General features: G+C 40.3%; 101 protein-coding genes, 1 pseudogene and 1 riboswitch (2 of these 103 running past the window's edge). Of the genes and pseudogenes, 61 read left to right on the top strand and 41 right to left on the bottom strand.

Features of this window, described 5'->3' with window-relative positions; all coding sequences use genetic code 11:
• The 3 genes from glmS to B5G52_RS03905 form a co-directional block, all read left to right on the top strand.
• Window positions 1-681: the 3' portion of a glutamine--fructose-6-phosphate transaminase (isomerizing) gene (gene glmS / locus B5G52_RS03915; protein WP_087531388.1), read on the top strand. It extends 1,140 nt beyond the left edge of the window; the window shows 681 of its 1,821 coding nt (coding positions 1,141-1,821); its start codon lies beyond the left edge, outside the window; the stop codon is at window positions 679-681.
• A 197-nt stretch (window positions 682-878) separates the two neighbouring features.
• Window positions 879-2,255, top strand: coding sequence for a P-loop NTPase fold protein (locus tag B5G52_RS03910; protein ID WP_087531387.1), 1,377 nt, complete (start codon window positions 879-881; stop codon window positions 2,253-2,255).
• 187 nt (window positions 2,256-2,442) lie between these two features.
• Window positions 2,443-3,738 carry a DEAD/DEAH box helicase gene (locus tag B5G52_RS03905; RefSeq protein ID WP_087531386.1) on the top strand — a complete coding sequence of 432 codons (1,296 nt, stop codon included), beginning with the start codon at window positions 2,443-2,445 and terminating at the stop codon, window positions 3,736-3,738.
• A gap of 183 nt (window positions 3,739-3,921) precedes the next feature.
• On the opposite strand, the gene B5G52_RS03900 is transcribed toward B5G52_RS03905, so the two are convergent.
• The 6 genes from B5G52_RS03900 to B5G52_RS03875 form a co-directional block, all read right to left on the bottom strand.
• On the bottom strand, window positions 3,922-4,746 hold the full coding sequence (locus tag B5G52_RS03900) for a hypothetical protein (RefSeq protein WP_087531385.1): 825 nt from the start codon (window positions 4,744-4,746) through the stop codon (window positions 3,922-3,924).
• Window positions 4,739-5,425: an iron-containing redox enzyme family protein gene (locus B5G52_RS03895; protein WP_087531384.1), complete on the bottom strand. Its 687-nt coding sequence runs from the start codon at window positions 5,423-5,425 to the stop codon at window positions 4,739-4,741. Before B5G52_RS03895 ends, B5G52_RS03900 begins: the two co-directional genes overlap by 8 nt.
• Before the next feature lies 1 nt (window position 5,426).
• Window positions 5,427-6,536 (bottom strand): beta-ketoacyl-ACP synthase III, encoded by a 1,110-nt coding sequence (locus B5G52_RS03890; RefSeq protein WP_087531383.1) that lies wholly within the window; start codon window positions 6,534-6,536, stop codon window positions 5,427-5,429.
• On the bottom strand, window positions 6,533-7,096 hold the full coding sequence (locus B5G52_RS03885) for a diguanylate cyclase (RefSeq protein ID WP_087531382.1): 564 nt from the start codon (window positions 7,094-7,096) through the stop codon (window positions 6,533-6,535). The genes B5G52_RS03890 and B5G52_RS03885 overlap by 4 nt, the downstream gene beginning before the upstream one ends.
• Before the next feature lie 177 nt (window positions 7,097-7,273).
• On the bottom strand, window positions 7,274-8,677 hold the full coding sequence (locus B5G52_RS03880) for a 5-methyltetrahydrofolate--homocysteine methyltransferase (protein ID WP_087531381.1): 1,404 nt from the start codon (window positions 8,675-8,677) through the stop codon (window positions 7,274-7,276).
• Between the two features lie 33 nt (window positions 8,678-8,710).
• The gene (locus B5G52_RS03875; protein WP_087531380.1) at window positions 8,711-11,122 is read right to left on the bottom strand and encodes a TonB-dependent receptor; all 2,412 of its coding nucleotides are present in this window, start codon (window positions 11,120-11,122) and stop codon (window positions 8,711-8,713) included.
• Window positions 11,123-11,269: 147 nt separating this feature from the next.
• On the opposite strand from B5G52_RS03875, the gene B5G52_RS03870 reads away from it, so the two are divergent.
• Genes B5G52_RS03870 through B5G52_RS03845 form a run of 6 tightly spaced genes read left to right on the top strand, consistent with a single transcriptional unit; the run spans window position 11,270 to window position 15,980 of the window.
• Window positions 11,270-11,728: a DUF2796 domain-containing protein gene (locus B5G52_RS03870; protein WP_176372496.1), complete on the top strand. Its 459-nt coding sequence runs from the start codon at window positions 11,270-11,272 to the stop codon at window positions 11,726-11,728.
• Complete coding sequence (locus B5G52_RS03865; RefSeq protein WP_176372495.1) at window positions 11,725-12,201, top strand: Fur family transcriptional regulator; 477 nt, start codon at window positions 11,725-11,727, stop codon at window positions 12,199-12,201. Before B5G52_RS03870 ends, B5G52_RS03865 begins: the two co-directional genes overlap by 4 nt.
• A gap of 11 nt (window positions 12,202-12,212) precedes the next feature.
• Window positions 12,213-12,641: a MerC domain-containing protein gene (locus B5G52_RS03860; RefSeq protein WP_087531377.1), complete on the top strand. Its 429-nt coding sequence runs from the start codon at window positions 12,213-12,215 to the stop codon at window positions 12,639-12,641.
• Window positions 12,638-13,966: a dihydroorotase gene (locus tag B5G52_RS03855; RefSeq protein ID WP_087531376.1), complete on the top strand. Its 1,329-nt coding sequence runs from the start codon at window positions 12,638-12,640 to the stop codon at window positions 13,964-13,966. Before B5G52_RS03860 ends, B5G52_RS03855 begins: the two co-directional genes overlap by 4 nt.
• Window positions 13,967-13,983: 17 nt before the next feature.
• Window positions 13,984-14,898: a GTP cyclohydrolase FolE2 gene (gene folE2, locus B5G52_RS03850; RefSeq protein ID WP_087531375.1), complete on the top strand. Its 915-nt coding sequence runs from the start codon at window positions 13,984-13,986 to the stop codon at window positions 14,896-14,898.
• A 50-nt stretch (window positions 14,899-14,948) separates the two neighbouring features.
• Window positions 14,949-15,980, top strand: coding sequence for a GTP-binding protein (locus B5G52_RS03845; RefSeq protein WP_087531374.1), 1,032 nt, complete (start codon window positions 14,949-14,951; stop codon window positions 15,978-15,980).
• On the opposite strand, the gene B5G52_RS03840 is transcribed toward B5G52_RS03845, so the two are convergent.
• A complete protein-coding gene (locus B5G52_RS03840) occupies window positions 15,968-16,561 on the bottom strand; it encodes a DUF3299 domain-containing protein (RefSeq protein ID WP_087531373.1) in 594 nt (197 codons plus the stop codon). The two genes, B5G52_RS03845 and B5G52_RS03840, sit on opposite strands and share 13 nt — an antisense overlap.
• An 85-nt stretch (window positions 16,562-16,646) precedes the next feature.
• Between B5G52_RS03840 and B5G52_RS03835 the strand changes: the two genes are divergently transcribed.
• A complete protein-coding gene (locus tag B5G52_RS03835; RefSeq protein WP_087531372.1) occupies window positions 16,647-17,873 on the top strand; it encodes an ABC transporter permease in 1,227 nt (408 codons plus the stop codon).
• A 37-nt stretch (window positions 17,874-17,910) separates the two neighbouring features.
• Here the strand turns inward: B5G52_RS03835 and B5G52_RS03830 are convergent, their stop codons facing one another.
• Window positions 17,911-18,156 (bottom strand): DUF3297 family protein, encoded by a 246-nt coding sequence (locus B5G52_RS03830; protein ID WP_176372494.1) that lies wholly within the window; start codon window positions 18,154-18,156, stop codon window positions 17,911-17,913.
• Between the two features lie 81 nt (window positions 18,157-18,237).
• Window positions 18,238-18,684 (bottom strand): energy transducer TonB, encoded by a 447-nt coding sequence (locus B5G52_RS03825; protein ID WP_087531370.1) that lies wholly within the window; start codon window positions 18,682-18,684, stop codon window positions 18,238-18,240.
• Window positions 18,685-18,851: 167 nt separating this feature from the next.
• On the opposite strand from B5G52_RS03825, the gene B5G52_RS03820 reads away from it, so the two are divergent.
• Window positions 18,852-20,924 carry a TonB-dependent siderophore receptor gene (locus B5G52_RS03820; protein WP_087531369.1) on the top strand — a complete coding sequence of 691 codons (2,073 nt, stop codon included), beginning with the start codon at window positions 18,852-18,854 and terminating at the stop codon, window positions 20,922-20,924.
• The gene (locus B5G52_RS03815; protein WP_087531368.1) at window positions 20,914-22,059 is read left to right on the top strand and encodes a DUF1624 domain-containing protein; all 1,146 of its coding nucleotides are present in this window, start codon (window positions 20,914-20,916) and stop codon (window positions 22,057-22,059) included. Before B5G52_RS03820 ends, B5G52_RS03815 begins: the two co-directional genes overlap by 11 nt.
• A gap of 3 nt (window positions 22,060-22,062) precedes the next feature.
• Here the strand turns inward: B5G52_RS03815 and nudB are convergent, their stop codons facing one another.
• From nudB to B5G52_RS03780, 7 genes are all read right to left on the bottom strand, one after another.
• Window positions 22,063-22,509: a dihydroneopterin triphosphate diphosphatase gene (gene nudB, locus B5G52_RS03810; protein ID WP_087531367.1), complete on the bottom strand. Its 447-nt coding sequence runs from the start codon at window positions 22,507-22,509 to the stop codon at window positions 22,063-22,065.
• 130 nt (window positions 22,510-22,639) lie between these two features.
• Complete coding sequence (locus tag B5G52_RS03805) at window positions 22,640-24,493, bottom strand: monovalent cation:proton antiporter-2 (CPA2) family protein (protein WP_087531366.1); 1,854 nt, start codon at window positions 24,491-24,493, stop codon at window positions 22,640-22,642.
• A 166-nt stretch (window positions 24,494-24,659) separates the two neighbouring features.
• Complete coding sequence (locus B5G52_RS03800; RefSeq protein WP_087531365.1) at window positions 24,660-25,550, bottom strand: hypothetical protein; 891 nt, start codon at window positions 25,548-25,550, stop codon at window positions 24,660-24,662.
• A 198-nt stretch (window positions 25,551-25,748) separates the two neighbouring features.
• Complete coding sequence (locus tag B5G52_RS03795; protein WP_087531364.1) at window positions 25,749-26,591, bottom strand: DUF4198 domain-containing protein; 843 nt, start codon at window positions 26,589-26,591, stop codon at window positions 25,749-25,751.
• A 60-nt stretch (window positions 26,592-26,651) separates the two neighbouring features.
• Entirely contained in the window at window positions 26,652-27,155 is a 504-nt protein-coding gene (locus B5G52_RS03790) for a DUF2271 domain-containing protein (RefSeq protein WP_087531363.1), read from the bottom strand.
• Complete coding sequence (locus B5G52_RS03785; protein WP_087531362.1) at window positions 27,155-27,787, bottom strand: PepSY-associated TM helix domain-containing protein; 633 nt, start codon at window positions 27,785-27,787, stop codon at window positions 27,155-27,157. Before B5G52_RS03785 ends, B5G52_RS03790 begins: the two co-directional genes overlap by 1 nt.
• Before the next feature lie 77 nt (window positions 27,788-27,864).
• Window positions 27,865-28,260: a YbaN family protein gene (locus B5G52_RS03780; RefSeq protein WP_087531361.1), complete on the bottom strand. Its 396-nt coding sequence runs from the start codon at window positions 28,258-28,260 to the stop codon at window positions 27,865-27,867.
• A gap of 162 nt (window positions 28,261-28,422) precedes the next feature.
• On the opposite strand from B5G52_RS03780, the gene B5G52_RS03775 reads away from it, so the two are divergent.
• The 4 genes and pseudogenes from B5G52_RS03775 (at window position 28,423) to B5G52_RS03760 (ending at window position 30,949) form a co-directional block, all read left to right on the top strand.
• Window positions 28,423-29,010 (top strand): biliverdin-producing heme oxygenase, encoded by a 588-nt coding sequence (locus B5G52_RS03775; protein ID WP_087531360.1) that lies wholly within the window; start codon window positions 28,423-28,425, stop codon window positions 29,008-29,010.
• A 12-nt stretch (window positions 29,011-29,022) separates the two neighbouring features.
• Window positions 29,023-30,174 carry a TonB family protein gene (locus tag B5G52_RS22500; protein ID WP_087531359.1) on the top strand — a complete coding sequence of 384 codons (1,152 nt, stop codon included), beginning with the start codon at window positions 29,023-29,025 and terminating at the stop codon, window positions 30,172-30,174.
• Between the two features lie 49 nt (window positions 30,175-30,223).
• Window positions 30,224-30,532, top strand: a pseudogene (locus tag B5G52_RS03765) (MotA/TolQ/ExbB proton channel family protein); the annotation flags it as partial.
• 3 nt (window positions 30,533-30,535) lie between these two features.
• A complete protein-coding gene (locus tag B5G52_RS03760) occupies window positions 30,536-30,949 on the top strand; it encodes a biopolymer transporter ExbD (RefSeq protein WP_087531358.1) in 414 nt (137 codons plus the stop codon).
• Between the two features lie 49 nt (window positions 30,950-30,998).
• Here the strand turns inward: B5G52_RS03760 and B5G52_RS03755 are convergent, their stop codons facing one another.
• Both B5G52_RS03755 and B5G52_RS03750 read right to left on the bottom strand, forming a co-directional pair.
• The gene (locus B5G52_RS03755; protein WP_087531357.1) at window positions 30,999-32,339 is read right to left on the bottom strand and encodes a porin; all 1,341 of its coding nucleotides are present in this window, start codon (window positions 32,337-32,339) and stop codon (window positions 30,999-31,001) included.
• Window positions 32,340-32,467: 128 nt separating this feature from the next.
• Complete coding sequence (locus B5G52_RS03750; protein ID WP_087531356.1) at window positions 32,468-32,956, bottom strand: MarR family winged helix-turn-helix transcriptional regulator; 489 nt, start codon at window positions 32,954-32,956, stop codon at window positions 32,468-32,470.
• A 336-nt stretch (window positions 32,957-33,292) separates the two neighbouring features.
• Here B5G52_RS03750 and B5G52_RS03745 point away from each other — a divergent pair, with 336 nt between their 5' ends.
• The 11 genes from B5G52_RS03745 (at window position 33,293) to B5G52_RS03695 (ending at window position 46,421) form a co-directional block, all read left to right on the top strand.
• Window positions 33,293-34,144, top strand: coding sequence for a D-hexose-6-phosphate mutarotase (locus B5G52_RS03745; protein WP_087531355.1), 852 nt, complete (start codon window positions 33,293-33,295; stop codon window positions 34,142-34,144).
• A 53-nt stretch (window positions 34,145-34,197) separates the two neighbouring features.
• Window positions 34,198-34,758: a PH domain-containing protein gene (locus tag B5G52_RS03740; RefSeq protein WP_087531354.1), complete on the top strand. Its 561-nt coding sequence runs from the start codon at window positions 34,198-34,200 to the stop codon at window positions 34,756-34,758.
• On the top strand, window positions 34,751-36,283 hold the full coding sequence (locus tag B5G52_RS03735; protein WP_087531353.1) for a PH domain-containing protein: 1,533 nt from the start codon (window positions 34,751-34,753) through the stop codon (window positions 36,281-36,283). Before B5G52_RS03740 ends, B5G52_RS03735 begins: the two co-directional genes overlap by 8 nt.
• 205 nt (window positions 36,284-36,488) lie before the next feature.
• Window positions 36,489-36,620: a hypothetical protein gene (locus B5G52_RS22270; protein ID WP_254911135.1), complete on the top strand. Its 132-nt coding sequence runs from the start codon at window positions 36,489-36,491 to the stop codon at window positions 36,618-36,620.
• 395 nt (window positions 36,621-37,015) lie between these two features.
• Window positions 37,016-37,630, top strand: coding sequence for a SemiSWEET family transporter (locus B5G52_RS03725; protein ID WP_087531351.1), 615 nt, complete (start codon window positions 37,016-37,018; stop codon window positions 37,628-37,630).
• Window positions 37,631-37,718: 88 nt separating this feature from the next.
• On the top strand, window positions 37,719-38,345 hold the full coding sequence (locus tag B5G52_RS03720; protein WP_087531350.1) for a PhzF family phenazine biosynthesis protein: 627 nt from the start codon (window positions 37,719-37,721) through the stop codon (window positions 38,343-38,345).
• Between the two features lie 150 nt (window positions 38,346-38,495).
• Complete coding sequence (locus tag B5G52_RS03715; protein ID WP_087531349.1) at window positions 38,496-39,674, top strand: efflux RND transporter periplasmic adaptor subunit; 1,179 nt, start codon at window positions 38,496-38,498, stop codon at window positions 39,672-39,674.
• A 14-nt stretch (window positions 39,675-39,688) separates the two neighbouring features.
• Window positions 39,689-42,865, top strand: a complete 3,177-nt coding sequence (locus B5G52_RS03710) for an efflux RND transporter permease subunit (RefSeq protein WP_087531348.1) — start codon at window positions 39,689-39,691, stop codon at window positions 42,863-42,865.
• Window positions 42,866-43,026: 161 nt separating this feature from the next.
• A riboswitch (cyclic di-GMP riboswitch) is annotated at window positions 43,027-43,110 on the top strand.
• 114 nt (window positions 43,111-43,224) lie between these two features.
• A complete protein-coding gene (locus tag B5G52_RS03705; RefSeq protein ID WP_087531347.1) occupies window positions 43,225-43,794 on the top strand; it encodes a chitin-binding protein in 570 nt (189 codons plus the stop codon).
• Between the two features lie 116 nt (window positions 43,795-43,910).
• Entirely contained in the window at window positions 43,911-45,989 is a 2,079-nt protein-coding gene (locus B5G52_RS03700; RefSeq protein ID WP_087531346.1) for a S9 family peptidase, read from the top strand.
• 33 nt (window positions 45,990-46,022) lie between these two features.
• On the top strand, window positions 46,023-46,421 hold the full coding sequence (locus B5G52_RS03695) for a hypothetical protein (protein ID WP_087531345.1): 399 nt from the start codon (window positions 46,023-46,025) through the stop codon (window positions 46,419-46,421).
• Window positions 46,422-46,454: 33 nt separating this feature from the next.
• On the opposite strand, the gene B5G52_RS03690 is transcribed toward B5G52_RS03695, so the two are convergent.
• Window positions 46,455-46,928: a Dps family protein gene (locus B5G52_RS03690; RefSeq protein WP_087531344.1), complete on the bottom strand. Its 474-nt coding sequence runs from the start codon at window positions 46,926-46,928 to the stop codon at window positions 46,455-46,457.
• 359 nt (window positions 46,929-47,287) lie between these two features.
• Here B5G52_RS03690 and B5G52_RS03685 point away from each other — a divergent pair, with 359 nt between their 5' ends.
• Window positions 47,288-47,497, top strand: coding sequence for a hypothetical protein (locus tag B5G52_RS03685; protein ID WP_087531343.1), 210 nt, complete (start codon window positions 47,288-47,290; stop codon window positions 47,495-47,497).
• Here B5G52_RS03685 and B5G52_RS03680 read toward each other — a convergent pair.
• Entirely contained in the window at window positions 47,494-48,090 is a 597-nt protein-coding gene (locus B5G52_RS03680; RefSeq protein ID WP_087531342.1) for an alpha/beta hydrolase, read from the bottom strand. The genes B5G52_RS03685 and B5G52_RS03680 overlap by 4 nt on opposite strands.
• A gap of 26 nt (window positions 48,091-48,116) precedes the next feature.
• Window positions 48,117-48,653, bottom strand: coding sequence for a YaeQ family protein (locus tag B5G52_RS03675; protein WP_087531341.1), 537 nt, complete (start codon window positions 48,651-48,653; stop codon window positions 48,117-48,119).
• 378 nt (window positions 48,654-49,031) lie between these two features.
• Between B5G52_RS03675 and B5G52_RS03670 the strand changes: the two genes are divergently transcribed.
• From B5G52_RS03670 to B5G52_RS03645, 6 genes are all read left to right on the top strand, one after another.
• The gene (locus B5G52_RS03670) at window positions 49,032-49,430 is read left to right on the top strand and encodes a type IV pilin protein (RefSeq protein WP_087531340.1); all 399 of its coding nucleotides are present in this window, start codon (window positions 49,032-49,034) and stop codon (window positions 49,428-49,430) included.
• A complete protein-coding gene (locus B5G52_RS03665; protein WP_369679911.1) occupies window positions 49,424-49,885 on the top strand; it encodes a Tfp pilus assembly protein FimT/FimU in 462 nt (153 codons plus the stop codon). Before B5G52_RS03670 ends, B5G52_RS03665 begins: the two co-directional genes overlap by 7 nt.
• Window positions 49,863-50,273: a prepilin-type N-terminal cleavage/methylation domain-containing protein gene (locus B5G52_RS03660; RefSeq protein ID WP_087531338.1), complete on the top strand. Its 411-nt coding sequence runs from the start codon at window positions 49,863-49,865 to the stop codon at window positions 50,271-50,273. Before B5G52_RS03665 ends, B5G52_RS03660 begins: the two co-directional genes overlap by 23 nt.
• Window positions 50,274-50,281: 8 nt before the next feature.
• Entirely contained in the window at window positions 50,282-50,884 is a 603-nt protein-coding gene (locus tag B5G52_RS03655) for a hypothetical protein (protein ID WP_087531337.1), read from the top strand.
• Between the two features lie 23 nt (window positions 50,885-50,907).
• A complete protein-coding gene (locus tag B5G52_RS03650; protein ID WP_140394295.1) occupies window positions 50,908-53,148 on the top strand; it encodes a hypothetical protein in 2,241 nt (746 codons plus the stop codon).
• A gap of 487 nt (window positions 53,149-53,635) precedes the next feature.
• Window positions 53,636-54,841: a tyrosine-type recombinase/integrase gene (locus tag B5G52_RS03645; RefSeq protein WP_087531335.1), complete on the top strand. Its 1,206-nt coding sequence runs from the start codon at window positions 53,636-53,638 to the stop codon at window positions 54,839-54,841.
• Window positions 54,842-54,847: 6 nt separating this feature from the next.
• Here B5G52_RS03645 and B5G52_RS03640 read toward each other — a convergent pair whose 3' ends face one another.
• A complete protein-coding gene (locus tag B5G52_RS03640) occupies window positions 54,848-56,131 on the bottom strand; it encodes a hypothetical protein (protein WP_087531334.1) in 1,284 nt (427 codons plus the stop codon).
• Between the two features lie 458 nt (window positions 56,132-56,589).
• Between B5G52_RS03640 and B5G52_RS03630 the strand changes: the two genes are divergently transcribed.
• A complete protein-coding gene (locus tag B5G52_RS03630; protein WP_087531332.1) occupies window positions 56,590-57,261 on the top strand; it encodes an inovirus Gp2 family protein in 672 nt (223 codons plus the stop codon).
• Window positions 57,262-57,435: 174 nt separating this feature from the next.
• Here B5G52_RS03630 and B5G52_RS03625 read toward each other — a convergent pair whose 3' ends face one another.
• From B5G52_RS03625 to radC, 4 genes are read right to left on the bottom strand one after another with little or no spacing between them, the layout of a single operon-like run.
• Complete coding sequence (locus B5G52_RS03625) at window positions 57,436-57,675, bottom strand: hypothetical protein (protein WP_087531331.1); 240 nt, start codon at window positions 57,673-57,675, stop codon at window positions 57,436-57,438.
• 53 nt (window positions 57,676-57,728) lie between these two features.
• A complete protein-coding gene (locus B5G52_RS03620; protein ID WP_087531330.1) occupies window positions 57,729-58,289 on the bottom strand; it encodes a tyrosine-type recombinase/integrase in 561 nt (186 codons plus the stop codon).
• Window positions 58,290-58,301: 12 nt separating this feature from the next.
• Window positions 58,302-58,721, bottom strand: coding sequence for a DUF2787 domain-containing protein (locus B5G52_RS03615; protein ID WP_087531329.1), 420 nt, complete (start codon window positions 58,719-58,721; stop codon window positions 58,302-58,304).
• A 12-nt stretch (window positions 58,722-58,733) separates the two neighbouring features.
• A complete protein-coding gene (gene radC / locus B5G52_RS03610) occupies window positions 58,734-59,207 on the bottom strand; it encodes a DNA repair protein RadC (protein ID WP_087531328.1) in 474 nt (157 codons plus the stop codon).
• Window positions 59,208-59,332: 125 nt separating this feature from the next.
• On the opposite strand from radC, the gene B5G52_RS03605 reads away from it, so the two are divergent.
• The 6 genes from B5G52_RS03605 (at window position 59,333) to B5G52_RS03580 (ending at window position 66,893) form a co-directional block, all read left to right on the top strand.
• The gene (locus B5G52_RS03605) at window positions 59,333-59,515 is read left to right on the top strand and encodes an AlpA family transcriptional regulator (protein ID WP_087531327.1); all 183 of its coding nucleotides are present in this window, start codon (window positions 59,333-59,335) and stop codon (window positions 59,513-59,515) included.
• A 271-nt stretch (window positions 59,516-59,786) separates the two neighbouring features.
• Window positions 59,787-60,857, top strand: a complete 1,071-nt coding sequence (locus B5G52_RS03600) for a DNA cytosine methyltransferase (RefSeq protein WP_087531408.1) — start codon at window positions 59,787-59,789, stop codon at window positions 60,855-60,857.
• A gap of 18 nt (window positions 60,858-60,875) precedes the next feature.
• A complete protein-coding gene (locus tag B5G52_RS03595) occupies window positions 60,876-62,546 on the top strand; it encodes an McrB family protein (protein WP_217896157.1) in 1,671 nt (556 codons plus the stop codon).
• A gap of 24 nt (window positions 62,547-62,570) precedes the next feature.
• Entirely contained in the window at window positions 62,571-65,003 is a 2,433-nt protein-coding gene (locus tag B5G52_RS03590; protein ID WP_087531326.1) for a restriction endonuclease-like protein, read from the top strand.
• A 331-nt stretch (window positions 65,004-65,334) separates the two neighbouring features.
• Window positions 65,335-65,898, top strand: a complete 564-nt coding sequence (locus B5G52_RS03585) for a hypothetical protein (RefSeq protein ID WP_087531325.1) — start codon at window positions 65,335-65,337, stop codon at window positions 65,896-65,898.
• Window positions 65,898-66,893: a DUF262 domain-containing protein gene (locus B5G52_RS03580; protein WP_176372491.1), complete on the top strand. Its 996-nt coding sequence runs from the start codon at window positions 65,898-65,900 to the stop codon at window positions 66,891-66,893. The genes B5G52_RS03585 and B5G52_RS03580 overlap by 1 nt, the downstream gene beginning before the upstream one ends.
• Window positions 66,894-67,053: 160 nt before the next feature.
• Here B5G52_RS03580 and B5G52_RS03575 read toward each other — a convergent pair whose 3' ends face one another.
• Complete coding sequence (locus B5G52_RS03575) at window positions 67,054-67,392, bottom strand: hypothetical protein (protein ID WP_087531406.1); 339 nt, start codon at window positions 67,390-67,392, stop codon at window positions 67,054-67,056.
• 61 nt (window positions 67,393-67,453) lie between these two features.
• Window positions 67,454-68,125, bottom strand: a complete 672-nt coding sequence (locus tag B5G52_RS03570) for a hypothetical protein (protein WP_087531323.1) — start codon at window positions 68,123-68,125, stop codon at window positions 67,454-67,456.
• Between the two features lie 230 nt (window positions 68,126-68,355).
• Between B5G52_RS03570 and ylqF the strand changes: the two genes are divergently transcribed.
• Both ylqF and B5G52_RS03560 read left to right on the top strand, forming a co-directional pair.
• The gene (gene ylqF / locus B5G52_RS03565) at window positions 68,356-69,309 is read left to right on the top strand and encodes a ribosome biogenesis GTPase YlqF (RefSeq protein ID WP_087531322.1); all 954 of its coding nucleotides are present in this window, start codon (window positions 68,356-68,358) and stop codon (window positions 69,307-69,309) included.
• 784 nt (window positions 69,310-70,093) lie between these two features.
• The gene (locus tag B5G52_RS03560) at window positions 70,094-73,543 is read left to right on the top strand and encodes a PAS-domain containing protein (protein WP_087531321.1); all 3,450 of its coding nucleotides are present in this window, start codon (window positions 70,094-70,096) and stop codon (window positions 73,541-73,543) included.
• Here the strand turns inward: B5G52_RS03560 and B5G52_RS03555 are convergent.
• From B5G52_RS03555 to B5G52_RS03525, 7 genes are all read right to left on the bottom strand, one after another.
• Window positions 73,535-74,821 (bottom strand): PAS domain-containing sensor histidine kinase, encoded by a 1,287-nt coding sequence (locus B5G52_RS03555; protein ID WP_087531320.1) that lies wholly within the window; start codon window positions 74,819-74,821, stop codon window positions 73,535-73,537. The two genes, B5G52_RS03560 and B5G52_RS03555, sit on opposite strands and share 9 nt — an antisense overlap.
• Entirely contained in the window at window positions 74,821-76,197 is a 1,377-nt protein-coding gene (locus B5G52_RS03550; protein WP_087531319.1) for a sigma-54 dependent transcriptional regulator, read from the bottom strand. Before B5G52_RS03550 ends, B5G52_RS03555 begins: the two co-directional genes overlap by 1 nt.
• Before the next feature lie 53 nt (window positions 76,198-76,250).
• Window positions 76,251-78,704, bottom strand: a complete 2,454-nt coding sequence (locus tag B5G52_RS03545; RefSeq protein WP_087531318.1) for an ABC transporter permease — start codon at window positions 78,702-78,704, stop codon at window positions 76,251-76,253.
• Between the two features lies 1 nt (window position 78,705).
• Entirely contained in the window at window positions 78,706-79,458 is a 753-nt protein-coding gene (locus B5G52_RS03540) for an ABC transporter ATP-binding protein (protein WP_087531317.1), read from the bottom strand.
• Window positions 79,455-80,732 carry an HlyD family secretion protein gene (locus tag B5G52_RS03535; protein ID WP_087531316.1) on the bottom strand — a complete coding sequence of 426 codons (1,278 nt, stop codon included), beginning with the start codon at window positions 80,730-80,732 and terminating at the stop codon, window positions 79,455-79,457. The genes B5G52_RS03540 and B5G52_RS03535 overlap by 4 nt, the downstream gene beginning before the upstream one ends.
• Before the next feature lie 159 nt (window positions 80,733-80,891).
• Window positions 80,892-81,554 carry a response regulator transcription factor gene (locus B5G52_RS03530; RefSeq protein ID WP_087531315.1) on the bottom strand — a complete coding sequence of 221 codons (663 nt, stop codon included), beginning with the start codon at window positions 81,552-81,554 and terminating at the stop codon, window positions 80,892-80,894.
• Window positions 81,555-81,650: 96 nt separating this feature from the next.
• Window positions 81,651-83,936 carry a TonB-dependent receptor gene (locus tag B5G52_RS03525; protein ID WP_087531314.1) on the bottom strand — a complete coding sequence of 762 codons (2,286 nt, stop codon included), beginning with the start codon at window positions 83,934-83,936 and terminating at the stop codon, window positions 81,651-81,653.
• A gap of 262 nt (window positions 83,937-84,198) precedes the next feature.
• On the opposite strand from B5G52_RS03525, the gene B5G52_RS03520 reads away from it, so the two are divergent.
• From B5G52_RS03520 to B5G52_RS03470, 11 genes are all read left to right on the top strand, one after another.
• Window positions 84,199-85,500: a GntP family permease gene (locus tag B5G52_RS03520; RefSeq protein WP_087531313.1), complete on the top strand. Its 1,302-nt coding sequence runs from the start codon at window positions 84,199-84,201 to the stop codon at window positions 85,498-85,500.
• Between the two features lie 9 nt (window positions 85,501-85,509).
• Window positions 85,510-86,706 (top strand): homoserine O-acetyltransferase, encoded by a 1,197-nt coding sequence (locus B5G52_RS03515; RefSeq protein WP_087531312.1) that lies wholly within the window; start codon window positions 85,510-85,512, stop codon window positions 86,704-86,706.
• Window positions 86,699-87,460, top strand: coding sequence for a 3-hydroxybutyrate dehydrogenase (locus B5G52_RS03510; RefSeq protein ID WP_087531311.1), 762 nt, complete (start codon window positions 86,699-86,701; stop codon window positions 87,458-87,460). The genes B5G52_RS03515 and B5G52_RS03510 overlap by 8 nt, the downstream gene beginning before the upstream one ends.
• Window positions 87,461-87,468: 8 nt before the next feature.
• Window positions 87,469-88,176 (top strand): CoA transferase subunit A, encoded by a 708-nt coding sequence (locus tag B5G52_RS03505; RefSeq protein ID WP_087531310.1) that lies wholly within the window; start codon window positions 87,469-87,471, stop codon window positions 88,174-88,176.
• Between the two features lie 10 nt (window positions 88,177-88,186).
• Entirely contained in the window at window positions 88,187-88,846 is a 660-nt protein-coding gene (locus B5G52_RS03500) for a CoA transferase subunit B (RefSeq protein ID WP_087531309.1), read from the top strand.
• A gap of 331 nt (window positions 88,847-89,177) precedes the next feature.
• The gene (locus B5G52_RS03495; RefSeq protein WP_087531308.1) at window positions 89,178-90,419 is read left to right on the top strand and encodes an OprO/OprP family phosphate-selective porin; all 1,242 of its coding nucleotides are present in this window, start codon (window positions 89,178-89,180) and stop codon (window positions 90,417-90,419) included.
• 93 nt (window positions 90,420-90,512) lie between these two features.
• Complete coding sequence (locus B5G52_RS03490; RefSeq protein ID WP_254911136.1) at window positions 90,513-91,415, top strand: tripartite tricarboxylate transporter substrate binding protein; 903 nt, start codon at window positions 90,513-90,515, stop codon at window positions 91,413-91,415.
• A 12-nt stretch (window positions 91,416-91,427) separates the two neighbouring features.
• Window positions 91,428-91,898 carry a tripartite tricarboxylate transporter TctB family protein gene (locus tag B5G52_RS03485; protein ID WP_087531307.1) on the top strand — a complete coding sequence of 157 codons (471 nt, stop codon included), beginning with the start codon at window positions 91,428-91,430 and terminating at the stop codon, window positions 91,896-91,898.
• 3 nt (window positions 91,899-91,901) lie between these two features.
• Window positions 91,902-93,443 (top strand): tripartite tricarboxylate transporter permease, encoded by a 1,542-nt coding sequence (locus tag B5G52_RS03480; protein WP_087531306.1) that lies wholly within the window; start codon window positions 91,902-91,904, stop codon window positions 93,441-93,443.
• A 15-nt stretch (window positions 93,444-93,458) separates the two neighbouring features.
• Entirely contained in the window at window positions 93,459-95,081 is a 1,623-nt protein-coding gene (locus B5G52_RS03475; protein ID WP_087531305.1) for a sensor histidine kinase, read from the top strand.
• 22 nt (window positions 95,082-95,103) lie between these two features.
• Window positions 95,104-95,826 (top strand): response regulator, encoded by a 723-nt coding sequence (locus B5G52_RS03470; RefSeq protein ID WP_087531304.1) that lies wholly within the window; start codon window positions 95,104-95,106, stop codon window positions 95,824-95,826.
• Here B5G52_RS03470 and B5G52_RS03465 read toward each other — a convergent pair.
• The 3 genes from B5G52_RS03465 to B5G52_RS03455 all read right to left on the bottom strand — a co-directional run bounded on the left by B5G52_RS03465 (window position 95,823) and on the right by B5G52_RS03455 (window position 101,471).
• The gene (locus B5G52_RS03465; protein WP_087531404.1) at window positions 95,823-97,106 is read right to left on the bottom strand and encodes a DUF3472 domain-containing protein; all 1,284 of its coding nucleotides are present in this window, start codon (window positions 97,104-97,106) and stop codon (window positions 95,823-95,825) included. The genes B5G52_RS03470 and B5G52_RS03465 overlap by 4 nt on opposite strands.
• A 54-nt stretch (window positions 97,107-97,160) precedes the next feature.
• Window positions 97,161-99,998 (bottom strand): TonB-dependent receptor, encoded by a 2,838-nt coding sequence (locus B5G52_RS03460; protein WP_087531303.1) that lies wholly within the window; start codon window positions 99,996-99,998, stop codon window positions 97,161-97,163.
• 99 nt (window positions 99,999-100,097) lie between these two features.
• On the bottom strand, window positions 100,098-101,471 hold the full coding sequence (locus B5G52_RS03455; RefSeq protein WP_087531302.1) for a Gfo/Idh/MocA family protein: 1,374 nt from the start codon (window positions 101,469-101,471) through the stop codon (window positions 100,098-100,100).
• 264 nt (window positions 101,472-101,735) lie between these two features.
• Here B5G52_RS03455 and agaR point away from each other — a divergent pair, with 264 nt between their 5' ends.
• The 7 genes from agaR (at window position 101,736) to B5G52_RS03420 (ending at window position 110,103) form a co-directional block, all read left to right on the top strand.
• A complete protein-coding gene (gene agaR / locus B5G52_RS03450; protein WP_087531301.1) occupies window positions 101,736-102,506 on the top strand; it encodes a transcriptional repressor AgaR in 771 nt (256 codons plus the stop codon).
• A gap of 46 nt (window positions 102,507-102,552) precedes the next feature.
• Window positions 102,553-103,836 (top strand): D-tagatose-bisphosphate aldolase, class II, non-catalytic subunit, encoded by a 1,284-nt coding sequence (locus B5G52_RS03445; RefSeq protein ID WP_087531300.1) that lies wholly within the window; start codon window positions 102,553-102,555, stop codon window positions 103,834-103,836.
• Between the two features lie 17 nt (window positions 103,837-103,853).
• Window positions 103,854-104,990, top strand: a complete 1,137-nt coding sequence (locus B5G52_RS03440) for an SIS domain-containing protein (RefSeq protein ID WP_087531299.1) — start codon at window positions 103,854-103,856, stop codon at window positions 104,988-104,990.
• Window positions 104,983-105,912 (top strand): ROK family protein, encoded by a 930-nt coding sequence (locus B5G52_RS03435; protein ID WP_087531298.1) that lies wholly within the window; start codon window positions 104,983-104,985, stop codon window positions 105,910-105,912. Before B5G52_RS03440 ends, B5G52_RS03435 begins: the two co-directional genes overlap by 8 nt.
• On the top strand, window positions 105,909-107,081 hold the full coding sequence (nagA, locus tag B5G52_RS03430; protein WP_087531297.1) for an N-acetylglucosamine-6-phosphate deacetylase: 1,173 nt from the start codon (window positions 105,909-105,911) through the stop codon (window positions 107,079-107,081). The genes B5G52_RS03435 and nagA overlap by 4 nt, the downstream gene beginning before the upstream one ends.
• 145 nt (window positions 107,082-107,226) lie before the next feature.
• Window positions 107,227-109,311 carry an elongation factor G gene (gene fusA / locus B5G52_RS03425; protein ID WP_087531296.1) on the top strand — a complete coding sequence of 695 codons (2,085 nt, stop codon included), beginning with the start codon at window positions 107,227-107,229 and terminating at the stop codon, window positions 109,309-109,311.
• Between the two features lie 360 nt (window positions 109,312-109,671).
• A complete protein-coding gene (locus B5G52_RS03420) occupies window positions 109,672-110,103 on the top strand; it encodes a hypothetical protein (protein ID WP_087531295.1) in 432 nt (143 codons plus the stop codon).
• A gap of 96 nt (window positions 110,104-110,199) precedes the next feature.
• Here the strand turns inward: B5G52_RS03420 and B5G52_RS03415 are convergent, their stop codons facing one another.
• The 3 genes from B5G52_RS03415 to B5G52_RS03405 form a co-directional block, all read right to left on the bottom strand.
• Window positions 110,200-112,935: an ExeM/NucH family extracellular endonuclease gene (locus B5G52_RS03415; RefSeq protein WP_087531294.1), complete on the bottom strand. Its 2,736-nt coding sequence runs from the start codon at window positions 112,933-112,935 to the stop codon at window positions 110,200-110,202.
• 166 nt (window positions 112,936-113,101) lie between these two features.
• On the bottom strand, window positions 113,102-114,109 hold the full coding sequence (gene hemB, locus B5G52_RS03410; RefSeq protein ID WP_087531293.1) for a porphobilinogen synthase: 1,008 nt from the start codon (window positions 114,107-114,109) through the stop codon (window positions 113,102-113,104).
• A gap of 9 nt (window positions 114,110-114,118) precedes the next feature.
• Window positions 114,119-115,343, bottom strand: the 3' portion of a protein-coding gene (locus tag B5G52_RS03405; RefSeq protein ID WP_087531292.1) for a diguanylate cyclase. It continues 626 nt past the right edge of the window; 1,225 of the gene's 1,851 nt are visible here — the last part of the coding sequence; the start codon falls outside the window, past its right edge — the gene reads right to left on this strand; the stop codon is at window positions 114,119-114,121.

Raw genomic sequence — 115,343 nt, 5'->3', positions numbered from 1 at the left:
TCACTTGTGCGCGAATCAGACCTTGCATTTATGACCAAAGCCGGCGCTGAAATTGGTGTTGCGTCTACTAAAGCGTTTACCACGCAATTAGTTGGTTTGTTAATGCTTACTGCATCTGTAGCGCAAGAGAAGGGCTTAGATCAAAGCGTGATTGTTAACGCAATTAAAACCTTACCAAACAAATTAGAAGAAGCATTATTACTTGCTGATGGTATTGCAGACCTAGCAGAAGAGTTTGCTGATAAGCACCACTCACTGTTTTTAGGTCGTGGTTCACAATATCCGATCGCAATGGAAGGCGCGCTTAAGCTTAAAGAGATTTCATACATTCATGCCGAAGCCTACGCAGCTGGTGAACTTAAACATGGTCCACTCGCACTTATTGATGCCGACATGCCAATTATTGTTGTAGCACCAAACAACGAATTGCTTGAAAAGCTTAAATCTAACGTAGAAGAAGTACGTGCTCGTGGCGGCATTATCTATGTATTCGCAGATAAAGATTCACACTTTGAGTCAGACGATACCATGCGTGTTATAAACGTAAACCATGTAGATGACGTGATTGCACCAGTGGTATATACAATCCCACTACAGTTACTGTCGTACTACGTAGCGGTAATAAAAGGTACCGACGTTGACCAACCACGTAACTTAGCAAAATCGGTTACTGTTGAGTAAAATCAAAGGGTTGGTAATTACCTGTTAAAGATAAAAAGGCGCTTAATGCGCCTTTTTTGTGAATAATTTTAGCCGTGTTTTATTACTGCAAGGCACTTAAATTAAATAAAAGTGAAAATAACTTCGTTTGAATACAAAGTTTCGTAATCAATGTCTTCATGGCAATATAGCTATAAACAAAATCAGGAACTCTGAAAATGACACCATGGAATGATGATAAGTTAAATAGAAAAGAAGACGCGGAGTATCTAACTGCCTATTTACTCAATAGGTTTACAATAAAAAAAGAAGAACCTTTTGTTTTAAATATTGATGCAGAGTGGGGCTTTGGTAAAACCTATTTTCTTACAAATTGGCGAAGTGATTTAAAATCAAAAGGGTGCGAAGTCGTTTATTTTAATGCTTGGGAGAAGGACTTTACAGATAACCCTTTGCTTGGTTTTATTTCTGCAATCGATAAAGAGTTAAAACCTTTTTTTAGTAAAAAGGCCAACGCAAGCCAAAAAACTAAGTGGAATAAATTTAAGCTTGCCGCAGCCCCGCTGCTTTTATCTTTTATAGCAAAAAAATTGACGGGCTATTCTCTCGATCAAATAAACGAGTTGATGTTGGGCAGCGATGAAGCAAGTAAAACATCCGATGTAGATAATAAAGCTACAAATAAATTAGTCGAAGGTTTAACTACTCAAGCAACAAATATTGCATTAGAACATCAAGATAGTATTGAAAAGAGTATTGTTACTTTTAAGACTAATTTAGGGGAGATCGCGAAAAAGGCTGGTAAGGATATAAAGCCAATTTTCATATTCGTAGATGAGTTAGACAGATGTAGGCCTAGTTATGCCATTGAACTACTCGAGACAATTAAACATTTATTCCAAATACCGCGCGTTTACTTTGTTGTTGCTACTGCATCCGAGCAACTAAGTCATTCAATCAAGGCTATTTATGGTAATAATTTTGAATCAAAAAAATACCTAAATAGATTTTTCGATCAAATTTATCATCTACCACCACCAAATCGCTTGTCTTACTCAGAGTACTTATGGAAAACAGAGCTTGTTAATGATGATAAGTTAATTGCTGTGCATAAAAGTGGTAATGCTTATTTGCTGGCTCAAACAGCTCTTTTATGTGATGCGGGTTTACGAGATATTGAACAAGCCATAAAGATTTTACAAGCAATTCAGCTAACAACTGAAGAAAGGCTATATACGTTACCGTTAGTATTTTTAGCTATCCTAAAAATAAGTAAGCCAGAATTATATAAAATTACGATACCAATGTGGAAAGATAAATTTCGAGCTAACTCTAGTCAAGATTGGAATGTTTTTATTGAAAAAATGAGTAACCCTGAGTCAAACTTGGATTCAAATAAAGCCTATGAAGGTAAAATTATTAGCATTATAAGTAAGTTACTAGGAAAAACCGGAATAAAATCTTCAGAAATTCAACAATGTTCAGCGGAGCTTGGCGATATGATCCTACATGACTTTAGCTTTAACCAAAATCGACAGTTTTCGATATTACATTACCCTGAGTTAGTTGAGCGTGCAGGTCGTTTTATATCTTAAAGAAAGGGGGAAAACTCCCTTTTCGTATTAATGAGCAAAAATAATCAGAGCTAAAGTATACTTAGAGCTTGTAGCTCGAATCGCGCAGCTGTTACCTATAAAAACATTAAAATCACTAATCTCTACTTAACGGGCAATAAATACGCTAAAATTGCAGGCTATTTTTAGTAATGAGCCCGCACCTTTTATGACCTCAGCCGCAAATCCTAGTAATTTCAACGAACTTGGCCTTATTCCAGAGCTAATTGCTCGATTGTCTGATCTTGAATACACGCAACCTACGCCGATTCAGGCAAAAGCAATTCCAAGTATCTTGGCGGGAAGTGACTTAATTGCAGGGGCGAACACCGGCTCAGGTAAAACGGCAACCTTTGCATTACCTATGCTACAAACGCTGTTTTTAGCACAAGGTGCTAATAAAGCGCCGAGCAAAGGTAACTTTGTTTCAGGGCTTATTCTAGTGCCTACGCGAGAGCTGGCAACGCAGGTGGCTGATAGCGTTAAGTCGTATTCTGCAAACTTTAATGGCGCGATTAAAACAGTAGCTGTGTTTGGTGGTGTGTCGGTTAATACCCAAATGCAGGCATTACGTGGCGGCGCCGATATTATTGTTGCAACGCCAGGGCGTTTACTCGATTTAATCTCAAGCAATGCTATTAAGCTCGATAAAGTAACGACCTTAGTGCTTGATGAAGCAGACCGCATGTTAAGCCTTGGCTTTACTGAAGAGCTTGCTGAGCTACTAGCGCTTATGCCAGCTAAAAAGCAAACCATGTTGTTCTCAGCGACTTTCCCTGAGCAAGTTAAGCTATTAACGCAAGAACTGCTAAACGACCCTGTTGAAATACAAGTTCAAAGCAAAGATGAAAGCACTTTAGTGCAGCGTGTATTTACCGTAAATAAAGGTGAAAAAACTACGGTTTTAGCGCATTTAATTAAAGCGCATCAATGGCGTCAGGCGCTTATTTTTGTAAACGCCAAAAAAGACTGTGAGCATTTAGCCAGTAAGCTTGAAAAGCGCGGCGTGAACGCGCAAGTGTTCCATGGTGATAAAGGCCAAAGCGAACGTACTCTGGTAATTGAAAAGTTTAAAAATGGAGAAATAGACGTGCTAATAGCCACGGATATTGCTGCCCGTGGCTTAGATATTGCTAAACTGCCTGTGGTAATTAACTTTAACTTACCGCGCAGCCCAGCTGATTATATGCACCGTATTGGCCGAAGCGGCCGCGCTGGTGAAGTAGGTTTAGCGTTATCACTAATAGATTATGAAGACTTCCATCACTTTAAAATCATTGAGAAGAAAAACAAACTTCGTTTAGAGCGCGAAGAGGTAACAGGTTTTGCTGTAAATCAAGCCAACCTTGATGCCGCACAGGCGCTTAAAAACGACAAGCCAATGGCAAAACCTGAAGGCACTGGTAAAAAGAAGAAGAAAAAAACCAACCAACAAGATGACGTATGGAGCGGCTGGCGTCGTTAGTAGTTCAGTCAATTAAAGCATAGTAAAAACCCGTAATTAATTAAGTTAATTACGGGTTTTGCGTTTTATGGCTCTAGCCTAAAAGGTTAGCGGTTTAAACGCGCGCGAGTTTAATGTTTTAAGTACGTTTAAAAAACTTCTACTGCGACAACCCAGCTATCAAGACTCTAACGCTTTATGAGTTCAAGCCATTTGTTGTTGCCTCATGGCTTCCAATTTGGCGTACATGTGCTCGGTAAAAAAGCCGTGCATTAAAAACCGTTGTCCTAAGTTCCATGGACCAACTAAGTAATGTGGATATTTATTATACGCGTACTCAGTTAATGAATTATCGTTTATTATTTTTCCTATTCTAATTGCTATGCTGTGATCGAGGTTAAAGCCATTAATAGCATCACGGTATTCGTCGCGTTTTAAAAGTAAGCAGAATAAGCACATAAATAACGCATGGGCTGTTTCAAAATCAATGATTTGTGTTGCTTTGTGTTCTATGAAAAAGTCTTTCATATTAATTGGTTGCCAACTATGCCAATGATATTCGGTAGACTCATTAATATTTGATTGAATATTGCCTAGTTGCGCAAATGATTCAAACAATTCTTGGTCGTGATCAACAAAGCTATTTTCTAGCATGTCGTCTATTATTTTTGGGTATAAGTTAACTCTGTAGCTATGATTTGTGTTTTCTGAAAGGAAATTTAAAATATTTGATTCTGTAGCAAAGTGTCTCAAAATAAGTAAGTTAGCTTCTGGCGAAACAAAATTCTTACAAAACCAACAGATTGTTTTTTGTAAAAAGGAGTGAGCGCTAAATTGTGGTAATGGTAGTCTTTTTAAAAACCAAATGATATGAAGTAGAATCGCAAATAAAAATTGCAAAATGGGTCTTAGTGTCCAACGAAAACTATTTTCTAAATCTTTGTGCCATAGTGTCAAGGCTTCTTGCTCTATAGGTATAGAGTCATCAGCCTTGATTGCTCTTAGGTAAGCACTTTCATGATTATTCATAATTATCGACTTCTTCAAGTTGTAGACAATAGAGGCGTCCTACTACTCTCGCTGTTTTAACGATTGATGCTACGTTATCTTTAGATGACGCGACGCGATCAATCAGTTGATAAAGTTCTTTTAGATGATCTTCATCGTTTTTACCGTGATACTCTAGAAACCGCGTGATATTTATAGATGGTTGCAAGTGTTCTTTAATGAGCTTAGCCCACTTGATTGACATTTTGTTTCCTAGTCCTTCAATGATCCACATAGCGCCGATGAGTGCGACAGGATTCGGTTTGCTTGCACTGTACATTAGGTAGCCGTGAAGAGCCTCTGAGCCAACGTTTCGCTCGGCAGTTTGTATGTCTGCTAGCTCACCTCCGGCTGCTTGATAGTCTTTTTCCAACATTAAGTAATCGCGATGTTCTTCATGAGCATGATGAATTACGCTAGAGCGAATATCACTGTGATTACGGTCGAAACTTGATGCACTGCGGCTGATCCATCTTGAGCCTTCAATGACTTGTTGGCGCATATTGAGTAATAAATGACAGTAATCTTGCTGACTTAGTCTGCCAGTTTCTAATCGCTTTACGATTGGCACTTTTGATAAGTTGCGGTCAAAATCAAGCCATACTTGTAGTAATTCTTGTAGGCATTTTTTACCAAGTTCGGTTTGAATGTAATGTTCCATGTTATTTCTCTACCGTTAGCAGCATATAAGCGCAGTTAAATCGCCCTGACTCGGGAACCATGCATAAAATAGTATCGCCTGAGTTTAAAGTATGAGTCTTTATAAATTCATCAAGCATAATAAATAATGAAGCACAGCCGGTATTACCTCGTTCATATAGGTTTGTATACCATTTCTCTTCAGGGATGAAAGTACCTGCTTGTGCTAGCATTTCAAAAATTTTTCCTTTGAAGTAGTGTGATGAAAAGTGGCAAAGCACATGATCGATTTTATCAACATTGACATCACCAGTGCTGATGAGCTTTAAGAATCCGTTCACGCCAACTGCCACAATGTTATCTAATAATCTGACATCCTGTCTGAGTAGTAATGCTCCTGACTTTTCAGCTTCAGCGTAAGTCGGATAGTCTTGCCAGGTTTTTATTTCGTCATTCTTGCTTTTGCCTAATGACATACAGGTATCGTAAACGTCAGCGTGAGAAAAACTTTTTATCCATTCGATTTTTAAACTTGTAGTATTAGATCTAGGGGTATTTTCAAGCAGTAAAGCTCCGGCGCCATCTGATAACATCCAGCGTAAGAACTCAGCATTAAAATCAATGCTGTCATCTTCAATAGCTTCATAACGCGAGTGTTTGAATAGTCGAGAAGCAAGCTCGCTTGCTACTACTAATGCGTTATCACTTAACTCTGCTTTGATATTAGCGAACGCGTATTTGAGTGCCATCATGCTGCTAGAGCAGATACCATGACTTGTATTTATTTCTACTTCAGGAATATCGAGTTCGGCTTGCAACATGCTACTGAAGCCGGGTAAAACCATATCACCTTGGCTAGTGGCGGTACTTAAAAGTTTGATTTTTCTACTTGGTAGAAAACTGTTTTCAATACAGTTTAAAGCTGCTTTTTTTGCTAAATTGCAGTTGCTCTCAACGGTTTGTTGTTCTGTATTTATGGCGTAGTGACGTGTTTTTATACCGTTAGACTTTAAAATCTTATTTTTTAGACGACTAGGTTTGTTATTAATTAAACCTAATACAGCTTCAATTTCGTCATTATTGATAGGATTTCCTGGTAAATAGCGACCAGTACTATTTATGTAGACGTTCAAACTTTTCTTCCTTTAAAGTAAGCAAAAATACAACGGAGGTTTTCTTCCATGTAGGGGAAAATACATACAATAGCCATAAATGTTAAATAAGCAGGTAAGTAGCCTGATGTACCGTAAGGGTTTTCGAGTATTTTAAAGGTCATTTCTCCATTTAGATCAAAGGTAATTAGCTTTAAAAAATGATCCCAATTAATAACAACGATGCTCGATAACATATATAAAGGTAATGAGCCCAAATAAGTGTGGGCATGCATTTCCCAAATAGAGATTTCTCTTATTGGAGAGGCATAAGCCACATCCATATGAGCAACTAACTCGTGCAAAATCCATGTGATAATACAAATAAGTAAAATGAGTGCATTTACATCAAATATAAGACAAAGCACGATGGGAAGACCCATCTGTATGCCCATAACCGAGTGCATAAACGTTTCTTTGATACCTGAAGTGCTTTCAATGTTTGTGGCTCTGTGGCAACACCAGTCTACAAACCCGACAATCCCCCAAAGCGGTAAGAAAAAGTAAAGTAATGCGTTGATGAGTAATAAGGATGTATCCATACACGAGTGTTCCTTTTTTCATAAATAGTATGGTTTTATGGTTTTTTAGTCAAAGGATTAGTTATCATTGATGCTCTGGGTCTGATGGTGAAGTTTTGCAAATATCAGCCATTAAAAAAGGTTGGTACACTTGTACCAACCTTTTTTTCATGTGTCGTATGATGCGACTAGTAGAGCTTAATGTTCGTGGTCGTGCTCTTCTTCCTCTTCTGCAATACCTAACCAAGTGATTGCCGCTGGTGGGAATGTTAGCTCTAGTTCACCTTCAATTTCTAAGTCTTCAAGGTGTACTTGTACCACATGTTGAGCGATTGGGTCGGCTACGTAAGCAAACTGACCATTTTGCGCCACTGTCATACTAAACTTCATGCCTTCAGGCATAGTTGTTACGTCTTCTTCAGTGATATCAACTTGGCCTGCTAATTCCCAGTGTGTGTGGTCGTCGTGTGCATGTGCTTCAAGCACGTTTAAAAAGCCTAAGCTGTCTAATACTAAAAAGTGCTCGCCGTTGGCGGAGAAAGAGTAAGAAATGGCACTTGCGCCATCAGCTAGTTGCCATTCTAATTCTTCCATTTCAGCATTTTCAGGGTCGATGCTTACAATTACGGCAGGGCCGCCGCCATGACCAGACGCAACGCCAATAAAGCTCTCGCTGTTTTCATGGCCATATATAGTGCCAATACGTAGATCGCCAACGGCTGCAATATTCGCTATTTTTTCAGCTTCGTATTCGTCATCATGCTGATGAGCTAATAGTACGCCATCGCTACAACCAAATATTACGTAATCGTGGTTTTGTGCTGCGCCATGTAAATCAGGGCAAGTTAACTCTAAAGTTTGTTCAAGCTCATATTCACCATCATGAAAATGATAAACACCCACTTGGTCTGGCAGGATTTTAGCAACTGATGTACTTTCAGCATCATCACGACGAATGGTTGATAGTAAATGCTCACCACGAGGCTCTGCAACACCGTGCATATTAATATCGTAAGTGATGCCCGGTAACGCTGCTGTTGCACTTGTGATGTCGTTATCTGTTAATACTTCAACAGATGCAACCGTACCTGACTCTGCATCACCATCGTAAAAGATAGCTAATTTACCATCGTGTTTAACCAGGTGCGTTGGGCGGCTACCGCTGGTTAACTCAAAGCTGCTAGCTGCTGGGCCTTGCTTGTAGTCGTGTAAATGCTCGCCGTGGTCTTCACGCCATAAACCACCGTCGATAAAACCTAGGTAATCTTGTGCGCGACTAGCAATCACTGCATAACGAAAATCAGGTGACGATGACAGCGTATTCGAATCATTGGTAAGGGTAAATGTATCCAAAAGTTCATTATCGTCTAAATCAAAAAAGCTTGCTGTGTTGCTGTCGTTAGCAAGTACTACAAGTCGCCCTAATGAATCAATAGTGTATTCATCACCGTGGTCATGATCGTCACCATCACCGTGATCATGGTCATCAGGCACTTCTATCGGATTTTTCTCAACGATATTGGTTTCTGCATCGCCACAAGCGGTGATTAGTGTGCTGCTTATTGCCAGTGCAATCAGTTTTAATTTGAATAATTTAGTCATGTTAATTTCCTTAATTTATAATTTTTTTAGCGCTTAAAAGTAACCGCGAATACCAAGTGCAAAACTACGACCTGGACGTGGTGCTATATTCTTTAAAAATGAACTATGCACACGTGCTTCGGTGTCTGTTAAATTAGTGCCACGTAAATACAGGGAGACATCTTGATTAAGCACTGATAAATCATATGAAACGCTGGCATCAAGCATGGTGTAACCGTCAGTAGCTGTTTCTTCTGGCGCGGTACGGTCTTGCTCTTGATAGCGAGTCACGTGTAGGTGTGCGCTCAGCTTTTCTGTTTGATAGCTAAACTCAGTACCGAAACGAAGTGGTGGTGTGCGTGGTAAATCGCCGCCGTCTTTTAAGCGGGCGCGAACGTAATCTGAGAATAAATCGACTTTAAACTCATCAGTTAACTGCCATGCCACTTGTGCTTCAAAACCATGTAAAATGACGTCATCTGTTTTGAATAAATAAACCGGTAATTCAGATGAATGGTCGTGTTCATCACCATGATCATGACCGTCTTCATCACCATGGCTATGGCCGCTTTCAGCGTATAAGCCCGTATCTATTTGGTAGTAATAGTTGTCTACTTGGTTGTAGAAAGCATTAAAAATAAAGCCGATATCACCTTGCGTTTTACGGAAGGTTAAATCAATGTTGTTGGCTGTTTCTAGGTCTATCGCTTGCTCAGACAAGCCAAAATGGCCGTCTTTATCAACATCAAATAACGCACCTACTTCGTAAGTACCAGTACCAATGTGCGCACCGAATGATAATAATTCAGAAGCCGAAGGAGCGCGCTCTGAGCGTGATACTGACAACCCTAAATTATAGCTAGGGGTAAAGTCCCACACTAAGCCAGCAGATAAGCTAACCGGGGTAAACTCGTGCTCTACGTCAAATACGCGAGTGATTGCAGTGCTTTCTTCATGGTCGTGATCATGCTCATCAGCCTCTTCTTCATCATGAGCGTGAGCGTCAATATTAGGCAATAGCGCGTTGTCTGCATCAATAGTTACACGTTCAACACGACCACCTAGTTGCACTAAAAAGTCACCAAAGTGTCTTTCTTCCATTAGTGCGACAGCAAAACTTTGTGTTTGTGAAGGTGGAGTAAATGCTTCCTCTCCTTGTGCTTCAACATCGCTTTGTTTGTAATGAAAACTTAAACCACCATTCCACTCACTAAATGGGTTGTGCATTAAGTCTACGCGGAACTCATTTGTTTCATTTTTGAATGTGGTGCCCACTAGGCTATTTTCAATTTCGGCATGTTTGTAATCAGTGTGGCCAACGCGAAGGTTTATTTTATTAAGCCACTCATTATCTAGGTTATACTCGCTTAATAATTGCACCTTAGTTTGCTCTAAGTCAGCGTATACGCTTTCTTCTTCGCTGTGCTCTTCTTCTTCGCCGCCATGTGTATGGCCAGGAATACCGTATTGACGATTAAATTGCTCAATAGCGATACCAATGAAACCTTGGTCCATTAAATAGCTGGCGCCTACGGTGAAACCATCAGACTCTTCATTGCTGTTTTCAACTGTATAATCACCACTGTGCTCTTCATGATCATCGTGATCTAACTCAGCAGCTACGGGAATTTCATAGTCATCAGCTTCACGCCAAAAAGCATCGGCATAAAATGCGAATGAATCAGTGCCTGTGGTGGCATTAAACGAAGCCACTTTTTGATTATCAACAGAGTTATGTTCTAGGTTCCACTCGCCGCGCGTTGTGCTATCTGTTGGCACACGGTTATCAACGACATTAACAACACCGCCAATTGCGCCGCTGCCATAAAATAATGTTGCAGGACCACGTAATACTTCGATTTGCTGCGCAGTTGACGCTTCTGAAGCAACAGAGTGATCAGGGCCCACTCTTGATACATCACTGACATCAAGGCCGTTTTGAGTGATCAATACACGAGGGCCGCTTAAACCACGAATAATAGGGGTACTGGCTACTTTGCCATGAAAGTTGGTATTAACACCCGGGAGTTTTTCAAGGCTATCACCTAAGGTTGCTGCTTGCTGGCGTCTTAATTGTTCACCAGATAGCACACTGACAGGAGACGCTGATTCCATTGCCGACATATGAATAGGCGTTGCTTCAATGTCGATTACTTCGATTGGAGAACGTTTTAAATTAAATGTAATTGACTGGTTTTCATCGCCACTTACTGTGATGTCGCGATGAAGGTGAGCGTACCCAGGTGCAACAACATGAAGTTCTTTTAAGCCATCTTTTAAATTTACGATGACAAATTTACCATTTTCGTCGGTGGCGACTTTTACGTCTGAGCCTTCAACTTCTACCGTTGCATTAGCAACAACTTTACCTTGGTTGTTGAGTACTGTGCCTTCAATAGAATTTGCAAGCACACTTGCAGGTAATAAAGCTGCTATCAAAACAGCTAATTGAGATCTTCGTTTCATTTGACTACCTTGTTGGATGTTATACTATATCAATTGTGCTTGAAATGTTATACTGTATCAAGTGAAAATTAACTATTGTGTAGAGATTTTTAAGTGGGTCTTATAAAAAACAGTTATTTACAGTTCATGCTGCTGGTAATTTTATTAATGCCTTTTTTTGCTGCAAGTCATGAGCATCAACATGTTCATGGTCAAGGTCAGTTATTAATAGTGCAGCAAAAGCAACACTGGCATTTACAATTCACTTTGCCAGCAGCGGATGTGCTTGGTTTTGAGCACACCCCAGAAACACCAGAACAAATACAGCGAGTAGCTGCGCTTCATAAGCGGTTGGCAGTTATAGAACAAGTTGTAAAGTTTGATAATGCATGTGTTATGGAGCAAAGCGAGTCAACGTTGCCCAGCGCACACGATGATGCTCATGCACATCAAGATATTAAGGTCGAATATAGACTGTTATGTGAATCACCAGCCAAGCAAATAACGCTAACGATTTTTGACTGGGTAAGCTCATTGCAACAGGTAGAGGTTCAATGGAGTCATGAAAAGGGGCAAGGAATGGCAAAACTCAAGCCAAGTAAACCTGAGTTAGTGTGGTTAGAGTGAATCAACAACAACTTAAAAAAGCAATTCGTTTTGCAGATATAAAGTGTGCGACTTCAGGCGGGAAACTCACAGAAAAACGCCAGCAAGTTTTAGAAATATTACTAAAAGCAAAAAAACCTTTATCTGCTTATGAGCTGACAGATCAATTCAATAAGGTAATGGATGCGCCTATTTTGGCGATGTCTGTTTATCGAATTTTAGACTTTCTTGAATCGGTAGATTTAGTACACCGATTAAAGTCAGAGAATAAATTTATGGCATGCAGTCATGCAAATGACGGATGCCAGCATCAGCTATCTATGTTTTTGATTTGCAGCTCATGTAACAAAGTCATAGAGATGAATGATGTGAATGACAAAGTAAAAGCCTTGTTCGAACAGGTGGAGATCGCAGGCTTCACACCGAGTAAGTCACAGTTAGAAATTACGGGTTTATGTTGCCAATGCAAACCAAAGCCACCTAAAACCAATTAGAGGAAACGAGAATGAAATCAACACAAAGTGTAATGGATAAGTTTGCTATCGGACTTTCAATGATGTGCACAATCCACTGCTTTGCAACCCCTATTTTACTGACGCTATTACCTAGTTTTGCAGCATTACAACTAGATAACGAACAGTTTCATTTTTGGATTTTAGCGGCCGTTATACCTACCAGCGTACTTGCATTGAGTTTGGGTTGTAAAAAGCATAAACGTTTTCGTTATATGGTTTCAGGATTCGTAGGCGTTATTTTAATGGTACTCGCAGTGACTGCTGGTGAGGCGTTATTCGGTGAGTTAGGCGAGAAAGGATTTACGCTTGTTGGTGCGGCTTTTATTGCTGTTGCGCATTGGTTTAATTATCGCCAATGTTTAGCTAAAGATGATGAAGAGTGCCCGTGCACTGGTAGTGTATCGGAGCAAGCAAATTGAAAGTGACATTAATAAAGCAGGCTAAGATTGTAAATGAAGGCAAGTCATACATTAGTGATGTACGCATAGTTGATGGCCGGATAGAAAAAATAGCAACAGAAATCTCAGCACAAGCTGGCGATACTATAATCGCAGCAGATGGCTGTTATTTATTACCCGGCATGATTGATGACCAAGTGCACTTTCGTGAACCTGGTTTAACGCATAAAGGTAACATAGCCAGTGAGTCGCGGGCGGCCGTTGCTGGTGGTATTACTAGTTTTATGGAAATGCCTAATGTGAGCCCATCAACCACGACCATTGAAGCATTGGAGCAAAAGTTTGCGCTAGGGCGTGATTACTCTTTGGCAAATTACAGTTTTTATTTAGGTGCCACAGAAAACAATTTAGAGCAGATAAAACGGCTCGATCCTACGCGTCACTGTGGGGTAAAAGTCTTTATGGGCGCATCGACTGGTGACTTATTGGTTGAGCATCCAGTTGCGTTAGAGCAAATATTTAAACACAGTCCAACGCTTATAGTTACACACTGTGAAGATGGCAGTGTTATTGCCAAAAACCTTGAGACCTTACAGGAACAACCTTTAGAAATACAACATCACCCAATTATTCGTGATACGCAGGCCTGTTATGCTTCTTCATCTTATGCTGTCGGACTGGCTAAAAAGCACCAAAGCCAATTGCATGTGTTACATATTACGACAGAAAAAGAGCTAAGCTTGTTTTCAACAGGTGATATTCGTAATAAACATATTACTGCCGAAGCCTGCGTTCATCATTTGTGGTTTAGCGAAGAGGACTACGCGCAGCGCGGGAACCTGATTAAATGTAACCCTGCGATCAAAGCTAAGAGTGATCGTGATGTGTTGTTGCAAGGAGTAATCAATGGTCAAATTGATATTATTGCCACTGATCATGCCCCGCATACATGGGATGAAAAACAGACTCCTTATAGCCAAGCCCCTGCTGGCCTACCGTTAGTTGAGCACGCGTTACTCACCTTACTTGAGCATGTACAGCAACAGCGTTTAACCATAGAGCTAATAGTTGAAAAAACGGCCCATAACCCTGCATTACGCTACAACATTATAGATCGAGGCTTTATTCGTGAAGGTTATTTTGCTGATTTAGTGTTAGTCGATATGAATGACTCAACGCTAGCAAGTCATGAAACAGCTCGTTATCAATGTGGTTGGACGCCATTTGATGGCCACCGTTTTCCGGCAAAAATAAAGGCTACTTGGGTTAATGGCGAGCAAGTATTTGATGGTCAAAACCTAATTACAACAACTGGCATTGCTATGCCTTTGTTATTTAATCGCTAAGAATGAAAAGATAGATAATAAATATGAATTTACCTGATGTTACATCTAAACAACTTACAACGGCTTCGTTACCTTTAAAATGGGTGGGTATGGAAGGTATAGCCTTACCAATAACACTTGCAGAGCAACCTAGTTCATCACTATCTGCTAAAGCGAACGTGTTTGTGAGTTTAGATAAGGCGGATGCTAAAGGCATTCATATGTCTCGGCTGTATTTGCGGTTAAAAGAGTCATTAACCAATGAACCACTTACAATAGTGGCGCTCACAGCTTTACTGCAGACGCTCGTTAGCTCACAAGAGGGCTTAAGCCTAGCTGCAAGACTGCAGTTAGATTTTGAATTAACGATACGAAAGCCAGCTTTGCTGAGCGGGCAATTTGGTTATCAAACTTACCCGGTAAGTATTCGTTGTGAATATATCAATGAAAAAATGAATACAGAGCTGTCATTAAGTATTCCTTATTCTAGCACTTGCCCTTGCTCTGCCGCGCTATCAAGACAAGCGATGAGTGATGCAATTGCCGCGCAATTTAGCGAAGAGTCGGTATCAAAAGAGGCATTATTAACGTGGATAAGCTCGCAACAAGGCTCTGTTGCTACACCGCATAGTCAACGTTCATTTGCATATTTAAAGTTACAATTACAGCATAGTGAGCTACCTGACTTTTCAGCGCTGATCAAAAACTTTGAAGACGTGATTGTTACGCCCGTACAAACAGCGGTAAAACGCGAAGACGAGCAAGCATTTGCAAAATTAAATGCCGAAAACCTGATGTTTTGTGAAGATGCTGCAAGGCGTTTAAAACAAGCGCTGGAAAACAACGAGAAAATATCGGATTATTGGTTCAAAGTTGAGCATCAAGAAAGTTTACATGCTCACAATGCGGTGGTTATTGACCATAAGTTTCCGCAAGGCTACGACAAGTTATAAGTAATTATAACTTTGTATTATTTCTTCTCGTGAGATTATAAACACTCCCTATGAATTCTAGCACGAACCCATTACAAGGTATTCCAACTAATATAATTACTGGCTTTTTAGGGGTAGGTAAAACAACGGCAATTTTGTCATTACTTAAACATAAACCAGAGAGTGAACGTTGGGCCGTATTAGTAAATGAGTTTGGCGAAATCGGTATTGATGGCGGTTTACTAAATAACTTAAATGGAAAAAGCGACGAAGTATTTATAACAGAAGTGCCCGGTGGCTGTATGTGCTGTACAGCTGGGTTGCCTATGCAAGTTGCACTAAACCAACTATTAAAACAGGCCCAACCACACAGGTTATTAATTGAACCGACAGGACTTGGTCATCCAAAAGAGGTGCTAGAGGTTTTAAATTCTGCGCACTATCAAAATGTGTTGGATATTCAAAATAATGTGACACTCGTTGATGCAAGAAAGCTACATGACACTCGCTATACTAGCCACGATACATTCAACCAACAAATAGATATTGCGGATATTATTCTGGGTAATAAACAAGATCTTTATCAAGCAGGGGATAAAAGCCTATTGCAAGACTATGTAAGAGCACGCAAAGGTAAGCAAATTCCGGTGATTTTTGCTGAGCAAGGCTTAATTGAACCTGCATTGTTAGAGGGTGAATCAAAGACGGCATGGAATCGTGATAGCCACGATCATCACCACCATGAGCACCAACATCAACGCAGTCATACATCAGATATTAACAGTGTCGCCATCCCAGCATCTGGCATGCTAATGGTTGAAAATAAAGGTGAAGGTTACCAAGCTATTGGTTGGCGCTTTGCGGCGGATAAAATTTTTAACAGAGATACGCTGTACACTTGGTTGAGTGGCTTGCAAGTAGAACGTGGGAAGGCTGTTATACTCACAGAGCAAGGCACATTCGGTTACAACTTTACAGCAGATACGTTAACTGAGTTACCATTAGAAAAAGTGGCTGAAAGCCGCCTCGAAATAATCGCCACCCAAACAGATGCTCATTGGCAGGCGCAATTAATGGCATGCCTTATAACTCACTCTTCGTAAGGTGCTACATTGTTCAGCTGAAGCCGGTACGCTGAACTCGCCACGCTGTTTTCAATGCTTTCAATTACTAACGTACCTTCAAACCAAAACGGCTCATACAAGCTATCCAATTTAATACCTTGTTCAGATGTTGAATAGATTATTTGATTCGGTGGTGGCGGTGGCATATGTAAACATGCGCCAAAGTAGGGCACTATAAAAAACTCAGTGACGTTTTGTTCTGCATTTGATGTTAAAGGAACGATAAACCCAGGGATGCGAATGGCTTTTTGGTCAAACTCAGCTATCACTTTGCTTGATGATAATGCTTGTAAGTAACGAGTGGTTTCAAGGTCTTCCACATCACCTTGTTTGAATACATCTAAATCGTCTTGCTCTGAACCATCTTCAATATCGTATAAAGACTCTGGTGGGTTTAATAAAGCATCTAAGTCATCAGCTGGCATCAATTGCGTCCATTCTAATTGCTGATAGCTTACCGGTTGATTGCTATTGGCGTAGGCGTAGGAGCTTAAAGAGATTAAAAAACAAAAGGCTAATAATAAAAACGGTTGCTTGGCAAAGTGTAAATCACGAAACATAAGAAATAACGGCTATTAATTAAGGTTTGGTTTGTTATAACATATCAAAGTTGATTGTGTATAGACAGAACCACTTAGGAGCCCGATGTTAATCACACTTGCATGCAAAAGCTTAGCAAACCGACGAAAGTCAGTGGTGCTTACGTTTTTATCATTGTTGATAAGTATTAGTGTGTTACTGAGTGTTGAGCATATTCGATTACAAGCCAAGCAGAGTTTTAGTCGTTCTATAACCGGTGTAGATTTGATTGTTGGGGCACCTAGTGGGCAACTGAACTTGCTGTTATATGCTGTTTTTAGAATGGGCAGCGCAACTAATAATATTAGTTATGAAAGCTATGAGTTATTAAAAAATAATAAGCAAGTAGAGTGGGCAGTCCCCATATCGCTAGGTGATTCGCACCGAGGGTTTCGGGTTATGGCCACCGATGACAGCTATTTTAAACATTATAAATACGGTGATGCACAACCACTGAAAATGCAAGGTGGAAAGGTATTTAGCGACTTATTTGATGTGGTGATTGGCGCCGATGTAGCTAAAAAATTAAACTACAAATTGGGGGATAAAATAGTCATAGCCCATGGTATTGGCAGCACCAGCTTTACCAAGCACGATAATACACCGTTTGTCATTTCTGGCATATTAAAAGCAACGGGGACAGCGGTCGACAACACTTTACACATTAGCATACCCGCAATTGAAGCCATTCACTTGCCTACAAGTAAACAGCGCCTGCTACTAAATGATAAAAGCGCAATAGATTTAACCCCTAAAAGCGTTACTGCGGTGATGCTAGGGCTAAAATCCAAATTCACAACGTTTACATTACAACGACAACTCAACAACTACCGTAAAGATAGACTAATGGCCATGTTACCAGGCGTTGCTATGACCGAATTATGGCAGCTTATGGGCACTGTAGAGCAGCTATTACGTGTGATCAGCTTATTGGTGTTGTTATCGTCGCTATTTGGTTTATCAACCATGCTGCTTGCATCTATGGAGCAACGAAAAGCGGAAATTGCAGTATTAAGAGTGGTTGGTGCTAGTCCAGTGGTTATTTTCAGTTTAATTTTGCTCGAAGCGTTAGTGATTGTACTCGTGGCAAATGTGGTTTCAGTGCTTTTGCTTAGTGCAAACCTAATGGTGTTAGGTGATTGGCTAGCAACAGAGTTTGGTTTATTTTTGGTTGGAAGTTTATTTACTTGGCACACGTTACAAATGACAGGATTAGTCACTATGGCTGCAATAATAACGGCACTTTTACCAGCACGCGAGGCTTATAAAAGTGCGTTGCATACCTCATTGTAAGCCTAATAATGGGGCCTACAATGAAGTAATTGAGCTGTTACTTATAAAACACGTCTACAGTGCCTTTTACTTTCATAAGTAAAGGCTGACCACGGCGGTCTAGTGCTTTTGGTGCGGCTACTTTGATCCAACCTTCGCTGATGCAATATTCTTCAACGTCAAAGCGTTCTTTGCCATTAAGGGTTACACCAATTTCATGTTCAAATACTTCTTCAACATAAAACTTACTGCGTGGATTGATAGATAATTGGTCTGGTAACTCAGGTTTATTGGTATCAGTCATAATTGTGATCTGCATTGAATAGATTGTGCGCTATTGTAGGCAATACAGGCTTTAGGCTCAATAGCGCTAAAGCATAAATATTTAATCACACTCTTGTTCTGATTGAGTAATACAGTGTTGAGTGATTTCATCTCGGGTTTTATCACTTTCATAACAATAATCAAACCGCATTGTTAGTTTTGTTTGCTGTTCTTGCTCAGGCCAGCGCCAATCTCGTATTAACTGACGAGTCACTTTTTGTAGTTGTTTGCTGAAGCGTGTTGGGTCGATGTTTGCAATTTTAATATTTTTAACTTGCCCAGAGGTCGAAATATCAAAATGACTAATCACACAACCTTTCCCTTCTACATTTAGTAACTCTTGTGGGTATCGGTGATTAGGTATTTTTTGCAGTCGATGCCAACGACCTTGCTGATCTAAGAACTGTACTTGTATGTCAGCGAGAGGGCGCTGATCAGAAATGCTGGTAGTTTGGCCGTGAACAAATTGTGATGTTATCAGCAATAAAAAAACGCATAATATCTTCATTTCTATCCTTGGTTGTTTTTTAATCACTTTATCATAGTAAGTGTTTATTTCAGTAAAGTAAAACAAGTCATTATGCTAAATATTGGGATGTTATTGTATAACGGTAATATATTAATGTGTTATATTATAACGACAAATATTGGTACCTGATAAATTATAAATCGATTATGAAATACACTGCATTATCTTTAGCCGTTGCGGCAATTTCGTTTGGCTCTGTTGCAACAGAATCAGACCTAGAAACTATCACTATTGAACACAAACAAGCCTTTAGAGGAGATATTCCGCTTAAAGAGTTGCCACAGTCTATTACCACTTTAGATCAAGACTTGATGATTGATAATGGTATTACCAAGTTTCGAGATGCGTTGGATTTTTCTGCCAGTATCTCTCGTAAAAATAACGGCGGTGCACTGTGGGATAGCTATTCAATTCGCGGTTTATCAGGTAATGAAAATATGCCGTCGGGTTACTTAATTAATGGCTTTAGTGGTGGCAAAGGGTTTGCGGGTCCACGTGACGTGTCAAATATCGACTACATTGAAGTATTGAAAGGCCCAGGTTCGGCTCTATATGGTCGCTCTGAGCCAGGAGGTACGATAAACATAATTACTAAAAAGCCACAGTTTTATCAGCAAGGCCAATTAAAAGCTGAGCTGGGTAGTGACAATCATAAACGTGTACAAGGTGATTACACTGGCGGCCTTACAGATGATATCGCTTTTAGAATAAACGGTGCGTGGCAAGATAGCGATAGTTTTAGAGATTACGTACACCACGATAAGTTTGTGATCACGCCTTCGCTTTATTATCAAATTAACGATGAGTCATCACTTACGTATGAATTTGAGTACGTTGATCAACAGCAGATGTATGATCGTGGTATTGTGGTTCTTAACGATAATTTTGATACTGTGCCTGAAGATCGCTTCTTAGGTAATCCAAACGATGGCCCTACTAAGGTTCATTCACGGGGCCATCAGTTAAGCTATGACTATGATTTTAGTAGTGACTGGACATTATTACTGGGTGCAAACTACCGTACAGCAACGTTAAATGGTTTTTCTTCTGATGCGGAACTTTCGCCATCACGCCAATCATTGTTTGATGATGGCCACACCTTAACCCGGCAACATCGCTATCGAGACTATGAGTCCGAAGATTTAAGCTTGCGTTTTGAGCTCAGTGGTCACTTTGAAGTAGCGGGGATCACTAATCATATTTTGCTTGGTGCTGATGCTTATGATTATGAACTACGCACTGGGCTGTATCGTTATCGTGGCGGTAATGGTACGTATACTATTGATATTTATGAACCAAATTACAGCACAGGCGAAGGCCCGGATGTTGAGCCGTTGTATGAAAACAACGGAAAACAAAATGCATACGGCATCTATTTACAAGACCAATTAGATGTTACTGAACGCTTTAAAGTAATGGTGGGTTTGCGTTTTGATGAAATCGAACAAGACATTCTTGAAACCAAATCTGGTGTTGCCTCAACTAGTAAAGAAAACCGTGTTAGTCCGCGCTTTGGTATGGTGTATGAATTAAACGATGCGATTAATCTTTATACCAGTTATTCAGAAGGCTTTTTGCCATTAAGCGGCACTGATGCCCAGGGTGAACCGTTTGGTTTTGAAGAAAGTGACTCGTTTGAAATAGGTTTGAAATTTGGCTTTGATGACATCAGCGGTACGATTGCTTTATTTGATGCAGGCAAAGGTAATATGTTGGTGGCTGACGATAATGGTTATTCAAGACCTATTGGTAAAGTAAGCAGTAAAGGTGTGGAAGTTGATGTAACTGGCAGTTTAGGAGCTAATACTGAATACACAATCTCATACGCCTATGTAAAGGCTGAAACAGCGAATGATGTTGTTAATGTTGATTGGTTAGTACCAATTCCAAAAGGCAGCCCATTAGTTAACGTACCTGAGAATAACTTTTCGCTTTCATTAAATCATGATACCCGTGTACTTGAGCAAGACATCAAAATTGGTGGTCATTATCAATATATTTCAGACCGACTTGGCGATCCTGCGGATTTGACATTCCGTCTACCGAGTTATCAATTAGTCGGCTTATTTGCTAAATGGCAAGTAACCGATCGTACGGCAGTATCACTCAATGTGGATAACATATTTGATGAAAGTTATATCGCCAGTAGTTACAACGCTTTATGGGTTTACCCTGGTGCGCCAACACAATTCAAACTTGGTTTAACGTATGACTTCTAAGCAGCTTAAAAATCGTATCCACAGCATTGATATAATGCGTGGTGTGGTTATTTTATTAATGCTTGTTGACCATGTTCGTGAACGGTTTTTTTTGCATATGCAGGTGTCTGATCCTATGGATGTAGACGCAACAAGCCCAGGACTTTTTTGGAGCCGTTTTGCGGCGCATTTTTGTGCGCCTACCTTTATATTTTTAACCGGCCTTTCGGCGTGGTTGTATAGTCACCCAGCGAATGGTGTTGCGCGTTCAGCACGTAGCTTTTTGATTAAACGGGGGCTATTTTTAATTGCCCTTGAAGTCACGGTTATTTGTTTTTCGTGGATGGGCTATTTTCATACGATTTGGCTACAAGTGATGTGGGCAATCGGTTTGTGTATGCTCACGCTCGCGCTACTAATTAAGTTGCCGCAACGGGTGTTATTGCTGTTAGGTTTACTGATTGTATTTGGTCATAACTTACTTACACCAATTAGTTTCAGCACAGATGAATGGGGTTATACCTTGTGGACTATATTGCACGACCGCGGTTATATCTCCCAAGGTGGATTAATTGATGTAAAAATTAGTTACCCAGTGTTGCCTTGGATTGGCGTGATATTACTCGGTTATTGTGCAGGCCCGTTGTATGCGGCTAGTCGTGATAGCGATGACAGAAAACAGTGGTTAGTTGGTTTAGGTTTTGGCTGCGTTGCACTTTTTGCTATTTTACGTGGTTTTAATATTTATGGTGAGACCTTGCCTTGGCAGCAATTTGCAAGCACCGCAGAGACCTTAATGTCGGTATTTAATGTGACTAAATACCCACCATCATTAAGTTTTTTATTAATCACTTTAGCGATGATGTTTTTTGGTTTATGGCTATTTGAAAGGCCATTAAATCGCTTTTTAAATGCACTGCGCATTTATGGCTCTGTACCAATGTTTTTCTATATAGTTCACCTTTATGCGTTGCTCGTGTTATACGCTATTGGCCATGCTGTGTATGGTGCTAATCAGGGCAGCTATTTTGGTGTTGATCACATTGGCTGGATTTGGCTAATTGCGGCTTCATTAGCTATTAGTTTGTATTGGCCAACTAAATGGTTTAGTCAGTACAAGCGAGCAACTCAAAAGCCGTGGTTAAAGTATTTGTAGCTTCTACTTTAAGTTAAGTATTTCATCGCGATTGCTGGGTGACCATGCTTTTTCTGCGGCTTGTTGTTGAGTAAGCCATATAAAATCGGTGTGTTCATTAGGGTCTAGTAGAATAGTAATATCGTCTGGCACACAGATGCTAAACACATGCTCGGTATTTATTAATGCATCGTCTTGGTATCTGTGCCGCCACTGCTCACGAATAGCATATTGATTGGTTTTATGATGATCGCGTATGGTTATCCCTAATGCGCGGGCATCAATGCCTGTTTCTTCTAAAAGCTCTCGGTGCGCTGTGTCCTGTGGTGTTTCAGCTTCATCAATACCACCTGTCACAGATTGCCAAAAGTTAGCGTCATCAGTTCGTTGAATTAATAAAAAATCTTTATTCTTTTTATAAATAACCACTAATACAGAATAAGGCTGACGAAGAGTCGCATTTGTAGGCAAGATAAATACTCAATGACTTAGATGCCGATAGTTTAGCGCAGCACTGGGTTAGAAACTAGAAGTGCTGGCTTTATCTTTAACAAATACCCTTAACACTAAAACTTAGTTAAGTAACAGTAATAACTTAAGTCTAAGTACTATTAGTGTGCTCCTCGCAATCGCCTTGGTCGCAGGTATTGAGGCTTGAGCGGGCTTGCTTATCTTGATTGAGTACTTGTTTTAAGTCTTCTGTACGTTGACGCACAGCTACGCCGTAGCTGTGATCGTCGCCCCAAAGTTTTGCTAGTTTTATTACAGACTCGCGATCATGCTCTCTAAATAAATGTCCTGCGCGTTGTGCATCTTCTTTTGAGTTACCTAACAATTCAAGGGTTTCAACACCTAAGTTTATAGCCGAATCGACCGTTTCACGGTTAAATGCATCGACCTCGAGTTGCAGTAGTTGATAAGCATGGCGGCGGTCGATTGCGCGCGCCACTATTTTTAGTTGTGGAAAGTGTTTTCGGGCTAGGGTAACTATTTCAAGTGTTTTATCAGCATTATCAATAGCAATTACCAGCAATTGTGCGGTATCTGCGCCAGCAGCTTCAAGGAGCTCTTTTCTGGCGGCATCCCCGTAATGTACGGTATTGCCAAAGCGGCGCAGTAAATCAATCTGACTTGGGCTGTGATCAAGAACGCTAATATCATAGCCTTGGGTACTCAATAAACGCCCCATAATTTGCCCAAACCGACCGTAACCGGCGATGATTACATGCTTAGCTGGGCTTATTTGCTCTGGTTTATCAAATGCAGGCACACTGGTTATATTACTGCGTTTTTGCAGTTGGTCGTAAAGCATAAGAAGTAAAGGAGCGACCAGCATCGATATTGCCACTACAAGGGTGGTTAAACTGCTTTGTTCCGGTGTGAGAATTTGCAGTGAGTTGGTCATTGTTAATAATACAAATGCAAATTCACCGCCTTGTGCTAAGGCTAAAGTGAAGAGTAATTGTTGTGTCTGGTGTATTTTAAAAGCACGAGCGAGTGCATATAGTACTGCGGCTTTCACGGCAATTAAAGCCACCACAAGCATAGCTACATTAGCAAACTGATCGAACAACAGAGCAAAGTTTATCGATGCACCAACCGCAACAAAGAACAGCCCTAGTAATAACCCTTTGAACGGCTCAATATCGGCTTCTAGTTCATGACGAAACTCACTTTCTGCTAAAACCACACCAGCTAAGAAGGTGCCGAGTGCGGGAGATAAGCCCACGTTTTGCATAATTATTGCTATAGCGACAACTAAAAATAATGCAAAAACAGTAAATATTTCGCGCATGCGAGTCTCGGCGATATACCTAAAAAGCGGCGCTGAAATATACTTACCAGCTAAAATAATAGCTGCTATAACAGTTACCGAAGCCATTACTTGCCCCCAGACGGGCCAGTCGGCTGTGAGAGAATGATTTATGTCAGTGGTATTTAATTGTGGTTCAAATGCAAGCAAAGGTAGTAAAGCCAAAATAGGTATAACTGCAATATCTTGAAAAAGTAATACAGAGAAGGCGTTTTGACCCGCCTCGGTTTTTAGCCAGCCTTTTTCTTCAAGGCTTTGTAATACAATGGCTGTTGATGATAGCGCTAGCATTAAGCCGATAGCCAGTGCGCTTTGCCATTTCATTGCTAATAACCAATAGCATATGGTAAAAATGAGCATCGCAGTTAGTGTGACTTGCAAGCCACCGAGACCTAAAATAGAGTGGCGTAGTTTCCAAAGCCGAGCTGGTTGTAACTCAAGGCCGACTAAAAACAGCATCATCACCACGCCAAACTCAGCAAAGTGCATGACGGAGGTTTGATCTCCTACTAAACCTAAAATAAACGGACCAATTAAAATCCCCGCTAATAAATAGCCAAGCACAGAGCCAAGCCCTAAACGTTTTGCAATTGGCACTGCAACAATCGCTGCGGCTAAGTAAATTAAAGCAACTTCTAACATTGCAGATTCCAAGATTATGCTGATTAGATGTAAGTATGCCTTAAATTTAGATTTTCGAAAGGTATGCTTATGTCATCTAGCAACGATTTTGATAGCCTTTGAAGCTTAGTAGGTTGACGGCCACGCTAACTGAATAGCATAACCGTGCCGATCAGGTTTGTTAAATTTAGTCGAGTTTTACCGGGCCATTGATATTATCAATGCTTAAATCGCCTGAGCCAGCTTCAATAATAGTTAGGCCTTTGCTGTCGTTGACGCGAATACTCCCTGAGCCGTCTTCAATCGTGACTAAGCCATTGACGTGCTCAACATAAATATCGCCAGATTCATCTTCAATGTTGATGTAACTGCCTAACTGTTTAGCAGAGATACTGCCAGAGTTATCGTCAATATCGACACTGCCAGTAATGCTGGTCAGGGTGATATCGCCAGAGTCATCTTCGATAACCAGATTACCACGTACATCTCGAATATTGATGCTGCCTGAGTCGTCACTGATTTCAATATTACCAGTGATATTCTGCAAATCGAGATCCCCAGAATCATCATCAATCGTAATATTGTGCCCTTGATTAATAGTGATGCTGCCTGAGTCATCGTCTATTTCTATATTGCCTTGCACACCAGCTATATTAATATCGCCAGAGTCATCATCTATATCAAGGTTAAATGCACTTGGTACAGTCACAACTAAATCAATGCTTGGCGAATTACCTTGGTATACAACAATGCCTGTTGGGTTGTAGTCTTTTGCAATTAATACTGCTTTGTTGCCTGCTTGCTCTAGAGAGAGAGTGTAAGCGTCATCTATCTTTGCTGTATAAATAGTCGCATCTACGGTGATTTCAGTGGCGGTGCTTGAGCCAATTATTTGTAATGACCCCGATCCTGCATCAATAGAAAGTTGCTGTAACTGTGCTGCTGACAGTGAGAGTTGTTGTTGCTGTTGTATATTTGAACCTGAGGTTGAAATATGCACAATACAGCCACTGAGCAAGAATAGACTAGTGGCAATAGGAAGAGCTTTAGTTAGTAAAGAAAGGGATTTATTGGTCATTATTTATGTGCCCGTTTTTTAATTTAGATTAATTTCTTGTCTCTAAAAGCAAAAATAAAGCCAATATTTAACATGTTGTTTTAAAATGTAATTTATTTTAATAAATAAAATACTGAAGGTTTAGGTGGTGTATGAGACTAAATAGTAGTGAAAATAAAAAGTGGTTAGCAATGCTAACCACTTACATTCAAACGTTAATTATTCTGGTGCTACGTCTAGAGTAGTAGATAGAGAATAACGAATGCTGTCGATACCTTTTTCTTTAGAGTCTTCGCTCATGCTTGCTTCAATTAGGTATAAACCAGGGTGCTGCCACGTATTTGTGAAGAAACCGTCTTTATCCGTGGTTACTTTTACTTCGTTACGTTCGTTACGGTAGCGCGTATCACCTTTTAAAATAAGAAGTTCTACGTTTGCCGCAGCTTTACCGTCTTTTAATAACTGAAAACGCGCTTCTTCACCAACAAATAAGTCATTTGGATGAGTAGGGCCGCTGATCTCTAAACCACTACCTAGAAGCGCAGGCTTTGAAGTACCGTTACGGCTAACAAATGTATCAACCGTTGAGAATGCCTTTGTTGTTCTCACATCTTTTGCATCTGCAGGAATATCTTTGCTTGTTTTTGGACCAAATACACGACGACGTTCGCCTGCTGCATTTTTGTAGAAAGTCATTAAACGTGGTTCACGTTTCAATGCAATGTGGTAAGTGCCTTCGCTTGCTAGTTTTACCGCAGCTGAATTTTTGCGTTGTAAAAAGTAAGCGCGGATTTGGTCGCTAACAGGTTTACCGTCTGGGCCAATTGCCATGATCAGGTTATCGTCATACTCAGCGCCTTTTTCTTTTGGACGATACGCTTTATCAGGAGCAAAAATTTCATTAGAGATACTAGCATCGATCATTACATAGTGTGCTTTATCACCAGATAGCGAAGTATGAGAAGGTACTAACCATTGTGCATGCGCACTTGCATAGCTAGAGGCAAGGGCTGTAAATGTAAGCGCGCCAACAAATGCGCTTTTAAGTAAATTGATTTTCATAATCTTTCCTTATTAAAATAATGTATAAGTCTATTTTTACTTGCTAGTTACTTAATATTGTTACTTGGCTTTGATAGTGACGAAGCTTTCTGAGAACTCTTTTTTACCTTCGATAGTGATTTTACCGTCTTTGCTTAAATCAAGTTCTACACGTTTATAATCTCTACCGCCTTCTTCACGTACTACTTCTAAATTAAGTAAGTATTTACCTGCCGTGACAGCTTGTCCTTCGAGATCTTTGCCATCCCAATTAATTGTGTAGCTGCCTGGGCGTTTTGTTGCGCCTGTTACACCGTCAAAATTAGCATCGCTTTTGCCCGCTTTACGCCACCACTGACGTAAGTCTTTAAACCACTCAGCTTGTTCTACCCACAATGCAACAGTTGTTACATGCTTACGCTTGGGAGTTTCAAGCCAAACGGCCACGTATGGGCGGTGGTAAGGCTGTACATCAAGATCAGGTAAGGTGAACTCAATTTCAAGTTCAGATGCATCTGCATTTGATTGAAATAAAGCCGCGGTAAATAATATTACTGCGCCAAATAAGGTGTTTAGTTTTAACATTAAGACACTCCTTTAAGTTGCGGAACCCAGCAAAAATAAATGACTGCAGGTGTTGCGACCCCAAGCACAGTTAGCCATATTCCTACTAAGCGTTTTTTTCTATTTTGAAATAAAATAATCATGCCGGTGATAGCAAATAAAATCATCAGCACGGCTGATATATCAATCACCCAGCTCCATGCTTCACCTGTATGGCGACCTTTGTGCAAGTCACCAATTAAACTTAAAATGCCACCAGTTTGATACTCTAAATTAAGCTCGCCACTGATAAAGTCGAATTCCGCAAAGGCAAAACCAGCGGGCAGCGGGTAATCAAGCATAACTAGCGCATCTTCTTTTTCCCAATCAATACTTTTTACTTTCGTTAAGCCATGCTCAGTAGCTAGGTAAGCTTCGATTTCAGGATAGAGCGTTGGTAAGGTGTTTAGGTTTTCATTCGCTTTTGTTACCAAGGTCTCTGGTAAGGCGATTGTGTGTTGGCCATCATTTTTGTCACCTTTAAGCCAATCGACATGATTTAACACTATGCCACTGATACAAAATAAAATGAGTAAAAATAACAAGGCTGTTGATAGGTAAATGTGCAGTGCACGGCTAGTGCTATATAGCGTGCGCTTATTAATTAACGGCATAAATAATTAAAATGTTATAGGCATAATACACACATGGTAATGATTTGCATTAGTTATCACAACAACATTTACGAAATTTACACTTTAGGCGCTGTTGAAGGGCGAGAAAGTAAGTAGATCATCACCATTATCTCAATGCTAGCGACTAAGCCGACAACCCACCAAGGAGGGTGGCCAAGCATCAAAATGATTAACCCAATAAACATGCCCGTTGCTGCAAACAATTTCGCTCTTTTGGGCACTACTTTATATGCTTGCCATTGCTGCAAGGTGACGCCATAACGAGGGTGGTTGAGTAGCCAAGCCGCCAGTGTGGGTGATGAGCGGGTAAAACAGGCTAACGCCAAAATAAAAAAAATAGTCGTAGGCATTACAGGCAATACAATACCAATGATGCCTAAAGCCACAAAAGATAGCCCCAGAGCTTGATAGCATGCATTTTTATATGCAGTGAAAACATTTTTTACTTTCATAATAAATAACATGCCTGACAAATATAAATAGGGTGGTCAATTGGTAACTATTACATAAATAACTGTACTATGAACTTTCCTGAAAAAAAATTATATTTATTGGTGTGGGTATTACCGGTTCATTCGTCTTTATAAGTAACGATGGTAAATTAGAATCAAATTATGTCTAGCATAGCCCAAGTAAACTTCCCACGCATGTCGCAGCTCAAGCGTACAACAGCTGAAGTACACGATAACTTAGATAATAAAATTATGGCGCAATCACCTTTTGCCTCAAAAGAGAATCACGGTGATTTTTTACGTTTTCAGTATTTATTGTTAAATCATGTTGTGCCAATTTATAACAGTCAGCAGTTAACTGCGTTTTTTGATGACTTAGCAAGCAGAAATCGCTGTGATGCTATTGCACTCGATTTACAAGACCTAGGCATGAAAGCAGAGGGTTTAGCTGAGCAAATTAAAATCGAAGACCTAACATTAGCACAAGCAGTAGGCTGGTTATATGTTATTGAAGGCTCGAAGCTTGGTGCTGCCATGCTAGCCAAAGAGGTAACTCAATTAGGCCTTGATGCTGATTTTGGTGCCCGCTTTTTAGCAGGTCCAGGTAATGGTCGTGGTAGTCAATGGCGTGAGTTTATGCAAGCAGTTGAAGCGTTACAATTAAATGCAGATGAAGAGCTAGAGCTTTATCAAGGTGCAAAAGATGCGTTTGCTGTTGCTCATCAGCTGCTTGATGTTATTTATCAATAATTGTCTTAATCAGTGTTAAGCGCCGCATTTAGGCAAACTTTGCCAATCAAAAAGTTCATCTATTTTATACTAGGCTGCCTTAGCGTAGCCTTGGCTATAATAGGCATGCTGCTGCCTGTTATGCCGACTACTGTTTTTTTAATCCTAGCACTTGCATGCTTTACCCGTTCAAATGATAAGCTTGCAGCTTGGCTATTGAATCACCCCAAGTTCGGTAACACCTTAGTTAACTGGCAAACAAAACGAGTGGTGCCCATAAAAGCAAAATATTTTGCTTCGCTTGGTATGTTTATTAGTTTAATTATTATTGCCTTAACAAGTAAATCTATCTGGTTGGTGAGTTTTTGCTTACTGCTCTTCTTGCTAGTGATTAACTACCTATGTTCCAAGCCTAGTCAAGTAAATGAGCCTTCATCTAAACCATATTTTAAAGTAATACAGGGCGTATTATTCGCTATGTTGTGTCACTTTTTAATCGCTTGGTTAGTGTTTTTTCAGTTCACAGGTAGAGCACAGCCAATACAAGTACAACAACCGAATGTCATTGCGGTAGAGTTAATTGCAGCACAAGCACCTAAACCTGAAGTGTCTGAAGCTAAAAAAATAGCTGAACAAGCAGCGCAAAGCCAAGTGGCAGTAAAGCAAAATACGCCCCCGCCAACGCCGGTAACAAAGCAAAAAGTATTGACCAAAAAGCAACCTGATGAAGTGAATGTTGAGCAAACAAAGCCGGCGAAGAAAGTACAACCTGAAGTTCAGCCACAGATTAAAAAACAGCAACCAGCTCCTCGTGCGATAGAGCAACCAAAACACCAAGCAATCGCAACCACAACGGTGCAACAGCACAGTGTTCCTAAGCAACAAGTCTCGCAAGGTAAGCAAAGCTGGACGGCAAGTTTATTGTCACATTTAATGGCGTACCGTAAATATCCAACAAGTGCGATTATGAAAAAGCAGCAAGGTGTGGTCTACGTAGAGGTGGTGTTGGCACGAGACGGTAAGGTGATAGCGCTGGAAATAGTTAAAGGTTCCGGTGTGAGTGTGCTCGACAAAGCAGCATTAAAAACAGTAGTCGATGTAGCTCCTCTGCCTAAGGTGCCAAAAATATTACCCGTTGAGGTTGTTGCAAAACATAATTATTGGCTAATACAGCCTCGTAAATAAAGCGCTGTTAAATAAATGGCGTTTTTACATTTTAAATTCTTATTCGGGTGGCTTGACTACCCTCGCATCCGTTGGCTCTACATCACCTTTTATTGGTTTGTTTGGCACTGTGTGGGGGATTTATCATGCGTTAGTCGGGATCGGTGTTTCTGGCTCGGCAAGTATTGATAAAGTGGCAGGCCCGGTTGGTGAAGCCTTGATAATGACCGCTTTTGGTCTTGCGGTGGCAATTCCTGCGGTACTAGCATATAACGCCATTAGTCATGGTAACAAGTCGGTGATTATTCAACTAAATCGTTTTGCATCACAGCTACACGCTTATTACTTAACCGGCACAGTACATACTAAGGCAGGGTAGTGTATGTCATTCAACTTTGATAATGATGATGAAGAGATTATGAATGAGATCAACATGACACCATTAGTGGATGTGATGTTGGTATTATTGATTATTTTTATTATTACAGTGCCGGTGATCAATCAGTCAATACAGGTCGATTTGCCCTCCGCGGAAAGTGAAAATGCCGAAGCAAAACCTGACATCATTGTATTGTCTGTAGATAATGAAGGTGGTTATTTTTGGGCTGAACAAGCCATTACAAAAGAGCAATTGATAACGCGCTTAGCAGAGCAAGCGACTAAAACTCCGCAGCCGATTTTGCATATTCGGGGCGATAAAACCACAGAGTATCAAAATGTGGTGTTTTTAATGGAGCAAGTGCAGCAAGCTGGTATTAGTAGTATGGGCTTTATTACAGAAGGTAATAAAAAATAAACATGGATACAAAAAATCACCCAGCGGATTAGCTGGGTGATACAAGTATTTAGAAATAATAACCCACGTTGATATTGAAACGACGTTCGGTTTCATCACTATCACCGGCAACGGAACCACCTACAAATGGCTGGTTTTTCGCAAATACGTAATCGATGTAAGTGAATAAGCCGCCAGCAGCAATAGATACACCAGTTACGTTCATCCAGGTGTCCTCGGTATTGTCTGATTTATCATAAATAATACCGTAGTCATTATAAAATTGTAGTCCAGTAACTGGGCCCCATTCTACCGGAACACTGTAGGCAATATTTGCGTTGGTCATGGTAGCTTGCGCGGCAATGCTGTCATAAAATGAGTATGCCCCCACAGCCATACGATTGACATTATCTATATCATAATCGTACTCGCCATGTTGCAGCTGAAGGTTCCATGCGCCAATATTGCTGTTTAAGTGCAGTGCCCATGCATTGTAATCACCCGCACGATCTACGCCATCGTGTAAGCCACCCGCTAACGCCGAGAAGCCCACTTCAGTTTTACCGCCATCATGCTCAAAATGGTAGCCATAGCGACCAGAGAACGTATTGTATTCGCCAATTGGGTTACCAACCAGGTCGCCATTTTCATCTCTAGCACCAGGATCGCCATACACACCTTCATCAGCACTGCGAAAACCAACTACGTCGTATGAATAACGATCGCTACGATTATCTACAGAACCGTCTACACCGCCTTGCTCATCGTTTTTAAAAAAGCCTAAATCAAGCTGCCAGTTGTCGGCAATTTTACGCTTGAAGAGCACACCCATATCGTGATCATCTTCAAGGCCAATGTAATAAGTGGTCCCGAAGAAATAGTTGTGCGAATTATATGGCCAGTTACCAAATGGTACTTTAGTGATACCTGCTTGCACCTGCCAATCATCGGCAAAGTCATAAGCTGCATAAGCATATTTAACCGCTGTCATGTAGTCAAAAAAACGAATTTCAGCATTGAGCATGACGTCGCCAACATCACCAGAAAAATTCAGTCTAAAAATATCGAAATCGTAATCGCCGCCACGATCTTGGCTGTCTTCATCATAAGAGGTATGGCTGTAATTGGTACGTACTGCACCACCAATTTTTATGCCTTGCGGTTCTTTTTTGCTTTCAACCGCCGCAGTTTGTTGCTCGGCCGCTTTTTGCTGCTTTGCAATTTGCTGGTCAATTTCTTGCTGTTGCTGGGTTGCTTTTTGCTCAGCTGCATCAAGTTTTTGTTGAAGCTGTTGCATTTGCTGTTGTAGTTGTTTTAATTGGGTCTGCATATCATCAATATCTGATGCATTTGCTTGGCTAGTGGTGGCCCCTAGCAGTGTCGCGAGGGCTAACTGTGATAGTTTAAGCATGATAAGTCGCTATTTTGAGATTGAGTATGCATAGAATAGACTATTTATACTTATTACCCAAGTAATTGAACATATTACGCTAAGGTAAGATACTGTTTATTTTCATTATTATGACAGTATTTTTACTACTAAAGTTTACTATCTGCGGCTCGGGTGATCAGGCCAACTTCAAGCAGCGGGGCGGCATCAATACTTTGCGCATCCATCATAGTCGCAATACGTTGCATTGATGATAGTAACTGGCTCTGCTCCCATTGTTCAAGTGAAGAAAACTGTTCTATAAAGTGTTCTTGCAGAGGTTGAGGGGCATCGGCAAGAATATCTTTACCACTTTGAGTGAGGTAAATACTCACACGACGCTTGTCTAGTTGGCTGCGTACTCGAGTAACTAAGTTGCGGTTTTCTAATCGATCCAGAATATTGGTTACAGTAGCCGGGCTTAAATTCACATTTTGTGCGATACGACTGGCAGTAATGCCGTCTGTTTGTGCTACCTCGGTCATTATTAACAGCTGTGGCCCAGTCAACCCTGAGGTTTTATTTAACTGTTTAGAGTGCAGATCAATCGCACGAATTACTTTGCGTAATGAAACCAACAGCTCGTCATATTTTTGCATTATTTTATCTCTTGATAGGGGCGGTTGCGAACAAGGAACGATCGTAATCGATAAATATTACACATCAAATAAATAGAGTTCAAATAGTTGAGGTGGATTAACGCTGTATTATTGGCTTTACAGTTAGTCGTTACTGATAGCAACTTTATTTGAATTGAAATTAAATTCAGCTCATTTGTTACTTATTTTATTAACTGTTTTTATCAGCTAAGTTATATGTTGAGCATGACTAAGTGAGAAATTATAACTTTGTGGCAAAAAGCATTAATTAGTATTTACTAATTGGGGAAGTATTGGGTAAGGTATTGCAGGCTTTTCATTATTATGGGACGTATTATGAAGTTATCTCCATCTGTAAGCATTGAACAATCGGACTCTGGATTAGAATATATTAATATCGCAAGCGATTTTTGCAGCGCGAAAATTTTTCTGGAGGGTGCGCAATTAACAGAGTTCACTCCGAGTGGTAAAAAGCCGCTGATTTGGGTTTCAAGCGAAGAAGATTACCAAAAAGGTAAGAGTATTCGTGGCGGTATACCAATTTGTTGGCCTTGGTTTGGGGTAAACCCAAATCCAGATTGGCCTATCCATGGTGTTGCGCGTACCAGTTTATGGCGTGCAGATGAGGTATCGGAACAAGATAAAGAGATCCGCGTTAGTTTAACGTTACCAATGACTCAGGTAGATGAGACATATTGGCCGCACAAATCATCTCTTAAAGTAGAGTTTGTATTAACTACAAAACTTGAAGTTCGCTTAACAACAACCAACTTAAGCGATCAAACAATTACCTTTAGTCAGGCACTTCATACTTATTTTCCAACACCAGCTATTGAAGATACAAGAGTAGATGGCCTACAAGGTTCTAAATTTATTGAGTTTGGTGAAGGCCCATTTGATCAAAATGAACTCATTGGTTTTGCCCGCGAAACGGATATGGTTTATACCCAAGCTGCCGATACACAGCGCATTATTACACCAGATGGTATTATTGAAGTTGGCCGTGAAAACTCAAGTTCGTGCGTTCTGTGGAATCCGTGGATAGATAAATCAAAACGTTTATCTAATTTTGCCGACGATGAATATCATACTATGCTGTGTTTAGAGGCAGCTAATGTGATGGATGACAGTGCTGTTGTTGAGCCCGGGCAAAGCCATACACTCGCCACGACAATTAGCTGGGTTTAAGCTAACTTAAGCCAACTTACACTGATAAGTTGGCTTTTGAAGGAAAATGTAACGTGTTTGAAAACCATCAACTTGACTGTTTACCGCAACACCAGTCTATCGAATTTAAGCCCCTCGCAAATAACGCATTATTGCATGCACAATTGAGTTGGTTATTATTTTACGTCCCTTTGATGGCTGTGTTAGCCGCGGCGTGCTTTTTCAATCAAAACTTTGCAAGTGTGGCACAAACCCCATTAATGATTGGCTTGCCAGTCATTTTAGTTTTGTCGTTAATTTTTAATATAATTAGCGTGCGTTTGAAAGGTGTTGCAGTTCGTAACCACGATATCGCCTATCAAAAAGGCGTTATTTGGCAGCAAGTAACCATTTTGCCGCTTTCACGAATACAGCATACCGAAATACATCGAGGCCCACTTGAGCGAAAGTTAGGCTTAGCAAGCTTGCGCTTATACAGTGCGGGTGGCATGAGTGCTGACTTAAACATTAGTGGCTTGAGTCACACCGACTGTAAAGATATCCGTCAATTTATACAAGATTACATTCAGCATAAACAAGCGCCTGAACAATTACAAAACAACCAATCAGTTAGCGCAGAATTAACAAATGAATAAGCAACACTGGCAACGAGTATCGCCGTGGGCGTTGCTGTACTTTGTAATACATTTTGCTTATCGATTTATTAAAGACGGTATTTTTAATTTATTACCTATTGCTGTTGTATTTGTCACTCAAGTTCAAGATAAGTTGTTTTGGGGCAAAATCGGTGCGTCGATTGCTGTTGTGGGGCTTTTGTTATATTCGTTTGCCTATTACGTGAATTTTAGATTTTGTATCACCGATGATCACGATATTTTACTCAATAAAGGGGTGTTCAAAAAAGAGCGCCTAACGCTTAGCTTTTTGCGAGTACAAAACGTGAATGTGGCAGAGCCATTTTATTTTAAACCGCTGGGGTTAGTTAATTGTATTTTTGATGCAGCTGGCAGCGTAGCGCAAGAGGCTGTGCTTCCAGGGGTTACTCAAGCATATGCTGAAGATGTGCGAGAGCAGGTGCTCACTTATAAAGAATTGCAGCAAGTAGTTGAAGACCAACAAACGACTGACAGTGAACAAGTTGCAGAAACCCTATACAGTTTAAAATTGACCAATAAAGAAGTCGCTAAATTTGGTTTAATGTCTAATATGGCAATACTTGCACTGGCCGCTTTAGCGCCATTTATGAATGTGTTGTTTGATTTTTTTGAACAGGCAGTGATTAACCGCTTGGAAGCTTTTTATGAGCAAGAAGTGGGTTTGCTGATTAATGCAGCTGCATTGGCAGTATTTTCAATATTGCTTATGCTGGTCATGCTAGCGGTTTTGCTGTCGGTTATAATGTCGCTAATTCGGTTCTATAACTATGAGTTATATTTTCAGGCCGGCAAGTTCAAGCGTATCTCTGGCTTGCTAGAACGTCATCAATTGTCGGTGAGCCTTGATAAAGTGCAATCAATTGTAATTAAAAAAAATCTGATTGCGCGTTTGCTACAGCGTTACACAATACAGTGTTTCCAAGCGACGAGTGGTTATGTTACGGGAGCAAAGAGTAAGCAAAGTTTGGTTATGCCGGTATTAAAGCATGAGCAAGTTAATCAAACACTCCAGCGCGTTTACCCTTGGTTAAGTGAAGCGAACTTTGATTTTAAAGCAGTGAAATTTAAAGGCGTTGAGCAAGCTCTACTGCTTAAAAACTTCCTGTTTTACTCATTGTTACCAAGCCTCTTGTTTGGCCTATTTAATTATTATGTAGTTGCTAGCCACGCTTTATATAGTATCTGTATTTTTGTGATGTTGAGCTGCTTAGTGTATTTATCGTATAAGCGCTATGGCTATTACTTTTATCATTATCAAGGGCGCTACTACGGTATTTTTAGAAGTGGGATGCTGGGTGTACAGTATCGAGTGTTTGAGCTGTACAAAGCTCAGAGTACGCGTGGAGTTAGCACGTATTTTATGCGAAGAGTAGGCTTGAAAAGCTTGTCTATACAACTGGCTTCGGGCAATGTTAGCTTGCCTTATCTAAAAGCAACGTTGGCAGATGAAATTATAGACTTTACTTTGCTTCAAGCAGAGTTAGAACAGCGAAATTGGATGTAAAAACCCAATTGCAAATAATTATCAATTGCATTGATCTATTTTAAATACCCATTATACTAACACCCTCGGTAACTCATTTGTTGTGGAGGTTATGATGGTTTCAACGCTCTGTTTAATCGCTTTTTGCTGTATTTTGGTTTTAATGTGCCATATTCGTTGTCATAAAAAACCATCGCTGATTTGTGCGCGCTGTGGTGTGCTTGTAGTGGGGAGCTTGATTACATTGGCCATGTACAGCGCAGGCCTTGGCGCATTACGTACCGTATTGGTGTTTGTTGTATCTGTGTTTATTATCAGTATGTTAGTGAGTTTAGTTCAGCCACTAGAGATTGATTAACACGCTTTCTTACATTTTATGCTCTCTTTTATTACACGTTATGGCCATAATAGTTAAAAATAAAACTATCAGGGATCATGATGAAAAACACACTTCTTACAACTTGTTTATTAGTCGCGTGTAATGTGCAGGCTCAGTGGAAAACTATTTATACCGAGCATTTTAACCTCTTGAAATTATTTTCCAGCAACCTCAATTGTAAACTTGTGGCAACTGTAAGGCTAAGTTGCCAGTTTTAAGTTGTTTTAATTTTAACCAAAGGTTGCTTGTTAATTTCAGCCCTATACAATGCCGCGCCTAAAATAAATTCAGTTAAAACAGTTGTTTACATCGTGTTTTTGCTTGATTTATATAATAGTAACTTATTAACCATTATGTAACTAGCGAGGTTTGCTTTGGCGCATTATTTGCCTATTTTATCATCTTTTATTTTAGTGTTTAGCTTCTTACCGCTTCTAAATAAAATCCGTAAAAATCGCAGTGTATCGGGACTGTCATTATTGATGATGAGCTTTGGTGTAGCGCAAAGCGTTTATTTTATAACCTATAATTTATATTTTGAACGTTTTTACATGGTGTTGCCATTTGTGGTGACAGGCAGTTTAAGCGGCTTAATTTTATATTACTTTGCTCGCTACAATGCAAAAAAAAGAGAACGAATTCAATTGACTGCTATGCTTGGTTTTTCTCTTTTGCCATTTTTATTATTATTAAACCCGCAGCTTGAAACAGCTCAGGTGCTGACCTGGCTAACATTTGTTGGCTTAATCATGAGCTCGGTGCGCGTTATGCCGCAAACGTACAAAACCCTGCGCAGTGGTGATATTAGTAACCTAAGTGCCCGCTATTTCAGCTTGCAGTTCATTGCTGGTTTATGCGGTTTGTTTGCTGAGTTTGCAATGGCTGCGCCGAGTACTTCGCATATTTTGACTTTCGTGATGATCTTACTTACTAATGCTGCCCAACTTGGCTGCATTCAATACTATAAAATGCGTCCAGTCGCGGCTTAGTCCAGCAAAAATGAAATAATTTTGATGTTCAATTAGCTCAGTGTATGGCAGTTTATTAGAAATATGTTTCCATACCGTGAGCTTTTTAATGCAATTAACTATTCATCAAATAGATGCATTTACCAGTGAGTTATTTAAAGGCAATTACGCTGCTGTTATTGATTTAGAAGCGTGGCTAAGTGATGAGCTAATGCTCAAAATTGGCGCTGAAAATAATGTCTCTGAAACCGCATTTACCTGTCGTCAAGCTGATGGTAGTTTTGCTATGACCTTTCCAAAGCAAGCACCTACTGAGGTAGATAATAAACCAGCAGAGTTGTTACAAGGCTTGTCTATACAACCAGTTGAGGTGTTGAAGAATAGGCAAGCTTACTTTGCCATTTATGAAAATGAGCAAGATGTTTTTGATCTAAAAACTGATTCAGCATTACTTAAAACCTTATTCCCACTGGACGTTGTTGCAACGGCTCCCAGCGTAAAATATGATTTTATCTCTCGTTATTTTTGGCCTGCCAGTGGTGGCGATGAAGATTTTGTAACAGGCTCCATTCATACAGGTCTTGCGCCATACTGGGCGCAGCAATTAAATAAAACCTCTTTAAGTGCTTATCAGGCATCAAGCCGCGGTGGCCATATGCAATGTGATGTAGGTGAACATATCGTGACCCTAACAGGGCACGCTGTACGTTATATGCAAGGCACTATTTTCCTTTGATTTAATCTCATTTTTTACTTTCTTGAATTGTAATCGCGTGGGTTACTAAGCTGTGTATGTATTTTTGTAACAGTTGCTTACAAATGTCATGTTAATGTTTCATTCAGCTCTGTTATTATGGCTCCAGTAAAAAATTAAGGGGTATTAATAATGCGAACAACTCTATTGAAGTGGGTGTTGCCGTTTGTTGTGTTAAGCGTCGGTATTGCTGGCTTTGCAGGAATAAATGCAATTGCACAAGAACCAGAAAAACAAGACGTTGTAGATACACGACCGGTTGTTAAAGTAGAACCGGTTGCTGCGAATAATCATCAAGTTGTGATTAACAGTTATGGTGAAGTTAAACCGCTTGAGAGCACTCGCTTATCAGCGCAAGTCTCGGGTGAGGTAGTAAGTTGGCATCCGAACTTTGTTGCTGGTGGCATAGTGGCTCGTGGTGAAATCTTATTTACAATAGAAAAAGATAATTACGAAGCTGCTTTATTACAAGCCCAAGCAGAGCTTGCCCAAGCTCAAGCACAATTAATTGAAGAACAAGCGCAAGCACAAGTAGCCGAAGATGAAGCGAAGCGTTTTCCTGATAAGGAGCGTACCGCGCTATTTTTACGTAAACCACAAGTACTCAGTGCTAAGGCATCCGTTAAATCTGCTCAAGCTCGATTAAAACGTGCGCAACGCGATTTAGATAACTGTGAAGTTACAGCTCCTTATGATGCACTTGTTGTGAGCCGTGAAATTGGTGTTGGCCAATATATTAATATGGGCACACAAGTGGCTGAATTAAACAATATTGAAACAGCTGAAGTTATTATTCCAATTGCGGGCTTTGATAGTGTGTTTTTACCTGAGCGTGTTAAAGGTATAAAAGCGACGGTAATGAAAACTGGTTTGCATGGCTTTAGCCGTGAAGCGAAGATTGACCGTGATTTAGGTGTAGTAGATAACGCGACTCGCATGAGTAGTTTAGTTGTTCGTATTGATGACCCATATGGCTTAGTAAATAAACAACATGCAATTAAATATGGTACATATGTACAAGTAAATTTTGCCGGTGCAATGCTGGAAAATATTTATCGTTTGCCGCAAGAGTTGGTGAACAATCAAACGGTATGGATTGTAAATGCAGAACAACAACTAGAACCACGCAAAGTAAAAGTGATTCGTGAAGAGGGTGAGTATTTTTATATTAGCGATGGTTTGGAGGCCGACGACCAGCTGGTAATGACTCTACCTGAATATCCGCAAAAGGGGATGGCGGTTAAAGTTGCTGGTGTTCAAGATGTTAAAAAAATTGATGCACTAGATAGTGCAGCCACTGAAAAACTATAAAAGGTGACTGCGTTATGAGTAACACGGAACTACCAAAATCAGAGCAAGCAAATATCGCCCCTGCAAGTACAGAAAAGCAAACAGGCTTAATAGCCTATTTTGCTAATAACTCTGTTGCTGCAAATTTAATGATGGTTTTCATTATTGTGATGGGCATCATTAGTTTTTTCACAATTCAACGCCAGATGTTCCCAAACATCGAAGTTAACTATATTACTATAAACGCAAACTACCCAGGTGCTTCGCCCCAAGAGATGGAAGAGAGTATCTTAATTAAGATTGAAGAGTCTTTAAAAGATATTACTGAAATTAAAAAAGGGACCTACCGCGCATTTCGCAATGGGGGGAGTGCACAGCTTGAAATCAATACCGATGTTGAGTTGACCGATGTGCTCGATAAAGTAAAACTGCGCGTCGATGGTATTGCTACTTTTCCTGCGGGGATGGAGCCGGTCACCATAAGTCAGGTTGAGTTTCGCCAAGATGTAATAGGTATGACGCTCGTTGCTGATTTACCTTTGTTTGAACTTAAACCTATCGCGAACCGAATTGAAGATGAGCTACTGCAGCTGTCAAATGTCTCATTAGTGCAAAATGATGTGCCACTGGATGAGATAGCAATTGAAATTGAGCCAGATACGTTACGTCGTTATAACCTTACGTTAAGTGAAGTAGCCGCAGCTGTGCGTCGTTACTCAGCTAACTTTTCTGCAGGACAATTAAAAACCGATGCAGGTGTAATATCTGTAAGGGTTGAAAACCAGCTTTACTCTGGTGAAGAGTTTCGTCAAATTCCAGTTAAAATTGGCGCTAATGGTGCCAAAGTATTACTGCAAGATATTGCTGTAATTAAAGACCAATTTACAGAAGGTGAGCGCTATTTTAAATTTAATGGCGAAAATGCCGTTTATTTATCTGTGAAAGCAACGGAGCAGCAAAGTATCATTCCTGTTGCAGATTCAGTTAAAGCATTTATCGATCAGAAAAATAAAGAGTTACCGCCTGGTGTGCGTTTAGAGCCGTTAATGGACTTCACTTATTACCTGAATGCGCGTTTAGATATGATGGTAAGTAACTTGATCCAAGGCGCTATTTTGGTAGCTATTATGCTATCTATTTTCTTGCGTTTTAAGCTTGCATTGTGGGTAATGATTGGTCTGCCAGTGTGCTTTTTAGGTGCGATGATGATGATGCCGCTGTTTGGTGTAACCATTAATATTCTATCGTTATTTGCCTTTATTATGGTGTTGGGGATTGTGGTGGACGATGCCATAGTCATTGGCGAAAGTGCCTACACCGAAATCGAGAAAAAGGGTGGGGGTGTAGTTAATGTTGTCAACGGGGCTAAAAAAGTTGCAACACCAGCCACTTTTGGGGTGTTAACAACTGTTGCCGTATTCGCGCCATTTACGCTATCAACCGGTCCTGAGAGTGCGTTCTTTTATGGTATAGCTGTAGTGGTTATGCTGTGTTTAATCTTTAGCTTAATTGAGTCAAAACTAATTTTACCAGCGCACATCGCACATACTAAGTTTCCACCAATTAAGCCGGATAGTTGGCGAGCACGCTTTAATAAGCGCTTTTTTGGCTTTGTGAATGGCCCATACAGACGCTTTATTGTGCGCTGCGTTGAATGGCGCTGGGCTGTGTTTTCTTTATTTGTTGCTCTGTTAATTATCACTTTTGCTTTGATAGCATCAAATCAAGTACGTACTGGGTTTATGCCCAAAATACCGCATGATTATCCACAAATTAATTTAGAAATGAACGATAATGTTTCGGATATGCAAACTATTGAAGCGATACGTGAAATTGAAGCAATGGTTATTGCTATTGATAAAGAAACTGAATGTGAATATGGGCATAAGTTAATTAGGGATGTATTGGTTTTCAATCAGGGCCGTACAGAAGCGCAACTTTTAGCACCTTTGGTTGAAGAAGATTTACGTCCTTATAATGCATTTGAGCTTTCTCGTCGCTGGCGTGAAAAGATGCCAGTTATCGCCGGTGTTAAGTCGTTAACAATTTATGATGATGTAAATAGCCAAGGTGGTGGCGATGGTGAGTTTGGTTATTTACTCTATGGCTCAGACATCGACACGTTAAATGATGCAGGTCGTCGGTTTATTCAGCTATTGCAGCAGCAAGAAGGTTTGTTTGATATAAGCTCAACCATTGACCCTGCCAGCAAAGAAGTGCAAATGAGCTTGAAGCCAGTGGCTTATGACTTAGGCCTAGACTTAGCAACGATAGCTAACCAAGTGGGCGCTAGTTTTTACGGTGGTGAAGCGCAACGTGTTATACGCCGTGGTGAAGAAGTACGCGTTATGGTGCGCTACCCTAAACTCACTCGAGAGGCATTTTCATCGCTTAAACATGCAGTTGTGACTACGCCACAAGGTAAAGAAGTGTTGCTAGGTGATGTAGTTGAGCTTACTGAAACACCGGGGATTAGCTATATTCGCCGTGAAGGTGGTTATCGTACAGTATATGTTTATGGCAATATTGACGAAGAAGTTATTGAACCAAATGAAGTGATAAACCAGGTAAAAGATAAATTATTACCTCAGCTTAAAGAAGAGTTTCCAAGTGTAAAATCAGAACTTGGTGGTGCAATAGAAGAGCAGCAAGCGCAAGCTAATCAACAGGTAATGTTTTTCTTTGGTGGCATGATTCTAGTTTACATTTTGCTCGCTGTACCACTAAAAAGCTATGCCCAACCCCTGATAGTGATGTCGGTAATTCCATTTAGTTTAACGGGGGCAATTTGGGGGCACTTCTGGTTTGGGCTAGATTTAACGCTAATGTCTGGTTTTGGGATTATAGCTGCCGCAGGCGTTGTAATTAATGACTCACTGGTAATGACTGACTTTGTAAACCAAGCCCGTCGACAGGGGATTGCAGTTAAAGATGCTGTAATTGAAGCTGGCTGTGCGCGTTTTAGACCAATATTACTGACGTCAATAACAACGTTTGCAGGCGTGTTACCCATTATGTTTGAGACCAGCCTACAAGCACGGTTTGTAATTCCAATGGCGGTGGCTCTTGGCTTTGCGGTTATGTTTGCAACGTTGATCACCTTGGTGTTGGTACCGTGTTTATACATTATGATGAGTGATATAGGTGCGGTGTTTGGAAGTCCATTTAGAAGGCTTAAAAAACTTTTTAATCGAAACAGACAAACCGTGTAAAAAGCGACAACCTAACTAAAAAAGCCAGCACCAATGATGCTGGCTTTTGTATACCCGGCAATTAGATATCCGCTTTTTGAATGTTTATAGGTTTTAAGGATTGGTTTTTATTTCTGGTTGCATTCTTTTGTTTGATCTTTGTCAAGCGCCACTTTATACTTTAAACGTTTTGGCAAACTAATCGAAAGGTTAGGACGCAAAGCCTCCGGTCTAAGGTTTAGTACTAAGATAGCGGGGTTGCTGCACGGGTAGTCTCCTTCACTGTGTATCATTTGCCTAAAACTAGTAAAAAAGTATTTATTTTGTTCTGTAAATGTTGGATAGTACCTATTAAGTATTCATAAGGTGTTACTTTGTTTATGCATTCGTCATTGGCCTGTGGAAAATGGTCGGCAATAGGTTGCTTAAATCACCATACCCAGTTATTTATTGGCGACATGGTGACGGTGACCTTTTATGATATGCAAGGAGAGCTAGTCGATTTATCGTTTGATTATAAAATCACTAACAGTGAGCAAGGTGAACCACAAAATTGGCCTCGTCGCATTGCCGAGCACATTAATATGTATATCCCGTTAATTGAAGCGGGAAAAATGACAGAGCAGGGGTTGGTAATTGGCTATCGCTCTAATCAAATTTACGCGTTGGATGGAAGTGGTATCACACAAGCGGAGCTAACATTCCATTGCGTTGCTCAATGCGATGATTGGGAGCAAGCTAAGCCTGCGTATGATTACATTTACCCTGATAAGAGTAATGACTACAACGCAGGGGTTAAAGTATTACAGCCAAAAACAGGAATGATTTATAAATGTAAACCGTGGCCATTTGACCGTTTCTGTAAAGTAAAAGAAGAAAATAATCCATTGTATGAACCCGGTGTTGGCCAAAGCTGGGATTTAGCTTGGCAGCAACTGCCAAATAATTGAACTGTTCCCCCTAATGCTATTTAGCATTTTCGGCCCACTCATTTGAGTGGGCTTTTTTATGGGATTGGAAAAGTTATGATAAACTCACAGCAACAACATTTTTTATTGGTTATTCTGTGTCTCTATCAAACGTATCTTTGTCTTTATTACCTAACGCCCCTGTAGCGCGTAAACAATCACATTCTTTAATTACGCATGAAAAAATGCGTGTCGATGATTACTACTGGATGCGTGATGATGAAAGAGAAACCCCTGAAATACTCGATCACTTAAACGCAGAAAATGAATACTGCGATAAACAACTCGCGCCAATTAAGTCTTTTCAAACGCAATTATTTGATGAATTAAAAGGCCGAATAGTTAAAGACGATAACAGCTTTCCGGTGAAAGATGGGCAGTTTTGGTATCACGCAGAAGTGCGTGGCGATGATGAATACGCCCGGCATTATCGCAGTAGTGATATTAGCAGTAATGATAAGCAGCTTCTGTTAGATGTTAATAAGCTAGCTGATGGCTATGAATTTTATGACTTAGGTGAAGTTGCGATCAGTCCTAATGAGCAACTACTTGCTTACTCAGAGGACACTGAGGGTCGCCGTATTTACACCGTGAAGTTTAAAGTGATAAGCGATGACTGCTTACTTGACGATGTACTTGAGAACACTGAAGGCCAAGTGGTTTGGGCTAACGATAATCAAACGGTATTTTACGTTAAAAAAGATTTAAAAACCTTACTGGGTTTTCAAGTTTACCGCCACGTATTAGGTACTTCGCAAGATGAGGATATCTTGGTATACGAAGAACACGATCGCAGCTATTTTATGGGGCTGGGGAAAAGCCGTGATGAAAGCTTAATTATTATTGATTTAGCAAGCACTGAAACCAATGATACCTGGGTGCTCGATGCCAATCAGCCAAGCGGTGAGTTTTCACAGTTAATGCCTCGAGAAGAAGGTCACGAATTTGATGTTGATAAGTTAGGTGATACTTTTTACATCGTCACTAATTGGCAGGCAAAAAACTTCCGCTTAATGACAGCGACACCAGCAACGGTAGCAGATAAAAGTCAGTGGCAAGAACATACCCCGCACCGTGAAGATGTGCTGCTTGAAGATGTTGAAACGTTCGATAAATTTTTAGTGCTAACAGAGCGCGAACTTGGCCAAACGCGCTTTGTAGTTGTTAATCAACAACAGCAGCGTATGACCTTGGAATTTGATGATCCCTGTTATTATGCTGCGGTTGCTATGAACCCAGAAAGTAACTCTAAAACAGCACGTATTTATTATTCAAGCCTAACGACACCAGGCTCTTTATATGAGGTGGATTTAGCAACGGGTGCAAAAACCTTGTTAAAGCAGCAGCAAGTATTAGGCGACTTCAAAGCTGAAAACTATGCCTCAGAGCGATTAATGGTGACTGCACGAGACGGCGAAAAAATTCCTGTTTCATTAGTTTATCGTAAAGATTTATTCAAACAGGATGGTACTAACCCGTTATTTCAATATGGTTATGGCGCATATGGTATAACCATTGATCCCAGCTTTTCGAGTACCTCACTTAGCTTATTAGACCGTGGTTTTGTTTACGCGATTGCTCATGTTCGTGGTAGTGAAATGCTAGGACGAAATTGGTATGAACAAGGTAAAAAGCAACATAAAAAAAATAGTTTTAGCGATTTTATTGATGTCACCAATGCTTTGGTTGAGCAAGGTTATGGGGCAAAAGATAAGGTATTTGCATCGGGTGGGAGTGCGGGTGGTTTATTAATGGGCGCGGTGGTTAATCAAGCGCCAGAATTATATTTAGGCATAGGCTGTCATGTACCTTTTTTAGATGTGCTGACTACAATGCTTGATGAGTCTATCCCTCTAACAACTAATGAGTACGATGAATGGGGTAATCCAAATGACCCTGAGTATTATGATCTAATAGCTGCGTATTCTCCGTATGATAATATTAAAGCACAAGTTTACCCAAATATCTTGGTGACTACAGGCTTGCATGACTCGCAGGTGCAATATTGGGAGCCAATGAAGTGGGTAGCAAAAGTGCGAGAATACAAAACAGATGATAATATTTTAGTATTTAAAACTGATATGGATGCAGGTCATGGCGGTGCATCAGGACGTTTTAAGAGCTTAGAAGAAAAAGCCTTAGAAATGGCCTTTTTTATTAGTTTAATTAATAAGTAGCCCTTACAGCGGGCACTTTCTATAGGTAAAGCAATGTTTGATGCACATGGTGATTGGCAATACTCGATAGAGCCACCAATTATTTATATTAAGATAATTGGCTGTTTTAATCGTGAAGGCGTTCAAGCTTTCACGAAATCAATTTTTTCGGACCTAGCACAATTGCCTGCTAACTCAATTGAATATGCCATAATTAATCTGGCAGAGTTTGAACTTGCCACAGCTGATAGTTTAGCCATTGCAAAAGAGTATTTTCACGGTGTAAAAGCGCGTGGCTACAAACAGGTCGACTACCTTCAACCTAGTTTAATTGCAAAAAATATGCTGGAACATATTTGGCAAGGAAGCGATATGAACATACAGTTTTATCCTAGCGTTCAAAGCTACTTAGAAAGCTACCCTGACTATGAATATGTAAAAAGCTGGCTTTAAAAAGAAGGCCCTTAATTAAGGGCCTTATTAATTTTAGTCTAAGTATGCTTTTAACATCCATACTAATTTTTCTTGCTCAGAAATATAATCACTCATCAGTGAAGCCGTACCTTCATCTTGTGCATCACTTGCTTGTTCTAAGATATCACGCTGCATCTTAATTAGCGTGCTGTAGCCTGCTAATAAATTTTCGACTGCTGTAACACCATCACTAATGTTTTTAGCTTCTTTAATCTCGCTGATCTCTAAGTAATCTGAGAATGCATGTAGTGGTGCGCCATCAAGGGTTAAAATGCGCTCAGCGACTTCATCTACTTTTAAAAGTAGTAAGTTATAAATTTCTTCAAACTTGATATGTAGTTCAAAAAAGTTGCGGCCTTTAATATTCCAATGAAAACCGCGGGCATTCATATATTGAATCTGGTAGCTGCTTAACAGAGTATTGAGTGACTTTACGATATCTTCACTTTTTGCGCTGTTAAGACCAATTGCGTTTACCTGTGACATATTTCTCTCCTAAAATAAACTGATAAGTGTTCTTGATGACTGAGGTATAAGTATCACCGAATATTATGAATCTGTAAAATGGTTATAATTAATGATATCGATAGGTTTTATCTATCATAGATTGAGTTTAATAAAATATTTTTCTATCCAAACTTATAATAGACATGGGACTTAATTTTGTAAAAACCACCCCTAGTAATTTAAACACTCCATTGATATGTAAAAATAGATTAAAAATATGATCTACAGCAAACTTTTTATCACATTGTGGATTGTGACGTAGCAGAGTTGATTTAGGTCAATAGTTTGTTTTTTAGCCGGCTCATACTAAGCCCAGTTACATAACTGGGAGAGTTCACATGCAAGCAAAAACAGAAAAAGAAAGTAAAATGGAGTTGGTTGTTATTGGTATCGCACTGCTGGCATTTGTTGTTGGTTTAGTGGGACATTTAGCAGGCGCAAGTTTTGCAAACTTCGACACCTTTGGTTATATAGCAGCACCAACCCCATTGATACTAGCAATCATTGCATTTGTTGCTTATAAAGTGGCTGCTAGTGCAGAGTACTAAACAAGTAAACTGACAATATAATTCATCACTTGGCGTGAGTAGATCATACCTGTGTGACTTAAATGAAACACTTTATGCTCTGCCATGCCATTGAGTTTGGTCTCGTCTAGCAGTACAGTGCCATCGGATTGACTACCTTTGGCTATTAATGGCATCAAACCTAAGGGTAGATCGCCAGCAATACTGTAAAGTTCGGCATTAAATGGCCAATCCCCATTTTTAGACAGTAAAAATTCCACACTGTTTTTTAAAAATACATCAAAGCCTTTTTGTTGCATCTGATGCGCTATATGGCTGCCTTTATGTGGAGTACCTAAGGTGATGACCTTTGTAACATTAAGGCTTTGATCTGATTGCGCTTCTAGGTAAGCGCGTGCCACCAAGCCGCCCATAGAATGGCAGACTAGTGCAGTGTTTTTGTCACTTATAAAGGCATCTATTTGCTTAAAAATAGTGTCACGATCAGGTGTGAGAGTATTATAAGTTAGATTTAGGATGCTCAACCCAGCTTTTTCAAGGCGTGAGCACAGCGGGCGCATAACAAAGCCAGACATATACAATCCATGTAATACCACAACTTGTTTAACAGCCATACACCCTCTTTTTTACAGGATACAATTTACATTAATTGTACGGGTTTAATCTCAATGTTCACTGAATCAGAGCTCACCCATACATCACCATCTTGAATAGTAATAGTCAGCGATATATTGCGATCAACCAATCCGGAAAGTGCCTGTGTTGCGGCAAAGTCTAAACTATAAATGCTTAAGTTTTTAAATTCATACAGCTTAGGTTGATGTTTTTGCCACCAAATAGCTTGATTATTTTCACCATAAGTATAGAGCATTACTTGTTTAGATTTATTACAGGCCTTTTTAAGGCGCTTTTCATCTGGTAAGCCAAGCTCAACCCATAATTCAATCTCATCGCTGTAGTTTTTATGCCACAGCTCTGGTTCATCATCAGCCGATAAACCTTTAGTGAATTCTAAACCTTCGCAGGCATTGAGTGCATATGCCAGCAAGCGGATCATCAAGCGCTGATCGTTTTCAGATGGATGCTGCGCCAAGGTTAAATTAAAGTCTTGGTAAAGGTGGCGGTCCATATCGCTTAGCGATAATTGCGCTTTAATAATCGTAGATTTAAGAGCCATAACAGTTTATTTGAAAAAATTTGCGCTAGTATAGCGCAATTAAACCGTTAACCAGTAAAAAACTGATGATGCTTTAAGTTCTGTTATTGGTATTAAATTAAGTCTGTAGGGTTATATCTGCATCTGATTTTTAGCTCAGCTGCTGCGGTTGATCTAAGTTTAATAAAAATTGTAATACTATTGAGTAGAGCTCTTTTGCTCAGCGAGGTATAAATTATTATGTAAAAGCTATAAATAGTTTCTTGTATAACCAATAGTTATTACCAAATATCGTTTCTTCGAATGTATAATAGAATTTTGTGGTAATAATATAGGCTCAAAGTGTTGGCCCTCTTGAGTTGATAGCTATAAATTGTCTTTTAATGGAAAGGTGTTGTAATGAAATACTGTTCTGATCAGTATAGTAGCTGTTATAGGCAGCTAGGTTTTACCTTAATTGAGTTAATGATTACACTGGCTATCATCGCTATTTTGGCGACAATTGCATTACCATCTTATCAAAATTACATTGAACGTAGCCGTGCTCAAGTCGCAGGTGCTGATTTAGTTGCGCTCTCAGTGGCACTTGAAAACCACTTTCAACGTCAATTGAGTTACACAGGTGCAACTACCAGCAATGTGAATTGGTATCAAGCTTCTACTGATTACACTATAACCATGACTCTTACCGCAAGTACTTATAGCCTAAAAGCAACTGGCTCTGAATGCACCCTCACATTAACTCATGAAGGCACTCGTACCCTATCTGGTGGCTGTGGCGGATTGAGCTCTTGGTAAGCAAAGAATCGGGCTTGTCCCTTATTGAATTAATGGTGGTGGTAAGCATTATCGGTGTATTGGCATTGGTGGCTGTGCCTTATACAAAAACATGGGTGTACGATGCACAAATTAATGATGCTAAAAGCCAACTGAATAGCGCTTTTAAACAAAGTAAAGCATTAGCTCTGCGCAACCCTGTAGACGCGCGAGGCGATAGTAGTAGCGCTTCTTGTATTAGTCTAATGAATAATAAACTGGAAGTTCGTCAACCAAATGGAAATATTTGTTCAGGAACTATTATATGGCAAGGAAAATGGCCAGAAGGTGTAGAGTTAAGCAGCGATAATAAAAGTCTAACGGCTATCTTTATCAATAATCGTGGAGCCGTGTTAAGTAATAATACTCCCCTCAATTCAAATTTAGATTACGCATTAAGCAAAGGCAGTGTGAATGATACCGGTCAACTTTATTAAGGGACGAACTTATCAAAGAGGTATATCTTTGATTGAAGCCATGGTTGCAATGTTGATTCTGGCGGTTCTTTTTTTGGGAATTGCACAAGTGCTAGCGCGCGGACTTGTGAGTCAGCGTTATATGAATACTCAAAACTTGGCTTTGTTGGAAATGCGGGAGCGTTTTCAACAAAGCAACGAAATAAACCTATGCACAAATCCAGGCAGTTTAAACTGGGTGGGTACTGTACCGCTGATGGCGAACTGTAACGAATCCGAGGTGACTATTTCTGCTGGTGGTATTAGCGTTCCTGTAACGGCTTATTCTATTACTTTATCTACTACAGAAAATGATACCTCAAGCGAGTTATTTGGTGGAGATGGAGTTATACGAATGTCGGACGAGTAGGAAGTAGAATGAATAAGCAATACGGTATATCGTTAATTAGCTTGTTAATTGGGTTGTTAATCTCATCTATTGTTTTGATTGGGATGATGATGATTTTTCGCAATACGATACAAACTACTGTACCTGCGTCTGAATCCTCTCGTAGCGATGGTGAACGTGTATCAGCTTTACTATCTGCGCACATGTTATTACAAGACGCAGGCTTTGGTATCGCTGATGCGGCTTATAATACACACTTACGTATATTAAATGACGATACGTTGGTAGCTTTAGATGCGCCTTCGGGGTCAATAGCCACAGGAAATACCATTGTGTGGTTAAGTGATATTGCTGGCAGTATCCAATGCAATGGATTACGTGCCGATACCAGTGGCGGTTTATGGCGAGTGTCTTGCGATACTATGATGGGTAACATTACTCCTACTGCTCGACTTGTTTTACCTTCTCAATATTCAACTGACGATGTAGAGCCAATTACAATAGTGGCGACACGGGCCCCTTGTTGGCCATTTGGTATCGGAGTTGAGGGGAGCATTAAAATTACGTTAGTTGTGCAAAACTCAACAGAGCACTTTATAGATAGCTCTACGTGCATGGTGAATTTTGTATGATAAGTGAGCAATAAATGAGTGCCATGAAGTTTTATAAACCATTCAAACAAAATGGAGTTGCTACTATTGCTATATTGCTTTTTGTTGGTGTAGCAATATCCGTTGCAGTATTTGGAGCTTTTAGAGCTGTAGAGGGATCGCAAAGTCAAGCCATGACCTTTCACGCTCAAACTCAAGCTCAGCGAAAAGCCTGGGCAGGAGTCGATATAACATCAAAATATTTAAGCTCTTTAAGTAGCGATAACTTAGAAATATTAATTGAAGCTTTACCCTCAAAATCAGATTCAGAGCTGCCACAGCAAAAGTTAAATGCAGAAATTGAGGATGAAAATATACAATTGTATATTTATAAAGAAGAAGTTGATGATGATGTATTTATTTATGCAGAAGTCACAGGTGAAGCTGCAAAAAATACAAGGGCACATGCTACCTCAACCATAGAAGCTGTATTTGAAATGCAACAAAGTAGCACTACAGAGACCACTTCATGCTCAGTAAACAGAACCGCAGTTATGCGTGGAGTAACTAATTTAACTGGCGGGGGAACGAACTTTATTTCTGGGGATACCTTATCTGATATTGCTGTTGAAGGTAGCCTAACGCTGGGTTCCTCTTCAAAAAGTGGTATATCAGGCTGTGCTAGCGGTGATGTTACTATGAGTGGTGGAGGAATTAAAGATAATGCAACTTTGCTCGTTGGAGGAGAGTTTAAGGTTGATTCGATGTCTCAGCCAAATAATGCAAGTGTCTGGGCGCGTGATATTAATATTGGAAATACAGGCAATGGAGATTATAACTTTCTTCGTGCAGGCGCTTATACCACGACTATATTAGATAAAAATGGAATTGTAATAGGCACGGGTGATGTTGGGGGCAAGCTAATTACAGATTCTACAAATTCTTCTCTTCCTTGGATATCTGGTACTTTAATCCCAACTAAAAATATTCCTTTTGTTATAGAAATGGATACTGGTGGGAGGTTATTAGTTGATTTGAGCGAAGCTATTATAGATGAGCTAAGTGGCTTTGTGACTGGGCAGAAATATGAGGTATTAGAAGGTGAAGGGTCTTTACCTTCTACATTACGATTTGAAGCAAGTAATATTTCTGGTGGCAGTATAAATATATATAGCCTAAACGTTAACCAGCTCTGGGGGCATAGCATTTTTGCTGATGGCTATGGTGCTAACTATAATACCGTTCTATCAAATGGTGATTTTATTATGGGGGCTGGAGATATTGGAACATTAGTTGGTGGAGGAAATCTAACAGCTAGCGAAGGTGGATGTAGTAGTAGTTCAAACTGTTGGAACACCCCCAACCTTGCAAGCACAAGTGAAATTGCAGGTTTATTTAATGTACCTAGCTACTCAGGGAGTGTTGGTCTTAAAAACTTAACTCAGCAAGTTTCGTATCTTAGCCCAGGGTTACCTGGAATTCCATTTTGTGACACAAGAGTTGAGCAAGTTGTTGCCGAAGATTTTAAAGCATCTGCTAATTATATATTTGAAGAGATAGGTGCAAAACGACAATTAACCATCCAGCATGTAACATTATCAGACGGTACAGAACTAGATGGGGTTTATGATTTATTGACAGAAGATCTGCGATCATTCAATGGGCAGCCATTTTTAACGTGTGGTTGGGGAAATAATCATTGTTTTCGAGGTTATAACGTTTGGGAACTAGATGGTCTTTCAGCTTTCCCTCCAGGGGTTGCTTGGTTTGATAGCTCACTTAAAATTAATGGTGTGAGTAGTAATAATGCAGTAAGTGGCATAGGAAAAGATCTTCTTAACACTTTAATTACTGTTGGGGATGTTGAGTTAACTAGCTCAGGACATGGTGATATTATTGCTCCCAATTTTGATGTTGTGGCCCTATGTCAAGGCAATATCATTCCTACAAATCTTTGTAATCAAAGTGGCGAGTTAGTTGGTGATGACAATAGCGGTTTATCAATTGCCAATTCAGCTATTGTTTCAGAAGAGTCTTTAAGTGTTGCTGGTTGGAGTATGAGTGGCCATGTTACGCTGGGTGGTGGAATCACAACGACAGGAGCTAAAGTTATTATCAACGGGGGCTTAGTTGTCGGATCTAATAAGGATGGAAGTACTACTGTCGGTCAAGGAGGATTGGAAGTTAACACTCAGAATTTATCTGAAGACCAATTACAAACTTCATGCACTAATGATAATGGAACTAATGAAAGCTCAGGTATTCAGCTTAAAGGAAACGGTCCAATTTGGACTCGATATCTATAAATAGTGCATATATTAAGGTGAGTTAAGGGTAAGCTAAGCCTTTAGTCATTTCTCAATTATTAAAAGTAATTACATAACTTATAGTACATAGGTAATATTGGTTTGATTACTGTTTTATTTTTAAAAACACTAAATCACTCTTCTGTAGTAAACTACCCAATATTAGTTGAGGTGATAAATCGAAATTATTCACCCAGTACCCCGCATAGCACTTAATTAAGTAAAGCATGGTGTTATGGGTTGAGATGAAAGGCTTATAAATCAAATGAGTAGAGCAGGAATACAGTGGTTCCCTGGGCGCTTGCATTAACTTCCGTAGCAATCCTTGCTTGTGTTTATCTTCTTATAAAAACAATAGCTTATGTTATTTTTATTCCGAGCTTGTCCGGTCTGGTTTCTCTACTTCTACTATTTTTAGTACCCATGTTAGTACCCATGAGATTGTGTTTTATATATACTAGCCTTAATTAGCATTGTGGAGCTTATTATGGCTAGGCCTGTAGTACGTCTAACAGATAGAAAAGTAAAATCGATTACTAGTACTAATAAAGAGCAAACGCTCTCTGATGGTGGTGGTCTTCAATTACGAGTTTTACCTACGGGTACTAAGTCTTGGCAGTTTAAGTTCAAGAATCCAGTTACTGAAAAGTTCAACAGAATGCCTCTTGGGATATATCCATCTCTATCGCTTGCTAGCGCCCGTACTAAAGCAATTGAGTATCAGGAGTTGCTAACGCAAGGTATTAACCCAAAGGCATATGAGTTAGCTAAAAAGAAAGCAGAAAGCCGGAAAGCTGCCAATACCTTCTTAACAGCCGCAGAGCTTTGGTATGAACGTAAAAAGCCTACTGTAACCGCTCACCATGCAGCCAGAGAGTGGCGAACGCTTGAAATGTATATATTCCCTAAGATGAAAGATATACCGTTAGAAAACATTACAGCGATTGATACCATTGAAATACTTAGGCCATTAGAAGCTGACAGTAAACACTCCACAATAAAGCGTATTTGCCAAAGCTTAAATCAGATCATGGATTACTCAGTAAACCACGGGTTTATTAATGCCAATCCACTTGCAAAAATTATAAAAGTATTCACTAAAAATACAGTAGAGCACATGGCTACTATTAAGCCTGACGAGCTGCCTGACTTTTTAACCGCTTTAAATAACTCTCAAACCATACAAAATAAAACCAGTCTTTTAATTTTGTGGCAACTGCACACTATGACTCGCTCAAAGGAAGCCGCAGGCACTAAGTGGGCAGACATTAATGTTGAAGAGGCTGTTTGGGTGATCCCTGCTGAAGAAATGAAGCGAAGAAGAGCCCACAGAGTGCCTTTAACACCAGCTACCTTAGCAATACTTGATCAAATGAAGCCATTAAGCGGCCACCATGAATATGTGTTCCCGAGTGAACGTAATGAAAAGAGCCATGCCAGTACCTACACAGTTAATGCAGCTATAAAGCGAAGCTTAGGCTACAAAGATAAGCTGGTGGCTCATGGCTTGCGCTCCGTTGCTTCTACAGCGCTTCATGAGAAAGGTTACGATAGCCTTTTGGTCGAAGCCTGCCTAGCCCACGCAGATGAAAACGAAACAAGAGCGGCATATAACCGCTCTGATTATTTAGAACAACGCAGGCCAATAATGGGCTGGTGGAGTGAGTTTGTTGAGCAAGCTAATTTAAAGTAATAGAACCTAATCAAGCATTGCTTTGACTATTTCATTGAGGGCTTTTTTTTCAGTGGTATTTTGCTCTTTAGCGTAGTTGGTTAGCTTTTTCTGGTTTGCTTTATTTAAACCTAATAAGCTATTATTTCTTTGACGATGTATTTTTTGCTTATGCGCGTTGTATAAGTAGGCAATGAGATTTTTTTGAGCAGGTAAAAGATCTACTGATACGGGTCGCGTGCCATTAATTTCTAAAGAGTCGTCTAAAGCCGAAGGCTGATTAAGTTTTTCGGTAATGTAAGTAAACGTGCAATTAGGTAATAAGTTAACTCTAACATTAACAATAGTTTTAAATGCAACTAGAGATGTCGAGGGAGCAGTAATAGTGAGAAATCTGATATCTGTGCTGGTTAACTTATCGAAATTTAATGTAATTAGAGATGTCGAGGGCGTAGTAGTGAGCTGGTTAATAGTAAAGTCGGCAGCATGAAATTTAATTTGATACTTACATCCTAGATCGGGAGTTGTTAAAAAGTACTCTGTAGGAAGAGACTTATTTGTTTCTAAATTCACACTCGTAGTGTTAGAAGGTTTGATTGTTTTGATATGATCAAAAAGCGGTTTATCAATATTTTCTACATAGCGATTTTTTAAGAGCTCCCAATTACCTATTAGTGCAATACATGACCAATAAACTGTCTCGTTATCAATAGGTTTTATGAATTGAAACACATCTTGTTGCTTCGACGCCTCCTCTACTTTTTCTACTAGATAACGCCAAACCCAACTACATGTTTCCTCATCTTTCATGTCTAACCAGGGAAGTGGGCTTTTACCTATTACATATTGCGAATATGCGCATTTTAAGGCTAATAAATAGTTTTGCTTATGTCCATCATGGGTCATTGCTGCGTCAAAAGTTTTTATTATCAGCGGATATGCTTCCTCAATGTTGCTTGCAAAACTTCTATAGTACTTATTTTGTGGAGCGAAATGAATCTGTGGGATAGGGTTAAGGTTTATGTAAAAAAGTACCCAAGATAGTTGTTTTGGGTTTTTAACTGATAGCCAATCAAAGCTCTCAATAGGTAGCACATTTGCAAAGTAACTCTTCATTAAATGACTTAATTGGTGTTTTGAACGTTCGCTTACGCCATTAATAAATTCACTTTCCCATTTTTGAATAATCTCACGAACTTGTTCGATATTTGTAGGGAAGTTATTAACGTAAAATAAATCATTGTGATGAATATATTTAACTAACCAATACAGCGATCTTTCATCATTTTTGAATGTGTCTAGCCATGACATTTATGTAATTCCCTGTCAGATAAAACGTGTTTATAGCATAACTAAAATGTATTTAATAAGTAATTAATTCATAAAAAAATGCTTGTATGTCGTAAAGAAAACGTAACCTAATAAATCTTTTTTGGTACTAATTTAATAGCTCTCAGCTTTTTTTGGTGTGTGTTTTCTATGTTTTGATCTTTTACTCTATTACATGTCAGTTTTAAAAAGCAAATATTAAGCTTTATAAGCAGATGAATTGATCCCACATCGGTACTACTTTTCTCTTTTTTCATTGAGTCAAATTCAACTAGGTAGCCTATGATTTTTTGATTCATACCACACAAACCTGATGGGGTGTTTTTCTGTATAGGTAATATATACACGGCACTACCTCTTCAAACATATAAAGGAATAATGGATAAATAATTACTAAGGAGACACCTCTTATGTGACTAACTAAAATCAAGAGGAAAATAATGAATAAACGTCATCCAGTTAATAGGAACTTAGTGATAAATAAAGGAAGTTTCTACAAGAATATTCCTGTATGGAATAAGGGAGATTTGATACAAAATTATTTAATATCTATTGAGCAGGTTTTAACTCAAAGCCTGAATGAGCACCCAAGGACTTTAGCTATTAGGTTCGATTTAAGGTTTCCAATTAGCTTTGGCATTATTGATCAAATTGCAAGTTTACAAACATCGCATATATCAAGCTTTTTTAAGAATCTAGATCTAGAAATACAGCGTGATATTAAAGGTAAAATTAAAAGAAACGGTAATGTCCACCACAGTAGTTTGAGATATATATGGGTTAAAGAGCAAGATAGCTCTTGCATGCCTCATTATCATGTTGCCATATTTCTGAATAAAGACACTTATTATGGTTTAGGTAGCTATCAAGGTAATGGTGATAATATGGCTTCTCGTATAATTAGGGCCTGGGCCAAGGCTATAGGGATTGAAACTTATGATGCAGGTAAGCGTGTTGAATTTCCTGATAATCATACATATAGGCTTAATAGAAACAGTGAAAACTTTGCAGAGGATTTTAAACAGCTATTCTTTAGAGTCAGTTATTTTGCAAAAGTTGATACAAAAGCTTTTGGTAGTAAAGATAATTACTTTGGTTGCAGCAGAAAGTAATCAACTTCCCATTAAGCTACTTAACAGTGTTGTGAGACCTTCAACTAGCTAAATAAGCTTAAACCCTTAGTTTATAAGGGCTGGCAAGTTCCCAAAATACCATTATGAGAACCTAAAAAATAAACGGTGTTATTACACTTTAAAAGAGTGCTCATATTGAGCACTCGTATTTTATTAATCAAGCAAACTAGCAATGCCAGCAACTAATCCACCAGCTACCGCCAAAGGGATTGTAACAGGCGCAGAAGCGACACCTGCACCAATTACTATTGCGCCAGATGTAATCGCTCCAGCGGCTGCACCGGAGCCTATAGCCACAGCTGTTCTGCTTACGCTAGCATCATTACTGCCAGTTATCTGTTTAGATAGCTCATTACCAACTAAGCCGCATGAAACGGCTTTATCTAAAGACATAATGCCTTCCTTTTAGTTAAGTAAAACAAGCGCCAAAATGACGTTGTTAAAGGTTATAGCTCTAGTTCTTCAAAGTCTTTGTCTATTTCCTCCTGTGTTATGCCTATGTAACGAAGTGTTGTTGCTTCGGAGCTATGACGAAGCATTTTCATTACTCGGGCGATGTCGTGGGTTTTCTGATACAAGTGATAACCGCGTGTTTTACGCATTGAGTGAGTACCTAAATGAATATTTAGTTCTTCACCAACTAGCGAAAATGCTTTAGTAACCGCTCTACGCGATAGTGGTTTAGGCTTTGAGTTAATTGCTTGTTGATTTCGGTATGATTGAAATAAGTAGATGTGGTGTGGATGAGTAAGCTTAATTTCGTTGATTAAGGTAAGCGCCTTATCATTTAGCTTTATTTCAGCTAACTTCGAGGTCTTTGACTCGTAAATAATCAACCTATCGTTATTTATGTCAGTAAATTTCACTGCAAGTAAGTCAGATATTCTAAGCGCGAGATTTAAGCCAATATTCCATATTTGGCTCATTTGCTTTGAGCAACGCTTTTCTAGCAAATAACTAACAAATCTTACTGTATCAAGATCTTTAACCGCTTGTACTTCAGCCATAAAAACCTCCCTTTATTCAGTTGTAACCGTAACCTGATAACAACCTGTGTTGTAGTACTCAACAAAGTTTGAAATGAACAAGGCTAACAACTCTTTACCTTCCTTAGCGTTCAACCAACCAGCTAAAAAGTGATAAACCTGCTTAATGCTAAAGCACACATCAATTTCTTTTATCAGTTCAGGGGTATGGCGGCCCTGATATGAAAAGTCAGTAATATAACTAAGCTGCCAGCTGGTGGCCTGCTTTTCTAGCCTTACCTCTACAGGGTGAAAGCCTCCAGCTTCAGGGCTGTAATCTGGATCTCTAAAGTTAAGCGTAACCGCTTTAGCTCCGCCTACAGAATCACCTCTATTCGCAATAGCACTTACAATCATACCAATAAAAGAGTCAGGCACTTTAAAGCCTGATACTTGCTCTATTTTTAATCTCACATCTAACTCCTTTTAAATTAAACCATGCTCAGCAAACGAATACGTATTCTCGCCAATGATGATGTGATCAAGCACCGATACATCAATTAGGTTTAAAGCCTGCTGTAATTTGGTAGTAATAAGCTTGTCTGCTTGAGAAGGGGTAGTAATCCCTGAAGGGTGGTTGTGAGCCAAGATAACGGACGCAGCATTAAGCTCCAGCACCTCTTTAACAACTTCCCTAGGGTAAACGCTGGCAGCGTTAATAGTGCCTCTAAATAGCTCTTTAAACTCCAGTATGCGGTTCTGGCTATCTAAAAACAGTACGGCAAATACTTCATGTTCATGTATCGCGAGTTTATGTTTTAAGTACTCTTCGCAATCATTAGGGCTATTTAAAACGCCACCTCTAAACTGCTTCTTAGCGATTATGTATGCAGCTGCTTCAAGTATTTGCTCATCATTTACGGGGTGTTTAAATTCATATAACGACTGTTGATCTTGCATTGTAAATTCCTCTTAAGTGGTTCATGCAAGTTAGTGATGTATGTGTGTAAGTTTTTTGTTTGAAGAGCATAAAAAAATACTGACCCCGGAAAGGTTATGTACTAATAACCAACCGGAGAAATTCCATGCGTTTAATCAAATTAAAAGAAGTAATCGAAAAAACATCACTAGGCCGTTCAACAATTTATGAGTTTATGACTAAAGGCATATTCCCAAAACAAGTACCACTTGGTGCAAAGTCAGTGGCTTGGTTAGAGTCAGAGGTTGATGATTGGATAATGGATAGATTAGGGGAAAGAGAGGTATAAGTTGTGGAATTAGCTTTTAGATAAAATTCATATGTAAGGAGCTCTATTAAATATACTGAAAGCTTGCCTAATAATTGCCAATTGCTAATATAGCCCATCATTTGAAACTGCCATCCAGTTAGCCAATGTTTTAAATCTTTATTTTCTGTTAATCAAGCTGAAACCATTTGCGAACTAATTATTTCAGCTTTAATTATAGAGAGAAACAATTTCTGTGTGGTCAAGTTTTCAAAGCTTTCAAGCTTATTAATAGGTATGTATTTTGAATAGTGTGATCTTTTCTTTTTTTTCTGGCTCAGGTTTCTTAGACCTAGGCTTTGAGAAAGCTGGGTTTGATGTTGTCTTTGTTAATGAGATTGATAAATCATTTATCAATGCTTATGAGCACAGCCGTCAATTGATGGGGCATTCTCAACCCAAGTATGGTTATCATACTGGTTCAATCGAGGATTATTTAGAAGAACGTGATGAATGCTCACTAGCTAAGAGCGTTAAGTCGGAGCAAGCTAATGGCAAATTAGTTGGTTTTGTAGGAGGGCCTCCTTGCCCAGACTTCTCTGTAGGTGGAAAAAACAAGGGGCAAGAGGGTGAAAATGGTAAACTTTCTCAATCATATATTGATTGTATTAAAAAGTTTGAACCAGATTGGTTTGTCTTTGAAAATGTAAAAGGACTATGGAGAACGAAGAAGCATCGTGAATTTTATGAGCGTTTAAAAAGTGAGCTTACAGATGCAGGATACATACTAGATAACAGACTAATTAACTCATTGGAATTCGGTGTTGCCCAAGATCGTGACAGAATAATACTGTTTGGTATAAAAAATACTAAAGCTAAATTAGAAGCTAAGTTTGAATGGGAAAAATATATGAAGTATCCCAATCGAGTGGCATTTGACTTTAATTGGCCCAGTACAAATAGGTTTGGAGAGCAGCCCCCTTTTCCTGATAATGTTCCCGAAGACCTTACAATTCAATATTGGTTTGATAAAAATGATGTAAGTGCTCATCCGAACGCTAAAGCTCACTTTACGCCAAGAGCTGGGCTTGCTAAGTTCCTAGTTATAGAAGAAGGCGATACAGCTAAAAAATCTTATAAACGACTGCATCGATATAGATATTCACCAACTGCCGCATATGGTAATAATGAGGTTCACCTCCATCCATATGAGGCAAGAAGGTTATCAGCAGCTGAAGCGCTGGCAATACAATCTTTACCAAAGGAATTCCAATTTCCTCAGACTATGACATTAAGTGCAATGTTTAAAACTATTGGTAATGGAGTGCCATACTTATTTTCTTATGGTATTGCATCTACAATAAAAGATTACTTAGAAAAATAAAAATGAATGGTAATAAAAATGGATATTGAACAAACAAAAACATGGATAGACGAGCTAGTTAATGTAGAACTTAAATATATTACTGGCCGCAATATAGTCATTATAGAAAGTACTGATTGGAGTGGAACAGGAAGGGTAAATGTATCTCGTGGTGAAAACAATTTCTCAATAAGGTTTGAACGAATTGAAGCTTTACTTCACAAACTTCAAGGTGGGGCTCCTATACATGTAGATACAGAGCTTCGCTCTGGTAGTAATGACCGCAGCGCTATTGAAACAATAATTGCAAATTTCCCTGTAGTTGGTTACATGAAACCTAAACAGGGAAGGAACAGAACTAAAAATAAAGTTATACAGTTGATGAATCAAGAGTTACACCCATTAGGAGAAACTCTTGATGTATCTGATGAACATTATAAAGCGCATTTATTAACCTCTTTTAGTTTAGATACTGTAACGCTTTTATCTAAGCCTTTCCTTCTTTTAGCGGGTATATCAGGAACAGGTAAAACTCGCTTTGTCAGAGAGCAGGCGGAGCTAACAGGCTCCTTAGCAGATACTTACTGCTTAACATCTGTGCGACCTGATTGGCATGAGCCTAGTGACATACTGGGATATGTATCTCGCTTAAGTGGATGTGCTGAGTTTGTAGTAACGGATGTACTTAAGTTTATTGCTAAAGCATGGCGTGAAATACTTGATAAAGGTATTTCATTATCAGTAAATGAAAAGCTTTTATGCCTTCAAGGTGGCGTATCAGACATTGATGCAATAAAACCATATTGGCTTTGCTTGGACGAAATGAATTTAGCGCCTGTTGAACAGTACTTTGCGGATTACTTATCAGTCATTGAAACAAGGTGTTGGGCTTGGGATGAAGATGATTTTCAATACTCGTGTGACCCACTATTAAAAGCTACTACAATTCAATCAATCGATAATATTGAAAAACTACGTGAGGAACTGGGGTTTGCGGATGCGAATTATGATGATGCGTGGCAACATATTTGTGAATATGGTTTAAGTATTCCATTTAACTTGATAGTTGCTGGCACAGTAAATATGGATGAAACTACCCATGGCTTTTCTCGTAAAGTAATAGACCGAGCGCTAAGTTTTGATTTTGGCGACTTTTTCCCTAACGATTTCGATAATTTTTTTGCACCTACAACCACCAATAAGGCATTGAGTTACCCTATTTACTCTGACGCACGGACCAGTACCGATAAACTCCCTAAAATAGATATAGATGGTCGTAAAAGTATTGCATTTATTAATGCAATAAATAACGTATTGGCACATACGCCATTTAAGCTTGCATACAGAGCGCTTAACGAGCTGCTATTAGCAGTTATAAGTAGCGAACCCAAAGAAGAGGTTGACTTAAAAGCGGTATGGGATGACTTTTTAATGTGTAAGGTTTTACCCCGTATTGAAGGTGATACCGAGAAGCTTGCCGCAGTTGAAACTGTCGATATATCGATATTGAAACAATTGGAAGAAATTCTTGAAAGTGAATTTGGTAGCTTTTGGAATGAATTACCTGGCTCAGATAAAGCAAGACCTGATTTGTACCGTGAAAATGTAGATGGCGATAAATTAATTCATATTACTTGCCGGAGCAAAGAAAAAATAAACTGGATGGAAGATAGGTTAACAACATTTGGTTTTACAAGTTTTTGGCCTTAATTAAACTGGATGGAGTGCTAAGGAATGCAAGAGCTTTTATATCTGCAATCATCACAGTTTGAATTATCTATCTGGACGAACGATATTTTTAAACGAAAACAGGTTTACCAAGCCACGTTTGGTAAACGCAATATCGCTTGTTCAGATCTTGAAACACTCGCCAAAGAATCGACTTATGCAATTAAGCTGTCCCCTTCTTTAGATGTTGATACGTTAGTAGTAGATAAAAAAGAGTATGAAGCGACTAATCACGCTAATAGCATAGGTATTGCCGAGCCTATTTTTTTTGAAAATACACAATATCAATTTGAATGGGAGTTTAGCTCTGAAGTTGAAAGTGCTTATTTAACCCACCGTAGCCAAAGCATTAATGATAGCTTTCGCTTTAAAAGAGCGAGCTTAACTTCTTCAGCACGATTAACAGGTACATTAAATACGGGGAATGATGTTGGTTGGATGCGTTTGCCGCTTGAGTTTATTGCAGGTGAAAAGGTATTTAAAAGTAATATTTCCTTTGAAGTACTGCCAACAAAAATGGATATGCATAGCGACTTACCTGCCATGTATAAAATGATTGATAAAGAATTTCCACTATGGCGCTTTAGCTTACTTGAAAAAACAGAACAGAATGCTTCTAAGGGGCAGCAAAGAGGTCACTTTCCTCTGCTGTGGCTTGCTAACTTTAATAATTTACGCAAACGGTTTGAAGATGGCCTTAAGGTTATTACTCAAGCTCCGCACAGTCGCTTACAGTCATATGTTTCATATTCAAAAGCGGATAGGTTGAAAGGGCGTTTACCTCAACGTTTAAGTGAAAAGGTTAAAGAAGATATAAAAAGTAAGCAGTTCGCTAAGCGGTATAAAGTTGAAAAAAGACAGCTTAGTGTAAATACACCTGAAAACCGTTTTATAAAAATGGTGGTTACAAATAGTAAAAAGTGTATTGCCAAATTTGAAAATAAACTAAGGGAAGCAAATAAAGCACCAGATAAGCAACGCCTTTCAAATAGCTTTTTAAATGAATTACAAGAGTGGCAAAAACCTTTACAAAAAACACTAAATCAGAGCTTTTTTAAAGAGGTAAGCACGTATACAGGGCTTAATAGCGAATCTTTAGTTTTGCAGCAAAAAACGGGCTATAGCGCTGTATATCGCGTGTGGCAAGAATTAAAATACTATTTGGATGTGTTTGAAGAACAATCAAGCGTATCAATGAAGTCTGTCGCTGAAATATATGAAGTGTGGTGCTTTTTAGAGATTCGAAATATTTTAATAAATGAACTGCGCTTTAAAGATAAAACAAAAAAGCTAAATAATTTACAGTTAAACGACTTTTTAGAGTATAAATTAGAAGGCGGCTTAGCAGGCGCGTTTGAATTTGAGCGTGAGGATGGTCTAAAAGCAAAACTATTGCACGAGCCATGGTTTAGTAAAAGTGGTAATCCTATTAAGTCATATTTAGTTAGCCAAAACCCAGACATTGTACTTGAAGTAACGTTACCCAAGCCCAACTCTAAGCGATTTATTTGGATATTTGATGCCAAGTACCGTATCAAAACGAAGCAAGGCCGCTATGATGAAGACAATATTGATACAACAGACTTTGTGCCTGATGATGCTATAAATCAGATGCACCGCTACAGGGATGCGTTAATTCATATAAATAAAGAAAGCCAGTCAGACAGCATAAACAAGAGCAGACCCATATTTGGTGCGTTTGCTTTATATCCAGGTTACTTTAAACAAGAGACTAACCCACAAAGTAACCCTTATAACGAGGCTATTCATGAAATAGGTATAGGTGCATTTGCATTGTTGCCAAGTGCTGGTGGGAAAAGTGGTAGTTATTGGCTTGCTGAATTTTTACGTAAACAGTTGGGTGATGGGAATAAAGACTATGCTAAGAACTCTCAGGAGATAGAAGAGAGTTTATATGTTCAAGAAGCAGCCCGAATTCCATATGCAGGTATGAAGCAGATGCTATATCCTGATTTGGTTTTTACAGCTGCTTTAGGTGGGTTGGCAGGGCGAGATAAAAGCTATTTTGAACGCTTCGAAAATGGCTTAGCATCTTGGTATCACACCCCATTAGCTACTTTCAATTCAGCAACAAAAAACTCAAAACTCAATGTGTTAAAGGAAATTAGGTATTTAGCCATTGCCTCTACGAGTGCTATTAACTCTCGAACTAAATCTATAAAAAAAGTATGGCCAGTAATTGACTGCCAAATAGTAGCGCGAAGTAGTTTAACTATTGAGCAGGCGGGTAAATTGAATCCTAGTGCCGAAGAATGCGTTCTGTTTAAGCTTGGAAAACCCCTTACTCTTAGCTCTCCTGTTGAGTCTGTACCGCATCGGCCAATAGATAGGACTATGAAGCTCACTACGTTGTCTAATCTTGAAAAGGCATCTGTATTTAAAGAGGTTGAGAAAGTTTATTCTCAAACGTTAAACTGATTTTAGTTGTAGCAGCTCCTATCTTAGCATTCGGTATAAATGATTAGACTTATTTGATTGGTAGCCCAAAAATTGAGGCTTTTTTAATAAGTTTTGTTTATCACATATTGTATAAATATACAGAGAAGGCCCTAGTCGCGAGTGGTAATCATGCTGATAACATTCTTATAAGTGAGTAAAGTCAAAAAGTGGCTGCTACTTACATTATTTGATAATAATAAAAATTGAGTAATATTCGCCAAGAAAGTATATGTTCAACTCCTATGAAATGTTTGTTGTATAGTAGAGTTGAGCTTGAAAATGTATGAGTTAATTTGGGATTATAGTAAATATGGAAGAAAAGATAGCAAGATTTAAAGCTGATTTGAATCTTGGGACAACTCACTTAGTTCAAAAATATATAACGGCAGCAGAAAGTGAAATCCTTACTAGTTGTGATCATTTTAGTTTGAAAGATGCAATTTCTGGTCAATTTGGTGTCCATCCTAACGAAATTATTCTTGTTGGCTCTGCAAAAGTAGGATTTAGTCTTGCTCCAGATAAAAGATATAGAGAGTTTGGAGATTCTTCGGACCTTGATGTTGCAATAATTTCTCCAGTATTATTTGATCGTGTTTGGCACTCAGTTTTAGACTATAAAAACTCTCGTCAATATTGGCCTAAGAAAAATGAATTTAAGCATCATTTTTTCGACGGTTGGATTAGACCTGATAAGTTACCACCGTCCAAGAAGTTTTCTTTTGCAAATGAGTGGTGGGAATACTTTACGGAGTTATCGAATTCACAACGATTTGGAATGCAAAGTATAAATGCTGGTTTATACAGAGAAATGAGTTTTTTGGATAAATACCAGTCCTTATGTATTGAAAAATGCAAACAAGCGGAGTCGTTTTAATGGATTCATATACGCAAACTAGAACAATTCAACAATTGATGCAAGAAATCAGGGATGAGGTTATTTCTCCTCGCCCAGAATTTCAACGTAAGCTTGTTTGGTCGAATCAACATAAAAGTGCTTTTATTGATTCCGTTTTAAATAAATACCCACTTCCTGAAATATTTTTGACTGAACTTCAGGTAGATGCAAATAGTGGTATGAGAGCTGAAATGCTTGTTGATGGGCAGCAAAGGCTATCTACTTTGTTTGAATATGTCACTAATAATATTGATCTAAAGCTATCCGAAAGCATTCCAAAATTTTGTGAGCTATCAGAGGTTGAAAAAAGGGATTTCCTTAATCATCAAATTGTAGTTAGGATGCTAAAAACAGAAGACTTCGACAGCATAAGGGAGATATTCACAAGAATAAATTCGACTAAATATGCATTAAACGCGATGGAAATTAACCATGCGCGTTATGATGGCGCGTTGAAAAATTTCGCTCAGAAGATTTCAGAGGGTGATTTTTTTGAATGTCACCGTATTTTTAGCCCTACAGATATTCGAAGAATGAATGACCTCAGGTACACATTAGAATTATTAATAACTATGATGACGGGATATTTTAACCGAGACGAAAAAGTCGAAGACTTCTTAAGTATGTACAATGATGAGTTTCCTAAAGAAAGAGAGCTGGAAAGTAGGCTTACAAAAGTTTTTTCCTTGATTGATCGTTGTGATTTTCCCTTTGAATGTAGAATATGGAAAAAAGCTGATTTCTTTACTGTAGTTATCGAGTTAGATAGAGCTGTAAACCTAAATGATCATTATCTTCATAGCGAGCAATTATCAGGCACACTTAAGAAATTTTATTCAGAAGTTGATTCCGAGTATAAAGAAGGGGTAGTGAAGGATTATTATTTAGCTAGCCTTCAAGGGACAACTAGTAGATCAAATCGAAATAAGCGAGCTATGATACTGAGAGATTTAATTGGTCTTCAAAGCAACTAATAAGACCTTAAGTCGGATTCGAAATTGTTGGCTAGACTGCGCTTCATATCATAGCCAACAATTGCTTGTCGGATAAGACTATACATTGATGATACATATACGATCCCTACGTTTGGCTTAGAGCTAAATCAGCAAGAAATATTAGTTGATACTTATTAATTTAATGGCTTTCCCTGGTATTACCCAGAAAATCTAAAAAGAGCTTCAAATCAGTGTAGTCTTCACACTCAAAAGTGATTTCATCATTGCTAGCATAGATCTCTGGCTCTTCATTAGCTCCCTCATTTATTGCTTCAACTATTACATATCTAGGCGTATCTTCCTCTCTTTGCTCTACATCAGCATAATCAACCCATAATACATAATACTGTTCGCCTACTTTAAAGTTAAAACTTGGACACAGATCGTTATGCCAGCTTTTATCTATTAAGTAAGGGTGATCATTTAAGTCAAAGCCGAGATCAAAGTCTTGGCAAAACTCTTGTTTATATAACTCCATAATTACCTCTAAAAATAAATACCAGAGCAGGTGCATGTGCACCTGCTTCTATGTCGGTTAGTTAAAGTGGAAGGCCTATATCTTTTTCTGTGAGATAGTAGCAATTGTCTTCTTTGTTAAAACCAAACAAGCTTGCATAAGGAGGCTTACCTTCAGGGAAGGTGATTTTTAAGTGGGGATAGCCCTCATGGATTAACTCAATATTTACGCTGCGTTGTAGTAGCTGCTTATGGGGAATATTGAGTTTCTCAGAGATCTTTTTTATAAGTAAAACATTGAGCCCTTTGCTTTTAACCTCATTTTCATTGTAGAGTTTAAAATCAGCTTTAACTATACCTTTATTTTTCCAGTTTCTTAAAGGGCCAGACCAAATGTTCGCCAGTAAATTCGATTCTTGGGTAAGCTTTTTAGCGTCCCAGCACTTAACCGAATGGCTACCATCTTTAAAGAAAATAGTAATTTCAGCCTGTTTTGTATTTATTAACTCGAACTGAAATTCATCTGTTGATAGGTTATCAAAACAAAGTGTCGGCTTCTTTTCTTTATTATCAGAGCTCAATACTTTTTCTACTTCATCCAATAACCGGTTAATTGCTTTATCAGGAGTATCATTAAAACCCATCGCATATTTTTCCATACGGGTATAAGTATTTTTACTGATGGAAAATTCGATTAATCTTTCAGTGTTATGTGCCATAAATGCTCCTAAAATAGAATTTAAAGTTTTAGTCATAATTTTCGCTTTATATGACTTAACTTATGGTTTCATTTCCTACGGTGCCAGTCAATCATTTTTTTTATCATATATGATTTAAATAATGGTTTTGTTATAAAGTTATGCAATAGCAGCAATAAATACTGTAAACTATAATTATAATTAAGAGTGAAAAGCATAGCTTTACTTTTAGTACCCACATTAGTACCCATGGCCTAAGGCCTGAAATTAAAGGTCATACAAATCAAATGAGTAGAGCAGGAATACAGTGGTTCCCTGGGCATATGAACAAAGCCCGTAATGAAATTAAAGAAATCATGCCACAAATGGATGTAATCATTGAAGTGCTTGATGCGCGCATTCCTTACAGTAGTGAAAATCCTATGGTGACGAGTTTGCGCGAAGGCAAGCCGGTCATCAAAATTTTGAATAAAGCGGATTTAGCTGACCCTAAAATGACCCAAGCGTGGAAAGATTATTTTGAGCAAGAAAGTGGTGTAAAAGCCATTGCGTTCGGTAATGATAAAGCGGGGCAGGTTCATAGCATTAACGAATTATGTAGAAAACTAGTGCCGCATAAGGTTGGCGCTGATAAGCAAATTAAAGCCATGATCATGGGTATCCCGAATGTGGGCAAGTCTACGCTTATTAATACTTTAGCAGGTCGTATAGTTGCAAAAACAGGTAACGAGCCAGCGGTAACGAAAGCGCAGCAACGTATTAAACTTGAAGATGGCATTATGCTTTACGATACGCCGGGTATGTTATGGCCAAAAGTAGAAAATGAAAACTCAGGTTATCGCCTTGGTGCTACAGGGGCTATTCGTGATACGGCGCTTGATTATGAAGAAGTGGCCAGTTATACCGCTGAATATTTATTGCATGCCTACCCTGAACTTTTAAAAGCGCGTTATAAAATTGATGAATTACCGCAAAGCGATTGGGAATTTGTTGAAATGGCGGGTAAAAAACGTGGCTGTATTCGCGGTGGTAACCAAATCGATACGTATAAAATGTCAGAAATTCTAATTAATGAATTACGCGATGGCATTATTGGCCGTATTACTATGGAAACACCAGCCATGCGTGAAGAAGAAGAAGTGATGGTTGCTGAACTTCGTACTGCAGCTGAAGCTAAAAAAGCAGCTAAAGAAGAAGAGAAAAAGCAACGCCGAGCGCGAGCACGTAAAAATCGTCGTTAGTTTTTGCTAAGGCTTTTCAAGCCATAAATCACAGACATAAAAAAAGCCCGTAAGGGCTTTTTTAGTTTCATATCAACCGTCACCGATATGAGCAATGTAGCAAGTAAAATAGTAGGGCGGTTACCCGTTATCAATATCAAGGGGCGTTGCGATTAATAACAGGTAACCATAGCTTTAACGTGGGCTACACGTGTTTCAGGGTCGAGAAACAAATTCAGTTTATTCCGTACAAGCCGTTGTGCTTTACCGTCTTGTTGATATTGATTATCAGTTAGATTAGGTGGGCTGTCAACATCTATTTGAAAATAATTCTCATTAAGTTTTGTTTGTGGGTTATTTCTATTTAATTGAACTAGTTACCAGGTGGAACTAATTTTTATAAGAATTTTAGGCATAAAAAAAGCCCGTAAGGGCTTTTTAGTTTCATATCTACCGTCACCGATATGAGCAATGTAGCAAGTAGGGTGGTTATCTGTTATCAACATCAAGGGGCGTTGCGGTTAATACCAGATAACCTTAGCTTTTTACGTGGGCTACACGATGTTTCAGGGTCGAGAAACAAATTAAATTCTGTTCTGACAAGTCGTTATGTCTATTGACTTGTTGATATTGATTATCAATTAGATCTTGTGATGTGTCAACATCCATTTGCAAATAATTCTCATTATTTTCTTTGTTTTGATAAAGCTGTTTTTACAACAGCTACTTAGGACTAAAGTTAGTGCTGATTTTTTTTACAAAAACACCTATGCTGATTTAATAATAATTAAAAGAATCTGTGATTATGTTTTCTCTTTGGTCAATAAGCTTGCTTGCCGTGGTCTATCTAGGGATTTTATTTGCTGTAGCTGGCTGGGCTGATAGACGAAAAGTATTACCTTTTAAAGGCTTAACTTACGGTTTATCGTTAGGTGTTTATTGTACCTCATGGGCATTTTTTGGGACTACAGCGCAAGCGGCAAATAATGGCTGGTGGTTAGCGCCAACCTATGCAGGTACTATTTTATTGTTTCTTTTTGGCTGGCAAATTTATTGTCGTATTGCGCATATCTGTCGTCAGCAAAAGCTAACATCAATGGCTGATTTTATTGCTACCCGTTATGGCCAATCATCAAGTTTATCAGGCTTGATTTCGCTGATTTCAGTAATTGCAATTGTGCCTTATATTTCGTTACAGCTTAGTGCAACCGCGCAAAGCATTAACTTACTCACTGCACGGGCTGCATCACAAAGTCATCAAGTTTGGGCTGACAGTACTTTCTATATCACCTTGTTATTAGCGCTATTTGCTATTTTATTTGGTGCTAGGCGATTAAGACCAAGTGAGCATAACCCTGGGCTTATCGCCAGTATTGCATTCGAGTCTGTGGTTAAATTAATTGCATTTATTGTGGTTGGTTTATACGTGTGCTTTGTGCTTTTTGATAGCCCGAGCGTGTTGTTTGCGAAAGCTGGTGAGCTTAATATAGATAAGCAAGTAGCCGCAACTCAAAGCCCAACCTATGTATATGTTGCGCATACAATATTGGGTGTTTTGGCTACTTTATGCTTGCCGCGACAATTTCATATGAGTTTTATTGAAAATAATAATGACAAAGAGCTGACAACAGCACGTTGGTTATTTCCAGTTTATTTATTACTTATTAATCTATTTATTTTGCCGATTGCTTATGCTGGCTTGATTTACTTTCAGCACAGTGATGTTGGTTACGATACCTTTGTACTGGCACTTCCCATGGCGGCAGACAGCCCGCTTGTTGCTTTACTCGCTTTTTTAGGCGGCTTTTCTGCTGCAACCAGTATGGTGATTGTGTCGGCAATTGTATTGTCGGTCATGATCACCAATGACTTTATTAACCAATTTATTCTCCGTCGTTCACAGCTTACTTCGAGTAGCCGAGGACTTGATAAGAGCAATTTACTGCATGCCCGAAAAGTGGTTATTGTGTTAATTTTGCTGCTTAGTTATTTTACTCATCGGGTGTTGGGCGAGACCAATACACTGGCCAATGTAGGTTTAATGTCGTTTACTCTTGTGGCACAGTTTGCTCCTGCGATGATCATTGGATTATGGTGGCGGCAAGCCTCATGTAAAGGCGCACAATTGGGTATTTTGAGTGGCTTTGTTATTTGGGGCTACACCTTATTGTTACCAAATCTAGCGAGCGGTTTAGGCGGTGATAACAGCTGGCTAGTAAATGGTCCTTGGCAGATTGTTTGGTTGGCACCAACGGATCTATTTTCCCTTGGGCTTGAGAGTATTAGCCAAGCGTTAATTTTATCATTGGGTGCCAACTGCTTAGTTTATTTTTTAGTTCCCCTGTTTAGCCAAGCCACATTAGCTGAGCGCTTGCAAAGTAATAAATTTATTAGCCAAGTAACTGACTCGCGAGTAAATACAGCCTTGCAACCACTTAGCTACCACGATTTAGGGGCATTACTGCAACGCTTTGCTGAGAAAGATGCCAGCCAAACCTTAGTGAGTGACTATTTTCCTGCTGATAAAAGTAAGTGGAAGCATCCAGCTAATGTTGAACTTGAGCTATTAATTGAGCGAGAGATGTCGGCAGTGATTGGTGGTGCATCTGCGCGGTTAATTTTAGACGTTGCTAAGAATGAGCAGCGTCAACCGCTTGAGCAAGTGGCTGAGTTTGTTGATGAAGCAACACAAGTATTAAAGTTTAATCGCGATTTATTACAATCGACCATAGAAAACATACAGCAAGGTATTAGTGTGGTCGACAGTGAGTTACGCTTGGTGGCATGGAATCAAGGCTATAAACAGATGTTTGCCTACCCTGATGACGCGCTTTATATTGGTCGGCCAGTGGCTGATATTATTCGCTTTAATGCTGAGCGCGGCTTATTTAGTAGTGAAAACATTAATAATGAAGTTGAGAAACGGCTAGCGTATTTAAAACAAGGTAGCACGTATAAATACCAGCGTTTTCACAATGATGGCCGGGTGTTTGAAATGCAAGGTAACCCTTTGCCGGGCGGGGGCTTTGCAACCACGTATACAGATATTACTGAGTTTGTTAAGCAGCAAAAAGCACTCACCGAGGCCAATGTTAGCCTTGAAGAAAAAGTAGCAGCACGGACCACTGCGTTAACGCAAGCAAATCATGAACTATCACAAGCCAAGCAAGTCGCAGAGCAAGCGACTGTGAGTAAAACACGCTTTTTTGCCGCTGCGAGTCACGATTTATTGCAACCATTCAATGCTGCTAGTTTATTTTGCTCACTTATGAATGAAAAAGCACATAATACTGAGCTCAAAGAATTGGCTCTTAATATTAAAAATTCACTGGGAAGTGCCGAGGAGCTGCTATCGAGTATTTTAGAATTAACCAAGTTAGATTCAGGTGCATTTAAAGTGCAAACGAGTGAGTTTTTGGCAAGCAGCCTCGTTGAGCCACTACGTAATGACTATGCAGCTCTTGCTAAAGATAAAGGGTTGAGCTTTATTATTGAAACCTGTGACGTTCGTTTAACAACAGATAAAGCCTTGCTACGTCGAGTTCTCCGTAATTTACTGAGTAATGCAATTCGTTATACTGACCAAGGTGAAGTACGGTTGAAAATGCAACATCATGATGAGCATGTTTCTTTCATTGTTGAAGATACGGGTATTGGCATTGCAACGGCTGATCAGCAAACTATTTATCAAGAGTTTAAACAACTAGGCGCTAAGCATAACGCTGAAGGGTTAGGTTTGGGTTTAGCCATTACTAAGCGTATTTGTGATTTACTTAATATCCCCTTAGTTATGGGTTCAGAGCTGGGCAAAGGCACGCAATTTACGCTAACGCTGCCTTGTAAAAAAAATCATACTCATAATGGTGTTCATCATATCGAACAAAGCCAAGAAACAGAGTTAGGTCGGTTACGAATTTGGTTAGTTGATAACGACAGCAATGTCCTTGAAGCACTTAAACAATTACTTGAAAATTGGGGCTGTGAAATAGCCACTGCAACTAACTTAGTAGAGCTTGAACAATTAAAATCAGCTCACGCTTTACCACAATTACTGATCGTTGATTATCAACTAGATGACGGTGTGACTGGGCTTGACGTTATTGAGCAGGCAGGCCTTGATACACTGCCCGCCATAGTTAACACAGCCAATCATGATGAAGGTATTCGTGAGCGGGTGCTTGATGCAGGTTACCCGCTGCTTTACAAACCACTCAAAGCGCCCGCGCTAAAGCGAATGATAAAACGACTAACGTGATTGCAAGGACACGAATACTTGGGTTCCCGGTTTATTTGAACGTGCGTTAATAGTCAACTCGCCACCTTGGTTGCGTATTAATTCGCGGCTGATCACCAAACCAATGCCTGCGCCTTGTGCTTTGGTTGAGTAAAATGGCACAAAGAGGTTATCGGAGTTGGCAATGCCAGTACCGCTGTCAGTCAGCTCAATCACAACGCCATCATTTTCCTGTTGCCAGTTGAGTGTGGGGGGCGTGTTACCGCCCGCTTCAAAGGCATTTTTTATCAGGTTGATAAGTGCTTGTTCAAGCTGACCTAAATCGGCGGTAAAATTAACTGGCTGAGATGAGTGAATTACGAGCTCAGGGAATATTGCCTGTAGCCGTAAGTTCACTTGCTCGTTATTGATTTTTTGTTTATTTGGCGTGGGGAGTTTTGCAAATGCACTGTAACTACTTACAAAATCTAATAAATGTTGCGCGCGCTTTTCAATCACTTGCAGCATATCCTGAGCAAGGTCTGGGCTTGGGGTTATTTGCCCTTGCTGTTTCATGGTTTGTAAAGATTGGCTCATGGAGTAAATGGGCGTTAAGGAGTTACGTACTTCATGGTTGAGCACGCGAATTAAGCGCTGCCAAATATCTTGTTCGTTTGCGCGTAGCTGTTGCTCAATAGAAAATAGCGTAAGCAGCTCGTAATTTCGTCCTGTGCGCCAAAATGTTTGTGCTGATACGATAAAGCGGCGCTTAAAACGAGACTCTTTCTCTATTTGCCAACGACCGTCGTTATAAATTAACCCTAAGTCGGCGCTACTTAATCCTTCAACATTGGATGTTGTTAAGCTGTTTAAAAATGCTTTATTGGTAAAGTAAACTTGCCCGTGAGGGTTTAAAATAACAATGGGTAAATCAAGCATGCTGGCAAACTCAAACACGAACTCTTCGGTTTGCATATAGTGGCGTTTACTTTGCGCTATCTTGTCACTGAGCTTGGTAAAGTCATTTTTAAGGTTGGCGACTCGCCCGCTTTGGTACTGCGCTAAATGCCAACTATTACTCTCGTTGTTAGCCAGTGCATCAAGCTGTGAGCCAAAGCGTTCGATAACATCAAGGGTCAGCTTGTAGCTTTTGACTACTGCAAACAGGCTGACTGCAGCGACGGGGAGTATTATACTAATGCTTGCAAACCAATCGAGCTCCCACGTTATTACAAGCAAAATACTCAGCATTAATACAATAAACATCACTAAGGCGGCATAACGCATTAGGCGCTGTTCGAGCGAGTGAGTGCGGGCCATTAAAAGTCTGCTTCTTTTAAATCAAGCTGGTGTTTATCGATTCGTCTGTAAATTGCTGACTTACTCAAGCCTAAAAACTCACCTGCGGCCACAACATTACCATTAAATTGCGCCAATGCTTTTTGAATCATCTGTTTTTCAAGTTCTTCTAGAGGCAGCAGGGGTAATGATGCACTCGTTGCGGTGTTGCTTGCATCACTACTGGGTTGTTCAAGAATTAAATCACTGGCGTCAATATTGTCGTTATCGCTCATGATTATGGCACGTTCAATACAATGGCTAAGTTCTCGGACATTGCCCGGCCACGTGTAGTTCGTGAGAGCCTTGGTCGCAGAGGCTGACAGTGACATGCCTTCACGCTGGTATTTTTTACTGTGTGTTGCAAGCAAGTGATGGGCTAATTCTATAATGTCTTCAGGGCGCTCACGTAGTGGCGGAATATGCAGTTCAATGGTGTTGAGCCTGAACAGTAAATCGCGGCGGAATTCCCCCGCTTCAATGGCTTTAGCAAGCTCTGCGTTAGTGGCAGCAATAATCCGTACGTCCGCTGTTTGGGTCTCGCTTGAGCCTAATACTTCAAACTCTTGGCTCTCTAGTACGCGCAGCATTTTACTTTGTAGCTCAAGGGGGAGTGTGGCTATTTCATCTAAAAATAAGGTGCCGCCATTGGCTATTTCAAAGCGACCTAAACGGTCTTCTTTGGCGTCGGTAAAGGCGCCTTTTTTGTGACCAAATAATTCGCTTTCAAATAAAGAGGGCGCAATCGCGCCAATATTTACGCTCACATAGCGTTGCTCGCAGCGGTTAGAGTGTTGGTGAATATAGTTTGCAAGCAGGCTCTTACCGGTGCCATTTTCTCCGGTGATTAAAATACTGGCATCGGTTTTTGCGGCGCGTTTAGCGCGTGTTAGTAATTGTTGCATTACCGCTGAATTGGCGATGTAATCAGTATTTTTTGGTAAGTTCAGTGCTTTTAAGCAGGCATTATCGTGATTGCTTTTTTTCAGCGTTAGTTGCTGTTGTACAACGCTTGTTAGACGCAGGTTATTCCAAGGCTTTTCAACAAAATCAGCAGCGCCTAATTGCATCGCTTTTACCGCGACATCGACACTCGCCCATGCCGTCATTACGATAACAGGAATAGTTGAGCCAAGTGATTGCAGTTGCTTTAAAAATCGCAACCCTTCTTCACCGGAAGTGGTATCGAGGCGAAAGTTCATATCGAGCAAAATAAGGCTAATTGTATTGCTGTTTATAATATCAAGAGCTTGCTCAGGGCCTTGTGCTTCAATACATTGCAAGCCAAGTTGGTTTAAAGCGACGATGGCGGCCATGCGAACATCGGCTTGGTCGTCGATTACTAAAATTGGGTCCATTTTATATGTATGATCCTGTCGTGGTGGCCCTGTTTGGGCCACCCTTATCATTATTATTCGTTACGAAGTGCGGCCATAGGTTTGGCTTTAATTAATAGCAATAGTGGCCTAAAGCAGGCGAACATTGCAATAATCAAAGTGATAAACCACGCCATTAATTGCAAGCGCACGTCTAAAATTAACCAAGATACAAGCTGTTCTTGCAGGCTATGGTAGCCGGCTATCATTACACTCAGCGCTAAAATAAAACCGATTAACACAGGGAGTACGGCTTCTTTGCTCATAAGTTTAAATAAGCGTGCTTTTTTAGCCCCTAGCGCCATACGAATACCAAATTCATACCGACGTAGGCCTAAGTTGTAGCTAAGTACTCCAAATATACCTATTGCAGCGAGTAATAGAGTAAAAAGCGCCAACGTACAACACAATACTAATGTAAGGCGGCTCATATACAGCAAACCATCGTACTCTTGCTGTAAGTCTCTAAATTGCCATAAGGTTAGGTGACTATTGGCTTTTCTTAATAAATTCAAAACTTGCTTGCTAGTAAGCTCAACACTGGGTTCTGTTTCAATAACAAACATATAACTCCAAGGTTGTGCTGGCCACCACATGTGCCGACCAAACGATTCATCATAGTACTTAGGGTGATTAAAATCTTCGGTTACCCCGACAATTTCAAACATTTTATCTTCAAGGCCTTGGTAACTTTTACCGATAATGTCTGTGTATTCTTGATCAGGTAATAACCATTTAGCCACACTAATAGATACCAAAAGTTCATTTGTTTCCCCTCGCATAGCTTGTTCGCTAAAAGTACGCCCTGCGAGTATTTTGGTGTTTACTAAGTCAAAGTAATCAGGCCCGACCCATTGGCTGGGGAAGAAGATGGAGCTTTTACCTTCAACGTCGGTCAGGGTGTTGGCATTTTGCCTTGCGGATACTGGGCTTTGCCCAAGTGCGACATCTTTAATGCCTTCACTGTTTTGCAATACTTTTTGATACTGCTTAATTTGCTCGTAGCGCTCGGCTAGTGTTGCGTCGTTATTAACTTGAAATAACTGTGCAAAATACAGGTTTTCAGTATCGCTGCCTAAAGGGCGGTTGATGGTCTCTAAGGATTTACTCACTACCATGACCGAGAAGCTAACCAGTAAAGCGGCTACAAACATTTGCACGCCAATTAATAAACGAACAGTACGCCCTGATACTTGCGAAACACCGCCTTTACCGCTGTTCTGCATTTGCTGGTTGAGGGTTTTATAATTAATTAAATACGCTGTGATGATTGAGAAAATGTACGCTAAAGCAATACACATCACTATGGCGATAAGTACCAAGTTGATATCTACAGCTAGGCTATTCACTAATGGTAAGCGGCCTTCAGCAAGCACTTTAAATAGCCTAATTCCCCAGACTGACAAAAACAGCGCAATACTGACCGAAATACTCATCAATATAAGCGACTGTAGTAAAATGCTGTTAAATAATTTTTTACGTTTTGCGCCCAGCACAGCTTGTAAAGCTAAGGTTTTATGTTGCGCTAACGCTCGAGAAAAGAATAAGGTACTGACGTTTAGTACAGCAATGACGAGTAGCCCTAACGCACCAGCGAGCATCATTAAGCTTAAATCATCGTTGTTACCTAGTTCTACTTCACGGTAAGGCGTGACAACGGGGTTCACATCTGTAATACCACCATTGTTCAGCCACTCAGATTTTATGGTATCAATTTGGGCTTTTAAGTCGGTTTTTACTTGCGAAGTAGTGACTCCAGGCTTTAATACTGCTATTAACTTGAGATTTCTAAAGGTGTTAGTCCATGGGCTTTGCCAGTCATCGTTATGAAAAAATCGACGATCGGCACTGCTTGGATACCAAACATCAACAGAGCCCGCTTTAATCATGTAGGGTGGGCTGAAATTAGCCGCTACGACACCGGTTATAATATGCCCATCACCTTCAATTTCACTGGCTGTTTTTAAGGGTTTACCAATTACATTCGGGTCACTATTAAAATGCTCTTTCCAGAACTTCTCTGAAATGACTACACTATTATCAACTTCCTCTAAGGTTTCGCCCTTTTTAAAGCCACGTCCAAGTAAAAAAGGAGTATGAAGGAGTTCAAAGTATTCACCACCTACATACAGCACATCTTTTTTTGGTTGACCGTCTAAGTTTAAAAAAATATTTTCAGCGGCATTCATCATAAATGCCTGCTCAAAACTTTGATTGTTCTTAATCCAGTGCACCATGGATTGATAACTTTGAAAGCCAACCGCATCATAATCATCATAAGTGAGGCTTTGCTCAACCACCACCATGCGGTTCTCATCAAATACATCGAGCGGTTTTAAAAAGTAACTATTCACTAAACTCAATACAACAAATAATGCCGCTAAAGTCAGTGCGAGTGTTGAAACAACGGCGGTGACAAATCCTGGTGCATTCATCAGTGATGCCCATGCTAAGCGCAGTTGGCTACGTGTTTTAGTTAAACGGCTCATATTAAACGACCTCAGCACCGTCTGTTGTTAAGTTGGCTGTTGGTGCCGCTTGGTTTTTGCTCGCGTGCGAGTAAGAGACAATTTCGCCATCGAGTAGTTTTAGCTGAGTTTTTGCCCGCCCGGCATAACGTAAATCATGGGTTACCATGCAAATGGTGGTGCCTTTTTGATTAAGTGCATCGAGTAGGTCCATCACTGCATCGCCGTTTTTAGAGTCAAGGTTACCCGTTGGCTCATCGACCAATAAAATGCTGGGGTTTCCGGCAAGTGCACGAGCAATAGCAATACGCTGTTGTTGGCCACCAGAGAGCTGGTTGGGCTTATGTTGTACGCGGTGGCCCATTTCAACTTCATCAAGGGCATGTTTTACTGCACTTTGAATATCAGCTTGGCTCATCGCAGGCTCGCGATAAGTAAGCGGCAGGGCGACGTTATCAAATACTGATAGCTCATCGATTAAATTAAATGACTGAAAAATAAAGCCAATGTGTAAATTACGTAGCTCGGCTTGTTGGTCCATATCAAGGGTTTTGGTATCGACATTTTTAATGGCATATTGACCACCTGTTGGGCTATCAAGTAAACCTAATAGCGACAGCAAGGTCGATTTTCCGCAGCCCGATGGGCCGCTAATACAAATATAATCACCTTCATTAATAGTCAGGTCGATATTTTTTAAGGCATAGGTTTCAACATTTTGGCTGCGATAAACCTTGGCGATATTTTTTAATGAGATAAGTGTATTGGTGTTCATAAACTTTCCTGTTCTATTTTTATAGTTGCCAAATGCTGCCATTTAGAAAGGTCTGAAATGATCAGCTGTTCGCCCACCTTAGCGCCATCTAGAAGTTGAATTTTATTATCACTGAGTGTACCAAATTCAATATTTATCGGGGCAGCTAAATGAGTGTTGGGGTTAAGTTTAAAAAGCATCGCTTTTGAATGAGCTTTTGCTTTTTGCGGTAATTTAATGGTCAGTGCATTCGCTATTACATTGCTTATAACATGGCCTTCAATGCTTAGGTCGGGGCGTGCATTGGCAGGTAATTCACCAATAAGGTCGAGCTCAATCATTACCCGACCATCACTCACGATGGGATCAATTCGGGTCACTTTAGCTGTCACTTCGCCCCGCTTTGAGTTGCTAAAGGTATTTACGCGGGCTGGCATATTGAGTGCGATTTTTTCAGCGTCACTTTGTTTAATACTGAGCTCTGCTTTGAGTGCGCAATCAGAACCCACCACAGCTAAGCGAGTGCCTGGTGTGAGGTTTTGACCTAGTTCTACGTTGAGCTCTTGCAGCATGCCATCAATGCCCGCTGTAATTTGTAGGTCGTCAAAAGCTTGTTGTTGTACTTTGTAGTTTAATTCAAATTGGCGTAACAGCTCTTGTTGCACCTTACTACGCTGTAGGTGCATTTGCGCTAATTGCGCAAGGCGTTTTTGTTCAATCTCAACGCGCTGCTTAAGTTGTTTTACGCTCAGTAAGCTGCGTTTGTAATCAAGGCTTGAAACAATGCCTTGTTCGATTAATTGACTCTCTGCTTCGCTTCTTAGCTGGGCGCTTTCAAGCTCACTCTGTAAAAGAGTTAAGTTAGCTTCGCGCTCTAGTAGCTGACTTTTTTGATTGATTTTTTGTTCGCTAAAGCTGGCTTGTTGGCGTGCAAGCTCCAGTCTTGCGACCGATAAACGCTGGGCTTGCAGTGGATTAACAAGGCTTAAAATAACCGTGTCTTTGCTAACACGTGTACCTGGATACACATGAATAGCCTCGACCATAGCGACATCGGTATTGGTTAAGTAGCGCTGATATTTTGATTTTAATCGACCAAAGCCTTTAACTTTTACAACAAAATCAGCTTGTGTCACGCTGGCAATCTGTAATTGGCTGGCAGAAATTGTTGTAGGGGCAAGCCAAGATTGCACCAGCCATATAAAAATTATGATGCTAACAATTAAGACTGCAGCAATGAGCTTTTTACGCTGATTTGGTTTTTTACTCGTCTTTAAAGTGCTATCTAAATCCATTGGCTGTGTTTCATTATATTTTAATTAATAAACACGGTAGCGAGGAATATGCCAAAGTTTAAACGGCTGATTTTATTTTGTTTTTGTTTTTTTTCTGAAGAGGGTTTTCCCGTAAATGGGATTGTTAAGTTGAAACTGGGATAGCTGTTTGCTGGTTTGCTAGCCTTCTACTGCTTTGCCTATTTGAGATAGCTGGTTAAATAAAATGCCAGCTTGGGTGCGGTTATACACGTTGAGTTTGCGCAAAATAGCGGATACATGTTGTTTGATAGTGGTTTCTTGAATCGACATTTCAAATGCGATTTGTTTATTCAACAGGCCATCAGCAATCATGGCTAAAACACGGTATTGTTGCGGGGTGAGCTTTTCAAGGTTGCGAGCAAAACTGCTTTGTTCATCATTGACGACTACATCGGTTAAATCAATGTCGAGTGGCAGCCAGGTATCACCGTTAAGAACATGGCTAATGGCTTCGCTTATGACATCCAAGGATGATGATTTTGGGATATATCCCGCGGCACCTAAGCTCATGGCTTGTTTGATTATAGTGGGGGTTTCGTTGGCTGATACCATAATAACAACTATATCAGGGTGGCGGTTTCGCAGTTGCGACAGTGCTTGTAAGCCATTGGCACCGGGAATGGTTAAATCTAAAAAAATGAGTTCAGTTTCCGGGTGATTTTTGAGTAAAGTGAATAAACCATCGATATCGCTGGTTTCTTTTATATGTTCTTCAGGCACACAGGTTGCAGCCGCTTGGCGCAATGCGCTTCTAAATAGTGGGTGATCATCGGCAATTATTGTGTTCACAGCGAAAGACATTCCTAATACTCCAACACGTTATGTTATAAGTGATTTTTTATATTGAAACAAGGTTTACCTGCTAGGGAAATATCAGGCAAACCTTTAAACACCAGCTTAGAAACGATAGCCCACAGTGAGTGACACTGTGCGAGGGTCGCCGTAATAGCTGATTAAGGTGTTATCACCACCAAGGCCTGGCGTATATTTACTGGTATCGCTAGGATCACTTGGATCAGGGGCAACAAATTGATAGCCGCCGATCATATACTCCTCATCAGTGAGGTTTTTACCGTATAATCCGGCACTCCAATGGCCGTCAGTGCTGTACCATGTGATACCGATATTCAGTAACCCATAGGCATCTTGCGTGAGCAGGCTATCTTCTTCAAAGAGTGCGTAATCACCTCGGTAATAGTAGTTACCGTTCATAACAAAGTCGCCCATGTCGGTATACATACGGTACGTTGCCCCTAAATTAAAGGTGAGATCTGGCGTGTTGGATACACTAAAACGATCTGATTTATCGAAGGTTTCGCCAGTTTCAGGGTTTGTATCAATGACGTTATCAAAACTACTGTCGATATAACCAATTGATGCATCGAAGCTCAGTGCTTCTGTAGCAACATAGCTTAGCTCTATCTCTATTCCATCTGAGGTCGATTCACCAATGTTACCTAAGCGCTGATTTAAATCGGCGGCGTTGTCACCTGGTAGTACAGAGATGTATTGGCGGTCTTGGTGATCAAGTGTGAAAAGCGTCACATTGGCGCGTAGGTTATTGTTCCATTCGCTTTTCATACCCAGTTCAAATGAGTCTACTATTTCAGGTTTTGCAGCAGGTTCAGCGGTGGTTGCACGCGGGTTGAAGGTGCCTGATTTAAAACCTTGTGCGTAACTTGCAAAAAACATGATGTCAGTGCTGTATTGATACTCAACCCCAGCGCGTGGTGTAAAACGTGACCAGTCTTCGCTGTCATCCAGTACTGTGGGTACTAATTGACCTTCAGGGCGAACATAGCCCGGTACCCAACCTGATTCAGGGTAAACGGTATCAAATATAAGGCCGTTATTGACTTGGGCTTCTTTACTGTCTTGGGTATAGCGCGCACCTAAAGTCATCGACCACTTATCATCAAAATCATAACTCCCTTGAATGTAGGCTGCTTTACTAGTGGAGTTGCTGCACCCACTTACTTCGCGGGTAAGACCTGGTGCTGCTAAGCTTTTACCGAGTTCTTCTAAGATAGCTTCAAACTGACCACACGATTCACCGTCGTAATAATACAACCCTGATACGAACTTATAGTTATCCCCTTGATGGTTAAGCTGTAATTCGTGTGTAGTTTGCTCATCATCATAAATAGCGGGTACGTCAAAAATACGGATAGAGGTATTATCAAAATCAATATTTGTTGGCGAGTAGCTTTCACGGCTTGAACCAATGTACTTTAAGCTGGTGTTGTTACTCATATCCCAGCGCGCGGTTAAGCTATAGCCTTCAAGCTCGACTTTGTTCCATGTTGGCAAGCTGGTATAAGAGTCGTATACGCTATCAGGGACGGGGGCATCGGTTAGTAAGCTGGGTAATAAGCGATAACCGCCTTTGGCGTTTGACTCATCTTCAGTTTTGTCCCACGCGAGTTTAAAAAATAAATCGTCAGTGGGTGTATATTCTAACGTTACGCGTGCGGCGGTAACGTCTTTGTTGTAGTTTTCACGGTCTTGATTATCAAGTGCAGACGTTAAAAACTCACCAAAACCATCACGGTTTAAGGTAGCAAAACCAAAGCCAACATAGAGTTTTTCATCTATCAGTGGCAGTTGCCCGGTTATTTTTAAGTCTTTTTGGTTGTAGCTTCCTACCGTGCCTTGTACGTTGAGTGTGGCATCGCCACTCATCTCTTTGGTCACGTACTTAATTGCCCCACCAATGGTATTTTTACCATATAGCGTGCCTTGTGGGCCGCGCAGTACTTCAATTTGTTGTACGTCCAGTAAATCCAGTACCGCACCTTGTGGGCGCGCTAAATAAACGTCATCAATATAAATGCCGACACCGGGTTCATAGCCCCAAAGCGGGTCTTGTTGGCCGACTCCTCGAATGAATGCCGTAATGGTTGAATTGGTACCGCGGCTGGCTTGCAACGTGGTGTTAGGTGAAAACTGTTGTACTTCGGTCATCACGCTAATGCCGTTTTCGGCCAACTCTTGTGCGCCAATAGAGGTCACTGCCACAGGGACTTCTTGTAGGTTTTCTACGGTTTTACGCGCGGTTACTTCAATACGTTCTAATTCACCTTTGGCTTGAGTGGCTTGCTCGGCGGCAATGTTGTTGCCACTAAATAGCGCCAGTGAAACGGCGAGGGTAACCGGTGTGATTTTTTGATTGAGCTTAATCATGGTGTGTTCCTGTTTTTGTTGTCTTTGTTGATTGTTTCATTGCTCATGTCACCTGCATCTAATGTAGAAGATAGTTGCAAAAAAGGAATTAGTACCATAGTGCTATACGCTCTCAATACCTTGAATTACCTTGCTTTTAAGCCAAATTAAAGCGGTGTAGTACCTTAGTGTTATGTCATTTTTACTGTTTTAACGTAAGACTTAAATCCAATTACTGCGATGTCACCTCATCTGTGTAATAACAATAATTATAGGAATGTCTATGCTGAGCATGATAGGGCTGTTAGGCGGTTTAATACTGCTGATTATATTAACGTTGCGTGGCGTTAACTTGTTTATTGCTGCGCCAATCTGTGCACTGCTAGTGGCATTAAGTAGTGGGATGGCTATATTTCCAGTCACGGCAGAGAGTAATTTTATCTCTGCCTATATGGATGGCTTTGCTGGGTTTTTAAGTGCATGGTTTTTTATGTTCTTACTCGGATCGCTATTCGGTAAGTTTATGGAAGACACCGGCGCGGCAGATAGCGTCGCAAGCTACATTGTCGGCAAGTTAGGCATGAAACATGCGGTGCTCGCAGTGGTCATTGCCTGTGCCGTACTTACTTACGGTGGGGTTAGCGTGTTTATTGTGGCGTTTTCGGTCTATCCGATGGCGCTTAGTTTATTTAAAGACGCTGATTTACCCCGGCGTTTTATTCCTGCCACCTTGGCATTTGGCTCGGTGACATTCACCATGACCTCGGCAGGCTCGCCTGAGATTCAGAACTGGATACCGGTTAAGCACCTTGGTACATCACCTTATGCCGCATGGGAAGTGAGCCTAGTGGTGGCTATTTTTATGGCGATAGTGGGTTATGTTTGGCTTAATAAAATGATTAAAAAAGCGGTTTCAAACGGTGAACGATTTGCTGCCCGTGATGATGACCCTGTGATCTTGGAGCGTGAACGACCACACCCAATCACTGGGGTAATTCCGCTCATAGTGGTGTTGCTTTTATCATTTATGTTGCACGATATTTTACAACAAACAGCCTTAATCGTGGCGTTACTCGGTGGCGTGTTAAGTATTGTGGTAATTAATTTTAAATACTTTCATAACATGGGCAAGGCCATCAATGTTGGGACCACGGGGGCGCTGGTTGCCATTGGGAATACGGCCGCCGTGGTAGGTTTTGGTGCAGTGGCTAAAGTGTCGCCGGCATTTATTGCTGCGGTTGATTTAATGACTCATATGCCCGGCAATGAGCTGGTTGGTGCAGCGGTAGCGGTGAGCGTTATTGCTGGCTTAACTGGTTCTGCCTCGGGCGGGCAAGCCATTGCACTGCCACTTGTCGCCCCAGGTTATTTGGATATGGGTGTCAACCCTGAACAATTGCACCGTGTCGTGGCGATTAGCTCCGGCGCACTGGATAGTTTACCCCACAATGGATATGTCGTTACCACCATACGGGCTATCTGTAATGAAACGCACCAACGGGCTTATTGGCCACTGGCAGCATTAACTGTGGTTATCCCGCTTATTGGTGTCGCGTTGGCATTAGGTCTATTTATAACTTTTTAAGGAAGGGCAATGAAAACAACATTCATAATCATCGGATTGCTTTTATTTTATAGTAGCGCCGTATTTAGTGCAGACAAAGCTGCGTCCATGCTGGTGGAGAAACAACATTTTACCAGCAAAGATTTTACCACTGTGTCTGGTAAGACTTTACCGCAGGTTGATATTGGTTGGGAAAGCTACGGCACGCTGAATAAAGCCAAAGATAATGTGATTTTAATCACTCATTATTTTTCTGGCACGTCTCATGCGGCGGGTAAATACAACGCTGATGACGCTTTGCCTGGGTATTGGGATGCAATTATAGGCCCTGGCAAAGCCATTGATACTAATAAATACTTTGTGATTAGCTCTGACACTTTAGTAAATGCAAACTGGCATGATCCGAACGTAATTACAACGGGCCCTGCTTCAATCAATCCTGCTACTAAAAAACCTTACGGGCTCGACTTTCCTGTAGTGACAATTACTGACTTTGTAAATGTGCAAAAACGGTTGCTCGATAGCTTAGGCATCAAAAAGTTACACGCAGTGATGGGCGCATCAATGGGGTCATTCCAGGCGCTTGAGTGGGCGGTGCGTTACCCCGATCAGGTTGAGCGACTTATTCATGTGATCGGTGCTGCAACTATGGATGCGTGGACGGTAGCGGCCCTTGAAAAATGGGCATTACCCATTCGGTTAGATAAAAATTGGCAGCAAGGTAATTATTACAACAAAGAGCGCCCGCTAGATGGTTTGGCGGCAACCATGCTGAACATTACGCAAGATGCCATGCATCCGATTATTTATAACGCCAGCTTCCCGAACTTTAATGTGCTTGATCAAGGAGCGTTGAATGATATTCGCACCTTGCCTCAGCTTAGCCAAACATTAGCAACACGGGCTATGGCACGCGCGAAAACCCAAGATGCTAATCACGTGTTGTATTTAGTGCGTGCATCACAGCTTTTTACCGCGGGTATGCAAGGTGACTTAACCAATGCACTGAAAAACGTGAAAGCAAAAACCTTATTGCTGCCTGCAACAAACGATTTATTACTTCGTCCTGAAAACATGCGCACAGTATATAGCGCGATGAAAACAGCTGGAAAAGAGGTTGAAATTTCAGAGATTGAAGGCGGTTGGGGACATTTAGATGGTATTTTTTCTATCTCACCAAAGGCTGAGCTTATCAGTGACTTTTTAAAGGAGCAACCGCATGAGTAAAACGGTATTAATTACTGGGGCTGCCAGTGGTATTGGTTTTTATATTGCTGAGCAACTAGCCAAGGCTGGTCATTACATTATCGTCACTGATTTACATCAACACAGCGCCGAACAAGCTGCAGCTAAAATCATTGAGCAAGATGGGAATGCACAAGGCTTTGCACTGAATGTGGCTGATAGTGATGCAATTGAAATATTTTTTAATGAGTTTAAACGGCCGATTGATGTATTGATTAATAATGCCGGTATTCAGCATGTAGCCAAGCTTGAGGATTTCCCGGCTGATAAATGGCAGCTTTTACAACAAGTGATGTTAGTTGGGCCAGCGATGATGACCAAAGCGGTGTTACCGCGTATGCGAGAGCAAAATTTTGGCCGTATTATTAATATTGGCTCTATCCATGCGATGGTCGCGTCTAAATATAAGTCAGCTTATATTGCTGCCAAGCATGGCTTAATTGGCTTTGCTAAAACCATGGCGCTGGAAACAGGGGATGCCAATATTACCATTAATACGGTATGCCCTGCGTACGTAAAAACGCCGTTAGTTGAACAACAAATTGCATCACAAGCTAAAGAGCATGGCCTATCAGAGCAGCAAGTCATCGATACTATTATGCTTGCACCCATGCCTAAAAAAGCCTTTATTGGTTTGGATGAAATACATCATACCGTCGCGTTTTTAATGGCAGATGCGGCACGTAATATTACCGCACAAGCAATAGCGATAGATGGCGGTTGGACAGCACAATAGGGGGTATTATGGCAGGTTTTGATAAAGTAGTAGCCAATTACAATGAGGCTATGGCAGGTCTTAAAGATGGCATGACAGTGATTGCTGGGGGTTTTGGTTTATGTGGGATTCCTGAAGGGCTTATTGCGCAAATTAAACGCCAAGGCACGCGAGATTTAACCGTCGTATCAAATAACTGCGGGGTTGATGGCTTTGGCCTTGGGGTGCTGCTTGAAGATAAACAAATTAGCAAAATGGTAGCTTCTTATGTGGGTGAAAACGCACTATTCGAGCAACAATTACTCAGTGGCGAGCTTGAAGTAGAGCTAACTCCACAAGGCACCTTAGCTGAAAAAATGCGTGCTGGTGGTGCGGGCATACCAGCCTTTTATACCGCAACTGGAGTGGGTACCCCTGTGGCTGAGGGCAAAGAAACCCGAAACATTAATGGCCGTGATTATTTACTAGAGCCGAGTATTACTGGAGATTTTGCCATTGTTAAAGCGTGGAAGGCTGACCGCTACGGTAATTGCATTTACCGCCATACGGCGATGAACTTTAACCCCATGGCCGCCACCGCAGGGAAAATAACCGTACTAGAAGTTGAAGAAATCGTAGAATCTGGTGAGCTTGAACCCAGTCAAATTCATACCCCAGGTATCTATATCGATAGAGTAATAAAAGGCGAGTTTGAAAAGCGCATCGAAAAAGTCACTACGCAAGCGGCAAAGCTTTAAGGAGTAAATAATGGCGTTAACACGAGAGCAAATAGCAAAACGCGTAGCGATGGAATTACAAGATGGCTACTACGTTAATTTAGGAATTGGAATACCTACACTAGTGGCGAATTATGTCTCTGAGGACATTGAGGTGATGTTGCAATCGGAAAATGGCTTGCTAGGTATGGGTCCATACCCCTGCGAACTTGAGGTCGATGCAGATATGATTAACGCAGGAAAAGAAACTGTCACAGCGGCGAAAGGTGCTGCCATTTTTAACTCCGCAGAGAGTTTTGCCATGATCCGTGGTGGTCATGTGGACTTGACGGTACTCGGTGCGTTTGAAGTCGATCAAAACGGCAATATTGCCAGCTGGATGATCCCTAATAAGCTAGTCAAAGGCATGGGCGGTGCAATGGATTTAGTCGCAGGGGCTAAAAATATTATTTGCACCATGACCCATGCAAACAAACATGGCGAATCAAAGCTGCTCCCAGAATGTAGTTTACCGCTAACAGGTGTGGGGTGTATTAATAAAGTGATCACCGATTTGGCTCTGTTAGAAATTAAAGATGGTGCATTTCACCTTTTAGAGTGCGCACCGGGTGTGTCAATTGAAGAAATAAAAGCTAAAACGGCAGGTAAGCTTGTTGTTAGCGAGCGTGTAAAAACCATGAATGTCGATTAATAATATAGGCAGACACTTACCGAAATTACCTTCTATGTAAAAAGTACTGTTGCATGTTTTATATATGTATAAAACATGCTCCTCTATCACTTTGAACCCACCTGTATAACCAAATAACAAATCAACCCCTTACCATTAAACTCTGCGCGTTAATTTATTGTGCTCATAAAGCTCATGCACTTTATGATTTTAATCGTTTTTAGATCGATCAATGCAGCTTAACTTCTAAATATTTCGTTAATTTCACGTTAACACTATGCTCGAAGACAGATGGCAGTGTGCAGTCGCTCATCTAACGACAACAAAATCATACACAGGTGTGGAGAAAATAATGAAAGCAAGTAACACACAGCTCGCTTTGGCAACTGCAGCAGCCTTGGCTAGCGGCTCAGCTTTTGCTGATAGCGATACTCAACAACTACAACAGCAACTAGATGCACTACAAAAAGAGGTTGATTCATTAAAAGGTAATAAAGCCTTTGACCTTGAATTTGGTGGTCGCGTTCAGCTTGATTACAACTATTTTAACGGCGCATATAACGCCAATAATGATGGGGATGCAGGAAGTGATTTTTTCCCGCGTCGTATTCGTACTTATGTAGAAAGTGAACACGGTAATTGGGATCACAAATTACTCCTTGAATTTGGTGAGGGGACTGCAGAAATCGTATTGGCTCGTGTCCGTTATGCGTTTGATAACGGCCTCAAAATTAAAGCTGGTAAAATTCGTGAAGATATGTCGCTTAATGCTTTAACCAGTTCTAAACATATAAATACGATTGAACGTAGTACGTTAGCAAATACTTTCTCACCGTTTTTCCGTTGGGGTGCATCTGCATATCAATACTTTAAAGATACCGGACTGCGTTATGCCGTTGGTGTTTATAAAAATGATGCCTTTGGTGCATCAGGTCATGATGAAGATGACCAACTAACACTGGCATTTACAGGCCGTGCTACATGGTCAAGTGCTGCGCCTGGCGATGTTATCCACTTAGGCGCTTGGCACTCGTATCGTGATATGGGTGGGAATGAGCTAAGCCCTCGTTTTGCTCGTGGCGAAATTCGTGAAACCAATGTTCGCTTACTTGATTATGCGGTAGGTGGCAGTACGGTCGCTCTTAATAGTATGTCGCAAAGTGGTCTTGAGTTTGCTTATCAAGCTGACTCTTTCACTCTTGAAGCTGAGTATGCAAGCCGTTATCTAGATGCCTTGGATAGTGCTAATCCTCTTGATGGTGAGCGTTTTGATGGCTTTCATGTTTCTGCAAGCTATTTCTTAGGTGGTGAGCAGCGTCAATATAAAGCAGGCTCCGCATTATTTGTTCAACCGAAGGGTATTAAAGATACTTGGGAGCTTGTAGGCCGTATTTCAAAAATGGATGCAACAAGTAGTACACAGGGTACTGAAGTGACTACTTATACAGTGGGTACATCATATTATTTGAGTAGTAATATTAAGTTTATGGGTAACCTTGTATACAGCGATGTAGAAGGCCCAGGTACGACGACATTAGTTGGCGATGAAGATGATGGCTTAGGCTTAGCTGCGCGTATTCAGTACTTATTTTAAGGGGCATAAAACATGAAGTTACTTACAAAAACGTTTAAATCATTTAAAACTACAGTGCTGGCAGCTTCGCTGGTACTAAGCAGCCCATTTGCGATGGCAGATATTCACTTTTTAGTGCCAGGTGGCCCTGGGGGCGGTTGGGACACGACGGCACGTGGTGTTGGCGAAGGCTTGGTCAAAGCTGGCATTGAAGATAATGCGTCTTTTCAAAATATGTCAGGTGGCGGCGGTGGTCGTGCGATAGCTTATTTGATTGAGTCAGGCACTAAAAAAGGCGATATCCTTATGGTTAACTCAACACCCATCGTGTTGCGCGCATTATCAGGGAAAATTCCTTACAGTTATCGAGATTTAACACCAGTTGCCAGCATGATCGCCGATTATGGTGCGTTTGTTGTGCGAAACGACTCACCTTACAAAACGTGGCAGGATGTGATTGCTGCAATGAAAAAAGACCCAGGCTCGGTAAAAGTTGCGGGTGGTTCGGCTCGTGGCAGTATGGATCATTTAGTTGCAGCTCAAGCGGTTAAGTCAGCAGGCCTTGACGGGCGACGTTTACGCTATATTCCTTACGATGCAGGTGGCAAAGCCAAAGCGGGGCTATTATCAGGCGAAGTTAACTTGCTCTCTACAGGCTTGAGTGAGGCACTAGAAGTGGCTAATGGTGGTCAAGCTCGTATTTTGGCAGTGACTTCAGGGAAAACGCTCCCTGATTATCCACAAATCCCAACACTTAAGTCATTGGGCTACGACATGGAATTTGTTAACTGGCGTGGCTTTTTTGCAGCCCCTAATTTACCCGCAGAGAAACTAGCGCAGTACACCGAAAAATTACGCAAGCTACAAACTACCCCTGAATGGGAAGCCGTACGAGCTCGTAATGGGTGGTTAAACCTGTTTCAAGAGAAAGATCAATTTATAAAGTCACTTGAGCAGCAAGAAGCACAGCTTAAAGTCGTTATGGAAGAACTCGGCTTTATTCGTACATTACGTTAATCGGGGCTAATGATGTTAAACCGTGAATTACTAGGGCCAAGTTTATTCTTGGCGCTATTTACCTTATACGCCATTGTTGCATGGCAAATTCCGCTTCTTCCTTTTGAAGAATATGAGACGGTGACCTCGGCAACCTTGCCCAAGGTTTACGCTGCTTTTGGCATTGTCGTCTGCCTGCTATCGATTGGGGCGACTTTATTAAAACCTAAAGAGCAAACCGCTGAGTTAGCACAGCGCTTAGAGAAGGATGATGTGCTTCGCACTTTCGCCTTGCTAGTGCTGATGGTTTTATATAGTGCGGCATTAGAGCCAATTGGTTTCTTAATTTCTACGAGTGCTTTTTTATTAGTTGGTTTTTTTGTGATGGGTGAACGACGTAAAAAGATTTTATTGTTTGCATCTATTCCTGTTGCCGTGGTTTTTTGGTTTTTAATGACCCAAGTGCTCGGTATTTATTTGGTTCCTGGTGATCTGTGGAGTTAAGTTATGTTTGATGGAATTATGCTAGGTTTGTCGACCGTGCTCGACTGGAATAATTTGTTGTACGTTATTGTCGGTTGCTTTGTTGGTACCTTTATCGGCATGCTACCAGGCCTTGGTCCTATTACTGCTATCGCGTTAATGATCCCAATTACTTATAGTATCGGCGCCGACTCAGGCATGATCTTAATGGCTGGGGTTTACTACGGTGCTATTTTTGGTGGCTCAACATCATCAATATTAATCAATGCACCAGGTGTTGCAGGCACGGTAGCCTCCTCTTTTGATGGCTACCCATTAGCTAAGCAAGGGCATGCTGGTAAAGCATTGGCTATCGCTGCTTATTCTTCCTTTATAGGTGGCACAATAGGCGCAATTTTACTCATGGTTGCAGCGCCGCTGTTAGCAAAAGTATCGTTAAGCTTTCAGTCACCGGATTACGTTGTATTGATGTTTTTAGGTTTGACTGCGATTGCTGCATTTTCTAATAAAGGGCAATTTTTAAAAGCCATGATGATGACTGTATTTGGTTTAATGCTTGCAACAGTGGGTATTGATCCATCGTCTGGCACAGAGCGTTTTACCTTTGGTCAAGCAGATTTACTCGATGGTATTAGCTTTTTATTAGTCGCAATGGCAACGTTTGCACTCGCTGAGGCATTGATTAATGTTGTTCGCCCTGAGAAAAAAGAAGTGAAGAGTATTAATGATTCTGATACACCGCAGATTGGCTCTACAAAACTGAGTAAAGCGGAAGTAAAAGAGATGGCACCGACCGTTGGCCGATCTTCTCTCCTTGGTTTTATTGTTGGTGTACTCCCTGGCGCTGGGGCGACAATTGCGAGCTTTATGGCGTATGCAACCGAGCGAAACTTAGCCCCAAAAGCATTAAAAGATAAATTTGGCAAAGGTTCATTGCGTGGTTTAGCTGCGCCAGAGTCAGCTAACAATGCAGCTTGCACAGGCTCTTTTGTCCCATTATTAACATTAGGTATTCCAGGCTCTGGGACTACTGCAATTATGTTAGGGGCATTAATTGCCTACGGCATTCAGCCAGGCCCAATGTTGATGGAAGAAAATCCAAGCGTATTTTGGGCTGTTATTGTTAGTATGTACTTTGGTAACATTGTGCTACTTATCTTAAACTTGCCACTGATCCCTTACTTTGCAAAAGTACTGGCGATGCCTAAATCAGTGCTCACTATCATGATCTTATTCTTTAGCTTAATTGGGGTTTATTTAGTCTCTTTTAATACATTTGACTTGTTTATGATGGTTGGTTTTGCGCTGGTGGCTTTGGTGTTAAGGATTCTAGCTTTCCCAATGGCTCCTTTACTACTAGGCTTTATTTTAGGTGATATGATTGAGCGCAACTTCCGTCGTTCGATGATGCTATCAGATGGTTCACTAAGCTTTTTATGGGAGCGCCCACTGACGTTGAGTATTTTTATCATCTCAATCTTGGTATTGTTATTCCCACTAAAAGACTTTATAACTCAACGCCGTGTAGATAAAGCCGCACTAAAAGCGAATCAAGAGCATACCTAATAATTAAGGTTAAGTATGAAGTACACCAAAAAGCAAAATCCATTGCAAAGCATGGTTAAGACACCTAAGCGCTTAGAAACGCGATTAATAATTTGGGTGACAGGATTATGCGTACTACAAGCAATATTATTTGGCGGTTTGGTGTATCAAATTACAGCGCAAAGCTTGCACAATCACATTGGCGATAAAGCATTAGCTGTTGCTACTAGTATTGCATCCAGTAAAGATGTGGCTCTGGCTTTACAAGAATCTAGCAATTTAGTAGCAATCAATCAAAAAATAGAAAATCTGCGTCAGCTTACTGACGCAGATTTTATTGTTATTGGTGATAAAAATGCCCATCGAATTGCGCACCCAGATCGTAATAAACTCGGCCAACCTATGGTCGGTGGTGATAGCCAAGCTGCGTTGCGCGGAGAGCGCTATATATCTTTAGCGCAGGGTAGTTTGGGAGAGTCGATTCGAGGAAAAGTACCTGTATACGATGAACAACAAAATATTATTGGTTTAGTCTCGGTTGGCTTTTTAGTTCAGTCAGTAGAGCCTTTGATTCAGGCGCGTATTGTTGAAATAGTCGCTTGGGGCCTGCTATTAGTTGTACTGAGTATTTTAGCCGCCGTGTTTATTGGCCAACGTGTTCGTAATGCTATTTTTGGTTTGCAGCCTGATGAAATCGCAAGGCTATTTTCAGAGCAAGACGCAATTTTAAACACTATGCGCAGTGGTGTTATAGCTCTTGATCCTGATGGCCGAGTGCGTAAATTAACGCAGCGCGCGTGCGAAATTTTAGATAAACCGACAGCTTACACTGAGCAAGATTTATTGCTCAGTGATTTACTGCCAGAACATGCTGACTTTTTATTACGTAATCAACGCCGTAAAATGGTTGGCTTTGAGCTGTTTGCGGCTGATAAACGGCTTGTTTTATCTCGTTTTTCATTGCAAGTACAAGGTCAAAATAATGGTATTTTATTGACTTTGCGCCCTGCTGATGAGCTTGAATATATGAGCCAACAGCTCACTAAAGTTCAAGCGTTTGCTGAATTATTACGCGTGCAAACTCATGATTATTCAAATAAACTTAATTTAATTGGTGCTTTGATCCAAATGGGTGAAACCGATAAAGCAATTGAATTAATAGGTCAAGAAAGCCAAGGCTCACAAGCGCAAATACATCATTTGCTGGAGCGTATTCAAGATCCTGTACTAGCAGGACTATTGGTTGGCAAATATCATAAAGCGCGAGAACTAAATGTAATTCTTGAGCTAAACCCAGATAGCTTACTGAGTGAAATTACCCATAAAGACATGATTGAACGAGTAGTGTCAATTTTAGGTAACTTGATTGATAATGCGATTGATGCGGCAATTAGGGCTGCAGAGCTACGTAAACCCCATGTGCGCGTTACGGTTGATGAAACAAGTAAAACGTTATTATTTGATGTTGAAGACAGCGGTATGGGTTTAGGTAGTGATCATGAAGTGATATTTACTCCGCAATATAGCTCAAAATCCGGGGCTGAACATGGCGTAGGTTTGTACTTAGTTAAAACCAATTTAGATTCATGCGGTGGTAGTTTAGAAATTGGTGAATCAGACCTAAAAGGCGCTCGACTAAGCGTTTATATTCCAAAATGAAAAATATAAGAGTGATAGTAAAATGACATATTCAGTGATCATTATTGAAGATGAAATCGAAGTTGCGCAATTATTGGCACAATACTTACTGTTACCTAATGGTGGAGCGGGAAACCAAGTGGCGAGGCAGGGGTTACGTCAAGGGCAGTATCAAGTTGTTGGTATTGCAGCGAACCTTGCTACTGCGGATGCACTGTTAAAGGCGATAGAGCCTGATTTAATATTATTAGATATTCACTTACCGGATGGTAATGGTTTAGATTTATTAACAGAATTACGTGCACGGGCAATTAAAAGTGATGTGATGTTACTGACCGCTGCAAAAGAAGTCGAAACTCTTGAAAAGGCAATTCAACTAGGTGCATGTGATTTTTTAGTGAAACCGTTAATGTTAAATCGCTTGGATCAAGCTCTAGCGCGCTTCGAAGCACGTCATCAATGTTTGTCAGATGCTAACGAGGTAACGCAGTCTATGGTCGATACGTTATTTGGCTCAAACGAGCAAAGTAAAGCACCCGCTCGGTTACCCAAAGGGGTTGATCAACTCACATTACGAAAAATTATAGATGCTTTCAATGCGAACAAAAAAACACCTTTCACAGCTCAGCAAATGGGTGATCTAGTGGGAGTGAGTCGTTCTACAGCAAGGCGTTATCTGGAATATTTACTTGAAGCTGAACAAGTGAGTGCCGACCAAAGCTATGGTAGCATTGGCCGACCAGAGCGCTGTTATAAAATGGATTAGTGTTTTGGCAGTGCACTCAAATCAATATCAGGTTCAGCGGTTGTCATGCGCTCAAACTGGCTTTGCAATTTGGTAGGACCAGTGAAGAATCCAGTATTACGTAAGTAAAATTGCCCATTGTGAGTGCCGCCTTGGTAATCCATTCTAGATTGTTTAGCGGCAGTTGCATCATAGGTAAAACGTGCTTTAGTAAGTGCATGCCATTTTCCTTCAGTATCTCTGAGCCACTGATTACCGTATAACGCTTTACGCTCGAATTGCCCCGCATCTGGGATAAAATTTTCTAAAAAACTATGTGGCCTTGCTATATATGTATTGGTATTAGGGCGCCTGAAAGCAGCGATGAAGAGCCACTTTTCAGTGATAGGATCATAAAAATATGCGCTATAGTCGGTTTTATTATTAAGGCTTTCAGTTGGGTTCACTTTCAATAAAAAGCGATACGTTTGGTCAGCTTGCCATGGAAAGATCAAATAACTTTGTCCACCCGAGCCTTCATTACCAAATTTACCAGTGTAAACATTTTTACCCTTTGCTAGCAGTTGAATACGCATATTATTTGGTATCGCAGTTGGATCATCCGTTTGAAATGGACTCCAAACTGAAAACAAAACTCTGCGCTCGGTTTCAGAGTTAACCTGTATACCAAAGTAACCCTCAGCAAAACCATTGGCCATAAAATAGGCTCCTTGAGGATCATACCCTTGTGGTACCGTGAGTTCTGAGTAAAACCATTGATAGCTTTTTGAAGTATCGTTTATTGGGTAGTTTAAATGTACAGATGGACCGCGACGTCCCCAATAAATATCATCCTTTACATATAAAGGTGCTGGCGACTCTTTATCTAGCGTGATAATTAGCCCTTGAATATCAGCAAAGGTGTCTGCTGTTTTAGCTATACCCCTAAGTTGCAATTGTTGGTATCCGATTTGTTCTGGCATAAACTCACCAAGGTCGATATCTTTAAAATGTTGATTAGTTAGCGTAATTAACTGACTCTGTTGATTGAAATCGACTTTCAGCTGGCTTTGTTCACCTGTAACTTTTACGCGCAACTTTAAATTAAAGGTGGCTTTTGTTGACAGGTAAAAGTAGTGATTGACGGGTATTGTTGAGTCTTGCCAGTGCGTTATCCCCGCATCACTAATCAGTTTTTTATTTACTGAGATACTATGGCTAGTAGCACTATTACCGTAACTAGGAATAAAGTAATCTGTGGTTTGGTTTGCCACTGCAAATGAAGTCCATAATAATGAACCAATAAATAGTAATACTCTCATAGCGAGCTCCATAAAAAGCGCCGACAAACGGCGCTAATATAAGTGGGTATAAGCTTAAAATGATGCTGAAAAACCAAGGCTTACTGAGCGTCCATAACGTGCTAAACGACGGATCTGTTCTTCGTTTTTCACATATGACCATTGTCTTTCATTAGTTAAATTAGTGACGCTTAAATCTAAACGTATTTTTTCGCTAATATTGTAGCTGGCACTAAAATCATATTGACCATAGTCAGCTGCCCATTCAGGGCCACCCCAAGCATCAGGGTAAACTAAATAATCGTCGCGCCAGTTATAAGCAATACGTGTTTGAAATGCTTCTTTTTCATAGTAAACAACAGCATTATATGAGTGCTCAGACATACCAACAAACGGTAGATCGTTTAGTTCTTCATCATCATAACTACTGTCTGTGAATGTGTAGTTTATTTGTACTCCTAAACCATCAAATGGTGCAGGTAAAATGTCGTCAAATGATTGTTGATAGGCGGTTTCAAAGCCTAAAATAGTCGCGCCTTTTTCTGATGTCGGTGATATTTTAGTAAAAACAGGACCATCTACTTCAACACCATCTTTAAAGTAATTACCTACCTGCGCAGTGCCTATACGGCCGCGAGCGATTACTGATTCTATGTCTTTATAATACGCTGCAAATGTTAGTGCGCCATAATCAGAGAAATACCATTCAATGGTGCTGTCTATTTGGTTGGCTCTCAGTGGCTTTATACCTGGATTTGAGGCATGGTATTCAGCATTATTAAAATCTAAGTAACTATAAGGTGAGAGATAGTCTAAATTTGGTCGCGTGATCACTTTTGCGGCACTAAAGCGATAAAGTAAATCATCACGTAAATTCAATTTAAAATTTAAACTTGGTAGCACATCGGTGTAGCTTTCTTCTGTGGTAGAGCGAGTGTAGTAATCTTCAATTTCGCCATCAACACGATAGCTCAATGCGCCATCTTTTTCAGTTACATTGTAGCGAACGTTCTCAACATCAAAAGTATAGCCATCTGAAGAAACATCAGTTTGTATAACCCTTACGCCCATGTTAAGTGCAAATGGTAATTTGCCTAAGTCACCTTGCAGATTTGTTTCGATAAAAGCTGCTAAAGTTTGCTCTGTTAAGGCAAACGAATCATTTGGGCTACTCTTAGCGGTGATTTTATCTTGTGCAGCTTGTGGATTAATTGATTCATAAAAAGCATAAAGTTTGTCGTAATCAAAACTTGCCCATGGATCAGGGTGTTTACCAGGTTCACCATCTAAAAAGTTATCAAAGTTTGCAGGCACTAATACATCGGCAGGTAAGCGAAATAAATCCAAGCCACCCAGTTCCTCAACGCTAGAGTCATCAAAACTAGGGTATTCTGAGTTTTTAAAATACGCACCACCGTTACTAAACATTGAAGCATTTTTAGACTTATAAACACTGCGCTCTTTTGTTTGTTTGCCATAATGCACACCAAATTGTATATCTTTGACTAATTCAAAAGTTGGGATATACGTTGCTGCAAGTCGAACTTCTTCAATCTTATCTTTTACATCAGTGCCATAATTATAGCTGTAATGTGCCCCAAAGGGCTGCTCGGCGCTTAAAGCTGGTGTCATGGTGACATCTGGCAGCATGTTGTTACCTGTTTGGTCAATCGTGATTCCATCGACAAAGCCGCGAGCTACAATAAAGCGGTTATTACCATTGCTTACATTCTTAGCTTGTGACTGTGAGATATCTAGATCAACTGTTAAGTTATCAGTGGCATACCAAACTGTATTGAAGCCCCACTGCCATGTATCGGTATTACGCGGTACGGAAACATTTAGTAGCTCCGCCATAGCGCCATCGACTAACTCGACATAATTTGCATTGCCGTCTTCATTGAACTTCACTTCCCCAATTGCTGGGATCCCAGGTGTATGTGATTCATCAAAAGTTACGAATGAAATTTGGTATTGCTCGCCATTGGTCTCGTACTGTGAATACATGCTATCAAAGTTGACGTCTACACTGTCTGAAGGGCGCCATTGCAAGGCTAAGCTTGCACCAAGTCGTTCGCGAGTATCTTGCCAGTTTGAATAGCGGACGTAGCCAGGAATAACCGATGGGTGCGATTGCTCGTTATCTTCAAGTTTGCCGTTACCATTACTATCAATGGGAATACGTACATCCACATTCTCGTCAGGATCATAGAAACCTTCACCTTCATACGAATCGGCACGCTGTGTTCGTTCAGAATAAACGGCAGTAAATAGCGCGCCAAAAGTGTCATCAAAAAATGTGTCGCTAATTAAAAAAGATGCTTGCGGGTTGGTGTCCCCAGTACGTTCTTCGTAAATTCCTTTTGCGCTGCCAGATAAGGTAAAGCCATCTAAATCTAGGGGCTTACGGGTTTTAATATTGATAACTGAACCAATCCCGCCTTCTTGCGTTTTACTTTGTGGAGATTTATATACTTCAAGTGATTGCACTATTTCTGGGGCAATCAAATCAAAGTTAAAGTTACGACTAGAGTGCTCAGAAGCCATGCGCCGGCCATTGACTGTGGTTACATTGTAGTCTCCGCCTAAACCCCGAACCGTAACGTTTTGCCCTTCGCCACCGTTACGCGTAATGGCAATGCCGGTCATTCGTTGCAGTGCTTCTGCAATATTTTGATCGGGAAACTTACCAATATCTTCTGCAACGATAGCATCCATAACCCCAACAGCTTGTTGTTTTAAATACAGGGATTCCTTAATACTCGAGCGAACACCTCTAACTTCAATTACTTCTACTTGCTCGGTTTCGGCTTCTTTTTCCTTTTCTTTATCTTCTTCAACAGCCAATGTTGAACCACTGAAAATGGCACTCATGGATAAAAAAAGGGTGGGCAGTTTTAGTTGTGTTTTCATAATAGTTACCTGTATTTTACTTGTTGATGGTTGTTTTTATTAATTTATTTAGAGCTAAGGGCATTAGCTTGGTTACCCACTAATACCCTTGAGGGTTAATTACGAAATAATGCCAAGTGGTTTGGCTTGTTGCCAAAGTCCACGAGTGAAGTCAGGAAAGTCTTTACTGTTACTGCGATCTGCAACTGATTCAACCGAAAGCGGAAATACAGCTGACCATGCTGCAGCGTCATACACATCTTGATCAAGAGGCTCACCGTTGCGAAGGCAAAAAATAATGCGCCAAAACATTAGAAAATCCATGCCACCATGGCCACCGTTACGCTCAGCTTCTGCGCCCATTTTTTGCCAAAGTGGATGATCATATTTGTTATACCAATCAGCCATATCGTAGTCCCATTCGTGGTAGCTTTTACTGCCCCCTTGCTCAAGGGCAATACGGTTAGGGAAACCTGCAAATACACCATTAGTACCTTGAATTAAGTTATGACGAGAGTAAGGGCGTGGCGTGGTTGTATCGTGTTGGACCATAATGCTACGGCCTTTAACCGTTTTAATGATGCTGGTATTCATATCGCCGGCAATGTAATTTAGTTTGTTACGGCCATGCTCAGCTGGGAATTCCTTTTTAGCGTATGCTGCACGTCCTAGTGATGGTGAGCTCATTGATGTAATGTAGTCAAACCGATCGCCACGATTGATATTCATATACTGTGAAACTGGACCTAAACCATGAGTTGGGTATAAATTACCGTCAACAGCTGCATGCCAAGGAGTACGCCATGAACCTGTTTTATGATCAATTTCTTTCATTTGCCAGCGTAACTCGTGGATATATGCCGCTTCACCATGCAATAGTTCACCAAAAACACCTTGGCGAACCATATTTAGTACCATGAGTTCATCACGGCCATAACAAACATTTTCCAACATCATGCAATTCATCTGGGTGCGCTCAGATGTATTAACCAGTTGCCATGCTTCTTCAACAGTCACCGCTGCAGGCACTTCAACAAAAGCATGTTTGCCACTTTCCATAGTTGCTACTGCCATAGGAGTATGCCATTTCCATGGGGTTGAAATTATCACAATATCAATATCTTGGCGCTCTAACATACGAAGGTAATCATGATCGTTTTTGCCGTAGGTATCTGGCTTTTTAAAGCCCTTATCGACAACTATTTTTACTGCTCGGTCTACAACGGCCTGATGGGTGTCGCAAATTGCTTTGATTTCAACACCGTCTAAATGGCAAAAATGTTTAACGGCACCAACACCCCGCTCACCAACACCAATAAAGCCGACTCTTACTACATCCATTTTAGATACTGTTAAGCCAAGTGTTGAACGCCCTTGTGTTGCTGTCTTTAGCATTGAGTTGGCATTGGTTGTGGAGGCACAACCTAACGCTGCGCTGGTTGCTGCAATTGCGGCCATTGATTGAAGAAATCGTCTGCGGTTTAGATCGCCCATGATAGTGCCCTTATATGTTTATTATTTGTAAATTTGTTTTCACAGGGTTTTATTTGTACACGTAAGGAAATTCTAATGCAAGGTAAAAATCTTTCGTTTGCTTTCACTTCTGGGTTTGTTAAATTATTTTTATATTTTAAATCCTTGTGTTTCAATTGCTTGGTGTCTTTTATTGTGAATTGAGAAGGAATGTAAAAAAATTGAATTGAAAGTAAACGAAAGCTGCGTACAATGAATGAAAGTTAATTATGAAAGAGAGCGAGCATGCTTAACACTATCGAAAGACGACATGAAATTGTGCAATTGGTTTTCAAGCAAGAGCGTGTACAGGTTCCTGAGCTTGCTCAGTTGTTTGGTGTATCAACGGTGACGATTCGCAATGATCTTAATGAGCTTGACGAAAAGGGCTTGCTAGTACGTTCCCGTGGTGGAGCGGTAGCGAGTAATCGTTTAACTCAAGAGTTGTCATTAAAAGAAAAACATGACGCAAATCGTGGCATTAAAGAGCGACTAGGTAAGTTTGCTGCCAGCCTAATTAAAGATGGTGAATCGATCATTTTAGATTCTGGCACCACGACCGAAGAAGTCGCTAAAAACTTAACCAATCATCATAGTGTTGTTGTGATGACAAATGGTTTAAACGTCGCACACTCTTTACTTAATGCACCTTCTGTCGAAGTGCTGATGACAGGTGGAACTTTGCGTAAAAAATCACTGTCTTTTTATGGTCGTCAAGCCGAACAGCACTTGCAACAATATCATTTTGATAAGTTGATTTTAGGTGTTGACGGTTTTGAGAAAGATATTGGTATTACCACGCATTTTGAACTTGAAGCCTTGTTAAATCGAGTCATGTGCGAAGTGTCACGAGAGATCATTGTTGTTACCGACTCAAGTAAATTCAATCGAAAAGGAGTGCACAAAATAATTTCTGCCAGTGAAGTAAATACAGTGGTGACAGACAGCGATATTCCAGCCGATATTCAAGCGGCTCTCGAAAGTGTTGGTGTCGAGCTGCACATAATCGACCTTTAATTTTCCATAGTAATAATACAACGACTAATCAATATAGAGGCTTGCAATGACGATATTACAGAAATTAATCGCGGCGAATAAATGTGGTGATAAACGGGGGATTTATGCCGTTTGTTCGGCGCATCCATTGGTACTCGAAGCCGCTATATTGCAAGCCAAGCAAGACAATAGCTATTTGTTAATTGAAGCTACTGCGAATCAGGTCAATCAGTTTGGTGGTTATACCACGATGATGCCAGCAGACTTTATGGCATTTGTCCAAAGGCTTGCAACAGAGCAAGCCTTTGCAGTTGATAAGCTAATCCTCGGAGGTGATCATTTAGGCCCAGTGTGTTGGTGTGATGAGGACGCTGAAGCAGCGATGCAAAAGGCTGAACAGCTAATAGCTGCTTATGTGGCGGCAGGGTTCAAAAAAATTCATTTAGATACCAGTATGCGTTGTGCTGATGACGATGTAATTTTAGCGGATGAAACGGTGGCAATACGCGCGGCGCAGTTGTGTGCAGTGGCTGAAAAAACAGCCGTCAATACATTTGGCCACAGTGATTTAGTGTACGTGATAGGAACTGAAGTACCCCCACCAGGTGGAGCTGATGAGCATATCGATACGCTTGCGGTGACAGAAACAGACCATGTAGCGAGTACATTAGCGCTACACCATGATGCATTTTTAAAGCTTGGTTTATCAGCTGCTTGGCAACGTGTAGTTGGCCTAGTTGTTCAACCGGGTGTTGAATTTGATAATACTCAAGTATTTGATTACGACAGTAGTAAAGCTCAGCAGTTAAAACAATATATACAAACAGTGGATAGAATTGCTTTTGAAGCACATTCAACTGATTACCAAACCCCAGTTGCCTATAAGCAATTAATAAATGACCATTTTGCGATTTTAAAAGTGGGCCCTGAGCTTACTTTTGCTTTGCGTGAGGCGTTATTTGCATTAAGTCATATTGAAGATGCGTTGGTTGATACTGAGCAATGCTCACATTTACGTACCGTTATTGACGCTGATATGCAGCAATTCCCAAAGAATTGGCAACGTTTTTATCAAGTTGATAGTTCATTGCAGAAGCTATATCGACGCTTTAGTTTTAGCGATCGAATCCGTTATTACTGGGGACAGCAAGGAAATCAAAATGCGGTTGAAACGTTATTCAGTAATCTGCAAACACAGCCGATCCCGTTACCGCTACTAAGTCAATATATGCCATTACAGTACTTAGCTATACGTAATGGTAGTTTAGAAAACAACCCTAAATCTTTGGTGCTTCATCACATAATGCAAGTAACCAGCCGCTACGCAGATGCGTGCTTTAAACAACAGTAGACGTAGGTGAGGTAGTTATGTCGAATTATTTAGCAATTGATGACTCTCTTTTAGAAGCTAATAATAGCTTGTGGACCGCAAAAGAAATTATGCAGCAGCCTGATTGTTGGCGAGAAACGCTCAAGATAGTCAAAGCGGCTCGTACGCAACTTGATAGCTGGTTGGCAACGGTGTTAGAGCATGCAAATACACAAATAATTTTTACAGGCGCTGGTACGTCTGCCTATGTCGGTGAGGCGGTAGTTGGCTATTTAAATCAGCAGCTGGATATTAGTTGCCGTAGCGTTAGCAGTACGGAGCTCGTTGCCTGCCCACAACAGTATTTACAACAAAATAAGGCCACTTTACTGGTGTCGTTTGCGCGCTCAGGTAATAGCCCTGAAAGTGTTGCTGCTGTTGAGGTGGTAAATAACTATGTGAAGCAATGTGCTCATCTATTTATTACCTGTAATCCCGATGGTGCGCTGAATCAGCAAGCGGCAGAGCATGAGAATTGTTTTTCGTTACTGATGCCACCGCAAACGCTTGATCAAAGCTTTGCAATGACCAGTAGTTTTACTTCGATGCTGATAGCAAGTATCGCGGTGTTTAGTGAAGCGGATAATGCAGTGTCTATAATAGCTAACTGTGTTGAAAAAAATATTCCTCAGCAATTGTCTCAGTTAAAAGCACTCGCTGAATTGCCTATGCAGCGTTTGGTGTATTTAGGGGCTGGGTCATTAAAAGGTTATGCGCAAGAGGCTGCTTTAAAACTGTTAGAGCTTAGTTCAGGTAAAGTGATGGGTTATTTTGAATCGCCGTTGGGTTTTCGACATGGTCCGAAGTCACTGGTTGATGAAAAAACCTTCATTGTTTTATTTAGCTCAAATAATAGCTATACCAAGCAGTATGATACAGATTTATTACATGAGTTAAGCAGTGATAACCAAGCGCTTGGTGTAGATGCATTAGCCGTGCCGCAGGAAATGCAAGCACAGCAGTTAGATGATGTTTTTTATGGCTTATATTATATGGTATGCGCGCAGATCATTTCTTTTTATAAAGCATGGCAACTGGGTATTACTGTTGATAATCCGTGCCCAACAGGGGAGGTTAACCGTGTAGTGCAAGGTGTGACTATTTACCCGTTCACACAAGGAGATATTAATGACTAAGCAGTATATTTACGGCATTGATATTGGTGGTAGTAAAATTGAACTGGCTGTATTTGACGCGTCATTAAAGCAACTTGAATCATCACGAATTGTGACTCCACAAAGTAGCTATCAAGATTTCTTAAATGCGTTAGTGGTTATGATTCTAAGCGCTGATAAAAAGTATCAATGCCAAGGCGCAGTAGGCATTGGTATGCCAGGAATTATTAACGCAAACCAAGAAGTGCTATCAGCGAATGTACCTCATGCAACCGGACATAATACTGCGCAAGATTTAGCGAAGCTCATTAATCGCCCTGTAGCTATTGAAAATGATTGCCGCTGTTTTGCATTATCAGAGGCACAAAGTTACGTAGGCATACAACATACACGAGTGTTAGGTGCAATTATAGGAACAGGTGCTGGTGGAGGGTTATGCATTGACGGTAAGCTTTACAGAAGTGCTCAAGGTATTGCTGGCGAGTATGGTCATTATGCGCTATCCGCCGTGTTGCAACAAAAGTATCAATTGCCTATTTTAAAGTGCGGCTGTGGTTTAATGGGTTGTGTTGAAAGTTACATTGCAGGGCCTGGTTTAGCAAAAATTTATCAACATTTTGCCGGTGAAGTGCTGACTACTTTTGAAATCGTTGAAGGGCTAAGAAAAGGCGATGTGCTATGTCAGCAAAGCTTTGCCTGTTATGTTGATTTGATAGGTAGCACGTTTGCAGCAATTATTATGGCTTATGATCCTGAAGTGATCGTAGTTGGTGGTGGTATGTCGCTGGTAAGCGAGTTAATGGATAAACTGGAGCAAGCAATCACACCTTACATTTTTACTGGTATTCGGGTGCCAAAAATTGTACTTGCTGAATTTGGCGATGCAAGTGGTGCGCGTGGCGCTGCTATTTTAGCAAAAGCACAAGTTGGGGTGTTGTCATGAGTGAATCAGTATATTATGTCAAAGCTGCAGCTATTTATTGCCAAGATCGTGTGCTTAAGGAGCACTTTATGTTGGTAGAAAATGACCGTATCAGCGCTTTTACTCAAACACCGCAATTGGAATTGCCTATACATGACTATGGCGATGCTGCGATTATTCCTGGTTTAATTGATTTGCATATTCATGGCCGTGAAGGTTGTGATGTAATTGATTGTAAAATGAGCAGTGTTGAAACTATCTCATGTTCATTAGCACAGCATGGAGTAACGGGTTTTTTAGCTACAACAGTAACGACAGATTGGCAGCAAACCTTAGATGCAATGGCTATTATTGGTCAAGCATATGTACAGCAGCCCAGTGGTGCACAAGTACTTGGTGGTTATAGTGAAGGGTTGTTTTTTAGTGAAGTTTATAAAGGTGCACATAACCAAGATTACTTTTTGGAGCTATCACAACCTCATTTAGAGGCCATGATTAAGGCAGCAGCAGGGAGTCTGAAAGTTGTTGCTCTAGCACCAGAAAGACCCGGTGCTAATACGTTAATTGAGTACCTTACTGAGCAAGGTATCAGAGTTATGCTTGGTCATTGCGATTCTAATTTTGAGCAAACAGAACAAGCTCTTGAGCACGGTGCGTGCGGTGGGGTGCATGTTTTTAATGGCATGCGTGGTATACACCATCGAGATCCTGGCTGTGCGGGGGCTGTATTAATGAACGATGCCGCTTTAGTTGAAGTTATCGCCGATGGCATACATCTTCACCCTACTATTTTACAATTAATTTATAAGCTAAAAGGCCCGCAAAAAATTGCGCTGATCAGTGATTGTATTAATGCTGGTGGCCTAAATGATGGACAATACAAACTGGGAAAAATGGATGTGTTTGTTGATAATGGAGTTGCGAAAACAGCATCAGGCTCCTTAGCGGGCAGTACATTAACTTTAGAGTTGGCTGTGAAAAATATGCATCTGCTAGGTAGCGTTACTCTGCTAGAGGCCATAAACATGGCTAGTATTGTACCAGCTCGGTTTCTAAACATTGCAGATCAAGTTGGCTCTTTAGCAGCAACTAAGCAAGCAAATTTTGCTATCTTAGATAACAATTTTACGATTCAAGCGACCTACATAAAAGGCCAAAGGTGTTTTTTAAGAAGCGCTGATAATGCTTAAAGTGTTTTGTCATCAGCGTTAAATAGCATGGAAAGTAAAATATTATAAAATTGATTGCATTTTAAGCGACTTCTATGGTGATGTTCGCTTTAACTAATGCTATACTCCCGCCGAATAATTTTTCGACTTTATTAAGAGTAAAATAATGGCAGATTTATCGAAGTACAGAAACATTGGTATTTTCGCGCACGTTGATGCGGGTAAAACTACCACCACTGAGCGTATCCTTAAGCTAACGGGTACTATTCATAAAAGTGGTGAGACGCATGATGGTGAGTCAACAACTGACTTCATGGAACAAGAAGCTGAGCGCGGTATTACTATCCAGTCTGCGGCTGTAAGCTGTTTCTGGAAAGATCACCGTTTCAACGTTATCGATACTCCAGGACACGTTGACTTCACAGTAGAAGTTTATCGTTCACTTAAAGTATTAGATGGCGGTGTTGGTGTATTCTGTGGTTCTGGTGGTGTTGAACCACAATCAGAAACTAACTGGCGTTACGCTAACGAATCAGAAGTTGCACGTATTATCTTTGTAAACAAATTAGACCGTATGGGTGCTGATTTTTACCGTGTAACTGAGCAAGTACGTAAAGTACTTGGTGCTGTACCACTAATCATGACTTTACCAATCGGTATCGAAGATGAGTTTGTTGGTGTTGTAGACGTTTTAAACAAACAAGCATATGTTTGGGATGAAACTGGTCTTCCAGAAAACTACGAAATCACAGACGTTCCTGCAGACATGGTAGAAAAAACTGAAGAATACCATGAGATGCTTATCGAAACTGCTGTAGAGCAAGACGATGACCTAATGGAAGCGTATATGGAAGGTGAAGTTCCTTCTATTGAAGATATCAAGCGCTGTATCCGTAAAGGTACACGTGATCTTGCTTTCTTCCCTACTTACTGTGGTTCTGCGTTCAAGAACAAAGGTATGCAATTAATTCTTGATGCTGTTGTTGATTACTTACCAGCTCCTACAGAAGTTGATCCTCAACCTCTTATGGATGAAGACGGTAACGAAAACGGCGAGCATGCAATTGTATCTGCTGACGAACCATTTAAAGCGCTAGCATTCAAAATCATGGATGACCGTTTTGGTGCATTAACTTTCGTACGTATCTACTCTGGTAAACTTAATAAGGGTGACACTATCCTTAATGCGTTTACTGGTAAAACAGAGCGTGTTGGCCGTATGGTTGAGATGCAAGCTGATGATCGTAAAGAGCTTACTTCAGCACAAGCTGGTGATATCATCGCTATTGTTGGTATGAAGAACGTGCAAACTGGTCACACTCTATGTGATCCTAAGCACCCAGTAACTCTTGAGCCAATGGTATTCCCAACGCCTGTAATCTCGATTGCTGTACAGCCTAAAGATAAAGGCGGTAATGAGAAAATGGGTGTTGCTATCGGTAAAATGGTTGCAGAAGATCCATCTTTCCAAGTTGAGACTGATGAAGATTCAGGCGAAACTATTCTTAAAGGTATGGGTGAGCTTCACTTAGATATCAAAGTGGATATCCTTAAGCGTACTTACGGCGTAGACCTTATCGTTGGTCAACCACAGGTTGCTTATCGTGAAACTATCACTCGTGAAATCGAAGATAGCTACACGCATAAGAAACAATCTGGTGGTTCTGGTCAGTTCGGTAAAATCGACTACCGCATCAAGCCAGGCGAAGTGGGTTCAGGCTTCACGTTCTCTTCATCAGTTGTTGGTGGTAACGTACCTAAAGAATTCTGGCCTGCAGTTGAGAAAGGCTTCAAGTCAATGATGGGTGAAGGTGTTCTAGCTGGCTTCCCAGTACTTGACGTTGAAGTTGAACTTTTCGACGGTGGCTTCCACGCCGTGGATTCATCTGCAATCGCATTCGAAATCGCTGCTAAAGGCGCTTTCCGTCAATCGATCCCTAAAGCAGGCGCACAACTTCTTGAGCCAATCATGAAAGTTGACGTGTTCACGCCAGAAGATCACGTTGGTGATGTAATCGGTGACCTTAACCGTCGTCGTGGTATGTTAAGCGACCAAGAAGCTGGTTTAACAGGCGTTCGTATTAAAGCAGACGTTCCGTTATCTGAAATGTTCGGTTACATCGGTTCACTACGTACAATGACATCTGGTCGTGGTCAGTTCTCTATGGAGTTCTCACACTATGCACCATGTCCACAAAACGTAGCTGATACTGTAATCGCTGCAGAAAAAGAGAAAAAAGCGGCTAAGTAATTAGCCACTTAAACTCTTAAAAAACCCGCACTTGTTGCGGGTTTTTTGTTTTTATAATTGTTATTAATTTGAGCGAATAATAGATCACCAACTTTTGTAACTAGTATCATTAATAGAACCTAATTATAATTGCCTGCCTCAATGTTTATCACTAAAAGATTCAGAGAAATAAGATTTTTGAGATAATGTTGATATATTAAGTAGTTATGATAAATACTTTTGTGCTAGTTAAAAAGTAGTGCAAATACTCTTGTTAACTCTTTTATTGTGTGTAAAATTATGTTCCTAAAACATTGGTTTTAGATTGTAAATGGAAAGCCTTCCTTGAAGACGAAGGTCATAATAAAGGAACTTCATTCAATGAATATAGTAAAATTATCGCCAAATTGGACTTTGCAAATAGTAAAAGTCATTTTCGCATTACTTGTTGCCTATATTCTAAGTGCAATAACTGCTTTAGGCTTTGAATCAGCAAGCGTCATTATTATTCCTCTCGTTTTAGTTATTAGCCTCTTTAATATTATGCAATTAAGGTTTCTACATTGTTATAAAGCAGGGGTAAACTATTCTCGTGGTCTGGGTAAGCGATATATTAATGCAGATGAAATAAAAAGTATTAGTTTTAAACGGTATGGAATAATCACAGAGTTTAAAATTGTAACGTTAGCAGAGCAATCTCATCGTTTTATAAATTGGCATATAACAGCAGACCAAAAAACAGGAATTAAAAACTTATATGCAGCAAAGTATGTGGGTTGTGATAACAGTAATACGCAAAGTTGTAATGCTTAATTAGTAGGTTGTTTAGCTTTAATCTTACTAATTTGGGTGTAAACTAAATCAATGCCACTTTAAATTAAAGTGGCATTTTTATTACTTATAATTCATTTATTTTTTAGCTTTTCTTCTTGCTAAAAATGGTAATGCTAATAAGCTTAACCACGCTAATGAGCCCGAATCCTCTTCATCATCGTCTGTTTCATCATTGCTTATATTTATAAATACTAATTGTGCAGCGGACAAATTGCCTACGCTATCCTGTGCCTGCACCATTAATGTAATTTTACGTTCAAACTCATAATCAAGCGCCGCAGCGACAATTAGCTGACCTTGTTCATTTATAGTGATTGCTGAGTGACCAGACACAATAAATTTAGTGACAGGCGTGTAGTCACTATCTGCATCTGTAAATTCTAAAGTGCCAATAACAGTACCAATATCTGCGCTTTCAATGATATTAAAGTTTTGCTCAGCGGTTAACACTGGAGCTTGTGGCTCTGGTGTTGGCTTAGGTTCAGCAACTGATTTAATATCAACAATGACAGGGTCATGGTCTGATGCACGATATGCGCTTTGTGAGTAAAGGCTAGCGACTTGGTTATCTGACTTAAATTCAACGTTATAATCCAGGCTGATCGGTTCATCAGCATTGATATGCCAATCAGTTGCGGCGACAACTTTATCCAGCAGGCTTTGTGTTGCTACAGCATGATCTAGGCTGCCCAAGCGGCCTGAAAAGCTATATGAATAACCCAGTGTGTTACCATCAAGCTCAGCAATCACATTTTTATAGCCCTTATCAGCAAATGCACGAATTGGATCTTCCATTGCATATGCGTTCATATCACCAACTAGAATGATGTCTTCGTCTTCAACACCTGTTGGTTTGCTGTCTAGCCAATCGGCAAAGGCATTCGCACCTGCTACGCGAATTTCATTCCAGCAAGATTGGCCATCACCTAAATCAGCATTATTACCGTCAGCGCTGCCGCAGCTACCTTTTGATTTTAAGTGAGCTACAGCGACAGTGAATACTTCACCTGAGTTTATTGCTTTAAAGCTCTGAGCAATTGGCGCACGGTTACTGTAGTCAAATGGGTATTCAGTGGTTATTGCAGGAGTACCCACTTCACTGACCATATTTGCACGATAAATTAGGGCAGTAGTAATGGCATCAGTACCAATTTGGTCAACGTTAAAGTCTACAAACGCGTATTCGTTATTACTGTCAGCGTCGTTCAATGCAGACACTAAACTTGCAACAGCACTGTATTCATCAAAGCCATCATTTTCAATTTCCATCAAACCAATAACATCAGCCTCTAGTGCGGTGATAGCACTTACCAATTTAGCTTCTTGACGAATTAACTCCTGCTCAGAATCGGCGCCACGGCTGGTCGGGAAGCCACCGCCTTGGCCGTCACCATTAAAGTAGTTTAGTACATTAAAGCTCGCTATCCGTAAGTTTGCATCAGAGTGTAATTCAGGAGCATCAGTACGTGGGTTTGTAGTAGTAAACTCAGGTTGTACCGTTGGGTGAATACGGTAACGATCAAAGCTGTAACCCAAAACGCCAGTAATAACGCTGACGGAGTCGCCCAAGCGTAATGTATTGAAGGCACCTAACCCTGTTCCAGGATAAGATACCGGGTCAAGGTTTTGTTTCGTTGAGCCATCATCCAATAGAATTTGTTTCTTCTCATTTTCAACTTCTACTGCATTTGCAGCATCACCCGGTAAAGCTATTTGTGTGCCTTGGTATAAGCGTTCTGTGGCAAGGCCAACCTCACCATAGCGACCAAGGCCATAATTGTTGGTGACAACGAGTGTTTGCTCTAAGGTCACCAGCATACCTTCATAAGCTTCTAGGTCGCTTATACTTGCAACTGGCAAGGCAATTTTTGTAGCCGTTGCTGTTAAGCCTGAAGCACATATTTCGATTTGGCTTACATCGCCAATTTGTGTCGCACTGTAATATTCAGCGACCGTACCTTTGACGCGAATATGATCACCGACAGCTACATCGGTATCTGAAAAATATACAAACACGCCTTCCGATGTTAATGGGTTGGTATCAATATCTGCTTCAAGAGAAGTAACAAAGAAGCCATTTAATTGCTCGCTTCCTTGGAAATCAGCAGTAACGATACCTTCAAGCTCAATTTCTTGATTTAGTAATGGGCTATCGCCTCCTTCGGCTTGGACTGCATTAATGAGCGTTTTAGCTGCGCCACACTCTAACGGCGTTACCGGTTCTGGATCTGGTTCAGGTGTTGGCTCAGTACTTTCTCCGTGAAAGCCTAGTCCGCTAAAGTCATCTTTATCAAATTGTAGCCATTGCTCACTCGGATCAAACTCGGTGCTAGCATCTGTACGGCCAGACGCTATATCAGACTTGCGGCGTAGTGTTTTATCTTTAGTTGTTACACCACCATTGCTCCAAACCCCATCAGCTCCTATTTGACCAAAGCTATCAACTACACTGGCACCCAAGGTAAGGGTTAAAGCATCATCACCATTAAAGTTTACTGCGCTACTGAATAGATCTGCTTTATTCTTTAATTCATCTACAGCTCTACTATCAGAAGTAACAATTACATATGTGCTGTTTGCGGCTATAGAACCTGTTAGATTCTCGCTTGATGTCGCTGATACATTTTTATTTGAAAATAAATTAAGTGTATAACCGTCTAAAGATATGGCATCAGATGATGTGTTATAAATTTCAATCGCTTTATTATAACCACCCCCTTCAACATATTCTGAAATGATTAGGTTTGCTGATGCTGGAGCACTAAGGCTTGCAATAACAAGCGCCAGTGGCGTTATTTTTGTAGTAAACATTATTATTTTTTCCCGTGTATTGTGTCCCAAATGGGACAAACAGTTTAAGGAAAATTTATGACAAAGAAAATACAGGATGTTAATATTATGAAAATAAAAAGGGCGAACAATCGCCCTTTATTGAATGATCTATCTAGAACAGTATCTATTTAACCTACCATTCAAGTTACTTATTAAGCCATTGCGCAGCTTGTTTTGCAAAGTAAGTTAAGATCCCATCAGCTCCAGCACGTTTAAACGCGAGTAGAGACTCCATAATTGTCGCTTCTTCGGCTAACCAACCGTTATCAATGGCTGCTTTATGCATCGCATATTCCCCGCTGACTTGATAAGCAAAGGTTGGCACGCCAAATTCTTCTTTAACACGATGTACAATATCTAAATATGGCATGCCGGGTTTGACCATTACCATGTCTGCACCTTCTTGTAAGTCTAAAGCAACTTCGCGAAGTGCTTCATCAGAGTTTGCAGGGTCCATTTGATAGGTTTTTTTGTCGGCGCCTTTTAAATTACCAGCAGAGCCTACCGCGTCACGAAAAGGTCCATAGTAACTAGATGCATACTTTGCAGAGTAAGCCATAATACGAGTGTGAATGTGACCATCAGTTTCAAGCGCTTCACGAATAGCACCAATACGACCATCCATCATATCGGAAGGAGCAACAACGTCAGCGCCAGCCTCAGCATGTGAGAGTGCCTGCTTAACTAAAATTTCGGTTGTAACGTCGTTAATTACATAGCCTTCATCATCAATAATGCCGTCTTGGCCATGAACTGTAAACGGATCAAGTGCGACATCAGTAATCACACCCAGCTCAGGAAATGCGGTTTTTAATGCACGTACGGTGCGTTGTGCAAGACCATCGTCACTATAGGCTTCTTCAGCCAAAAGCGATTTTTTATCCGCAGGTGTAACAGGAAAAATAGCAACTGCTGGAACACCTAGCTCCACTAATTCTTTTGCTTCTGTGAGCAATAAATCGATAGATAAACGCTCGATGCCTGGCATCGATTCTATGCTTTCACGGCGATTTTTTCCTTCAAGTACAAATACTGGATAGATTAAATCATTAACACTTAGTTGATTTTCAGCCATAAGGCGACGTGAAAAATCATTACGACGCATTCTACGCATACGTGTATATGGGAAAAGATCCAGACCTGATTGGGCCATTATTTGCTCCTAGTCTAATATTGGAAAGCTGATTACGCGGTTACGACCATTTTGCTTGGCGTGATAAAGTGCTTTATCCGCGCAGTCAGTGAATAATCCTGGGTTATTAATATCTTCTGCGACAGCGCAATAGACACCTGCACTAATTGTAAATTTTATATCTGAGTTGGCAACAGTGATTGTGGTTTCCATTATTAATAGCCTGATGGATTCAGCTATTTCTAGCGCACCTGCCATTGGGGTATTGGGAAGTAACACAACAAACTCTTCACCACCGTATCGAGCCACCTCATCAAGTGGGCGTTTTAAGTGGCTTTTTATTATATCAGCCACAGCACGAATTGTTTGGTCACCGATTAAATGGCCATAACTATCATTGATCACTTTAAAGTGATCAATATCGAGCATGATAATACTTAAGGGAGTTTGTTCTCGACGAGAGCGGCGTAAATCCATGACTAACTTTTTGTCGAAATAACGTCGGTTTTTAATTTTTGTTAACGGGTCTTCCATATTGAGCTGCTCTAACTCGCGATTTTTTTCTTCAAGCTCACGTAAGGTAACTTGTAGCTCAAAAGTTCGCTCTTCAATATTGCTTTCTAAGTCTTGTCGAGCTTGTTCTTGCAACTCTAAACGCTCTTGTAATAACTTATCTTGAGCCTCATTTTGCGCTATTTTTGCTTGTTGTAAGGCTATTTGTGCATCGCGCTCAATGATGAAATGCCTAATAGTGGCAAAGCTTAAACTTAAGGCGCAGATTAAAAAGCTAATAAACATAAAAGGAAGACTTCGAGAGTTAAAGTCGAAGATGTTAAATACAACGATGTTTAGATAAATTAAAGAGGCGCAAAAAGTTATAGCTCCTGTTAACAAAGCATTCAGCGGTTGGCTGGGTTTATGCTTAATGTTTATAGTTATAACAATGCTGTGTATGAGCATCATCAATAGACTTGCAAGTAAACTATAGCTTACAAATAGTTGAGTTGGCAGCCACCAAGTAATAAGTAAACTGGTGAGCAAAAGATAATTACTCCAAGTATGTATCTTATCGAACTGAGGCCAAATAATCTCAGCTTTTAATTGCTCAAATAAGGGCTTGAATAAGTAAGTGGTAATTAACAACATGCAGGGAATAGCAAGCTGTTGCAAGCTTGGTAAAGAAGGGTGGAAATAACGATAACCAAAGCCATAAAGGTAGATGAGTAATAACCATAGAGTAACAAGTATGCCTGAG

This window comes from Pseudoalteromonas sp. A601, from assembly GCF_002165575.1.
Lineage (GTDB): Bacteria > Pseudomonadota > Gammaproteobacteria > Enterobacterales > Alteromonadaceae > Pseudoalteromonas.
Note: the sequence above shows the minus strand (reverse complement) of the source record. Positions and strands in the feature narration are given on the sequence as shown.

Coding starts and splice junctions, on each gene's coding strand:
- B5G52_RS03910 (WP_087531387.1), top strand. CDS start 879: ATGACACCATGGAATGATGATAAGTTAAATAGAAAAGAAGACGCGGAG.
- B5G52_RS03905 (WP_087531386.1), top strand. CDS start 2,443: ATGACCTCAGCCGCAAATCCTAGTAATTTCAACGAACTTGGCCTTATT.
- B5G52_RS03900 (WP_087531385.1), bottom strand. CDS start 4,746: ATGAATAATCATGAAAGTGCTTACCTAAGAGCAATCAAGGCTGATGAC.
- B5G52_RS03895 (WP_087531384.1), bottom strand. CDS start 5,425: ATGGAACATTACATTCAAACCGAACTTGGTAAAAAATGCCTACAAGAA.
- B5G52_RS03885 (WP_087531382.1), bottom strand. CDS start 7,096: ATGGATACATCCTTATTACTCATCAACGCATTACTTTACTTTTTCTTA.
- B5G52_RS03880 (WP_087531381.1), bottom strand. CDS start 8,677: ATGACTAAATTATTCAAATTAAAACTGATTGCACTGGCAATAAGCAGC.
- B5G52_RS03875 (WP_087531380.1), bottom strand. CDS start 11,122: ATGAAACGAAGATCTCAATTAGCTGTTTTGATAGCAGCTTTATTACCT.
- B5G52_RS03870 (WP_176372496.1), top strand. CDS start 11,270: ATGCCTTTTTTTGCTGCAAGTCATGAGCATCAACATGTTCATGGTCAA.
- B5G52_RS03860 (WP_087531377.1), top strand. CDS start 12,213: ATGAAATCAACACAAAGTGTAATGGATAAGTTTGCTATCGGACTTTCA.
- B5G52_RS03845 (WP_087531374.1), top strand. CDS start 14,949: ATGAATTCTAGCACGAACCCATTACAAGGTATTCCAACTAATATAATT.
- B5G52_RS03840 (WP_087531373.1), bottom strand. CDS start 16,561: ATGTTTCGTGATTTACACTTTGCCAAGCAACCGTTTTTATTATTAGCC.
- B5G52_RS03835 (WP_087531372.1), top strand. CDS start 16,647: ATGTTAATCACACTTGCATGCAAAAGCTTAGCAAACCGACGAAAGTCA.
- B5G52_RS03830 (WP_176372494.1), bottom strand. CDS start 18,156: ATGACTGATACCAATAAACCTGAGTTACCAGACCAATTATCTATCAAT.
- B5G52_RS03825 (WP_087531370.1), bottom strand. CDS start 18,684: ATGAAGATATTATGCGTTTTTTTATTGCTGATAACATCACAATTTGTT.
- B5G52_RS03820 (WP_087531369.1), top strand. CDS start 18,852: ATGAAATACACTGCATTATCTTTAGCCGTTGCGGCAATTTCGTTTGGC.
- B5G52_RS03815 (WP_087531368.1), top strand. CDS start 20,914: ATGACTTCTAAGCAGCTTAAAAATCGTATCCACAGCATTGATATAATG.
- B5G52_RS03805 (WP_087531366.1), bottom strand. CDS start 24,493: ATGTTAGAAGTTGCTTTAATTTACTTAGCCGCAGCGATTGTTGCAGTG.
- B5G52_RS03800 (WP_087531365.1), bottom strand. CDS start 25,550: ATGACCAATAAATCCCTTTCTTTACTAACTAAAGCTCTTCCTATTGCC.
- B5G52_RS03795 (WP_087531364.1), bottom strand. CDS start 26,591: ATGAAAATCAATTTACTTAAAAGCGCATTTGTTGGCGCGCTTACATTT.
- B5G52_RS03790 (WP_087531363.1), bottom strand. CDS start 27,155: ATGTTAAAACTAAACACCTTATTTGGCGCAGTAATATTATTTACCGCG.
- B5G52_RS03785 (WP_087531362.1), bottom strand. CDS start 27,787: ATGCCGTTAATTAATAAGCGCACGCTATATAGCACTAGCCGTGCACTG.
- B5G52_RS03780 (WP_087531361.1), bottom strand. CDS start 28,260: ATGAAAGTAAAAAATGTTTTCACTGCATATAAAAATGCATGCTATCAA.
- B5G52_RS03775 (WP_087531360.1), top strand. CDS start 28,423: ATGTCTAGCATAGCCCAAGTAAACTTCCCACGCATGTCGCAGCTCAAG.
- B5G52_RS03760 (WP_087531358.1), top strand. CDS start 30,536: ATGTCATTCAACTTTGATAATGATGATGAAGAGATTATGAATGAGATC.
- B5G52_RS03755 (WP_087531357.1), bottom strand. CDS start 32,339: ATGCTTAAACTATCACAGTTAGCCCTCGCGACACTGCTAGGGGCCACC.
- B5G52_RS03750 (WP_087531356.1), bottom strand. CDS start 32,956: ATGCAAAAATATGACGAGCTGTTGGTTTCATTACGCAAAGTAATTCGT.
- B5G52_RS03745 (WP_087531355.1), top strand. CDS start 33,293: ATGAAGTTATCTCCATCTGTAAGCATTGAACAATCGGACTCTGGATTA.
- B5G52_RS03735 (WP_087531353.1), top strand. CDS start 34,751: ATGAATAAGCAACACTGGCAACGAGTATCGCCGTGGGCGTTGCTGTAC.
- B5G52_RS03720 (WP_087531350.1), top strand. CDS start 37,719: ATGCAATTAACTATTCATCAAATAGATGCATTTACCAGTGAGTTATTT.
- B5G52_RS03715 (WP_087531349.1), top strand. CDS start 38,496: ATGCGAACAACTCTATTGAAGTGGGTGTTGCCGTTTGTTGTGTTAAGC.
- B5G52_RS03710 (WP_087531348.1), top strand. CDS start 39,689: ATGAGTAACACGGAACTACCAAAATCAGAGCAAGCAAATATCGCCCCT.
- B5G52_RS03705 (WP_087531347.1), top strand. CDS start 43,225: ATGCATTCGTCATTGGCCTGTGGAAAATGGTCGGCAATAGGTTGCTTA.
- B5G52_RS03695 (WP_087531345.1), top strand. CDS start 46,023: ATGTTTGATGCACATGGTGATTGGCAATACTCGATAGAGCCACCAATT.
- B5G52_RS03690 (WP_087531344.1), bottom strand. CDS start 46,928: ATGTCACAGGTAAACGCAATTGGTCTTAACAGCGCAAAAAGTGAAGAT.
- B5G52_RS03685 (WP_087531343.1), top strand. CDS start 47,288: ATGCAAGCAAAAACAGAAAAAGAAAGTAAAATGGAGTTGGTTGTTATT.
- B5G52_RS03680 (WP_087531342.1), bottom strand. CDS start 48,090: ATGGCTGTTAAACAAGTTGTGGTATTACATGGATTGTATATGTCTGGC.
- B5G52_RS03675 (WP_087531341.1), bottom strand. CDS start 48,653: ATGGCTCTTAAATCTACGATTATTAAAGCGCAATTATCGCTAAGCGAT.
- B5G52_RS03670 (WP_087531340.1), top strand. CDS start 49,032: ATGAAATACTGTTCTGATCAGTATAGTAGCTGTTATAGGCAGCTAGGT.
- B5G52_RS03660 (WP_087531338.1), top strand. CDS start 49,863: ATGATACCGGTCAACTTTATTAAGGGACGAACTTATCAAAGAGGTATA.
- B5G52_RS03655 (WP_087531337.1), top strand. CDS start 50,282: ATGAATAAGCAATACGGTATATCGTTAATTAGCTTGTTAATTGGGTTG.
- B5G52_RS03650 (WP_140394295.1), top strand. CDS start 50,908: ATGAAGTTTTATAAACCATTCAAACAAAATGGAGTTGCTACTATTGCT.
- B5G52_RS03645 (WP_087531335.1), top strand. CDS start 53,636: ATGGCTAGGCCTGTAGTACGTCTAACAGATAGAAAAGTAAAATCGATT.
- B5G52_RS03640 (WP_087531334.1), bottom strand. CDS start 56,131: ATGTCATGGCTAGACACATTCAAAAATGATGAAAGATCGCTGTATTGG.
- B5G52_RS03630 (WP_087531332.1), top strand. CDS start 56,590: ATGAATAAACGTCATCCAGTTAATAGGAACTTAGTGATAAATAAAGGA.
- B5G52_RS03625 (WP_087531331.1), bottom strand. CDS start 57,675: ATGTCTTTAGATAAAGCCGTTTCATGCGGCTTAGTTGGTAATGAGCTA.
- B5G52_RS03620 (WP_087531330.1), bottom strand. CDS start 58,289: ATGGCTGAAGTACAAGCGGTTAAAGATCTTGATACAGTAAGATTTGTT.
- radC (WP_087531328.1), bottom strand. CDS start 59,207: ATGCAAGATCAACAGTCGTTATATGAATTTAAACACCCCGTAAATGAT.
- B5G52_RS03605 (WP_087531327.1), top strand. CDS start 59,333: ATGCGTTTAATCAAATTAAAAGAAGTAATCGAAAAAACATCACTAGGC.
- B5G52_RS03595 (WP_217896157.1), top strand. CDS start 60,876: ATGGATATTGAACAAACAAAAACATGGATAGACGAGCTAGTTAATGTA.
- B5G52_RS03590 (WP_087531326.1), top strand. CDS start 62,571: ATGCAAGAGCTTTTATATCTGCAATCATCACAGTTTGAATTATCTATC.
- B5G52_RS03585 (WP_087531325.1), top strand. CDS start 65,335: ATGGAAGAAAAGATAGCAAGATTTAAAGCTGATTTGAATCTTGGGACA.
- B5G52_RS03580 (WP_176372491.1), top strand. CDS start 65,898: ATGGATTCATATACGCAAACTAGAACAATTCAACAATTGATGCAAGAA.
- B5G52_RS03575 (WP_087531406.1), bottom strand. CDS start 67,392: ATGGAGTTATATAAACAAGAGTTTTGCCAAGACTTTGATCTCGGCTTT.
- B5G52_RS03570 (WP_087531323.1), bottom strand. CDS start 68,125: ATGACTAAAACTTTAAATTCTATTTTAGGAGCATTTATGGCACATAAC.
- ylqF (WP_087531322.1), top strand. CDS start 68,356: ATGAGTAGAGCAGGAATACAGTGGTTCCCTGGGCATATGAACAAAGCC.
- B5G52_RS03560 (WP_087531321.1), top strand. CDS start 70,094: ATGTTTTCTCTTTGGTCAATAAGCTTGCTTGCCGTGGTCTATCTAGGG.
- B5G52_RS03555 (WP_087531320.1), bottom strand. CDS start 74,821: ATGGCCCGCACTCACTCGCTCGAACAGCGCCTAATGCGTTATGCCGCC.
- B5G52_RS03550 (WP_087531319.1), bottom strand. CDS start 76,197: ATGGACCCAATTTTAGTAATCGACGACCAAGCCGATGTTCGCATGGCC.
- B5G52_RS03545 (WP_087531318.1), bottom strand. CDS start 78,704: ATGAGCCGTTTAACTAAAACACGTAGCCAACTGCGCTTAGCATGGGCA.
- B5G52_RS03540 (WP_087531317.1), bottom strand. CDS start 79,458: ATGAACACCAATACACTTATCTCATTAAAAAATATCGCCAAGGTTTAT.
- B5G52_RS03535 (WP_087531316.1), bottom strand. CDS start 80,732: ATGGATTTAGATAGCACTTTAAAGACGAGTAAAAAACCAAATCAGCGT.
- B5G52_RS03530 (WP_087531315.1), bottom strand. CDS start 81,554: ATGTCTTTCGCTGTGAACACAATAATTGCCGATGATCACCCACTATTT.
- B5G52_RS03525 (WP_087531314.1), bottom strand. CDS start 83,936: ATGATTAAGCTCAATCAAAAAATCACACCGGTTACCCTCGCCGTTTCA.
- B5G52_RS03520 (WP_087531313.1), top strand. CDS start 84,199: ATGCTGAGCATGATAGGGCTGTTAGGCGGTTTAATACTGCTGATTATA.
- B5G52_RS03515 (WP_087531312.1), top strand. CDS start 85,510: ATGAAAACAACATTCATAATCATCGGATTGCTTTTATTTTATAGTAGC.
- B5G52_RS03510 (WP_087531311.1), top strand. CDS start 86,699: ATGAGTAAAACGGTATTAATTACTGGGGCTGCCAGTGGTATTGGTTTT.
- B5G52_RS03505 (WP_087531310.1), top strand. CDS start 87,469: ATGGCAGGTTTTGATAAAGTAGTAGCCAATTACAATGAGGCTATGGCA.
- B5G52_RS03500 (WP_087531309.1), top strand. CDS start 88,187: ATGGCGTTAACACGAGAGCAAATAGCAAAACGCGTAGCGATGGAATTA.
- B5G52_RS03495 (WP_087531308.1), top strand. CDS start 89,178: ATGAAAGCAAGTAACACACAGCTCGCTTTGGCAACTGCAGCAGCCTTG.
- B5G52_RS03490 (WP_254911136.1), top strand. CDS start 90,513: ATGGCAGATATTCACTTTTTAGTGCCAGGTGGCCCTGGGGGCGGTTGG.
- B5G52_RS03485 (WP_087531307.1), top strand. CDS start 91,428: ATGTTAAACCGTGAATTACTAGGGCCAAGTTTATTCTTGGCGCTATTT.
- B5G52_RS03480 (WP_087531306.1), top strand. CDS start 91,902: ATGTTTGATGGAATTATGCTAGGTTTGTCGACCGTGCTCGACTGGAAT.
- B5G52_RS03475 (WP_087531305.1), top strand. CDS start 93,459: ATGAAGTACACCAAAAAGCAAAATCCATTGCAAAGCATGGTTAAGACA.
- B5G52_RS03470 (WP_087531304.1), top strand. CDS start 95,104: ATGACATATTCAGTGATCATTATTGAAGATGAAATCGAAGTTGCGCAA.
- B5G52_RS03465 (WP_087531404.1), bottom strand. CDS start 97,106: ATGAGAGTATTACTATTTATTGGTTCATTATTATGGACTTCATTTGCA.
- B5G52_RS03460 (WP_087531303.1), bottom strand. CDS start 99,998: ATGAAAACACAACTAAAACTGCCCACCCTTTTTTTATCCATGAGTGCC.
- B5G52_RS03455 (WP_087531302.1), bottom strand. CDS start 101,471: ATGGGCGATCTAAACCGCAGACGATTTCTTCAATCAATGGCCGCAATT.
- agaR (WP_087531301.1), top strand. CDS start 101,736: ATGCTTAACACTATCGAAAGACGACATGAAATTGTGCAATTGGTTTTC.
- B5G52_RS03445 (WP_087531300.1), top strand. CDS start 102,553: ATGACGATATTACAGAAATTAATCGCGGCGAATAAATGTGGTGATAAA.
- B5G52_RS03440 (WP_087531299.1), top strand. CDS start 103,854: ATGTCGAATTATTTAGCAATTGATGACTCTCTTTTAGAAGCTAATAAT.
- B5G52_RS03435 (WP_087531298.1), top strand. CDS start 104,983: ATGACTAAGCAGTATATTTACGGCATTGATATTGGTGGTAGTAAAATT.
- nagA (WP_087531297.1), top strand. CDS start 105,909: ATGAGTGAATCAGTATATTATGTCAAAGCTGCAGCTATTTATTGCCAA.
- fusA (WP_087531296.1), top strand. CDS start 107,227: ATGGCAGATTTATCGAAGTACAGAAACATTGGTATTTTCGCGCACGTT.
- B5G52_RS03420 (WP_087531295.1), top strand. CDS start 109,672: ATGAATATAGTAAAATTATCGCCAAATTGGACTTTGCAAATAGTAAAA.
- B5G52_RS03415 (WP_087531294.1), bottom strand. CDS start 112,935: ATGTTTACTACAAAAATAACGCCACTGGCGCTTGTTATTGCAAGCCTT.
- hemB (WP_087531293.1), bottom strand. CDS start 114,109: ATGGCCCAATCAGGTCTGGATCTTTTCCCATATACACGTATGCGTAGA.